Source organism: Pedococcus sp. P2_A3 (assembly GCF_056405035.1).
The window spans coordinates 111,933-215,040 of sequence record NZ_JBFUCW010000003.1; the positions used below are offsets into that span (position 1 = coordinate 111,933).

Genomic DNA, 103,108 nt, shown 5'->3' on the forward strand with positions numbered 1-103,108 from the left:
AGGCCCACCACGTCCACGTCGCCCCGGATGCCTGCGCGCGGGGTGATGACGACCGCGCCGAGCAGGCCCTTGACGACCTGTTCGTGCGAGACCTGGTGCGAGTGGTACCAGTACGTGCCCACCTGGTCGGCCCTGAACCGGTAGACGTGGCGTCCTCCGACCGGCACGGCGTCCTGCGTCACGCCGGCCACGCCGTCCTCGGCGTTCGGCACGTCGATACCGTGCCAGTGCAGCGTGGTGCCGTCCGGCACCGACTCGTTGACGAGGGTGACCTGCACGAGATCACCTTCCTGCGCACGGATCGTGGGACCGGGCGTGCTGCCGTTCAGGGTGTATGCCGTGAGCGTGGGTCCCCCGGGGATGGTCACCTTCTGCCGGCGCGCGGTGAGGGTCACCTCGACGTCGGGCCGGCCCTGGTCGGGCTCGACCAGGGTCGTGACCTCCCGCCCTCCCGAGGCGCCGGGCAGGTGGGAGTGCGACAGGGCGACCCCGCCGGTGTCGGCGGGCCCCATCGTCATCACCGAGTAGGACGACGGCACCAGGCTCGCAGCCCACAGCCACGCCAGCGGCAGGAGCACCGCGAGGGCAGCAGCGAACGCGACGACGAGGCGGACCCGCGCTCGTCGGCTGCGTCGACCGGCCGGGTCGTCAGACGGCAACGCGCTCGGCGGACTCGCTGTCAGCACGCCTGGTCAGTGCGGTCGGACGGGACCGGATGCCGGTCCAGGCGGCTGTGGAGAAGAGCGCCAGGGCATTGATCCCGTGCAGCGCACCGAGGGCGGCGATGCTGTGGCCCATCAGCCCGAGCGTCACCTGGAGCGCCACGAGGGCCAGGACGCCGAAGGCGAAGGCGACACCCCGGGGGACCTTCGCGAAGAACGACGAGATGACCAGGAGCAGTGCCAGCAGCGGGATCACCATCATCCCGTTCATGCCGTGCAGCACGAACGCCTGGAACTCCGGGAAGGGAGCCTCTCCGGACTCGAACGCGTTCTCGAACGTGGCCTTGTCCACGACCCCACCGTCGTCGACCCAGAGACCCAGGCCGGCGTCGCCGTACACGATGAACATCGCCTGCATGGCCACCTCGATGGCCACGAGGAAGGCGAGTACCCGATAGACCTTGCGCATAGCGAAACCCCTTCTCACCCTTGGACCGGGCGTGCGGATGCCCAGTCGACAAACCATGGTGGCGGGGAACTGCCACGGAGGGAACCAGTTTTCGGTACTAGCGCAGGTGCCGGGGACGAACCAGAGCAAACCCGCACAACCCGGCCGCCGCGGCCCGTGGCGGGCCAACCGMACGCGATCCGCCGCCTCATCCCGGCGCTCACCCGACCGTCATGTCGTGCCGCGCTTGGTCCAGCGGAACGTCCGGGCGCAGACGAGCAGACCCGCGACCAGCCAGAGCGCCAACACCAGGGCGGTGCGGCCGAGCTCCCAGGTGCCGGCCATCTCCTGCGTCTGCCAGTCGTCGGGGAAGAAGACCGAGCGCATGCCCTGCGCGATCCACTTGAGGGGGAAGACCGAGGCCACCTGCTTGAGCCAGTCCGGCAGGTCGGTGAAGGCGAAGTAGACGCCCGAGATGAACTGCAGGATGAGGGTCGGTGCGATGACGATCGCACCGACCGAGCGCGACGAGGAAGCCATGGAGGAGTAGGCGATCCCGAGGACGGTGCCCGTCGCGACGCCCAGCAGGAACACCCAGAGGAACGTCGCCCACCGCCCCACGTCGGTCGGCAGCTGCACCCCGAAGCCGAGCTTGGCCACGGCGATCAGGAGGACGAACTGCGCGAGGCTGGTGACCGCCACCAGCCCGATCTTGCCKAGGAAGTAGGCCACCGGGGGCATGGGCGTCGAACGCAGCCGCTTGAGGGTGCCGTCGTCCCGCTCCACGGCGACGCTCAGCGCCATCGTCTGGAAGCTGGTCAGCATCACCCCCGCCGCGACCATGCCCGGCAGGAAGAACCGCGCGGCGCTCACCCCCGCCGACGCCGCATCACCCTCCTTGAAGCTGTCGCTGAAGATCACCGAGAACATGCTCAGCATGAGGACCGGGAAGATGAACGAGAAGAACACCGCCTCCTTCTCCCGGAAGTACATCTTCAGCTCGAGGACCGTGCGGTCCCAACCGATGGCGGCGGCGTTCACGCGGTGACCTCCAGCTCGGGCTCGCTGCCGGCGGCGGCGAGGTGGGGTGCGATCAGGGAGAGGTAGGTGTCCTCCAGGGAAGGACGCGTCACGGTCAGTTTGGGGACCTCACCGCCGAGGTCCGCGCCGAGCCGCGCGACGAGCTGGGTCGGCGTGCTGGTCTGCTCGGTGTGCCGCGTGCCCGCGACGTCCTCCCAGGTCACGGTGGCCTGCGAGGACGACCGTCCACCCAGGTTCGCCGGGGTGTCGAGGGCGAGCATCCGCCCCGCCGCGATGACCCCGACGCGGTCGGCGAGGTGCTCGGCCTCGTCGAGGTAGTGGGTGGTCAGCAGGATCGTCGTGCCGCCGTCGGCCAGTGACTCGATCAGCTCCCAGAAGTCGCGGCGGGCCTGTGGGTCGAAGCCCGTCGTGGGCTCGTCGAGGAAGAGCAGCTCCGGCGTGCCGATGATGCCGAGGCCCACGTCGAGCCTGCGGCGTTGTCCCCCGCTGAGCTTGCCCACCCGGTCACCGGCCTTCTCGTTGAGACCGACCGCTGCGATGACCTCATCGACGTCGCGAGGGTTGCGGTAGACCTTGGCCGTGCTGGCGAGTGCCTCCCTCGGGGTGATCAGGTCGAGGCCGGTCGAGGACTGCAGGACGATGCCGAGGCGGTTGCGCCAGGCCAGGCCCGCCGTCTGCGGGTCCTCACCCAGGACCGACACGGTGCCCCCGTCGCGGGTGCGGAAGCCCTCGAGGACCTCGATGGCCGTGGTCTTGCCGGCTCCGTTCGGACCGAGGAGGGCGAACACCTCGCCGTGGTCGATCCGCAGGTCGATGCCGTCGACCGCGGCGCGATCACCATAGGTCTTGCGCAGGCCGGAGACGAGGATGGGCGCGTCGGGTGCTGACATGGGTCCAGCCTGCCCGTACCCGGGGCGATCGCGTCAGCCCCGCGCGGTTGACCTGCCGTCCACCTTCCGGTGGACCCCCTCCCCTCGCCCGAGCTTGATCGGGTTGAGGGACAACGGGCGACTAGGGCTGGGTGGGCGGAGGGGTCGGGGTCTGCGACGGGGGCGTGGACTCCGGCGCTGCGGGCGGCGTCGCCGGGGCGCCAGCTGGCGTGCCCCCGGCATACCCGCTCGGCGGGGGGATGGTCGCGTCGCGCTGGCCGAAGTCGACCTTGACCGGGTCGCGCTCCTCGCCCTCGACCTCGAAGTACTCCGCGCGGCCGATGTGGAACAGGCCGGCGATGATGTTGGACGGGACGGTCTCGACCTTGGTGTTCAGCTCACGCACGTTGGCGTTGTAGTAGCGCCGGGCGGAGGCGATCCGGTCCTCGGTGGAGGTGAGCTCCTGCTGCAGGGCCATGAAGTTCTGGTTGGCCTTGAGGTCGGGGTACGCCTCGGCGACGGCGATGAGTCGGCCGAGGGCCTGGCTCAGCATGCCCTCGCTCTGCGCCTGCTGGGCCGGGCTCTGGCCGCCGGCCATCGCGGCGGACCGCGCCTTCATGACGTCCTCGAGGGTGCCCCGCTCGTGGGCGGCGTAGCCCTTGACCGTCTCGACGAGGTTGCCGATGAGGTCGTGCCGCCGCTTGAGCTCGACGTCGATCTGCCGCCAGGCCTCCTGCACGAGGTTGCGCAGCTTGATCAGCCCGTTGTACACGCCGACTGCCCACAGCACGATCAGGACGAGCACGACGGCGATGATGATCCAGACCCACATGAGCAAACCCCTTGTCTCGTGCCGCGTCGTCGTGTGCGGCGTCACGCCTTCTGCTGTGCAGCCTAGGCCAGACCGAGTTCCTCGAGCCCGTAGACGAAGCGGTACTCGAGGCCCGCGTCGGCGAACTTCTGGGCGGCACCCGTCGCGCGGTCGGCGATGGTCGCGATGGCCACGACCTCCGCACCGGCCTCGCGGGCGGCTTCCACCGCGTCGATCGGCGAGTTGCCGGTGGTGGTCGTGTCCTCGACGACCACCACGCGGCGTCCTTCGATCGAGGGGCCCTCGATGCGCTGCTGGAGGCCGTGTGCCTTGCCGGCCTTGCGCACCACGAAGGCGTCCTTGCGGTCACCGGCTGCGGCACTGGCGTGCAGGATCGAGGTGGCGACCGGGTCCGCGCCGAGGGTCAGTCCGCCCACGGCGTCGTAGTCCAGGTCGGCCACGAGGTCGCGCATCACGATGCCCACGAGGGGTGCCGCTTCACCGTCGAGGGTGATGCGGCGCAGGTCGACGTAGTAGTCGGCCTCCTTGCCGGACGACAACGTCACCCGGCCGTGGACGATGGCCTTCTCCTTGATGATGTCGAGCAGGCGGGCGCGGGCGGCGGCGGTGTCGGTCACGGTCCGTGAGCCTACCGAGCACGCGGCCGGGTATGCCGCGTGGCAGTCACTTGCCGGGGCGGTGGACGCTCCCGGCACGGCGACGCACGAGCGAGCGGGGCACGACTCGCAACGCCGCCACGATCGCCTTGTACTGGGGGGAGGGCACGGAGACCACGCGCCCCTTGGCGACGTCGTCGAGGCAGTCGCGCACGAGTCGGTCGGCGTCGAGCCACAGGAAGTCCGGGATGCTCGACATGTCGACGTCGGCGCGCTGGTGGAACTCGGTGTGGGTGAAGCCGGGGCAGAGCACCGTGGCCGTCACACCGCTGCCCCGCAACTCGGCGGCGAGACCCTCGGTGAAGACGGTGACGTAGGACTTGTTGGCCGAGTAGGTGCCCGAGGTGATGAACGAGGCGACCGACGAGACGTTGACGATGGCGCCGTGACCCCGCTCGCGCATGGCGTTGCCCGCGGCGTGGGACAGCACGAGGACCGCACGGCAGAGGACGTCGAAGTTGGCCTCCTCCTCGGTCACGTCGTGGCGCAGGAAAGACCCCTTGAGGGAGTAGCCGGCGTTGTTGACCAGAAGGTCGACAGGGCGGGCCCGGTCAGCGATCCGCTCGGCGACCTTGCCGGTCTCGGCGCGGTCGGACAGGTCGGCCACGAGGATCTCGGTGCCGACGCCGTACTTCGCCTGCAGCTCGTCGGAGACGTTCTCCAACCTCGCTCGGTCACGGGCCACGAGCACCACGTCGTGCCCGCGCTCCGCGAGGAGGTGGGCGAAGGACAGGCCGATGCCGGCCGTGGCGCCGGTGACGAGGGCAGTGCTCATGACGCCACTGTAGGCCGCTCCGCATAGGGTTGCCCGCGTGCGTATTGCCACCTGGAACGTCAACTCGATCCGCTCCCGCATCGACCGCGTGGAGGCCTGGCTGCAACGCAGCGACGTCGACGTGCTGGCCATCCAGGAGACCAAGGCCACCGACGCGCAGTTCCCGTTCGACCGGCTCTCGGCGCTCGGCTACGAGGTCGCCCACCACGGCCTCAACCACTGGAACGGCGTGGCCATCGTGTCCAGGGTCGGCATCGAGGACGTCACGCCCTCGTTCGCCGACGCCCCCGCGTGGGGCGACCCGCCGGTCGTGGAGGCCCGAGCGCTGACGGCTACCTGTGGGGACATCCGAGTCACCTCGGTGTACGTGCCCAACGGCCGCGAGATCGAGGATCCCCACATGGTCTACAAGCTCGACTGGCTGGCTCGCCTGCGCGACCTGGCGCAGCAGTCGGTCGACGCGGGCGAGACCGCCGCCATCATGGGCGACTGGAACATCGCGCCCCAGGACGAGGACGTCTGGTCGATGGAGTACTACCTCGACAAGAGCCACGTCTCCCCCGGCGAGCGCGCGGCGTTCCAGGCGATCCTCGACACCGGGTTCGTCGACGTGGTCAGGCCGCACACCTCCGAGCCCGGCACCTTCACCTACTGGGACTACACGCGGCTGGCCTTCCAGAAGCGGCGCGGCATGCGGATCGACTTCATCCTCGGCACCCCCGCCTTTGCCGATCGGGTGGTCGGGGCCGCCATCGACCGCGAGGAGCGCAAGGGCAAGGGCGCCTCCGACCACGCCCCCGTGGTCGTCCAGCTGGACGCCTGAGCGGCCGCTGAACTTACCGTCGGTAATAATGGGGCGCATGACCTCCCGCACCTTCACCGTCGCCACCGACGACGGGACCCTCGTGCGGGTGGAGGAGCACGCCGCCGCCCCCGGGGTGCGCGACGACCGCCTCACCGTCGTGCTGGCCCACGGCTGGACCCTCACCCGGGACTCCTGGCTGCCGGTGGTCGAGCCGCTCGTGGCTTCGGGAGTTCGGGTCGTGACGTACGACCAGCGGGGTCACGGAGGGTCCAGCGCCTTGCGGGGCGAGACCTCCGTGCGGGTCCTGGGCGACGACCTCGCGTCCGTCCTGGACGTCGTGGCACCCCGCGGACCGGTCGTCCTCGGCGGCCACTCCATGGGCGGCATGACCGTGATGGCGTATGCCGGGCTGCACCCCGACGACTTCCGCTCCCGGGTGGTGGGTGTCGTGCTGGTGTCGACCAGCGCCGACGACCTCAAGAACCGGCTGCGCGCCGTCGAGGCCCGGGCTATGTCCGTGGCCGCGCGGCTGCCACGGATCCCTGCCGGGCGACTCGTCACGCTGAAGGGCCAGCGCCGCCTGCTGTTCGGGGTGGACCCCGACCCGGCCCACGTGCGGCTGACGCGCGACATGGTGGCAGCCACCTCGCTCCCGACGATGGGCCGCTTCTTCGGCGCGCTCGGGGAGCACGACGAGAGCGAGGCGCTCGCCGCGCTCGACGGCATACCGACGCTCGTCCTGGTGGGAGACCGCGACAAGCTCACGCCGCCCCGGCACTCGCGCCGACTGGTGCAGCTGGTGCCGCACGCCGAGCTGCGGGAGCTGCCCGGGCGCGGTCACATGCTGATGTACGAGGCGACCGACGAGGTCGTCGATGCGTTCCGCACCGTGCTCGACGCGGCGACGGCGCCCCGGTCCCGCTGACCGGCCTGCCGCCCGACGACCAGGTGCTGCGTCAGCCGAGCTCAGCCGTGCTCAAGGGTGACCCCGCCGGGGCGAGCTGATCGTCCGCCGGTCGACGCCGGAGCCCCAGGCCGAGCGATGCGAGCGCGCCGAGCAGGGCCGCGACCGCCGCTCCGAGGAACACGGTCTGCACCTGCACGATGCCGGCAGCCAGCAAGGCCTTGGTGTCGGTCTGGTCCGGGAGGGCAGCGACGGTCTGGTAGTAGCGGTGCAACCCGATGGCGGTGAGCAGCGCGAGCCCGACGACCATCCCCACCATGCGAGCGACCACCACCAGCGCGGACGCGACGCCGTGGGCATCTGCCGGCGCGTCAGCCAGGGCCGCGTTGTTGACCGGTGCCAGGGCGAGCCCGATGCCGAGGCCCACCAGCACCAGCACCACCGTCGCCATCGGGCCGTCGAGGGCGCCGTCCCCCCACCCGCTCATGACGAAGAGGCCGACGGTGGCCACCAACAGCCCGCCCCCGCTGACCAGCCCGTCACCCAGCCGCCGCAGCGACCACCCACCCAGCAACGCCCCCACGGGCACGGCCAGCAGGAAGCGCACGAGGACGAAGGCAGCGACCGTCTGCGAGTCGGTCAGGGTCAGGCGCGCGAGCACGGGAACGTCGACGATCACCGCGACCAGGGCGGCGCCCACCAGCAGGCTGACCACGAGCGACGTGCGCGCTCGCCCCCGCACGACACCGCGGGCGACCAACGGCTCGGCCGCCGTGCGGTGCCTCCAGAGGTAGAGGCCGAGCGCGACGGCACCGATCGGCAGCAGCGCGAACCCGAGTGGGCCGACGACCTCGCGCTCGGGGTCGCTGGCCGCGAACGTCAGCACGACGCTGCCCAACGCCAGCCCGAGCAGCAGCGCCCCCGGGAGGTCGGCCCGCCGCAGGAGTCCCCACCAGCGCGGGGCGGTCACCCCGATGAGCAGCACCACGAGCCCGATCGCCACGAGGCCGATCGGGGTCAGTACCCGTGACGTGGAGTCGCCGAACGGGACGAACGGCACCCCCAGCGTCACATCGGTGACCAGCCCCGATGGCGCGGCCAGTGCGAGCCCGCCCACGACGAGCGCGAGCGCGCCCAGCACGAGGGGTATGCCGCGTGGTCGCCGCAGCGGCAGCCCGCCGACCGCGACGACGCAGCCGGCCAGCACGAGCCCGGCAAGCACGTTGAGCCAGAAGATCATCCGCCAGCCCGACACCGCCAGGACGGCCGCGCCGAAGACCGGGCCCAGGACGCTGCCGACCTCCTGGACCGCGCCGACGACACCGAGGGGCGTGCCCCTGCGTTCGGCCGGCCAGAGATCGGCCACGATGGCCAGGGTCGCAGGGACGAGCCCGCCACCGCCGATGCCCTGGAGCACCCGTCCCGTGACCAGCACCGGCAGCTCGACCGCGAGGGCGGTGATGGCCGAGCCCACGACGAAGATCATCAGGCACGCGACGAGAATCCGTTGTCGGGCAACGAGATCGGCGAGGCGACCGATGAGTGGCAGCACCGCGATGTAGCCCAGCAGGAAACCGGAGATGATCGGCGTGGCCTTCTGGAGCGCATCGATCCCCAGACCGACTCCCGTCATCATGTCGGTCAGGGCCAGCACGACGACATAGGTGTCGGCCGCGGCCAGCGCCACCGCCACGGAGGCCGTGGCGAGCAGGGCCCTAGGGGCGGGTGATTGCAACGGGCTGCGCCAGGCTCGTGAGCCGCAGGGAGTAGGTGGAGGTCGACCCCTTGTAGAACGGGCCCTTCAACAGCACGGTGCGGAGCTGCTTCTGCTCGGTGACCCCGTAGGTCACGTCGAAGGTGCCGGACCGGTCGCCGATGACGAACAGGTCGGCCACGGCGTCTCCGGGCACCGTGCCGGTGAACGTGGTGAGGACCTCCGACCCGTCGCGCACCTTGTCGGCCTTCTTGAGTGCCTGGGTCTTGCCGATGAGGCTCGTGATGCCCGTCTGCTTGTCGAACAGCTGGGCCGGGTTGGGGGCGCCGTAGGTCGCCGGGTCGATCTTGTTGTACCCCGGCGTGAAGAACTTCATGTAGACGTCCTGCTCCACGGCGATCACTTCCACCGTCCCCGTCACACCGGCGATGGTCGCGTTGAGCGTGCCCTTGAACGACGGAGGCGTGAAGAGGCCGGTGCCCTTGGCCCCCGAGACACCGATGGCCTTGCTGGGCAGGCCGGTGGCCTCGAGGGTGAACGTGACGGCCGGGCTCTTCTCGAGGTTGGTCCGAGCCGCCGCAAGCTGTTCGGTGGGCGTCCCTTCCTTGGCGGGGGTGTCGTCTCCGGACGAACAGCCCACGAGCGTGAGTGCCGCGATGCCGACGATGGCGATTCCCCTGAGGCGCATGCCCCGAGGGTAGTCGGAGGGGACGGCTCCCCATGGTCGCAACGCGGGCACCCGTCGATGCGGGACCCCCACCGCCGGGGCGACGCCGGCTTCCTCAGGGGAGTCGGGCGTCGTCGCCGGGGTGGACGCGGAGCCAGCGGAAGCCGTAGCCGTCGAGGGCGAGGGTCACCCGGCCCCGGTCGTCGGTCCGCTCCTCGCCGGGCTGGAGCAGGTCGACCAGCAGCACCGCGTGGTCGGCGACCGTGAGCTCGACCTCCGCAGCCTCCGAGGAGAGGTTGTGCACCGCGACCACTGCGGCGTCCTCCCAGGCGGAGCGATGGGCCAGGACGGCGTGGTCGGGCTGCGGCAGCACCTCGAAGGAGCCCCAGCCCATCTCGGGACAGGAGCGGTATGCCGCGATGAGACCGCGCATGAAGCTCCACTGCGAGTCGGGGTCGCGCCGCTGCTGGGCTGCGTTCACGTGGGCCGGCCCGTACCCGCCCTCCACGACGGGGCTGACCAGCTTGCGCGGCGGGGCGGTCGAGAAGCCGCCATTGCGCCCGGCCGTCCACTGCATCGGGGTGCGCACCGCCATCCGGCCCTCCGCCGCGAGGTCCTCGCCCATGCCGAGCTCCTCGCCGTAGAAGATCGTCGGCGTCCCGGGCAGCGAGAACAGCAGGGCGTAGACCAGGCGCAGCCGCCGGGGGTCGCCGTCCAGCATGCCGGGCAGGCGGCGCTTCAGACCGCGCCCGTAGATCTGCATCTCCGGCTCGGGACCGAACGCGTCGAACACCTCCTGCCGCTGGCCGTCGGTGAGCTTGTCCAGGGTGAGCTCGTCGTGGTTGCGCACGAAGGTCGCCCACTGGCAGCTCTGCTGGATCGCCGGGCGCTGGCGGAGCGCCTTGGTCAGCGGTCGCACGTCGCCCCGCGCCAGGGACAGGTAGAGGTTCTGCATCGTGATGAAGTCGAACATCATGTGCAGCTCGTCGGCGGCGTTGCCCCCGAAGTACTTCTTCTGGTCCCGGTGGGGCAGGTTGACCTCGCCCAGCAGGATCGCGTTGCCCTTGCGCCGGTTGACGAACGCGCGCAGGTCGCGCAGGTACTGGTGCGGGTCAGCCGGCACGTCCGGTCGCGAGGGGTCGGCCGCGGCGGTCTCGACGTCGTCCACGAAGAACGGGACCGCGTCGACCCGGAAGCCGTCGAGGCCCAGCTCGAGCCAGAACCCCATGGTCCGCGCGATCTCCTCACGAACGCTCTGGTTCGCGACGTTGAGGTCGGGCTGGTAGCGGTAGAAGTGGTGCAGGTACCACTCGTCGGTCCGGGGGTCCTTCTCCCAGATGCTGTCCTCCTTGTCCGGGAAGACCACCTGGTCCGAGCTGTCCGGCGGGGTGTCGGCCCGCCAGACGTACCAGTCGCGGTAGCGGTTGTCCTTGCTGCGACGGGCGGCCTTGAACCACGGGTGCTGGTCGGAGGTGTGGTTGATGACGACGTCGGCGATGACCCTGATGCCGCGGTCGTTGGCGGTGCGGATGACCTCGACCAGCTGCCCGTGGGTGCCGAGCCTGTGGTCCACGCCGTAGAGGTCCGTGACGTCGTAGCCGTCGTCGCGGTCGGGGGTGGGGTAGAACGGCATCAGCCACAGGCACGTGACCCCCAGCTCGGCGAGGTAGTCCACCCGCTCGGCGAGCCCTCCCAGGTCGCCGATCCCGTCGCCGTCGGAGTCGTAGAAGGTCTCGACGTCGAGGCAGTAGATGACCGCCGTCTTCCACCACTGGTCGCTCGTGTCGGTGACGCGCATGCCTCCACCTAAGCGGACCAACGACCGCACCGCACCTGACCAGCGGGTATGCCGCGCAGCCGGCCACGCGGCCCACCGTCCGGCCGAAGGGCGCCCCGGGGTTCAGCCCACGTCGCGGGGGGTGGCCTCGTGACCGGCCCGCCCATCGGTGCGGCGGTCGGCCTTCATCTCGGCCTCGAACACGTGCCGTCGACCCTGCACCAGCTCGTCCCGCACCTGCTTCTCGAGCCTCTTGAAGTCGGCGTAGTAGCCGTCGTCGAACTCCTCGACGACCTGGAAGGTCCACCGACCGCCCAGCACGTTGCGCCCCACGAGCTCGTCCTCCAGCTGCGTCGCCAGCTCACTGTGGCCGGCCGCGCGCAGCTGGTCACAGGCCTCGCCCAGCGCGAGGTCGGCCGAGCCGGTCAGCCGGTGCAGGCCGTACAGCCGACCCCGCACCTCCTCGATGGTCTCGAACGCCTCGCTCAGCTTGCCGACCGCCTCGACCGTGGCGTCGCTGACGCCGGCGGGGCGGCGGTCCAGTTCCTGCTCACCCGAAGTCATGCTGCTCACCCGAAGTCATGCCCCCAGTCTGCGCGGCAAGCCGCCCGGCGCGCACTTCGGGACACCGTCAGCCGCCCCCGCGGGCGTCGTGCCTGCCCCAACCTCCGGACACCGCCAGATCGAGGGCGCCCACATCCGGACAAAGCGCCGCAGGGAACGTATGCTCCCCCGGGGGGCCGTGAGCGCGGTTCCCGGAAGGGGAACTCACACCATGATTCGTCGCACGAAGTCGTCACGCGCCGCCGCGTTGGCGACCTCCGCAGCCGCCGCAGCACTCGCCCTCACGGTCGTCGCCGCGCCGGCCCAGGCTCGCACCATCGACCCCCTGGCCTACCAGGGACCGGCGTCGACCGGCGCCGCCTCGGGCGCCAAGCGCACCGGCGCCACCACCAGCGCCACCACCGACTCGACCACCAGCTCGACCACCCGCACCCAGAGCGCAGCCGCCGCCACCAACTGYGGTCTCGTCACGCACCTGAGCTCCGCGGCCGACGGCCTCAAGGCCGGTTTCGTCGAGAACGGCGCCGCCACCCTCTACTCCTTCGGCGGAGCAGGAACGGCGCTGAAGGCCGGCGCCTACATCAACACCACGGGACGCGACCCCCTCGTCGAGAACTACCTCGCCGTCGGTGAGACCGGCGACCTGCTGCACGTCACGGTCACGATCCGCGGCGCGGCCACGGGCAACCCGACGTTCACCACCGCCTACAAGAGCCCGTGGGTCGGCTGGGGCACGAACGTCCGCTCGCTGACGGCCAGCGGCCCGTACCTGTACGCACTGATCGGCAGCGGGCTGCACCGCTACCAGATCGGCAGCGACTTCATGCCGACCAAGCGGGTCGCGGTCAACACCACCGGTTGGAGCAGCTTGCGCACCATGAGCTACTCCGGCACCGCCAACCTCGACGGTGGCAACGCCGACGGCATCCTCATGACGACCACCGGTGGCGCCCTGATCGAGTACGTGCTGCCCCACTCGGCCCCGTCCAAGTGGCTGAAGGGCGTCCTTGCCCCCAGCGGCTGGAACGTGTTCAAGCACGTCTCCGCCGGCTCGTGCGACGGTGTCGCCCGCAACATCGTGGGCATCACGCCCACCGGTGTCGTGCACAACTACATCGACGCCAACCGTTTCGACCTGAGCGGCGCCGACATCCGTCGCACCGGCCAGATCGCGAGCGACTGGCAGGCGGACTACTACTTCGACTGAGGTCCGCCCTCACCAGCACGACTGAAGGGGTATGCCGGGTGGTCACCACCCGGCATACCCCTTCGGCTTGGTGCGCTCAGCGCAGGACGAGAGCGTCCGCGGACTCGTCGAGGTCGACCGTGACGGTGTCACCGTCGCGCACCCGCCCCCCGAGGACGGCCTTGGCGAGCCGGTCGCCGATCTCCTTCTGCACCAGCCTCCGCAGCGGCCGCGCCCCGTAGGCCGGGTCGTAGCCCGTGATCGCGAGCCACTCCCGTGCCGCGTCGGTCACCTCGAGGGTGATCCGGCGGTCGACCAGCCGCGTGGCCAGGGCCCGCACCTGGAGCTCGACGATGTGGCCCAGCTCCGCAGAAGTGAGGGCGTCGAAGATGACGACCTCGTCGAGGCGGTTGAGGAACTCCGGCTTGAAGCTCGCGCGCACGACGCCCATGACGGCCTCGCGCCTCACCGAGTCCTCCATCGTCGGGTCGATGAGGAACTGGCTGCCGAGGTTGCTGGTCATCACGAGGATGACGTTGCGGAAGTCGACCGTGCGGCCCTGGCCGTCGGTGAGCCGACCGTCGTCGAGCACCTGCAGCAGGATGTCGAAGGTCTCCGGGTGCGCCTTCTCGACCTCGTCGAGCAGCACCACCGAGTAAGGGCGCCGGCGCACTGCCTCGGTGAGCTGGCCACCCTCCTCGTAGCCGACGTACCCGGGGGGCGCCCCGATCAGCCGGGCGACCGCGTGCCGCTCGGAGTACTCGCTCATGTCGATGCGAACCATGGCCCGCTCGTCGTCGAACAGGAAGTCGGCGAGCGACTTGGCGAGCTCGGTCTTGCCGACCCCGGTGGGGCCGAGGAAGAGGAACGAACCAGTCGGGCGGTCAGGGTCGGCGAGGCCTGCCCGTGACCGCCGGACAGCGTCGGACACGGCCTCGACCGCCGCAGACTGGCCGATCAGGCGCGAGCCGATGATGGACTCCATCGACAGCAGCTTCTCGGTCTCGCCCTGCAGCAGCCGGCCGGCGGGGATGCCGGTCCACGCCGAGATCACCTCGGCGATGTCGTCGGCACCGACGCGCTCCTTCACCATGAGGTCGGCGCCCCGCCTCCCCTTCGCCACCTCGTCCTCGTTGGCGAGGGCGAGCGCCTTCTCGAGCTCGGGGATCTCACCGAACTCGATCCGGCTGGCCGTCTCGAAGTCGTACTCGCGTCGGGCCTTCTCGAGCCGGGTCCGGGCCTCGTCGATCTGGGTCTTGAGCTCACCGACCCGGTTGAGGCCGGACTTCTCCGACTCCCAGCGGGCGTTGAGGACGGCGAGCTCCTCCGACCGGTTGGCCAGGTCCTCGCGCAGCTTGGCAAGCCGCTCGACCGACGCGTCATCGGTCTCGCGCTCGAGGTGGAGCTCCTCCATCTTGAGGCGGTCGACCGCGCGCCGGAGCTCGTCGATCTCCACCGGGCTCGAGTCGATCTCCATGCGCAGCCGCGACGCGGCCTCGTCGACCAGGTCGATCGCCTTGTCAGGCAGCTGTCGCCCACTGATGTAGCGGTCGGACAGTGACGCGGCCGCCACGAGCGCGGCGTCCTCGATCTCGACCTTGTGGTGCGCCTCGTAGCGCTCCTTGAGGCCGCGCAGGATCGCGATGGTGTCCTCGACCGAGGGCTCGCCGACGAAGACCTGCTGGAAACGCCGCTCGAGGGCGGCGTCCTTCTCGATGTGCTTGCGGTACTCGTCGAGGGTGGTGGCCCCGACGAGGCGCAGCTCGCCCCGCGCGAGCAAGGGCTTGAGCATGTTGCCGGCATCCATCGCCCCTTCGCCGGTGGCGCCGGCGCCGACGACGGTGTGCAGCTCGTCGATGAACGTGACGACCTGTCCGTTGCTGTCCTTGATCTCCTCGAGGACGGCCTTGAGGCGTTCCTCGAACTCGCCGCGGTACTTCGCGCCGGCGACCATGGCCCCCAGGTCGAGGCTGATCAGCCGCTTGTCGCGCAGCGACTCCGGCACGTCGCCGTCCACGATCCGCTGGGCCAGCCCCTCGACGACGGCGGTCTTGCCGACACCGGGCTCACCGATGAGGACCGGGTTGTTCTTCGTGCGGCGCGAGAGCACCTGCACGACCCTGCGGATCTCGGAGTCTCGGCCGATGACGGGGTCGAGCCGACCGTCCCTCGCGGCCTGCGTGAGGTCGGTCCCGTACTTCGCCAGCGCCTCCGCGCTCGCCTCGGGGTTCTCGGAGGTGACCTTGTGACCACCCCGCAGCTGCGGGATCTGGGCCTCGACGGCCTTGGTGTCCACCTGGACCCCCGGCACGGCGTGCTGTTCGAGCAGGGCGAGCAGCAGCACATCGGTGGACAGGAAGGTGTCGCCCATGGCCTGCATCAGGGTCTGGGCGTGCTGGAGGACCTGGAGAGACGTCTGCGCGAGCCCCGGCGGCTGGACGCTGCCCCCGGTCGTCCGAGGCAGTGCCGTCAGCCCACGTCGCGCTGCGGACGCCAGCGCCTGGGCGCTGCTGCCACCGGCGACGAGAAGCGCGTCAGTGGTGGTGTCGGGCTGTTCGGCCAGCGCCAGCGCGACGTGGGCCGGGGTGACCTCGGGGTGACCTGCTCCCTGCGCCTCGCGGTGGGCGAGGGCCAGGGCTTCAGCGGTCTTGGCAGTGGGCTTCAGCTCCATGAATGCGGGCCTCCTGAGACATGCGCGATGAAGAACTGGACATTTAACAGATGAAACTGTCAGAAAGTTGCGTCTATTCCGCTCAACTTTGTGCTCCGAGCCTATCGGCCGAACGGCTACTACTCCTCAAACGCCTGCGGCACCTCATACCGATGGATTAGTTCTTAGGCATGACTTCAGGTATGGTCCAGCGCTTGCAGGGAACGCCCCCCGGAAGGACCTTCGCGTGAACCGGCCCAGAGCCCTGCTTCGAACGACCCATTCCCCCCTCTCCGCCCGGAGAGTCATGGCGATTCGCGTGGCTGCACTTGGTCTGTGCGTGCCCCTCGCCGTCACCGCGGCCATCGGTGCCAGCACGTCTGCGTCGGCCCGCCCGCTCGGCAGCACCGACTTCACCACCATGTCCATCAAGGCCACGGTCACCGGCACGGTCCAACGGGTCGCCTCCTACACGGGCACCGGCGCCCGTGCCGCCGACCTGGCCGGCGCAGCCGGCGTGGGGGCCGCGAGCTACGCCGTCCCCGCCGGGGCGATCTTCGTCGCCACCACGGGTAACGACTACGCGCCCGGCACCGCCGCCGGACCGGTCAAGACCATCACCCGTGCCCTCGCGCTCGCTCCGGCCGGCGGCACCGTGGTGCTGCGCGGCGGCACGTACCACGAGACCGTCACCATCAGCAGCAAGACCGTGACGATCCAGAACTACCCGAATGAAGCCGTGTGGCTGGACGGCTCGGTCCCGGTCACCGGATGGGTGCAGGACGGCACGGTCTGGCGCCACGACGGCTGGACCACCCGCTTCGACGCCAGCGTCGGCTTCACCCAGGGCGCCAAGGACGGCACCACCGCCGGCTGGCAGTTCGTCAACCCGGCATACCCGATGGCCGCCCACCCTGACCAGATGTTCATCGGTGGGGTGCAGCAGCGTCAGGTCGCCTCCCGCGCCAAGGTCGTGCCCGGCACCTTCTTCCTCGACGAGGCCACCTCCCAGCTCTACCTCGGCACCGACCCCACCGGTAAGGCCGTCCGGGGCACCACCCTGAGCAAGGCGATCAGCATCCGGACCAGCGGCACCGTCATCCGGGGCATCGGCATCCACCGCTACGCCCCGAGCATCTGGCACATCGGTGCCGTCACGGTCGAGCGCCCGGGCGTGCGCATCGAGAACGTGCGCATCGAGGACTCGGCCACCATCGGGCTCGGGGTCATCGCCACTGACGCGGTCATCAACCGGACCACCATCCTGCGGGCCGGGCTCCTCGGCATGCACGTCGCGACGGCCGACCGGTTCCAGCTCCTCTCGAGCCGGGTCGACAGCAACAACTGGGAGCGGTTCAACAGCGCGCCCGTCTCGGGCGGCGTCAAGGCCGGCCGCACGCGCGGGATCCTGGTCAAGGACACCTCGATCTCGGGCAACCTCGGCCACGGCTACTGGTCAGACGTCTCCACGTACGACACCAAGGTGCTCAACAGCAACATCGTGCGGAACTCGGCGACCGGCATCTTCCTGGAGATCTCGGCCCGCGGCACGATCGCCAACGATCTCGTCGACGGCAACGGCGCCGAGGGCATCAAGATCAACAACACGTCCAGCGTGACCGTCTACAACAACACCGTGGTCCGCAACGCCCGCCCGATCAACATCGTGCAGGACTCCCGGACGCCCGCGAACACCTCCTACGGCCACGACCCCCGCTACCCCAACGACCCGGAGATGACCTGGCTCGTGGGCCCGGTGACCGTGCGCAACAACGTCTTCGGCCTCCCGAACAGCAGCGCCAACTGCGTCCTGTGCGTCGAGGACTACACGCACACCCGCACGGCCGCCCAGATGGGTGTGACGAGCAACGGCAACGTGTTCAACCGCGTCAATGCCGGCGACCCGGACTGGCTGACCGTCTGGAGCCGCGGCTCGCTCAACCCGAACCCGGCCGTCTACGGCACGCTGTCGGCATACCGCAGCGGCACGGGTCAGGACACGACCAGCCTCGCGTACGACGGCGCCGTCGTGGTGTCCACCACGGGTGGGCTGAGCTCCACCGTGCAGGGCAAGGCCGGCACGGTCGCCGCCGCACTGCCCAGCTCGATCGGTGCCCTCATCGGCCAGCCGACCGGCACGCGGTACCTGGGCGCCTGGGGCCGCTGACCCGGACCGCGTCAGGGATGCCTGGGATGCCAGGGGTGCGCAGGGCGCACCCCTGGCATCCGCGCATCCGGCTCACCGCATTAGCGCATCAGCGCGTCACCGCATCCGGGTCAGGTCAGGGGCGTGGGGTCGGGGTCGTACCAGCCGCCGTGCTCCTCGGCCAAGGCGCTGAACCGGTCGCGCAGCCCGGACTCCACCGGGCCCGACTCGTCGGCGACCATCTCCTCGACCACGTGGACCGCCCACTCGTGGTCCTCGGAGTCGTCCTCGCCCGCCAACGCCTCGCGGACCACGCGGACCTCGGAGAAGCCCTCGTGGGCCAGCTCGGCAGCAACGTCGTCGGCGGTCTCTCGGTCGGGGAAGACCAGCAGGTGCTCACTCACGGGCACGAGTATGCCGCGCGGCCGCGGTCACTCGGTCCACCGACAGGCCCGCTCCAGCCGGGCCCGCTCGGCCGGACCCGCACACGACAGCCGGAAGCGGACCCAGCGCTCCGGAACCTTCATGTGCCAGACGAAGTCGTCCCAGTCGCTGGCGACGGCGAGACGGCGCTCCATGACGGCGAGGGGCATGGCGCGCCGGGCCGCCTCGCGCTCCACCCTTCGCTCGGTGGCGGACGCCGCCCACCCGGTGCACACGGTGTCGCCGCGCTCGGCGTGCACGAGCTCGTGCCAGAGGGAGCGACGCTCCTCCTCGAGACTGCGCCCGGAGCGGAGCACGATCGCCCGTCGCCCGTGGTAGTAGCGACCGGGCTCGGCGATGGGTTGTCGCAGCATCACCACGTCGCGCATCTCGCGCAGCACCGCCCAGGGGTCAGGAACCCCGGATGCGTCGCTCGATGGCGTCAAGCCTGCTCCTCACGTCGTCGATCAGGGCGAGGACCTCCTCGTCACTGACCCCTGACCGCACCCGGGAGCCCGGAGCGGTCACGAAGCCCCCATCTTGCGACGACGCACCGACAGGCTCACCGCGGTCGTCCAGCCCCAGCACCTCGAGCACCCTCGCGCGCTTGACGTCCTGGACCCCCAACCCGTCCTCGACGCGCTTCCACGTGATCGAGGAGATCCGGGCCTCCCGGGCGGCCTGCTCCTTGCTCCAGCCGGCGGAGAGGCGGGCGCGTTCGACGCGCTTGCCCAGGCGTTCGAGCTGCTCAGAGTTCATGAGCCGCATCTTGCCAGTCACACCCAGTCACTTCTAGTCCTGCTCAGTCACGCGTGGGCCAGCACGGCATACCGGGGCCGCGGGAGGTGGGCCCGTCGACGGTGCGGTGCGGCGCGAGCAGAGCGAATCTCCCTGCCTTCCTGTGGACCCTGTGCAGAACTCTTGCTCGGGCGACCGTTGTTGACTAGGTTCACGGGCATGCCTAGGGAAACGCCGCCAAAGCGAGCGATCGAGGTGCACGGCTACGCACTGCGCGTCATCCGCCAGGCCAGGGGGAGGACCGTGACCGACCTCTGCGCGGCCCTCGAGGTCGACCCGTCCTACATCCGCCACCTCGAGAACGGCAGCAAGCTGCGCGTCAGCCCCGAGTTCTACGCCTCACTCCTGCGCGAGCTGCAGATCGAGGACTACCGCGCACTCCTGGCCACGGCACCGCTGCGCGATGCGGTGTCCGCCTGAGCGGCCCTGCGGCCGTCAGTGCTGGGTGGGGCGCCAGACCACGAGGGCCTGGGAGCGCTGCAGCCGCGGGCGCTGGCCGGCCCGCACCGCGATCACGTCACCCGTGGGGCCGACGGCGAAGACCCGGGAGCCGGCCCGGGCTTGCGACGAGCGACGCGAGCGCTCGAGCTCGTCGGTCAGCTCGAGCACCCGGCCACGCAGGGCAGCCACCTGGTTCTCGAGCTCCATGATGCGCTGGATACCGGCGAGGCTGACGCCCTCCTCCTGCGACAGGCGCTGCACCTCCCGGAGCATCGCCACGTCGCGCCCGGAGTAGCGACGACCTCCGCCTCGCGTCCGCGACGGGCTGACCAGGCCGAGGCGGTCGTACTGCCGCAAGGTCTGGGCGTGCATCCCGGCCAGGGTGGCCGCGACCGAGATGACGAAGATCGGGGAGTCGTCGTCAGGGGAGTAGTGGCGGAGGTCGGCCATGACCGTCACCGGCGCGCGTTCGCGAAGAGCTCTGCTCGCGGGTCAAACCCCTCGTCGAGCGCTTGGAGGGTCTCGACCGCCGCCATCGCCTCGTCGGAGAGTCGCTGCGGCACCACGATCGCGACCTTGGCCATGAGGTCGCCCGGATGGTCCTTCCGGGGCACCCCGCGGCCCTTGATCCGCAGCACCCGGCCGCTCGGCGTGCCCGGGGCCACGCGCACCTTCACGGTGGAACCGTCGAGGGTGGGCACCGCCACGGTGGCGCCCAGCGTCGCCTCGGCGAAGGTCACCGGCAGCTCGATGGTGAGGTTGTCGCCCTCGCGACCGAAGACGGGGTGCTTCTCCACGGCGACGGTGAGGATCAGGTCGCCCGCGGGAGCGCCGGAGTCGCCGGGCTGGCCCTTGCCGCGCAGGCGGATCTTCTGACCGTCCTTGACCCCGGCCGGGATGCGCGTCGTGATCTGACCCCCACCCGTGGTGCCGAGGGTGACGGTGGCGCCTTCGACGGCGTCGCGGAACGACAGGCTCGTGCGGGCGGTCAGGTCCGCGCCCTTGCGCGGCCCCTGGGGTGCGCGGAAACCTGCGCCTCCGTAGGCCGGGCCGGCGCCTCCCCCGAACATCCCACCGAGGATGTCCTCGAGGTTGGGCTCCCCGCTGCCTCCGGTGGAGTAGCGGACGCGGGTGCCACCGCCGCGCCCCCCGCCACCGAACATCGAGGAGAAGACGTCGTCGAAGCCGCCGGCTCCGCCACCAGGGCCACCGGCGGTGAACCTGGCCCCGCCGCGGGCCATCTGGCGCACGGCGTCGTACTCGCGGCGCTTCTCGGGGTCGGACAGCACCGAGTTGGCCTCGCCGACGTCCTTGAACCGCTGCTCGGCGGCGGCGTCACCCGGGTTCTTGTCGGGGTGGTGGGCCCGGGCGAGCTTGCGGTACGCCTTCTTGATCGCCGCGCCGTCGGCGTCCTGGGGGACGCCGAGGATCGCGTAGAAGTCCTTCTCGAACCAGTCTTGGCTAGCCATGTCGGCGCCCTCCTCTCAACGGTGCGGTGCAGGTTTCGGGCCAGGTGGGCGAGAAACCGGCGATCGGCGTCATGCTGTGAATGATGCGGCCGTCACTCAGGATCGGCCACGGCGACGCGCGCGGCACGCAGGATCTGCTCGCCGGCGCGGTAGCCGGGCTGGAGCACCTGGACCACGGTCGTCGAGTCGGTCGGCTCCACCGAGCCGTCCTGGGGCCACGCGGTGTGCATCAGGGCCTCGTGCAGGTTGGGGTCGAACTGCTCCCCGGCCGCGCCGTAGCGCTCCAGACCGAACTTGCCGAGCGTCGACTCCAGCTTGTCGGCGATGGCCGCGAAGGGTCCGTCGGCGAGGTCGCCGTGCTCCCGCGCCGCGTGGATGTCGTCCAGCACCGGCAGCAGGGCCTCGATCACCGACTGGGCGGCGCGCTCCTGCACGACGGCGCGGTCGCGGTCGACCCGGCGCTTGTAGTTGACGTACTCGGCCTGCAGTCGCTGGAGGTCGGCCAGCCGCTCCCCCGCCAGGACGGTGTCCGGGTGGACCTCCGCATCCTGAGCACCCTCTGGGGCGCCCAGGTTGCGGGGGGAGGCGTCACCCTCGTCGAGGATGTCGCCGTGCAGCGGGGCCGCCTCGGCGGTGGTGGGCTCGACGGTCTCGCCGGCGCCCACCACCTCCTCGGCACCGTCAGGCGTGGGGGCCTGGTCGGTCACTTCTTCTCCTCGTCGTCTTCGACGACCTCGGCGTCCACGACGTCGTCGTCGGACGCACCCGCGCCGGCCGAGCCGGAGCCGTCGGAGGCCGCGCCGTCACCGGCGGTGCCGGCCTGCTCGGACTCGGCGGCCGCGGCATACATCGCGGTGCCCAGCTTCTGGGACTCCTCGGAGAGCTTCGAGGTCTTGGCCGAGATGTCCTCGGACGAGGCCCCCGACTCCGGCTTCAGCGCTTCCTTGAGGTCCGCGAGCGCCGCGTCGACGTCGCCACGACCGTCGGCCGGGAGCTTGTCGGCGTTGTCGGTGAGGAACTTCTCGGTCGAGTAGACGAGGTTCTCCGCGGTGTTGCGGGCCTCGGTCTCCTCGCGACGCTTCTTGTCCTCGTCGGCGTGGGCCTCGGCCTCCTTGATCATCCGCTCGATGTCCTCCTTGGCGAGGGCCGAGCCGCCGGAGATCGTGATCTTCTGCTCCTGGCCGGTGCCGCGGTCCTTGGCCGACACGTTGACGATGCCGTTGGCGTCGATGTCGAAGGTGACCTCGACCTGCGGCACGCCACGGGGGGCCGGGGCGATGCCGCTGAGCTCGAAGGTGCCCAGCTGCTTGTTGTGCTGCGCGATCTCGCGCTCGCCCTGGAAGACCTGGATGAGCACGCTCGGCTGGTTGTCCTCAGCGGTGGAGAACACCTCGGAGCGCTTGGTCGGGATGGCCGTGTTGCGCTCGATGAGCTTGGTGAAGAGCCCACCCTTGGTCTCGATGCCGAGCGAGAGCGGCGTGACGTCGATGAGGAGGACGTCCTTGCGCTCGCCCTTGAGGACACCGGCCTGCAGGCTCGCGCCGACGGCGACGACCTCGTCAGGGTTGACGCCCTTGTTGGGCTCCTTGCCACCGGTGAGCTCCTTGACGAGCGCGCTCACGGCCGGCATGCGGGTCGAGCCACCGACGAGGACCACGTGGTCGATGTCGGACAGCGCGATCCCCGCGTCCTTGATCACGTTGTGGAACGGCTGCTTGGTCCGGTCGAGCAGGTCCTTGGTCAGCTGCTCGAACTGGGCGCGGCTGATCGTCTCCTCGAGGTGGATCGGGCCGTTCTCGGACATCGAGAGGTACTGCATCGACACGTTGGTGCTGGTCGAGGAGGAGAGCTCCTTCTTGGCCTGCTCCGCCGCGTCGCGCAGGCGCTGCATCGCGATCTTGTCCTTGGACAGGTCGACACCCGAGGTGTTCTTCACGGTGGTGAGGAGGTGGTTGACGATGCGCTCGTCCCAGTCGTCGCCACCGAGCTGGTTGTCACCGCTGGTCGCGCGGACCTGGATGGTCGAGAAGCCGTCCTCCGGGTCCTTGCCGACCTCGAGGAGGGACACGTCGAAGGTGCCGCCACCGAGGTCGAAGACGAGGATGAGCTCGTCCTCCTTGCCCTTGTCGAGACCGTAGGCGAGGGCGGCCGCGGTGGGCTCGTTGATGATGCGCAGGACGTTGAGGCCCGCGATCTCACCGGCCTCCTTGGTGGCCTGGCGCTCGTGGTCGTCGAAGTACGCGGGGACGGTGATGACGGCGTCCGTCACGTCCTCACCGAGGTAGGACTCGGCGTCGCGCTTGAGCTTCTGCAGGATGCGGGCGCTGATCTCCTGCGCCGTGTAGGTCTTGCCGTCGATCTCCGGCGACTTCCAGTCGGTGCCGATGTGGCGCTTGACGGAGCGGATGGTCCGGTCGACGTTGGTGACGGCCTGGCGCTTGGCGATCTCGCCGACCAGCACCTCACCGCCCTTGGAGAACGCCACGACGGACGGGGTCGTGCGACCGCCCTCCGCGTTGGCGATGATCGTCGGCTCCCCGCCCTCGAGGACGGCGACGGCCGAGTTGGTGGTACCGAGGTCGATGCCGACCGCACGTGCCATGGTGAATCTCCTGTGTGTCTGGGTGACGCTGGGTTGAGTTGCCTGCACTCAAGTTAGGAGCCTGTATGCCGCGTGGCAAATCCGAGCGCCAAACTTGCGTTCACTCGACTCAACTTCGTGCGGGGCGGTGGTGTTCCCACTCCGAGGAAATTTCTCCTGCAGGGCTGAGCGAGGGTCGAGCGGCCGGGGCCAGCTCAGTCCTCGCCGCGGGCGACGCCGTGCCAGTAGCCGGCGATCTCGCTGCCCTCGCGCAGGACGGCGTCCGGCGCGGGCGGGGCCGGCCAGAGCTGGAGGAGGTAGCGGTCGGGCGCGGTCTCGTCGTCCTCCGGGGTGTCGAGCTCCTGGCCCTCGTCCATCTCGCTGACGCRGTACCGCGCTCGGTGCCACCCGGCTTGCGGGATCGTGCACCCGTAGGCGTTGTTGAACGTGGCGATCGTCAGGTCGGGCGTGGACAGCTCCACCGACACCTCGACGACGTCCTCCCACTCCTCGTCCACCTCGGGCGCGTCCTCGGTCCACGTGACCACGAGAGGGACCTCACCGGTGTGGAGGCCGGTCACCATGCCGAGCTGGTGCGGCACCTGCGCGCCGACCAGACCGTTCGCCTGGCCTCGGCGCGCCCCGACCAGGTCGTCGGACTCGTCGCCGCTGCCGTCGGGGTCGGAGTACAGGTCGATGAAGCCGTAGTGCACCTCGACCAGACCTGCGAACACCTCGGACATGCCGTCAGCCTCTCGCGGTTGGCAAGGACGGAGCAATCCGGGTCGAGAGGAACTGCACCAGGGAGTCGCCCCAGGCAGCCCAGCCGGCCGGGTTCGGGTGGTAGACCTCGGCCTGTCGACCGCCCTTGGTACCGAACCCGACGAACCAGGGATCCGCCGTCGACCCCGCGGCCGCCTTGGCGCCGAGCTCGTGGCCGGCGAAGACGGTGGCGGCTGAGGTGTCGAGGTAGGTGCGCTCACGGCCGGGGCCCGACGCCCGCACGGCGTCCACGACCTGCTGCTGCATCACCGTGCCAGCCGCACCCAGCGCACGGACACCCCGGTTGGCGTCGTAGCCGCCCTCCTCGACCAGGGGCCGGTCCGGCGCCAGGAGCGGGTAGCTGCGCAGGACGAGGGTCGCATCGGGGCGCATCCTCGAGCGCACCTGCGTCAACGCTGCGGTCAGCTCGGAACGCAGTCGGGGGAGCGTGCCGTTCGCGTGCGAGATGCCGTCGGCGCAGCCGCCCCGTGCCGTGCCGGTGGCGAACAGGAAGCACTGCAGGACGATGCTCCCGAACCCGACGTCGTTGCCGCCGATGGTCAGGACCACGACATCGGCGGTCCGGTCGACGGCGTCAGCCTGCGCGGGGTGCGACTGGTCGCGGGCCCGGGTCAGGTCGGCCACGACGGCCCCGCTGCAGGAGACGTCCACGACCGCGGCCCGCACGTGCGCGGCATACCGGCGTCCCGCGCTGCCGGGCGTGCGGAAGCACGCGTCGAGGTAGCCCCCGGCGCCGTTGCCCGCCGAGTAGGAGTCACCGAGCAGGACGACCTTGTCGAGGCGCTCGAGCGGTGGGGCGGCCGGCGCGCGGCTGGAGCCGGCCACGGCCAGTCCCGCGCCGCCGAGGACGGCCACGGCGACCAGTGGCACGGCGAGCCTCATCCACCTCACGTCCGCACCTCCTCTCCGGTCAGGCTCCCAACGCTACGTCGCCACCCTGCGAGGCGGACACCGGCTCCGCCGGCGCACGGCGGCAGGATCTCGGCCCATCGCCCGACTTCCCGCCCGCTCTCCGCCGCACGGCGGCAGGATCTCGGCCCATCGCCCGACTTCCCGCCCGCTCTCCGCCGCACGGCGGCAGGATCTCGGCCCATCGCCCGACTTCCCGCCCCCTCTCCGCCGCACGGCGGCAGGATCTCGGCCCATCGCCCGACTCCTGAGGCAGGTATGCCGCGTGGCTGTCGGTGGGGGGTCCTAGTGTGGGCGTCATGGCCGAGAAGCGTTCGTCACACCTGAGGGTGGTCCGCACCCCGTCCGCCCCCGCGCGGACTCCGGAGGTCTCGCGCGCCGACACTGACCCCACCGGGAGCTACTGGGCCGAGCTCCAGGCCCTGCGCGACGAGCGCCAGCGCCTGCGCGCCGGTTGAGCGCCCGGCCGCCTCGGGTGGGGTCGGGGTAGCGTCGCCGCTCGTGGACGACCGATGCTTCGCGCGCACCGTCGCAGAGCTGACGGCTGGCGACGGCGACCTCGCCGCGCTCGTGGCCGCCCACGGCATACCTTCGCTGTGGCTGCGACCACCGGGTTTCGCGAGCCTGGTGCTCTTCATCCTCGAGCAGCAGGTCTCGCTGGCCTCCGCGGCGGCTGCGTACCGCAAGGTGCTCGAGCGACTGGGCTCGATGGCGCCCGAGGCCTTGCTGGAGACCACGCCCGAGGACCTGCGGGMTGACGGGGTGTCGCGCCAGAAGGACCGCTACCTGCGGGCGCTGGCCTCAGCCGTCCTGGCGGGCGAGCTCGACCTGCCCGCCCTTGACGCACTGGGCGACGACGAGGTGCGCCGGGCCCTCACCGCGCTGCCCGGCATCGGACGGTGGACGGCGGACGTCTACCTGCTCGCCTGCCTCGGTCGTCCGGACCTCTGGCCGGTGGGTGACCGGGCCCTCCAGGTAGCCGCCGCTGAGGCGCTGCACCTCGACGTCGTGCCCGACCAGGCTGGGCTCGAGCTGCTCGGCGAGCGCTGGCGTCCACACCGGTCGACCGCCGCCCGCCTGCTCTGGCACGGGTACCTCGTCCGCCGCGGTCGCTCCGAGACCCCCCTGGCGGTCCTCGACTGACCGAGCCCCGGTGATGAAAGGTCAGTTCGCGGTGACCTCACGGGCGAGCGCGGGCGGCATGTAGTCGTAGCGGACGAAGCTGCGGGTGAAGGTGCCGGTGCCGTGGGAGACAGACCGCAGGTCGACCGGGTAGCGGGCCAGCTCGTGGGCAGGGACCTCGGCGTGGATGACGGTGCGGCCGGCGACCTCGCCCGGCTCGGTGCCGTGCACCTGTCCGCGCCGGCCGCGCAGGTCGGCCAGCACCCCGCCGACCGCGTCGTCGCTGACCTCGATGTGCACCTCGTCGACGGGCTCGAGCATGGCCACGGTCGAGTCGTTGGCGGCCTCGCGCAACGCCATGCCGGCGGCGGTCTGGAACGCCATGTCCGAGGAGTCGACCGAGTGGGCCTTACCGTCGACCAGCGTGATCCGCACGTCGACCACGGGGTAACCCGCCAACACCCCCTTCTCGAGCTGGCTGCGGGCACCCTTCTCCACCGAGGGAATGAAGTTCCGCGGCACCGCCCCACCGACGACCTTGTCGACGAACTCGATGCCCGCTCCACGCTCCAGGGGCTCGATCTCGAGGTGGCAGACGGCGTACTGGCCGTGCCCACCCGACTGCTTGACGAGCCGGCCCTGCACCTTGGTGGGACGGACGAAGGTCTCGCGAAGCGACGTCCGCACCGGCTCGACCTCGACGGGCACGTGGTAGCGGGAGTCGAGGGTGGCGATCAGCTGGTCGACGTGCGCCGGACCCATCGCCCACAACACCAGCTGGTGGGTCTCCGCATTGTGCTCGAGTCGCATGGTGACGTCCTCGGCCACCAGCCGTTGCAGGGCGGTCGCGAGCTTGTCCTCGTCGCCCTTCGACCTGGCGTGGATCGCCACCGGTAGCAGCGGGTTCGGCAGCAGCCAGGGTTCGACGAGAGCCGGCTTGTCCTTGCGCGACAACGTGTCCGAGGTCTCGGCCCCCGCCAGCTTGGAGACCACGACCACGTCACCGGCGATCCCGGCCGTGATCGGGCGGATCTCATCACCCACCGGTGCGGCCAGGGGACCGATGCGCTCGTCGTCGGTGTCGTGGTCGGCGTGCTCGTCCACGAGGTGGCTCGCGAAGTGCTGGAGGTGACCGGAGATGTGCACCGGCTCGTCGGGTCGCAGCGTCCCCGAGAAGACCCGCACCAGCGACTGACGTCCGACGAAGGGGTCGGTCGTGGTGCGCACGACCTCGGCCACGAGCGGCCCGTCGGGGTCGCAGGTCACCGTGCCGAAGTCGCCACCGGCCGGGGTGTACACGGTGGGGACGGCCGCGCCGACCGGAGAAGGGAAGCCCTTCTCGCACAGCTCGAGGAGCGCCTCCACCCCGACACCGTTCGGGGCGTGGGTCGGCAGGATCGGGAAGAAGCGGGCCGTCGCGATGGCGAGGCGCAGGTCGCCGGAGATCGCCTCGGTGTCCACCTCCTCGCCCCCCAGATAGCGCTCGAGGAGCCCTTCGTCCTCGGACTCCTCGATCACGGACTCGATCAGCTCACCCCGCTGGGCATCGATCAGCTCACCCTCGTCGGTGCTGGGCTCCCGGTCGGCCTCACCGCCACCCGGCTTCCGCTCGGTCACGGTGCGGCGCAACAGGTTCAGCAGCCCGGTGACCTCCCCGTCGACGACCAGCGGCAGGGCCAGGGGTTCGGCGTCCCCGAACGCTCGCTGGCACCCGCCCACCGTCGCCTCGAAGTCGGCTCGCGCCTGCTCGAGGCGCGTCACGGCGACGGCACRCGGCATACCGAGCACCTCGCACTCGCGCCAGAGCAAGCGCGTTGGCTCGTCCACGCCGTCGGCCGCGGCCACGACGAAGATCGCGGCGTCAGCGGCCCGAAGACCGGCGCGGACATCGCCCACGAAGTCGGGGTGGCCCGGGGTGTCGAGCAGGTTGAGGGTGACCTCACCGCTCGGGATCGAGGCCGCCGTGAGGGACTGCGTGGGCGGCAGTTCGCCCCCCTCACGAGCGCGGCGGCCCGGGATCCGGGCCGCCACGAGCTGGTCGAACAGTGCCGTCTTGCCGGCCCCGCTCGCTCCCACCAGGACCACGTTGCGGATCTGGTCCGGAGAGGCGGGGCCCGCAGCGTTACTGACACGGTTCATGGAAGTCACCTTGCTCCGGTCGCCACCGCGCCGCAAGGGTTCTCGGCGCGGTGGCGCCGGATCAGTCGGTGGAGCTTGTGGTGGACGGCTGCGGGGTCGACGTCGCGGTGGGCTTTGGTTGGGGATCGCGCTTCGGGCAGCCACCCATGATCGAGCTGGGCAGGCTGAAGATTCTCAGCGACGTGGTCTTGGCCGCTTTGTTGTCGGAGGCATCCAGGGTCACCACCCGGTCGTCGGCGACGAAGTAGTACTGCGCGCCAGTGATGCGAACGGCGTTCCCGGTCTTGCGGTCGAGGTAGTAGGAACCGGCACCATTGGTCGCGTACACGATTCCCGTCCTGGTGATCGTGGGGCTCGCCTGGATCTCGGCCTCAGCACCAAGCCGCAGCACCAAGCGTGTCGGTTGCGAGATCGTCGGGGCGAACCAGAGTTCCTTGTAGGGCGAAGGCTCGTCGGGATTGTCGTTGGTGTAGGCGACGCTGCCGTCGTCGCCGAAGGCGACCATCACCCGGCCGTCGAAGCGACGAAGCCCCGCGGGGGGATCCTTCTCCTGAAGGGTCCGAGGGTCGTAGACACGCCTGGTCGAGTCGCCCATGGTCAGCAACAGGTTGTCACCAAGGAACTGGACGCCGTTGACGTAGCCCGTGAAGGCGTCCCGCACGGCGCCGGTCTCGAGGTCGACGACCTTCACTGTTCGCTGACCGTCCGGGCCGCTGCCCTGGACCCAGGCGCCGACGCCGTCGTGGACCACCGGGGGGTCGATCGGGCTGACGTAGGGGATCCCAGCCGCGTCCGACGCGTTGTCGCCGAGGTGCCGGTTCGTCCCGGAGGACAAGTCGTAGAGATAGACGGAGAAGTCGTCGAAGCCCTCGAGTCCATGGGTCTCCACCCAGAGCACATGTGCATCGTCGAACCCGCCCGCGGCCTGGTAAGTCACCGGGTCCTTGAACCGTCGGATGATGCGGTGCGCTCCCGTGCGGATGTTCCACATCGACGCGCCGTCGAACCTGGCGCCGCGCTCCTCGGTGAACATCCAGCCATCGGGCGAAATGGGGGAGTGGGCCGTCAGGTCGCGAACGCCCGCTGACACGGGCGGCTCCCACTCGTGAGCCACGGTGCGGGCCAGTGCTTGCGACGCTGTCAACTCGCAGACGGCGGAGTGCTGCCACCACGGCGAGGCGTCGACATCAAGGGGAGTGGTCGCGGTAACGGTCATCGCACGGGGGGACGTCGATCGTCCCCCCGTGCACGCACCCAGGGCCAACACGCCGACGGCGAGCAGCGCGATCACGCGCCTACCAGACATAGCCCCGACCGGCGTTGATGGTGGYCAACGCGGTGGCGGAGAGGACCGAGTACTCGGGAACGCCACTACCCCAGCTGACATGGATGGAGTGCGCCGAGTCCTCGTACCTGATCGACGCTCCGGAGCTGGAGTAGCCGAACATGGTGTACCAGTGGAAGATCGTGCGATCACGTGGGTGTCCAACCAAGTGGTAGGCCGAGGACGGCACCTCATAGGCGTCGCCGATGACCGGGTCGTTGGCGGAGACATCAGCCACCAGACGGGTTCTGAAGTTCGCGATCACGGTCGAGGAGGCTGAGCCGTAGCCCACTGGGTAGTACCGCAGCGCTCGATACCGCAGGTGGTAGTTGAGCACGTCGGGCACCGGGTAGCCCATCGTGGCCGTCGTCACGTTGGCATTGACCCCCGACCAGGCTGTACCCGCTGTCGTGGTGCGGAGCTGGGACGCAGTGGTTGACTTGCTTGCCGAGATCCCCAGGTGCGCCAACGCCTCCGAGACCGCGGCCGGGCCGCAGTAATAGCTGGTCGCCTGGTCCTGCTGCTTCCCACTCATGGTGTACGCCGTGGGTGGCGGACCGCCAGGGTCCACCACGGTCGGAGTTCTCCCGGCCCCCGTTCCGTGCACTCGGGCCAGCGCGGCCGCGAACTTGGCCGCCTCCCCATCAACGGCCCACTGCGGCACGTCTAGGTGTGGGTCGGCGTCGCGACCCTTGTCAGGGGCCACTTGGGCCAGCCCTACAGGACTCGGCGTCTGACTGGGTTCGCCCGACCATGCCGGGCTTGGCATCGTCATGCAGGCTGCTCCCACCGATGCCACTGCGAAGCAAACTCTTCTGAGCATATCTATCCCCCCATATACATGACTACACATCGTCGAAGTCACCGAAAATGCCAGCCATACATCCAGCTTGTCAATAGATTTCTAGTCATAGGCAGGCAAGGCCTATCGAGGTAAGCCGTCGCGCGGCAGGGGGTCTCAGGTCCCGCGCCTCACCCGGTCAGGGGGCGAAGAGCGCGGCTGCCACGGGGAGGAGGCTGGCGCCGACCACGACCCAGTCAGCCCGTCGCCATGGCGCCGGCTCAGCCCAGGTGCGCCGGTATGCCGTGGCGAACCCCCGGGAGTCCATCGCCACCGCGAGCGCTGCCGCAGACTGCAGCGAGCGGACGAGCATCCCCATCGTGAGCGCCCAGAGCTCGGCGAACACCGACCGAGGGGACCGAGCCGTGGCGCCGATCCCCCGCACCCGGCGGGCTCGGGCGATCTCGGACCAGATCTCGCCGAACGTGTGGACCCGCTGGAGCGCCGCTGCCACCGCGACCACCGGTCGGGCAGGGAGCCGGAGTCGCTGCCCCAGGTGGTCACCCAAGGCGTCGGCGTCGACGTGCTGGATCAGCACCGCCGAAGGGAGCACGATGACCATCACCCTCAGGCCGCCGGTGAACGCGGTGTCCAGGTCCTGACCGCCCAGCAGCCACGTGGACCAGGCCACGGACAGGGCACCCAGCACCCCGGGGGCCAGTCGCAGGAGCACCCCCCGCAGTCGACCCGAGGGTGCTGGTCCGGCGCCGGGCGCCCGCAGGGCGAGCACTGCGAGGGCGCCCTGGACCGCGAGCACGACCAGGCTGGTGGACCAGCGGGGCGAGACGACCCCTGCCGGGACCGCGAGGGTCGCCCCCGCCATCAGGGACAGCGGGCCGGCACGGGCCACCCACGGGCGTCGTCGGGCCGGCTCGGGTGGCGGCTGCGACGGGCGCTCGATGGTCGTCACGGAGTCGGCGCGGGTGATGACGGCATCGTCGTGCGTGGTCAGCACGATCGCGGAGCCGGCGTCACGCAGTCCCTCGACGATGCCCATGACGGCGGCCCAGGTCAGCCGGTCCTGGCCCACGGTGGCTTCGTCCGCGCAGAGCAGCGCCGGCTGGTGGACCACCGCGGAGACCATCGCGAGGCGTCGCTGCTCGCCCCCGGAGAGATGCCGCGGATCGGCCTGCTCCAGCTGTGAGAGGCCGAGGTGGGCGAGCAGTGCACGCGCCCTGGCCAGGGCTTCGGACTCCACCAGCCCGACGGCCAGGGAGGTGGTCATCACCTCGTCGAGCACGGTGCGGCTGACGATCGTCGAGCTGGCCCACTGCGGCACCCAGGCCACCCGCGTGGCGAGGTCGACCGTGCCGAGCTCGCGCGGGTCACGTTCGCCGGCGACCGCGAGGTCGGGGCGCAACCGCACCTCCCCCGAGTCGCGCTTCAGCAGCCCCGCGAGGGCGAGCACGAACGTCGACTTGCCGGCGCCACTCGGACCCACCAGGGCGTGCAGCTGCCCTGCCCGCGCCTGGAACCACTGGTCCCGCACCGCGACCGTCGTGCGGGTGGAGCCGTCGAGGGCGCGCACCGACCTGGAAATGGTGACGTCGGCGGCGTCGAGGGTGAGCACGTTGGCGCCCGTGGACGTGGGCGTGAACACCCCGAGAGGTATGCCGCGCGGCTCGGGATCGGGGATGCCTGGCACCCAGATACCTTGGGCGGCAAGGGATTCCCCGTGGCTGGCCAGCACTGTGGGCGGCTCGCCATCAGCCACGATCCGCCCACTGGAGTCGAGGACGACGAGGCGGTCGACGACGTCCAGCCAGGGGCCGAGCCGGTGCTCGACGACGACCGTGGTCAGGCCACGCGACCGCGTCACCTCGTCCACGACGGTGCGCACCGAGGCAGCGTTCGCGGGGTCGAGCATGGCTGTGGGCTCGTCGAGCAGGAGCACCTTCGGCTCCAGGGCCAGCGCCCCCGCGAGCGCCAACCGTTGCTGCTCCCCGCCCGACAGGGCGTACGTCGGGGTGTCCTCCGGCATCTCGAGGCCGACCGCGACGAGCGCGGCGGTGACGCGCGCAGGCATGTCCGCGCGCGGCATACCGATGTTCTCGAGGCCGAAAGCGACGTCTCGGCCGACCGTGGCCGACACGATGCCCGCGCCGGGCTCCTGCAGGACGAGTCCGACGTCACCCGCCCGTGAGCCGGGAACGGCGCCGTCGAGCAGGACGGTGCCGCCACGCTCGCCGGAGTCGGCGACCTCGAGCACCCCGGCAAGTCCACGCAGGAGAGTGGACTTGCCGGAGCCGCTCGGGCCAACGAGCAGGACTCGCTGCCCTGCGGGGAGGTCGAGGTCGAGGCCGGGGATGACCGGCTCTCGACGACCGTACGGGCGCCAGGTCAGCCCCCGGACCTCGAGGTGACCCCGCCGCCCGGTCGGGACGGCGGGACCCCGACGCTCAGACAGCTCGTGACTCCCGGGCTTCCTGTCCTGCGGGGAACGCACCGAGGGCACCGGCTCGGGCCAGGCCCCGCGTCAGCAGCCAGCCGAGGCCACCGGCCACGAGTGCGCCCGCGACGGTGAGGATGCCCCCGTAGGCGAGCTTGTAGCCCATGTCCCAGTCGGTCCAGTAGACCTGCCACTCGTAGATCGCCTCGAGCGGCGCGGACAGCGCGCCGGCCAGGAGGGCCGCGCCGATGCCGAACGCGGCATACCCGAGGATCAGGAAGGCGATCTCCGCCCCGAGGCCCTGCAGGATGCCCGAGACGAGCGTGGTGGCACCCCACTTGGTGCCGGGGAGCATCGAGACGAGGGCTGCCACCACCTCGCACAGCAGGGCCGAGCCCGGGCGTCGGATGACGAGCCCACCGATCACGCCGGCCATCAGCCACGGCGCTCCCGTGATGCCCTGGAGCGGCGGGAAGACGGCTTCGAGCCCGGCGGCCGGTGCGGCGTAGGCCAGGCCCCAGGCCCAGTAGGCGACACCGAACGCGGCGCCGAGGAAGGCGACGGTCAGGAGGTCGACGGTGCGCCAACCCCAGAGCGCCCCGCTGGCGCGGATGCTGCCGCGGCGGCGCGCGGTGGAGGTGGGGGTGGAGGTGCTGTCGGCCGAGGTGGCCGGGGTGTTGGTGGTGCTCATGTGTTCTTCTCCCGTGGAATCCGGTGGATACCTCGGGGAGACAGCTGCCGGACGAGGAGCACCTGTGGTGGCGCACTCGCCCGACAGGTGTCTGAGATCTCGACTCCCTACGCCGGTGCGAACCGGATCAGGTGTGAGGGTCTGCGGTCTCCCGCACTCTCAGCGCTTGCGCGCTCCCCTGTCGTTACGCGTCGAACACTACTCCACGATGTGACAGGGTGGAGGCCCAGGTCGGTGGCAGTTTGCCGCGGCCGGCAGGCGACCGGCAGGCGACCGGCAGGGCGATCAGGACGGAGAGGTGCGACATGGGACCACTGGTGTGGCGAGTGCTCGGGACCGGGTCGGCGGTGCTTGCCGGCGTCATCGCCAACAAGCTGGTCACCACGATCTGGAAGAAGGCCGGCCGTGACGCCGTGGTCGACCCGCGCGACCCGCGCACGCCGTGGAAGGACGCCGTGGCCTTCGCCGCGCTGACCGGGCTGGCCGCCGGTGCGGCCAGGGTCATCGCGACCCGCAAGGCCGCCGAGTACTACCAGAAGTCGGCTGGCCACCTGCCCAAGGCCATGCAGGAGGGCGACGCTTGACGCGTCGCTAGAGCTCCAGCGCCCGCGCGATCGGCACACCTGCGCGGTAGGACAGGTGCACGTGCGACGGCGCATCGAGCACCGTCAGGTCGGCTCGGGCGCCGACCTCGATGCGGCCGATGTCGCTGCGCCGCAACGACTTGGCCGAACCAACCGTGGCCGCGAGCACGGCCTCGCCCGGGGTGAGTCCCATCTCGCGCACCGCGAGGGCGATGACGAACGGCATCGACGACGAGTAGCAGGTGCCCGGGTTGCAGTCGGTCGCCAGCGCGATCGACACCCCTGCCCGCAGCAGCGCCGCGGCGTCGGGGTAGGGAGACCGGGTGGAGAACTCGACACCCGGCAGCAGGGTCGCGACCGTGGTGTCCGCAGCCCCCGACAGTGCCTCGACATCGGCGTCGGACAGGTACGTGCAGTGGTCGACGCTGGCCGCCCCCAGCTCCACGGCGAGGCGCACGCCGCGACCGTGGCCCAGCTGGTTGCCGTGCACCCGCAGCTCCAGCCCCGCCTGCCGTCCTGCCAGAAGGACGGCGAGGGCCTCGTCCTCGGTGAAGGCGTGGGCCGAGTGTGGCTCGCAGAAGACGTCGACCCACCTCGCGTGCGGAGCCGCTGCCTCCAGCATCGGCCCGGTGACGAGCGCGAGGTATGCCGCGCGGTCAGCGGCATACTCGCGTGGCACGACGTGGGCCCCGAGGAACGTCGTCTCCGGGGTGAACTCCTGCGCGATCCGCAGGGCCCGGGCCTCGTCGTCGACGGTCAGCCCGTAGCCGCTCTTGATCTCGACGGTCGTCGTGCCCTGCGCGCGCATCTCCGCGACCCGGGCGGCGACCAGGGTCCGCAGCTCGTCGTCGGAGGCCGCACGGGTCGCAGCGACGGAGACGCCGATCCCGCCCCCGTCGTAGGGCGTCCCGGCCATCCGGGCGGCGAACTCGTCGCCACGGTCGCCGGCGAACACCAGGTGCGCGTGCGAGTCGACGAAGCCGGGGAGCACGGCCCGGCCCTCCACGTCGACGGAGCGGTCCGCAGCGGGCGCGTCGGCGGCAGCACCCACCCACGCGATGGCGCCGTCCTCCACGACGACGGCCGCGTCGTGGCGCAGCCCGAGCCCGTCGGGCGTGCTGCCGTCGCACGTGACGAGCTCGCCGATGCCGGTGACGAGGGTGCTGCTCATCGGTGGTCCCGGACATCGGCCAGCGCCTTGCCCAGCAGGGCGGCCACGTCACCCAGACGGTGGCGGCCCGACTCGACCACCACCTGACCACCGACCACCACGGTGTCGACGTCGGATCGCGTTGCGCTGTAGAGGATCTGGCCGGCCTTGGCGCCCACGGTGTTGACCGTGTCGGTGCGGACCACCACGAAATCCGCGACGGCGCCGTCGGCGATGATCCCGGCATCGTGCCACCCGAGGCTGCGGTAGCCGTCGACGGAGGCTGCCGCCATCAGCTCGTCGGGGGTGAAGCGGCCGCGCTCGTTGCTCGCCAGTCGCTCGTGCATCTCCAGGCCGCGCACCTCCTCGAACGGGTCGATGACGGCGTGCTGGTCTGAACCGAGCGTGAGCCTGGCTCCCGCCTCGGCCAGCGCCCTCGCCGGGCCGATGCCGTCGGCGAGGTCACGCTCGGTCGTGGGGCAGAAGCAGGCGGTCGACGCGGACCGGCCGAGCAGCTCGACGTCGTGGTCGGACAGGTGGGTGGCGTGGACGGCGCTGAACCGGTCACCCAGCAGCCCCGCCTCGTCGAGCAGCTCCGTGGGGGTGGCGCCGTAGAACATCTGGGTGGCGAGGTTCTCGGCCGGTTGCTCGCTGACGTGGGCGTGCACGATGCGTCCACGCGTCACCTCGGCCATCGCGCGCAGGTCGTCGCGGGGCACGGCGCGCACCGAGTGCACAGCCGCACCGATCCGGGTCGTGGCATCGGGGGCGAGCGCCGCGACGCGGGCCGCCCAGCGGTCGACGTCGCCGTCGGTGAACCGTCGTTGCACGTCGTCGAGCGGCACGTGCCCGTCTCCCGACAGGCCCCCGGCGAGGTAGCAGGTGTCGAGCAGCGTGAGCCGCAGTCCCGCCTCGCGGGCCGCCTCGATGACGACGGCGCCCATCTCGTTGGGGTCGGCGTAGGGCCGCCCGGCGGGGTCGTGGTGCAGGTAGTGGAACTCCCCGACCACGGTGGTGCCGGACAAGGCCATCTCGGCGAACACCGCCTTCGCGAGCGCGAAGTACGTGTCGGGCGTGAGGTGTCGCGTGACGGCATACATCTGCTGGCGCCAGGTCCAGAAGTTGCCGCCGTCCCCGTGCGTGCGCCCGCGCAGGGCGCGGTGGAAGGCGTGGCTGTGGGCGTTGGCGAGCCCGGGCAGCACGACGCCGTGGAGACGCACGTCTCCTGCCTCTGCCTTGGCGTGCCCCTGCACACGGGCGAAGACCCCGTCGACGACGTCGAACCGCACGCCGGTGGCGAGTCCCGTGGGGAGCCAGGCGTGCTCCGCCCAGTACGTCGTCGCGGTCGTCATGGCGGCCGTCACGCCGCATCCCCGGCGAGGTCCTCGAGGACGGCGGCCAGGGCGGCCACGCCCTCCAGGCAGTCGGACGTCTCGGCGAACTCCTCCGGGGAGTGCGAGACGCCCGTCGGGTTGCGGACGAAGAGCATGGCCGTGGGGATGCCGGCGTTCGCGAGGATGCCGGCGTCGTGACCAGCCCCGGTGCCCAGGACCGGTATGCCGCCGAGCCGGGTGCCCAGCCGTGCGCTCAGCGAGGTGTCGAACGGCGTGGACGGGGTCCATGACTCCTGGGTGATCTGGCCGCCCGCCTGCTCGACCATGGCCGTGATGTCAGCCACGGCTCGGCGCACCGCTCGCGGGCTGGCGCCACGGGCATCGAGCCAGCCCGTGACCGCGCTCGGGATCGCGTTGACGCCGCCGGGGGTCACGACGACCTTGCCGATCGTGGCGACGCACCCGTGGGTGATGGCGGCCTCGCGCGCGGCGAGCACCGCACCGGCATACCCGAGCATCGCGTCGTGACGGTCCTCGAGCCTGGTGGTGCCCGCGTGGTTGGCCTCCCCGGTGAAGTCGAGCCGCCACCGGCCGTGCGGCCAGATGTCGCTACCGACCGCGACGGGGTGGCCGAGGTCGACCAGCCCGCGCCCCTGTTCGACGTGCAGCTCGACGAAGCTGCCGATGCGGCGCAGCGCGTCGTCGTCGCGACCGATCTGGTGCGGGTCGCGGCCGGCCGCCTTGAGCGCGTCAGCCATCGTCGTGCCGTCGGCATCGGTGAGGCTGCGGGCGCGACGGGCGGTCATGGCTCCCGTGATGACCCGTGAGCCGGCGCACGCGACCCCGAACCGAGCGCCCTCCTCGTCCACGAAGTTGACGATGCCGATCGGCTTGGAGGGCTGGAAGTCCTTGTCGCGCAATGCGTCCACCGCGGCGAGGGCACTCACGACCCCGAGCGGCCCATCGAACGCGCCGCCGTCCGGCACGCTGTCGAGGTGGGAACCGGTGACGACGCCCTTGTCGCCCCTGGATGCCGCCGAGTCGGGGTCTCCCCACCAGGCCCACTGGTTGCCCATGCGGTCCTCGGTGAGGTCGAGCCCGCGCGTCACGCACTCCCCGGCGAACCACTCGCGCAGGTCGTGGTCCTCACGGGTCCAGGCGAACCGGCGGTAGCCGCCGCTCTGGGCGCTGCGTCCGACCGGTTGCAGGTCGGCCCACATCGACTCGAAGCTCACGGTGTCCTCTCCAGCTCTGGCCGCGCCGACGGCGAGGTCCGTGCGACGCTCTGCTCAACCGGCACCGAGACCATTCCACACCAGGGCGGGCCAGCGCACGGCAGGACTCGGTGCAATGCGTCTCGGATCCCAGACCTGGGCGACCGACGGTACCCGCGCCAGGATTCGGCCCATCGCCCGAATCCAGGCCCAGCGGCTGCTGGTCAGCCCGCGAATGTCGGCCAATGGCCCGTCTCTGCACGCGCGACCTAGCATGACGACATGACCGAGGACCGCGCCCCTGACCCCGCCGGGAAGCACACCCCCACCGAAGGTGAGGCTCGGGCAGCGACGGCCCTGGCCGCCAGCGGGATCGAGCACACGATCACGCGGCACGGGCGGGTCGGCTCCCTCGAGGAGGCGGCGGCTGCCCGTGGTGTCGAGCCGCGGGACATCATCAAGACCTTGGTCGTCCGGCGCGCGGAGGACGACTACCTGTTCGTCCTGGTGCCCGGTGGTCGGGAGATCTCCTGGCCCAAGCTGCGGGCGCTGCTCGGCGTCAACCGGATGTCGATGCCCGACGCGGCCGTCGCGAAGCAGGTCACCGGCTACGAGCGCGGCACGATCACGCCGTTCGGGTCGACGACCCCCCTGCCGGTCGTCGCCGACACGACGGTCGCGGGGCGGCTCATCTCGATCGGGGCCGGCGCCCACGGGGTGGCTGCGACCGCTCACGCCGACGACGTGGTGCGGGCCCTCGGCGCGCAGGTGGCCGATGTCACCGAACCGAGCTAGGGGCGCACCCAGCGCATCCCCGTGATCGTCGTCGAGTAGGGGTAGACCTCCTCGACGTCCTGCTGCCCCACCGGTCTCGACAGGTCGAAGCTCGACCGCACCTGGGTCCTGATCGTCCCGGCAGCCGTGTCGACCGTGACGATGCGGACCGGGTTGGTGTGGGGGGCGTGCATGGCCTGCAGGAACATCGCCACAGGGTGGCCGTCCGCGGCCGCGGTGGTGCCGGAGTAGACCTGACCGGTGTGCCCGGAGACGGTCATGACGACGTTGGGGTACACCTTCAGGGCATCCCACAGCTTCGCCGGGCTGGTGGCGCCGTAACCGCCGTTCGTTGGCGAGATCGTCCCGTTGCCCTCGAGGAACATGTGCGTCAGCACGATGACGTTGTGGTGCGGGTGCGCGGCGATGACGCCCTTGGCCCAGTCGACGATCTGCTGTCGTGGCCAGATCTCGAGGCTGAGCACGAGCCAGTCGTCACCACCGGCGCGGAACGTGCGGAAGCCGTTGTCGGACTTGCCGGGCTCGGCCAGACCCTCGAAGCCGAAGTAGGACGGCGGGTAGTAGGAGTTCCACAGCGTCGTGTCGCGCACCGTCACCGCCGTGTCGGCCCCGGGGCAGGCTGAGCCACCTGCGCAGACGGCTGCGGTGTCGTGGTTGCCCGGCGACGCGATGAACGGGATGCCCGCCGCCGCGAGCGCCGCGAACCGGGTGCTCATGCTCACCCACTGGTGGTGGTCGGGGGTGTCCCAGTCCTCGACGTCGCCGCTGTGCAGCACCCACTGCAGGTTGAGCTGGTCGCGGTGCTGGACCAGCCAGGCGACCCGCTTGTCGGTGCGCGGGTCGTCGGCCTGCACCTCGGGCTGGGTGTCGGGCACGACGGCGAAGGAGAAGGTGGTGGCCCGGTCGGTCACTGCGGGCAGCGGTTCGACCGAGGGCGTCGGGGTGGCGGCCGTGGTGGCCGCCGAGTGCGTCGTGGCGCCCAGTGTGGTCCGCGGGGTGGGCGTCGTGCACCCCGCGACGACCAGGCCCAGCACCGCCACCCCGACGACGACCCCGGGCACACGTCGTCGCACCGCCCTGCGTCCCATGGACCGTCACCTCACCTCACGAGCCACCCCGTCAGACGAGCGTATGCCGGGTGGTCACCACCCGGCATACGTCACGTGCGGTAGGGCATCACGCGGACACCCGGCGTTCTCAGCCTTCGCGCATGGGGATGCGCACGCCCTGCTCCTGCGCGGTGCGCTCCGCGATCTCGTAGCCGGCGTCGACGTGGCGGATGACGCCCATCGCCGGGTCGTTGGTCAGCACGCGGGCGAGCTTCTGGGCGGCGAGCTCCGTGCCGTCGGCGAGGGAGACCTGACCGGCGTGCAGCGACCGGCCGATGCCCACGCCACCGCCGTGGTGGATCGACACCCAGCTCGCGCCCGACGAGGTGTTGACGAGGGCGTTGAGCAGCGGCCAGTCGGCGATGGCGTCGGAGCCGTCGAGCATGGCCTCCGTCTCGCGGTAGGGGCTGGCCACCGAACCGGTGTCGAGGTGGTCGCGCCCGATGACGATCGGCGCGCTCACCTCGCCGGTGCGCACCAGCTCGTTGAACGCGAGCCCGGCCTTGTCGCGCTCACCCTGACCCAGCCAGCAGATGCGGGCGGGGAGGCCCTGGAAGGCAATCCGCTCCTGCGCGCCACGGATCCACTTGTGCAGGCGGTCGTTGTCGGGGAAGAGGTCGAGGACGGCCTTGTCGGTGGCCGCGATGTCCTTGGGGTCACCCGAGAGGGCGGCCCAGCGGAACGGGCCCTTGCCCTCGCAGAACAGCGGCCGGATGTAGGCGGGAACGAAGCCGGGGAACTCGAATGCCCGGTCGTAGCCGCCCTGCCGGGCCTCGTCGCGGATCGAGTTGCCGTAGTCGAACACCTCAGCCCCAGCGTCCTGGAACTCGACCATGGCCTGCACGTGCTTGGCCATCGACGCGCGCGCCCGGTCGGTGAACTCCTCGGGCTTCTTCTCGGCGTACTCGTGCCAGTCGCCCAGCTCGATGCCCTCGGGGAGGTAGGACAGGGGGTCGTGCGCGCTGGTCTGGTCGGTGACGATGTCGATCGGCACGCCCCGGCGCAGGAGCTCGGGGAACACCTCGGCCGCGTTGCCGACCACCCCGACCGACCAGGCCCGGCGCTCGTTCTTGGCAGCCACGGCCTTGTCGATGGCGTCGTCGAGCGAGTCGGCGACCTCGTCGAGGTAGCGGTGCTCGACCCGGCGACGCAGCCGGCTCTCGTCGACGTCGACGATCAGGCAGGCGCCCTCGTTCATGGTCACGGCGAGCGGCTGAGCGCCACCCATGCCGCCGCAACCGCCCGTCAGGGTCAGCGTGCCGGCGAGCGTGCCGCCGAACTTCTTCTCGGCGATGGCGGCGAAGGTCTCGTAGGTGCCCTGGACGATGCCCTGGGTGCCGATGTAGATCCACGACCCGGCGGTCATCTGCCCGTACATCGTCAGTCCGAGGTGCTCGAGCCGGCGGAACTCGGGCCAGGTCGCCCAGTCTCCGACCAGGTTGGAGTTGGCGATCAGCACCCGGGGGGCCCACTCGTGGGTCTGCATGACGCCGACCGGGCGCCCGCTCTGCACGAGCATCGTCTCGTCCTGCTTGAGCGTGCTGAGGGTGCGGACCATGGCGTCGAAGGACTTCCAGTCGCGGGCCGCGCGTCCGGTGCCGCCGTAGACGACGAGGTCGTCGGGACGCTCGGCGTTCTCGGGGTCGAGGTTGTTCATGAGCATGCGCAGCGGCGCCTCGGCGCCCCAGTGCGTTGCGTGGGTGAGCGAGGTGCCGCGAGGGGAGCGGACGGGACGAGCGCCTTCCATGTCGTTCTCCTTGTTCATTCGGGGTCGTGGGTGCGAGAACGCGCTCGGGCGCGTGCTGACACACACGACTGGGCTAGTGGAGCGGGCCGGTGACGGATTCTGCAGCGGCGACTGCCGCACCGCTGGCGACGAGCTGGAACGCCGTCTCGATCTCGGGGGCGAGGAACCGGTCCGTGCCGGGGGCCGGCGCGCCGGCGTCGCGCAGGGCCTTGACGACCGCGGCGGTGGCCGGCGCGGGGGCGAGGGGCGCACGGAGGTCGAGGGCCCGCGCGGCCGTGAGCAGCTCGACCGCCAGCACGCGGGTGAGCCCGTCGACCGAGCGGCGCAGCTTGCGGGCCGCCGACCAGCCCATCGACACGTGGTCCTCCTGCATGGCGGAGCTCGGGATGGAGTCGACCGACGCGGGGGCGGCGAGCCGCTTCATCTCCGAGACGATCGCGGCCTGGGTGTACTGCGCGATCATGTGGCCGCTGTCGACACCGGGGTCGTCGGCGAGGAACGCGTTGAGGCCGTGGTTGCGCGAGACGTCGAGGAACCGGTCGGTGCGACGCTCGGAGATCGAGGCGAGGTCGGCGGCCACGATGGCGAGGAAGTCGAGCACGTAGGCGACCGGCGCCCCGTGGAAGTTGCCGTTGGACTCGACCCGGCCGTCGGGCGTGACCACAGGGTTGTCGACCGCCGACGCCAGCTCGAAGCCGGCGACCTTCGCCGCGTGCTCGACCGTGTCACGCACACCGCCGGCCACCTGCGGTGAGCAGCGCAACGAGTAGGCGTCCTGGACTCGAGTGCAGGCCTCCGGATCGCGGTGGCTGTCGCGGATCCCACTGTCCTGCATGAGTTTTCGCAGGTTCGCCGCGGAGAGGGCCTGCCCGGGCTGGGGGCGCAGGGCGTGCAGGTCGGCGGCGAAGACGTCGTCGGTGCCGAGCTGGCCCTCGACGCTCATCGCGGCCGTGATGTCGGCGACCTTGAGCAGCATCCGCAGGTCGGTGATGGCGAGCACGAGCATCCCCAGCATGCCGTCGGTGCCGTTGATGAGGGCCAGGCCCTCCTTCTCACGCAGCTCGACGGGCGTGATCCCGGCCGCGGCAAAGGCCTCGCTGGTCGGCATCCGCACCCCCTCGGCATCGCGGACGACGCCCTCGCCCATCAGCGCGAGCGCACAGTGCGAGAGGGGGGCCAGGTCGCCGGAACAGCCCAGTGAGCCGTACTCGTGGACGACGGGGGTGATGCCCGCGTTGAGCATCGCGACGTAGGTGGACAGGGTCTCCTCGCGGATACCAGTGCGCCCGGTCGCGAGCGTCGAGATGCGAAGGAGCATCAGCGCCCGCACCACCTCGCGCTCGACCTCCGCGCCCGAGCCGGCGGCGTGCGACCGCACCAGCGACCGCTGCAGCTGGGCGCGCAGCTCCACCGGGATGTGCCGGGTGGCGAGCGCCCCGAACCCGGTGGAGACGCCGTAGTGCGCCACCGTGTCGTCGGCCAGCGCCTCGATCACGGCGCGGGTGCGGCGCACCTCGGTGAGCGACTCGGGCGAGATCTCGACGCGCGCACCGTGGCGGGCGACCGCCACGACGTCGTCGAACGAGATGGGGCCGGTGCCGACGGTGACCGTCGGCACGGAGGTGGCAGTGGTCGTCATGCCTCCATTGCAGCGGAGGTATGCCGCGGGCGCGCCTCGCGCACGCGGCATACCGTCTCGGATGCGAGACGCATCGCCGCTCAGGGGCGGGTGGCCAGGATCCCGTCCTCGTCGGCCCACAGGTGCTGGCCGGGCATGAAGTCGACGCCGCCGAACGTGACCGTGACGTCACGGTCACCCGCGCCGTCCTTGGCGCTCTTGCGTGGGTTCGACCCCAGGGCCAGCGCGCCGAGCGGCAGCTCGCGGAGCGCCGCCACGTCGCGCACGGCACCGTGGATCACCACGCCCGCCCAGCCGTGCTCCACCGCCGAGGCGGCGATCAGGTCGCCCATCAGGGCCGACTCGAGCGAGGCTCCCCCGTCGACGACCAGGACCCTGCCCTCGCCCGGCTCGGCGAGAGCCGCCTTCACCAACGCGTTGTCGCGGTGGCAGCGCACCGTGCTGATCACGCCGTCGAAGCTCGTGCGGCCGCCGTAGTGCCGGAACTGGACGGAACAGGACTGCAGGTCCTCGCCGTGCTCGTCGTAGAGGTCAGCGGTCGCCGTGGCCTCGGGCTGGGCACCGCTCGCGTGGTCCATCCCGGTCAACCCGTCTTCACGGCGAGGACGGGGCAGGTGGCGTCGAGCAGGATCCGTTGGGCGGACGACCCCAGCAGGAGCTTGCCGACCGGGGTCCGGTGCCGCAGCCCGATCACGATGACCGAGACCCCTTCTCGCTCGGCGATGTCGAGCAGGACGTCGGGCGCGTCGCTGCCCTCCTCGATCTGGCGCACCTCGAACTCGAGGTCCAGGTCGGCGAGGTCGCGACGGACGCGCTCGAGCTGCTCGGCTCCGGCACGGTGGGCGTCGACAAGGACGTCGTCGCGCGACATGTTGACCACGAGCAGCGGCTCGCTCCGTCGCCTGGCCTCGCTCACGGCGGCCGTGAGCGCTGCCTCGCCGAGCGGGTTGGGGATGAAGCCCACGAGCACGGTCATGCCACACCTCCTGGAGAGTTGAAGCTGTAGCCGGCCCTGGCGTTCGCCATGGGGTCGGGGCCCGCACCGTCAGGGCCGTCGCCGCGACCTGGCCCGCCGGGGCCACCGGGACCACCGCCACGGAGACGGGCGCGGACCAGGCTGATCAGCGGCCACGCGAGGGCCAGGACGATCAGGACGTAGCAGAACCACGCCACCGGACCACCGACCAGGCCGGAGATGTCGCCGCCGGTCAGCTGCAGGGACTGACGCCCCTTGCGCTCGACGAGCGGCCCGAGGATGACGCCGACGATCAGCGGCAGGACCGGCAGGCCGAACCGGCGCATCGCGAAGCCCAGCAGACCCAGCCCGAGCAGCAGCCACAGGTCGAACGGCTGGGCGTTCACGGCATACGCACCCATGCAGGCGAAGAAGAGGATGCCCGCGTAGAGGTAGGGGCGGGGGATCTGGAGCAGCTTGGCCCACGCGGGGGCGAGCGGCAGGTTGAGGACCAGCAGCATCGTGTTGCCGATGAAGAGGCTGGCGATGAGCGCCCAGACGAGGGCCGGCTCCTTGGTGAGCAGCAGCGGTCCCGGCTCGATCCCCCAGCCCTGGAGGGCGGCGAGCATGATCGCCGCGGTGGCGTTGGTCGGCAGACCGAGGGCGAGCATCGGCACGAGGGTGCCGGCGGCCGAGGCGTTGTTGGCCGCCTCCGGACCGGCGACGCCTTCGATGGCGCCGTGGCCGAACTCCTCCGGATGCTTGGTGAGCTTCTTCTCCGCCGTGTAGGACAGCAGGGTCGGGATCTCCGCACCGCCCGCCGGCATCGCCCCGAACGGGAAGCCGAGCAGGGTCCCGCGCAGCCACGGTTTCCAGGACCGCCGCCAGTCCTCACGACCCATCCACGGCCGTCCGACGGGGATCACACTGGCCGCCTTGTGGCGCAGGTGGGCAGCCACCCACAGGGCCTCGCCGACGGCGAAGATGCCGACCGCCACGACGACGATGTCGATGCCGTCCGCCAGCTGCGGCAGGCCACCGGTGAGGCGCTGCTGCCCCGTGACGAAGTCGATGCCGACCACGCCGATGGTGAGGCCGAGCAGCAGGGCCGCGATCCCCCGGATCCGGGAGGCGCCCAGCACCGCCGTGACGCCGACGAAGGTGAGCAGGATGATGGCGAGGTACTCCGGCGCCCCGAGGCTGATCGCGAACTTCACCACCTGGGGCATCAGGAAGACGATGCCGAGGGTGCCGAGGGTGCCGGCGATGAACGACCCGATGGCCGACGTCGCAAGCGCCTGCGCGGCCCGCCCGGCCTTGGCCATCTTGTTGCCCTCGATGGCGGTCACCACCGATGACGACTCGCCCGGGGTGTTGAGCAGGATCGAGGTGGTCGACCCGCCGTACATGCCTCCGTAGAAGATGCCGGCGAACAGGATCAGGCCCTGCGTGGGCTCCATGCCATAGGTGATCGGCAGGAGGAGCGCGACCGTCATGGCCGGACCGATGCCCGGCAGGACGCCGACGGCCGTGCCGACCGTGACTCCGAGGAGGGCGATGAGCAGGTTCATCGGCGACAGGACGTCCTGGAAACCGCCGATCAGGCTGGTGATGTTGTTCATCAGAGGATTCCCTGGAGGATGCCGGCCGGGAGGTTGACCCCGAGTCCCACTGCAAAGGCGTAGAACGTGATGAGCGACAGGGCAACGCCGATCGCCAGGCCACGGACATGGTGACGGTTCCCGAGCGCGAAGGCGGAGCCCCAGAAGAGCAGTGCCCCGCTGATCACCCAGCCGAGTGGCTCGATGAGGACGGCGTTGACCGCGAACGCGGCGATGAGCAGCCCGATGGTGCGCCAGTCGACCTTGGTCGAGAGGTCGATGTCCTCACCCTCCTCGGCCTCGCCGTGGCCGCCGCGGGCGACGTCGACGGCATAGAAGAGTGCGACCACGATGAGCAGCACCCCGAGCAGGATCGGCATGGGCTTGGGGCCGACCGGGTCGTTGCTGCTCGACACGTCGCCGATGCGGCTGGCGTCGAACAGGACGTAGGCGCCGAGGAGGGCCAGGCCCGCGCACAGCCCGAACTGTGCGCGGTCCCGGATCCCCGGACGGGGCTCGGGGTGCTGCTCGCTCATGCCAGGCCCAGCTGCTTCAGGATCTCGGCCACCGAGGTGTCCTGCTCCTTGAGGAACGTGCCGAACTCGTCACCGGTCTCGAAGGCGTCGGTCCAGCCCTTCTTCTTCTCCTCGTCCTTCCAGGCCTGGGAGTCGTGCATCTTCGTGAGCGCATCGACCCAGACCTTCTTGTCCGCGTCCGAGATGCCGGGAGGGGCCACGATGCCGCGCCAGTTCGTGAAGACCAGGTCGATCCCCTTGTCCTTGAGCGTCGGGACGTCCTTGAGGACGTCGAGCGGCTTCTCGCTCGTGACGGCGAGGACCCGGACGTCACCCGCCTCGACCTGGCTGAGGAACTCACCAAAGCCGCTGGCACCGAAGGCGATCTTGTTGCCGAGCAGCGCCGGGAGCAGCTCGCCGCCACCGTCGTACGTCACGTAGCTGACGTCCTTGGGGTCGATGCCGACGGCCTTGGCCAGCTGCATGGGCAGGAGGTGGTCAGGGCCACCAGGGGACGATCCGCCACCGACGGCCAGCTTCTTCGGGTTCGCCTTCCAGGCCGCGACGAGCTGGTTGATGTCCTTGTAGGGCGAGTCCTTGGGCACGACGATGGCGCCGGCCTCCTCGATCAGCTTGGCGATCGGGGTGGTGTCGTTGAGGGTGGCCTTGGACTTCTGCGTGTATGCCGCGCCGACGACTCCCAGCCCCATCTGCATGGCGAGCTTTCCGTTGCCCTTCTCGTTCACCACCCGCTGCAGACCGACGGTGCCGCCGGCACCGGGGAGGTTGAAGACCTGCATGCTGCCGGTGATCTTCTCGTCCTCCAGGACCTTGGCGGCCGTGCGGGCGGTGGTGTCGTAACCTCCACCCGGTGCATTGGGGACCATGATCTGCAGTCCGGTGGCGGGCTTGGCATCGGCGCCGCTGCTGCTGGCGTCCGATCCCTTGTCGGCGGTGGCGCCGCAGGCGCCGACCAGGAGGGTTGAGGCCATGGCTGCCGCGGCAACCAGACCGGTGAATCGAGCGCTCATCGTTGAGGCCTCTTTCGCGTTGAGTGGGTCGAGCGAGATGATCGTGCTCGCCCAGCAGGCGATTCGTCGCCCTTGTGTCACCAGAGAAGGTTGAGTTCATAGTGGTCATGCGCGGACTGCGTCGCCGGACCCTTGCTGGGCAGCTCCTCTTCCTCCAGCTGGCCATCATCACCGTGGTCCTCGTCGGCGTCGGCGCAGTGTCGTTGGCCCAGTCCGAGGCCACCTTCAGCCGTGTCGAAGGACGCCGGGTCTCGGCGCTGGCGGAGCAGGTCGCCGCCAACCCGTTGGTCCGTGACAACCTCTCGGCCCCCGAGCAGCGCACCGGTTTGGCCACCCTGGCATTGCAGACCGTCACCCAGTCGAAGATCACGGCGGTGACCATCGCGGACGCCGACGAACGGGTGCGGGTCTCCACCGACCCGTCGCTGGAGGACCAGCCGCTGCCGGTGGGCGACGCGGCGGTGCGGGCGGGAGCCAGCTGGTCGGGGTCACTCACGCTGGACGGCGACCGCCAGCTCGTGAGCCAGGTGCCGGTCCTGAGCATCACGGACAACCACGTGGGCGAGCACCTCGGCACCGTCATGGTCGCCGAGGACTTCCCATCGGTCTGGGAGCGGTTGCGCGGAGCCTCCTCGTACCTGCTGACCTACCTCGGCATCGCCCTGGCGCTGGGTGTGGCCGGCTCGTGGTTGCTCGCCCGTCGGATCAAGCGGCAGACGCTCGGCCTCGAACCGCACGAGATCACCGGTCTGGCCGAGCACCGCGAGGCGCTGCTCTACGGCATCGCCGAGGGCGTGATCGCCCTCGACCCGCACGACCGGATCACCCTGGTCAACGACGTCGCGAGACGCCTGCTCGACCTGCCGGAGCACGCCGCAGGGATGAGCCTGCGCGACCTGCGGGTCGAGGGCCGGCTCCTCGACGTCCTCACCGGCCTGCGTTCCAGCGACGCCGACGGCCCTCGGGGCGACGTTGACGGCGGCAGCAGCCCGGACGGCGTCGGCGACGCGCCTCGGGACGACGTCGTGATCCGACGAGGGCGCGTGCTGGTGATGAACCGGATGCGGGTGACGCGAGACGGTCGACACCTTGGCACGGTGACCACCTTGCGCGACCGCACCACCCTGGCGAACCTCGAGCGCGAGCTCGGGTCGTTCCGCAGCACCACCCAGCTGCTGCGTGCGCAGACCCACGAGTTCGCCAACCAGCTGCACACCATCAGCGGCCTGATCCAGCTCGGTGACTACGACGAGGTGGTGCGCTACGTCGACGCGGTGACCGAGCGCCGGCAGTCGCTGGACCTGTTGGTCAACAGTCGAATTCGCGATCCCGCCGTCGCCGCGCTGATCATGGCCAAGGCGTCGCTCGCCTCGGAACGCAGGGTCGACCTCCGGGTGTCGGACGCGACCTCGCTGGACCGCCTCGACGCAGGGGACTCAGCTGACGTGGCCACCGTCGTCGGCAACCTGGTCGACAACGCCATCGACGCCGCGAGCAGCGGCGCCCTCGGCCAGTGGGTCAGCGTCGAGATCCGCCAGGACGCCGCGAGTGTGGAGATCGCGGTCTCGGACTCCGGTCCGGGCGTGCCCCCGGAGGTCGCCCAGGAGGTGTTCGCCCACGGGTTCACCACCAAGGCGGCCACTGCGGGCGAGCGAGGTATCGGGCTCGCGCTGACCCGACTGGTCTGCCAGCGCAGGGGAGGCGAGGTCCGGCTCGCCAGCACACCCGAGGGTGGTGCGAGCTTCGTCGCCCGGCTGGGCGTCGCGCCGGTGGCCGAGGCGGTCCGGTGATCCGCGTGCTGGTCGTCGACGACGACTTCATGGTGGCGCGCGTGCACACGGGCTTCGTGTCCCGCGTCGAGGGGTTCGAGGTCGTCGGCACGAGCCACACCGGCGCCGACGCCGTCGAGGCAGCAGCCCGGTTGGAGCCGGACCTGGTGCTGCTCGACCTCTATCTGCCCGACCGCTTCGGCCTCGACGTGCTGACCGACCTGCGCGCCGCCGGGCGGCAGTGCGACGTCATGGTGATCACCGCGGCCAAGGAGGCGGATGCCGTGCGGGGTGCGTTGCGCCAGGGCGTCGTGGACTACGTCCTCAAGCCGTTCGGCTTCGAGGACCTCCGCGAGCGGTTGGAGCGGTATGCCGCGCAACGCGACGCGCTCACCCAGGCGCAGGTGCGCGGCCAGGAGGACATCGACCGGGTGCTGTCGCGCAGCAGTGGAGCGAGCCAGGCCGCGCTGCCCAAGGGGATGAGCCCCCAGACGGCCCAGCTCGTGGAGGCGGCCCTGCGGGAGGCGACCGGAAGCCTGTCGGCGTCAGAAGCAGCAGAGCAGGTCGGCCTCAGCCGGGTCAGTGCGCGTCGCTACCTCGAGTACTTCTGCAGCATCGGTCAGGCCGAGGTGTCGCTCCGCTACGGCAGCGCAGGTCGACCCGAACGCCGCTACCGCTGGGGCGGTTGAGGTCTCGGCACGCCCTCGTCGGTCTCGCACCTGAGACACTGTGGTCGTGGCCAATGCACCCGCCGCCAAGCACGCCCTCACCCTGCTCACCCTGCTGGCCCGACACACCGAGCCCCTGCCGGCCGGGTCGATCGCGCGCGAGCTGGGGCTCCCCCGCTCGACGACCTACCACCTGCTCGCGGTGCTGCGCGACGCCGGCTTCGTCACCCACCTGGAGGAGGAGCGACGCTACGGGTTGGGCGTCGCCGCCTTCGAGCTCGGCTCGGCCTACCAGCGACAGGCGCCCCTGCAGCGGATTGCCCGGCCGCTGCTCGGACGGCTCGTCGACCAGACCACCCACAACGCCCACCTCGCGGTGCTCCACGGACGCGACGTGCTGTACGTCATCGAGGAGCGCGCGCCCGGGCGTCCGTTGCTCGTGACGGACGTCGGGGTCCGGCTCCCGGCGACGCTCACTGCCAGCGGCCTCGCCATGCTCGCGCGGCTGCCCGCTGCGCAGCTGCGGGCGCTGTTCCCGCACAAGGACACCCTCGTCCAGCGCGACGGCCACGGGGCGACGTCGGTCACCGAGCTGCGCCGCGAGCTGACCGCGGTGCGCACGCGCGGCTACGCCACCGAGGACGACTCCGTCAGCGCCGGGCTCTCCTCGGTGGCGCAGGCAGTGCTCGACCACACCGGCCACCCTGTCGCGGGGGTCGCCCTGACCTTCCCCCGCGACGGGGTCGACGAGGCCGAGCGCGCCCGGCTCGTCGCCGCGGTGTCGCGAGCTGCCGCCACGCTGTCCGCGCGGATCGGCGGGGTCCACTGACATCGCCGCCCCGACTGCCAGAATCGACGGGACCACGGCGAAGGGGGTGAGGTCATGGGCACGACGACGCACGTGTCGGCAGGTCGGCGACGCCGACAGCGCCTCCGCCGCACCCTTCTCGTGACCGCCCTCCTCGTCGCATCCGCCGGCACGGCGGGGTATGCCGCGTGGCACGGGGACGACCCAGCCACTTCCTCCGCACGAAACCCGACCTCCGGACCGGCCTCCCCGGGCGCCTCGCCGGGCACCTCGCCGAAGGCCTCGGCCGGGAAGGCCAGCAAGCCGTCGACTCCCAAGGTCTCGTCCACGGCCTCGAAGCCGAAGCAGGGCGGAAAAGGCAAGAGCAGCAAGGGCTTTGCTCCCGTCGTGACCGATCGCATCCCGGCCCCGACCAGGAGCCTGGCCCTTTCGGCGGCCGTCCCCGGCACGACCAACATGCAGGCTCCTGCGGCCGCTGCCTTCGAGCGGGCCTTCGCCGACGCCCGGGCGGCCGGACTGGGGCCCGAGATCAGGTCGGCGTGGCGCAGCGAGCAGTGGCAGCAGATCCTCTTCGACCGCGCGGTGGCGAAGTACGGATCGCGGTCCGAGGCGGCCAAGTGGGTGCTCTCGCCGGAGAAGTCGGCCCACGTGAAGGGGTATGCCGTCGACGTGCACCCGCAGGCGGCCGAGGCGTGGCTGCAGGCGCACGGCGCGGCATACGGCATCTGTCGCACCTATGACAACGAGTGGTGGCACTTCGAGTACCTCGCCACGTCCACCTGCCCGCCCCGGCTGCCCACCGCCGCCGGCTGACCCTGACGGGCCGGCCGACGGCGGCACGGGTCAGACGCCGATCGTGTGCCACGGCCCCCAGATGGCGAAGGTCAGGCCGGCACTGGCCTGGATGTTGACGAACAGGGTCGACTTGTCCGGGCTGAACGTCGACCCGGCGAACTCGTCGTCGAACCGTGGCGTGCCGTTGGCGTTGGCCGCCCGGTTGAGGGCGATGTCCCAGAGCTGGCCGCCCTTGTTCAGGCCGCGGATGTAGTTGTCCTGGTTGCTGTCCTCACAGACCACCAGGGTGCCGCGGTTGCTGACGGTGATGTTGTCCGGGAAGTCGAACGTCTGCTTGTCCGGCGACTGGTAGACGAGCCGGAGCTTCTGCGACCGGGTGTCGTAGGCCCACACCTGGCCGAACCCGTTGCCGTACCCGGCGATGAGCTCCGGGCCGGTCTCCGCGTCGCCACCGCCCTGCGTCGAGGTGAAGTACACGACGCCGTCGTCGTAGATCTGGCCCTCGAGCCGGGAGAAGCCAGCAGCGCCCAGCGCCCGCCCCTGGTCGCCGACGGCCACCAAGGCGGAGTCGTTGCTCGGGAGCGCCCCACCGGGGCCCGGCGTGAAGGTCGGGTCGGGGTCGGCGATGTCGACCCACTCGACGTCGTAGACCGCGCCCTTGTCCTGGCGTCCCTCGAGGTGGGCGTTCGGCTGCCCCTTGACCGCCAGCATCTGCAGCGTGCCGTCGTTGTCGAGGTGGCCGCTCTCCATCGGGTTGGTGCCCGGCGTGTAGCGGTAGAAGCCCGACGGGAACGCGAAGTTGTCCTCGGTGAGGTAGAGCCTCCCCTCGCGCGGGTCGAACGAGACCGCCTCGTGGGAGAACCGACCCGCCCTGGTGAGCGGCTTGGCAGCCGAGCGACCCGTCACGGGGACCTCGAAGACGTAACCGTGCCTCTTCGTGAACCCCGCATTGGACGCTCCGGTGAAGTCGGGCCCGACGTCGGGCCCGTTGACCGTCTCCTCACAGGTCACCCAGGCACCCCACGGCATCTGGCCACCCGAGCAGTTGTTCGCGGTGCCGTTGATGGCGGTGTGCTCACCGAGCACCTCACCCTCGCCGGTGACGTCGATGTGGACGCAGCCGCCACGCGCGCCGGTGTCGTAGGTCCACGAGCCCACCGCGCCGAAGGGCGTGCCGGCGCCGGAGACCTCATGGTTGCGGATCAGGGTCACGGCTCCGTTCGGCCCTTCGAACGCCCCCATGCCGTCGTGGCGGCCCGGCATGGGCTTGCCGTCGACGAGGGGCGGTGGCTGCGACTGGGTGTCGTGGAACGAGCGATAGCTGAAGCCCTCGGGCAGGTGCAGTCGCACCTTGCCGTCACGCAGGTCGGGCGTCGCGCGCAGGCCGCGGAACGGCGCTGCACCGATCGCCGAGGCAGGTCCTGCCACCAGTCCGGCAAACGGTCCGGCCATGGCCACGCCGCCTGCCACTGCTGCGCTCCCCTTCAGAAAGGTCCTTCTTTCCAGCGTCATCAGTTCTCCTTCGAGTGCGGTCGAATCTCGTCAACCTAGACCCGACACACACCCTCCCGGAACCCCCACAATGGGCCCGTGACCTCGGACGACACCGCATCGGAAACCGCCACCGCCGTCGTCCTCTGTGGCGGCTTCGGTCGACGGTTCGGCGGTGACAAGACCCGGGCGCTGCTCGGCGGCGACACGGTCCTGGACCACCTCCTCGGCGGCCTGCCCGGTGCGTGGACGGTCGTCTGCGTGGGTGAGTCGCGACCGACGCACCGAACCGTCCGGTGGTGCCGCGAGGACCCGCCCGGTGGCGGCCCGGTGGCCGCGATCTCGGCGGCCCTGCCCGCGGTCGACGACCCGTTCGTCGTCCTGCTGGGGGGCGACATGCCGTATGCCGCGGGGCCGGCGCCCGCGCTCGTGGCCACCCTCGAGCGCTCCCCCGACCTCGACGCCGTGATCGGTCGCGACGGCGACGGTCGCCTCCAACCGCTGCTCGCGGCATACCGGACCGCTGCGCTGCGCGGCGCGGTGCCCCAGCCCGCAGCCGGCACCCCGTTGATGCGGCTGCTCGACCCGCTGCGCACCCTCGTCGTGTCGGTGGGCGACGACGCCGCCCTGGACGTCGACACCGCCGAGGACCTCGAACGGGCGCGCCATAGGCTCGACCCGTGAAGGCGATCACCATCCCGGAGCCCGGCGACGCGTCCGCGCTCGTCCTGGCTGACGTCCCCGACCCCCAGCCCGCACCCGGCGAGGTGCGGGTCCGCGTGGCCGCCGCGGGGGTGAACCGGGCCGACGTGATGCAGCGGATGGGGTTCTACCCGCCGCCGCCCGGCGCACCGGAGTACCCGGGCCTCGAGGTCAGCGGCACCGTGGACGCTTTGGGCGACGGGGTGGACGGGTGGGCCGTGGGCGACGAGGTCTGCGCGCTGCTGTCGGGAGGTGGCTACGCCGAGCTGGTGTGCGTCCCGGCCGGCCAGCTCCTGCCGGTGCCCGCAGGAGTCTCGCTCGAGGACGCTGCCGCACTCCCCGAGGTCGTGAGCACGGTGTGGTCCAACGTGTTCATGACCGCGAACCTGTTGCCGGGGCAGACCTTCCTCGTGCACGGTGGCTCGTCGGGCATCGGCACCATGGCCATCCAGCTCGCTCGTGAGGTGGGCGCCCGGGTCGCGGTGACGGCTGGCTCGGCCGACAAGCTCGAGGCCTGCCGGAAGCTGGGGGCCGAGATCCTCGTCAACTACCGCGAGCAGGACTTCGTCGAGGAGGTGCGGGCGGCCACCGGCGGCGCGGGGGTCGACGTCATCCTCGACAACATGGGCGCGAAGTACCTCGCCCGCAACGTCGAGGCCCTCGCCGTCAACGGCCGGCTCGTCGTCATCGGCCTGCAGGGAGGCGCGAAGGCCGAGCTCGACCTGGGCCTGATGCTCCGCAAGCGCGTGGCCGTCGTCGCCACCTCCCTGCGGGCGCGACCCGCCGACGAGAAGGCCGCGATCGTGGCGGCCGTCCGGGAGCACGTCTGGCCGCTCGTCGAGGCGGGGCGGGTCGTGCCGGTCGTCCAGGGCCGCCACCCGCTCGCGGACGCGGCCGAGGCGCATCGCGAGCTCGAGGCCAGCGGCCACATCGGCAAGATCCTCCTCACCACCTGAGCCACAGTCGGGCACGCCCAGCCGCCCGCGCCCCGCGGCGAGTCGAGCGCCCGGTCGACCGGTGTCTGCCACCCTGAGGCCATGACCGCTGTTGCCACCGTCCTCGTCGCCCTGGTCGCCCTCATCCACGGCTACATCGTGGTGCTGGAGATGGTGCTGTGGACGACCCCCCGGGGGCAGGCGGCGTTCGGGCTGACCCCCGAGTTCGCCCAGCAGACCAAGACCCTGGCCGGCAACCAGGGGTTGTACAACGGGTTCCTCGCCGCGGGTCTCCTCTGGGGGCTGGTGGGGCCCGAGCACCTGCGCTTCGGGTTCCAGGTCTTCTTCCTGCTCTGTGTCATCGTCGCCGGGCTCTACGGCGCCGCGACGGCCAGCCGGCGGATCCTCGTCGTGCAGGCGCTGCCCGGCGTCCTGGCCCTGGCCGCGGTGCTGCTCGCCCACTGACCCCCTTGACGTGCCCGCTGCATACTCGGTATACATCTCCTCACCAGTGGTGATACTGGGTATGTAGGGGACATCACAAGGGGATCGGGGCACCGTATGTCGGTCAAACAAGGGCTGCTCGCCCTGCTGGCGACGGAGCCGATGTATGGCGCCCGGTTGCGTTCCGAGTTCGAGGCCAGGACCGGGGGGACCTGGCCCCTGAACGTCGGGCAGGTCTACACGACGTTGGCCAGGCTGGAGCGGGACGGGCTCGTGGAGGCCATCGGCGAGGACGCCGAGGGCCGTATCTCCTACCGCCTGACCCGCACCGGCCACGCCGAGGTGGCCCGGTGGTGGGTCTCCCCGGTCACCCGCGAGACGACGCCGCGGGACGAGCTGGTCATCAAGCTGGCACTCGCCGTCACCGTCGACGGGGTCGACGTGCACCGGGTGGTCCAGACCCAGCGCACCGCGACCCTGCGCCACCTGCAGGACCTGACCCGCCTCAAGCAGCGGGCGACCACGCACCACGAGGCAGACCAGGGCGCCGGCCAGGTCGACCTCGCGTGGTTGCTGGTCCTGGAGAACCTCATCTACGCCAGCGAGGCCGAGGTCCGCTGGCTCGACCACGTCGAGGCCCGACTGGTCCGCGAGGCGAGTCGCCCGCGCCGGGCGACGACCACCACCTCGGGTGGGAGCACGAGCACGACGGGCGCGAGCGCCACACCTGATCCTGCGATGGGGGCCACCGCGGGCGATCCGACCACGACCAAGGGGGCACGACGATGAACGGCACCGACCATGACAGCACCGACGACGACAGCACCCGGCGGGGCGACCGTGACGTCATCCTCCGGCTGGACAACGTCACCCGGGTGCACGGCACCGACGGCACGGCAGTCCGGGCGCTGGCCGGGGTCAGCCTCGAGGTCCGAGCCGGTGAGCTCGTGGCCGTCATGGGACCGAGCGGCTCGGGCAAGTCGACCCTGCTCAACCTCGCCGGCGGCCTCGACGCCGCCACCAGTGGGCAGGTGCTGATCGAAGGACAGAGCATCGGGACCCTCAAGGGCGACGCCCTGGCCAGGCTCCGCCGTCGACGCGTCGGGTTCGTCTTCCAGGACTTCAACCTCATCCCCTCGCTGACCGCAGTCGAGAACGTCGCACTCCCGCTCGAGCTCGACGGGCAGCGGGTCAGCAGGGCCCGCCGCCGCGCCGTCGACGCGCTGACGATGGTCGGGGTGCAGGAGCTGGCCGACCGCTACCCCGACAAGATGTCGGGAGGCCAGAAGCAGCGGGTCGCCATCGCGCGCGCCCTGGTCGGGGACCGCCGACTGGTGCTGGCCGACGAGCCCACCGGCGCGCTCGACTCGCACACCGGCGAGGGGGTGCTCCGCGTCCTGCGTGAGCGCTGCGACGCGGGCGCGGCAGGGCTCCTGGTCACCCACGAGGCCCGCCACGCGGCCTGGGCCGACCGGGTGGTCTTCCTGCGTGACGGTGTCGTGGTCGACAGCACCGGCTCGGTCGAGTCGGCCGAGGCGCTCCTCGAGCCGACTGCCTGAGGCGACCGACCATGACGACCCTCATGGCACCCGAGGCGCCGACCGGGCTGCCCGAGAACTCGACCGTGGGCGACGGTACGAGCTCGCGCCTCTCGCGGTGGCGCGCCTCCTGGCGCATCGCCCTGCGCATGGCCAAGCGCGACCTCCGCCGGCACAAGGGCCGGTCGGTCCTCGTCTTCCTCATGGTGGCCATCCCCGTCGGGTTGCTGGCCGCCGCGGCGACCCTGGGCGCCACCGAACAGGCCGACGGGTCAGACCTCACCACCGCTCGGATGGGATCGGGTGAGGCACTCGTCCAAGGTCCCCAGGCCGGCAAGATCCAACAGACCCCGGATCCCAACCAAGGGGGCACGGGGTGGAGTGACGACAACCCGGCGACGACCATCCCCGGCTTCGCGGCCGACGCTTCGCCGACCGACCAGGCCACCGCCATCGGGCGGCTGGTGGGCGGCACCGCGGTCGGGGTCGGCGAGACGGAGATGCGGCTCGTCGTCGGCGACCGCCGGGTCCGCGTGTCCGGACTTGTCACCGACCCGCGGGTGGCGGACCTCGGCGACAAGGCGCGACTCCGTTCCGGCGCCTGGGGGACGGGGCCCGACGAGATCGTCATCACCCCGGCGGGCGAGCGCAAAGGACTGCCGCGGTCCGGTTCGGTGACCCTGTCGGCCGGCGGCACCGAGCGCGCGGTGCGCGTCGTCGGCACCGCGACCGCGCTGCTCGAGTGGGGTGGCATGCCCGACTTCGTGGTGCCCTCGTTGCCCGCTGGCGCCGGGCCCGGCGCCAGCGGCATCGGCGCCGCGGGGTCGTGGGTGCTGGTGGGTGGCGGCCCCGTCACCTGGGCGGACGTCCAACGGCTCAACACGTACGGGCTGACCGTCTTCAGCCGCGCCGTCCTCGAGGACCCACCCCCGGACAGCGCCCTGCCCGCCGAGCTACGAGCCCAGGACAACTTCACCCAGGACACCGGCCGCATGATCGCCGTCATCGGCGGGGTGATGCTGTTCATCCTCACCACGCTGCTCGTCGGGCCGGCCTTCGCCGTCAGCGCCACGCGCCAGCGGCGCACCCTCGCGCTCGCCGCCACGAACGGCGCGGAGACCCGCCAACTCCGGCGCACGGTGTTGGCCCAGGCCCTACTCCTCGGTGTCATCTCGGCGATCGGCGGTGTGGTCCTCGGGACCCTCGCCGTGCGCGCTGGTCTGTGGTGGTGGGTCAGCACCCACCCCGAGTCGTCCTTCGCCTCCATCGCGCTCGACATCCCGTGGGGAGCGTTCGCGATCCTCGTGCCGTGCGCCGTGCTCAGCGCGGTGACGGCGGCCCTCCTTCCCTCCCTGCGGCTCGGTCGGCTGGACGTGATCGGCGTGATGCGGGGGCAGAGCGTGTCGCCGCGGCTCAACAAGGCGCTCCCTGTCGTCGGGCTGCTCCTCGCGGTGATCGGCGGGGCGGTCGTGCTCTCCGCCGCGCGGGTGCAGGCCGGTGGCGACTTCCGGGTCGCGATCGGAGCGGTCGGGCTGGTGCTCGGCACCCTGCTCCTCGTGCCGGCGATCCTCGTCGCGTTCGGCGCGCTCGCCGCCCGGCTTCCCGTGGCCCCGCGGATCGCGATCCGTGACGCGGCCAGGCACCGCAGCCGGTCCACCCCGACCGTCGCCGCGATCCTTGCCGGCGTCGTGGCCCTCACGGCCTTCAGCATCGGCCTCGCGAGCGACACCGAGCAGCAGATGGCGACCTACCAGCCCCAGGCCCTGCCCGGCGAGGGGACCATCTTCACGGGAGACGCCGAGACCCAGCTCTCGGTCGGAGCGGCGCTGCGCAAGGTCGGGACCGCCGTGCGCACCACCCCGCTCCTCGTCGTCCGTGGCCCCGAGGACCCGTTCGGTCCTTCCTCGGCCACCCCCTCGAAGCCACAACCGTTCGTGGCGGCCGTGCCCCAGGGCTGCACCGTGCAGAACGCCCTCGACCACAGTGGTCCCGACGGTCGGTGCAGCGTCCTCGGGACGTTGGCCTACGAGAGCGGCCAGATCGGCGTGCTCCCAGCGAGCGAGATCAAGGGCCGCCTGCACCTCACCGGCGCCGAGGCCCGGGTCGTCGAGGGGGGTGGTGTCGCCGTCGGCGTGCCCTCCCTCGCCAAGGCGTCGACCCTCGCGGTCGCCCACGGCACCTTCGTGATGGACCAGAACACCTACTCGCCGACCTCCGTCGTGACGACCGCGACCGCCGAGCTCCCCGTGGTCGCCGTGCCGCCGACCGAACGCACCACCGGTGCGATGCCTGCGCAGACCGGCGCCTTCGTGACCCAGGAGACGGCCACCCGACTGGGCTGGCCCACCTTCCAGACCATGATCCTGCTGCACGCTCCTGACGGCGGGGCCATCGACGAGGCGACCGAGAAGACCCTCGACGAGCTGGTGGGCGACGAGGGTGGGCTCTACGTCGAGCGCGGTTTCCAGCGCTACGACGAGACCGTCATGAGGATCATGATGGGGGTCGCCGCGCTGCTCCTGCTCATCGTCACGCTCATCTCCACCGCGCTGTCGATGGCCGAGCAACAGGCCGACTCCGGCACCCTCGCGGCCGTCGGCGCGACCCGTCGCACCCGCCGGGCCTTCGCGGCGGCTCAGGCCATGGTGGTCGGGTTCGTGGGAGCCGTCCTCGGGATCGCCGTCGGGCTCGTGCCGGGCATCGCGATCACGTACCCCCTGACGACGAGCAATCAGTACGACCCCGTCGCGGGGGTCGACCACGTGACCGGTCCTTACCTCTCGATCCCCTGGACACCGCTGCTCCTGGTGGTACTGGGGGTGCCCGTGCTGGCCGGGCTGCTGTCTGCACTGGCGATCCGCCGGGCCCCGGCCATGACCCGCCGGGCCGACTAGGACGGATTTCCACCGATGTGGGCTGGTCCGGGGGCCGGTTCCACCGGGGCGCACGAGGCGAATCTCCGCCTCGAGCGCCCCACTCATCCCTAGACTCCGGACATGCAGGCCGCGGTCGTCCTCACTGCTCTTCGCAAGGAGTTCGCCGGCGCGCCACCGGTCGTGGCCGTCGACGACATCGACCTGTCCATTGCCGACGGGGAGTTCTTCTCGATGCTCGGGCCGTCGGGCTCGGGCAAGACCACCGTCCTGCGGATGATCGCCGGTTTCGAGGCCCCCACGTCAGGCACGGTGCAACTCGGGGGTGAGGACGTCACGGCCCGACCGCCTTACGCCCGCGACGTCAACACGGTGTTCCAGGACTATGCCCTCTTCCCGCACATGAGCGTCGTCGAGAACGTGGAGTACGGCCTGCGGGTCAAGAAGGTCGCCAAGGCTGCTCGTCGCCAGCGGGCCATGGAGTCGCTCGAGCAGGTCCGGCTCGGCGACCTGGCAAGCCGCCGCCCCGGACAGCTGTCCGGTGGGCAGCGYCAGCGCGTCGCGCTCGCCCGCGCGCTCGTCAACCGCCCGCGCGTGCTCCTGCTCGACGAGCCGCTCGGCGCGCTCGACCTCAAGCTGCGCGAGCAGATGCAGGTGGAGCTCAAGGCCATCCAACGCGATGTGGGCATCACGTTCCTCTTCGTGACCCATGACCAGGAGGAGGCGCTCACGCTGTCCGACCGCATCGCCGTCTTCAACGGGGGTCGGATCGAACAGGTGGGCACGGCCCGCGAGATCTACGAACAGCCTGCCACCTCGTTCGTGGCCGGCTTCGTGGGCACCTCGAACCTCCTCAGCGGTGCCGGCGCCGTGGCGCTCGTCGGTGCCGAGGGGACCTTCGGCATCCGTCCCGAGAAGCTGGGGGTACGGGCCAAGGGCGCAGTCCGTGGGGACGGCGAGCGCCGCGCTGCCGGCCGCCTCGTGGAGATCGTGTATGCCGGGCCGGTGACCCGCTACGTCGTCGATCTCGACGCGGGTCCGCGGCTGATCGCTTTGCAGCAGAACACATCTGGCGACCCGGGGCTGCAGCGCGGCGCCGAGGTAGAGCTCGAGTGGGATCCCTCCCACGTCATCACAGTCCCGTCGTCTCCGGCCTCCGCAGCCGCCGACGGGTCCCGCTGAAGGAGAAGGAGCACGTCATGCGTCGCACGACACCACTGCGCATCGCCGCCCTCGCGGCCGTTGCCACGCTCGCCCTCGCCGCCTGTGGCGACTCGGGCGGGTCGGGCACGACCACCGGGGCAGGAGGGTTCAAGGTGCCCGATCTCAAGGCGCTCGAGAAGCTCGGCACGCCGGAGGGAAAGGTGAGCGTGCTCGCCTGGCCCGGCTACGTGGAGGACGGCAGCAACGACCCCAAGGTCGACTGGGTGAGCGACTTCGAGAAGGAGTCCGGCTGTCAGGTGACCGTGAAGACGTTCGGCACCTCGGACGAGGCGGTGCAGCTCATGCGCACCGGCCAGTACGACACGGTGTCGGCCTCGGGCGACGCCACACTGCGACTCATCGCCGCGGGTGACGTCGAGCCGATGAACACGAGCCTCATCACCAACTACGCCGACATCTTCGACAGCCTCAAGATGAAGCCGTGGAACTCCGTGGCCGGCAAGGCCTACGGCATCCCGCACGGCCGGGGCGCCAACCTGCTCATGTACCGCACCGACCTCGTGAAGCCGGCGCCCGACAGCTGGTCGGCCGTCTTCGACCAAGCCGGGTCGCAGGCGGGCAAGGTCACGGCCTACGACTCGCCCATCTACATCGCCGACGCCGCGCTCTACCTCATGGCCACCAAGCCGGACCTCAAGATCAAGGATCCCTACGCCCTGGACTCGACGCAGCTCGCCGCGGCCGTCGACCTGCTCAAGAAGCAGAAGGCGAACGTCGGCGAGTACTGGTCGGACTACCTCAAGGAGATCCAGGCCTTCAAGAGCGGGTCGTCGACGGTCGGGACCACGTGGCAGGTCATCGCCAACGTCGCACAGGGCGAGAAGGCACCGGTCGAGGTCGTCCTCCCGAAGGAGGGCTCCACCGGCTGGTCGGACACGTGGATGGTGGGTGCCAAGTCCCAGCACAAGACCTGCGCCTACAAGTTCATCGACCACATCGTGTCGCCGAAGGCCAACGCGGCCGTCGCCGAGTACTTCGGTGAGGCGCCGGCCAACAAGAAGGCCTGCGCCGAGACCGTCGACAAGAACCACTGCACCGTGTTCCACGCCGAGGACGAGGCCTACTTCTCCAAGGTGCACTACTGGAACACCCCGATCTCCGCGTGCCTCGACGGTCGCACCGACGTGAAGTGCACGGACTATGCGGAGTGGACCAAGGCCTGGACCGAGATCCGGAACAGCTGACCCAGAGGCACAGGAGGCCGAGGCACACCGGGACAGGACGGTTGATGGGTTCGAGGAAGGCACTTGCCGGTCTGCTGGGGCCGCCGCTGGTATGGCTCGTCGTGGCCTACCTCGGCGCCCTTGCGGCCATCTTCGCGACGGCCTTCTTCACCACCGACTCGTTCACGAACGAGGTGGTCCACACCCTCAGCCTCGAGAACTTCCGCGAGATCGTCCAGCCGACCTACCTGCGGATCATCGGCCGGACGCTGTTCATCGCCGTGCTCGTGACCGTGCTGTGCGTGGTGATCGCGATCCCGTTCGCCTACTTCATGGCCCGGCTCGCGCCACGACGCATCCGCGGCCTGCTCGTGGCCGCCGTCCTGGTCCCGCTGTGGGCCTCCTACCTCGTGAAGGCGTACGCGTGGCGCACCATGGTCCAGCCTGGCGGGGTGCTCGAGAGCACCTTCGGCGCGACCCCCGGCTACGGGTTCGCGGCCGTGGTGCTGACGCTCACCTACCTCTGGCTCCCCTACATGGTGCTTCCCGTCTATGCCGGCTTCGAGCGGCTTCCGGAGTCGCACCTCGAGGCGTCGGCCGACCTCGGCGGGCGGGGCTGGGACACCTTCCGTCGGGTGATCCTGCCGTCCCTGCGCCCGTCGATCGCGGCCGGGACGGTGTTCACCTTCAGCCTGAGCTTGGGCGACTACATCGCCGTGCAGATCGTCGGCGGCAAGCTCCAGGTGCTCGGCACGGCGGTGCTCCAGAACATCAGCCTCGACCTGCCCTTCGCTGCGGCGCTGGGCACGACCTCGGTGCTCATCATGGTCGCCTACCTCGTCGCCGTGCGTCGGACCGGCGCCCTCGACAACCTGTGAGGGGCTGATGCGCAGCGGACTGCCGACGCGGGTCGCCTTCGGGGCGTTCGCCGCGCTCGTGCTCCTCTTCATCTACGCCCCGCTCGCCGTGGTGGCGGTGAACTCGTTCAACAGYGACCGGACGTTCGGCTGGCCGCCGCCCGGCTTCACGACCCAGTGGTGGTCGACGGCGGCGAACGCGAGCGGACCCCGGGATGCCCTGCGCACCTCCGTGGAGGCAGGGCTCGGCGCCACGGCGATCGCGTTGGTGCTGGGAAGCCTGCTTGCCCTGGCGCTGACGCGGTACAGCTTCTTCGGGCGCAATGCCGTCTCACTGCTGGTGGTGCTACCCATCGCACTTCCGGGCATCGTCACCGGCATCGCCCTGCAGTCGGTGGTGCAGAACGTCCTCGATCCCGTCTTCGGGATCAACGCCGGGTTGTTCACGATCATCGTCGGCCATGCGACCTTCTGCATCGTCGTCGTCTTCAACAACGTGACAGCCAGGCTCCGACGACTCGGCGGGTCGCTCGAGGCCGCGTCGTCTGACCTCGGCGCGGGCCCGTTGACCACCTTCCGGCTGGTGACCTTCCCCCTCCTGCGGTCGGCTCTCCTGGCGGGCGCCCTGCTGGCCTTCGCCCTGAGCTTCGACGAGATCGTCGTGACGACTTTCACTGCTGGACCGGGCACTCCGACTCTGCCGATCTGGATCTTCAACAACCTGTTCCGCCCCAACCAGGCGCCGGTCGTCAACGTGGTTGCGGTGGTGCTCGTCCTCGTCTCGATCGTTCCCGTCTGGCTGGCGCAACGTCTGAGCGGCTCCGAGGCGGCTGAGTCCCGGCTGTAGTCTCGGAACCATGAGCGACCAGCACGGCGACGGGCCCGAGATGCCGGGCAACCAGGGGGACCAGGCGGCCAGCGGGAACGACGGACAGCAGCGCATCGTCGTCGTGACCCAAGACGGTATGGGCGTCGCGCCGCACCGGGACAGCGAGAACGGGCCGACCAACCCGGCCGACCTCGTCGAGCAGCCGGCCAAGGTGATGCGCATCGGCTCGATGATCAAGCAGCTCCTCGAGGAGGTGCGCAACGCGCCCCTCGACGAAGCCGGGCGGGTCCGGCTGGCGGAGATCCACCGGCGCTCGATCAAGGAGCTGGAAGACGGACTGGCACCCGAGCTGATCGACGAGCTCGAGCGGATCGCGTTGCCCTTCAACGAGAACGAAGCGCCGACCGATGCCGAGCTCCGCATCGCGCAGGCCCAGCTCGTGGGCTGGCTGGAAGGCCTGTTCCACGGCATACAGACGGCGTTGTTCGCCCAGCAGATGGCGGCACAGCAGCAGCTCCAGCAGATCCGCCGCGCACTCCCCCCGGGCCACGCGCCCGACGGCGGACCGGGGACCGACGGGCCTCCCGGGCTGCGCCCGGAGCCCGGTGAGAGCGGGCCGACGGGTCAGTACCTCTGAGGTCGTCGGCGTCAGCCGGCCGCCTCGGGCTGGGCACGCTCCTGGCCGGCCACGTAGGCGCTGCGCAGCGCCCGACGCGCGCGGTACGACATCGCATTGAAGGCTGCCGGGGTGATCCCGAGCCTGCGTGAGGCCTCGGCGACGCTGAGCTCTTCGACGTGGGTGAGCAGGAGCACCTGGCGCCAGCTGGGGTGGAGCGCGCCGAGGGCGTCGAGCAGGTCGCGGTGGGTCTCCTCGGTGAGGACCCGGTGGTCCACCCCCGGACTCGGGTCTGGCACCTGGAGCAGCTCCTGGTCGTCGGCGACCGCCGGCGCATGGCGGTGGCCGACGCGGCGACCATGCCTGGCCGAGAGGTTGCGGACGCTGACGGCGAGGTAGCCGGGCACGTTGTCGGTCGGCCCGTGGCCGTTCGCCAGGGCCTGGAGCATCCTCGCGAACGCTTCGGAGACGAGGTCCTGCGCGGAGTAGTCGCGGTGGGCGTGCCGCTGGGCCATCCTGACCATCGCTGCGTGGTGACGGGAGTACAGCTCGGCGACGGCTTGGGCGTCACCTCGCCGCGCGCCGGCGAGCAAGGGTGCGTCGGACGGTCCGTGGTGCCGGGACGGTGGGTGCGAGGTGGCCGCGGCACGGGGGTGGGTCTGGGGATGGGCATGGGGATGGGCATGGGGATGGGCATGGGTGGGCATGGCTGGGTGGCTCCGGGTACTCAGGTGAGCGGCGCGACTCGGCGGGCTCCGGGGGAGCCGGGCCGGTCGGGGCCGGGGGTGAATGGGCAGCAGCCCTGCGTGGTCGAGCCACCTGCTGCCTGCAGCCGTCGAAGCGGCGCCCGAAGAGAGTGCCATCGCCCTCACCGTGGTTCCTTGGACATCCGCACGTATTTCGTCCGCCACGGCTGTCCGCCCCGACAAGGACCCACGGGTCTTCCGTGACAAATCAGGCCATGGCGCAGGCGTCGCGGTGCGCCGGAACTGCGCTCAGATGACCCCGTCGACCCTGTCGGCCAGCTCCGCGGAGGTCACCCGGAGCGCGAGCCAGAGCCGGACATGGGGGTCCTCGAGATCGAGCTGGAACTCCTCGAGGAGCCGGGCCAGGCGATAGCGGACGGTGTTCTTGTGGACGTGGAGCAGCTCGGCCATGGCGGAGATGTTGCCGTTGGCCGCGGTGAAGGCGCTGATGGTCCGCAGGTAGTCCGTCCGGTGCGTGCGGTCGTGCTCGGTGATGACGGCCACCGCGTCGCCCTCCCCCAGTGCGTGGTGGGCGATGAACTCGTGGATCTTCAGGAGGTTCAAGGGGATCCGGTGGTCCTCGAACAACGCGACCGACCCGACCGCTGGCCCCGATCCGGCCCGGTCCGAGGCCACCCGGTCCGAGGCCACCCGGCCCGATGCCACGCCGGGGCCGGTCGGGGTCGGCGAGTCGTGCCAGAGGTACGTGAGCGTGCTCAGCGCCTCGTTCCTCGACTCGGCCAGGCCGTCGACCGATGCTGCGGTCCTGCCCACCGCCGCGACGAGCCGGAAGGAGCTGATCGTGTGGGAGTGCGACTCGACCTCGTGCAGGATGCGGCGATGGGTGGCCCGCGCGCCCTCCCCCGAGCCGGTCAGCACGGCATACACGGTCGACTCGATGAGTGCCGTGGCGCTGCGGGTGACGTAGACGGTGCACACCGTCGTGACGAGGTCGAGCAGCCGGTGCGTCTCGCGCGCCAGGTCGAGTCGTCCCGACTCCGGACCGACGAGGGCGAACGCCGCGACCGCGAGCCCGCCCCGGGGATCGAGCCCCAGCTGGGCCGCCGCGAACGACGCGTGGGCGGGATCCTCCATGAGGGTGCGCACCAGGTCACCGTTGCGGCGTTCGCCGAAGTCGGACGCCGACCGGGCGTGGAGCATGTGCAGGCCGATCAGCGGGGCGATCCGGTCGAGCGCCTCGAGCGCTGCCGCCCGGCGTTCCTCGCCCGGGTCGATGAGCCAGACCGACCCCAACAGCTCGCCTCCAGCGCGGACCGCCAGGGCGAGCCGGTCCGAGCCGCCTTCGTCGAGGGGGATGTGGACCGCCTTGGGCGAGGAGTAGACGACCTTGAAGTCGTCGTCTAACGCCGGGGGCACGGACTCCTCGAGGGCCAGGGTGGTCGCCCTGCGCAGCTCGTCGATCTCCTGACCCGGAAGGGTGGAGTAGCCGACGATCCGACCCCGGGGGTCGACGATGCTGGCCGCGGCGTTCGTGATCGACGCGATGGAGTTGGCGAATGCATAGAGGTCGCCGAGCCGGGCGCCGGAGACCGAGTCGGCGGCAGCGCCCATCACCGAGGCGCGAGCCACGGTCGCCAAGCGGGACCAGTCAGCCGAGTCGGGCGCGATCAGCACCGCGAGGCCGTGGTGGACCCCCGCCGCGCGCACCTGCTCGACCGATGCACCGTGGGCCTTGACGACGACGGCGGCTGCCCGGTCGGTGGCGGCCCGCTGCAGGAGCTGGTCGAACTCCGGCGTGCCGGCCAAGACACCCAGCGCGAGGATGATCCGGTCCTCGACGTCGGTCCACTCGTCCAACGGGTCGTGCACGAGCACGTCGGAGACCCGGTGCTCGAGGTTGTCGGTCGTCGGGTTGGCATGGACCAGCTCGGCATGCGTGAGCTCGAGGAAGTCCGCCAACCGGACGACCTGTGCGTCAGGGTGCCACTGACCACCGCTGGCCGGGTCCACCCTTGGACGTTACCACCAGAGCGCCTTCCCTCTTCTGTCCTTTCCTCCATGGTCCGCACCGTCGAAGTGGGCCACGATCTCACGCACATCTCCGATCGACGAGGACGGGTGCACCAGTGCGACTCAGCGATGTCAGGGCACTCGTCACGGTGCAGGGACCCGCCGCCACCACGTCGGAACGCCTGTCCCGCAAGTACTTCAGCGTCGAGGACCTGCGACGCGCGGCTGCCAGGCGGTTGCCTCGGAGCGTCTTCGACTACCTCGAAGGTGGCGCCGAGGACGAGGTCTCGCTGCGACGGAACCGCGCGTCCTACGGCGACTGGACGTTCACCCCGCGCTGGGGCTCGGTGGCCGACCTCGACCTCGGCTCGCAGCTCCTCGGCGGGCCCGTCGCCATGCCACTCGTGCTCTCGCCGACCGGCGGCACCAGGCTCTTCCACCCCGATGGCGAGATCGGGGCAGCCCGCGCCGCCCGCGATGCGGGGGTCCCCTACGGTCTGGCGCACCTCAGCACGACCCCCATGGAGCATGTCGGCGCCGCGAGCCAGGGCCTGCGGCGGTGGTTCAACCTCGAGCCCACCGCAGACAAGGTCGAGCTGCAAGCCTTGCTGGACCGCGTCGCGCGGGCAGGGTACGAGGCACTCCTCGTCAACGTCGACTGCCGCGTCATCGGGCACCGCGAGCGCGACCACCGCAACGGCTTCACGGCGCCGCCGTCCATCAAGCCGCGCACCATCGTGGAGGGTGTGCTACACCCGGCCTGGAGCCTGGGCTTCCTGACCCACGACGCGATCGCCTTCCCCAACCTCGAGGCCACCACCCCCGAAGGACCCCTGGCCAGCTCACCGGCGATGTGGCGCAGCCTGCTCGCCGGGCCCTACGAGCCCACTGACTGGACCGATATCGCCGACCTCAGGGCGCGATGGGCAGGCCCGATGGTCCTCAAGGGGTGCGTCAACGCGGCCGACGCCGTCAGGGCCGCCGACCTCGGCATCGACGCGATCCAGGTCAGCAACCACGGAGGTCGTCAGCTCGACCACATGGCCTCCCCCCTCGACGTCCTTCCCGAGATCGTCCGGGCGACCGCCGGTCGGGTCGAGCTCATCGTCGATGGGGGCATCCGCCGAGGCTCCGACGTGGTCAAGGCGATCGCGTTGGGTGCCACCGCCTGCGCGATCGGCCGCCCGTACCTCTACGGGTTGTCCGCGGCCGGGGAGGCGGGTGTCGCCCACGTGCTCCACCTCTTCCGCGAGGAGATGACCCGGACCATGGCGCTGCTCGGTGTCACGACCATCGACGAGCTCCGCGCGAGGGGTCCCGAGCTGCTCAGGCACCGCGGCGGCCCCACCGAGCACGGGCCATCGGTGCCGGTCGCTCAGGCCGGCGTGCCGCCGCGGGCCGCCGCGTCGACCAGCCCGATCCGGCGCAACGGAGAGAGCCAGGCGTATGCCGCGGCGGCGAGTCCGACGCCCACGACCGTGAGCATGGCGGGACGGACGCCCACCTGGTCGGCGAGCGCGCCGGCGAGGAGTGCGCCGACCGTCCAGCCGAGTCCCCACGAGAGCATCCGGCCAGCGGTGTTGACGCGGCTGAGCAGGTATTCGGGGGTGACCTGCTGCCGGTAGTTGAGGGAGTTGATGATCACCAGCTGATAGGCCACTCCCCACCCGATCATGAAGAGCACCGCGAGCAGCCAGTGGGTGGACACGGCGACGAGCAGACCGAAGGCGGCCGAGACCGGGATCCAGCCGAGCGTCAGGCTGGCCGCGGTGAACCGACGCAGGAGACGAGGGGTCAGCCAGGCCGCGAGGATGCCGCCGACGCCCCAGGCACTGAAGACGAGGCCGAACCGCCAGCCGGACGTGCCGATCCGGAGCACCCGGTCGCACCACGGGACGGCGAGCGCCATGAACCCGGCGCCCGCGACCGACTGGAGCGCACCGATCAGCGAGTTGGAGCGCACCCCCTGGTGCCGCCACAGGAACCGGACCCCCTCTCGGATGTCGGCGCGCACTGAGGCGAATCCTCGCGCGGCGGATCGCTCCCGGGCCACCGACAGGGCCCGGGAGATGGACCGAACCACCAGACCCGAGACGAGGAAGGTCAGCGCGTCGACAGCCAGCAGGTCAGCGGGGTGCACCACCGCGAGCGCCAGCCCGACGGCGGCCGGGACGGTCAGGTCGAGGATGCCGGCGAACCCCCACACCGCGGAGTTGGCGTCGCCCACCCGGTCGCGACCCACGAGCACGGGCAGTGCCCCGAAGTTGGCACCGTCGAAGAAGGTGAAGAGCGACTGGGCGACGAAGCCGGCCACCAGCACGTGCGGCACGGTCAGCCCTCCCAGCCACCAGGCAACCGGGACCGACCCCACCACCAGCACGTTCGCGAGGTCGGCCAGCACCATCACCCGCTTGCGGTCGAACCGGTCGCCGACCGCCCCGGAGAAGAGGCCGAAGAGCAGGTACGGCAGGGCCTCCAGGGTCGTCGTCAGGGCCGTGAGGGTGGTCGACCCGCTCAGCCGGTAGACGAGCACCGGCATGGCCACGGCCGTGACCAGCGACCCGAACAGACTGGACATCCGCGCGACCCAGTAGCGCCGGAAGTCGGCGTCGTCGCGCAGCCGGGTGCGCTGCACGGCAGCATCGCCCCCGCCCGTGTCACCGCTCACCCCGCCGAGTCTGCCGGGTGGAGTCACCGTCACGTCGACCCGGGTGGCCCGGACGGGAAAGCACGGGCGACCGTCCGAGGCGGCCGGTACGTTCTGGGACATGACGAACGACGTGCGACAGCTGGCTGACGACTACCACGACCACTGGATGAGGACGAGCCCGAGCTGGGCGCACATGATCGGTGACTACCGGTTTGCCGACCGGTTCGACGACGCCAGCAGGGCTGCCGAGGACGACCTCATCACCACCTCGCGCGAGTTCGCCGCCCGGGCAGCAGCGATCCCCGACGAGGACCTGAGCCTGGAGGACCGCGCCACCCGTGACGTCGTCGCCTTCCAGGCCACCAGTGCGGCCGACACCGCGGAGGGCCGCACTGCCGAGTTCGCGGTCAACCCGGTGTTCGGGCCCCAGGTCGACCTGCCCCTGACCGTCTCGAACCTCGCCATCCCGAACGCCGAGGTCGCCGAGGCCATGGTGAGCAAGTTCCACGACATGGGCCAGTACCTGCGCGACGCCGCCCAGCGGCACCGCGAAGGCATCGCCTCCGGGCGCACGCCGGCCGACTTCGCCGTGCGGGACACCGTGCCCCAGCTCGACGCGTGGTTGGCCACGCCGCTGTCGGAGGACCCGCTGTTGCACACGGCCGACCTCCCCGCCGACGTGGACGTCGACGCGTGGCGGGCCCGGCTCACCGAGGCCATCGAGCACGCGGTCCGACCGGGCCTGCAGGAGTACCGCGACGTCCTCGTCGAGGAGGTGGCGCACCACACGCGTCCCGACGAGAAGTGCGGTCTGGTCTGGCTTCCTGATGGCGAGGAGACCTACGCGCGCGCCCTGGCCGCCAACACCACCACGACCCTCACCGCCCAGGAGATCCACGACCTGGGCCTGCGCCAGATCGCCTCGCTCGAGGAGGAGTACTCGGCGCTCGGAGGGGAGGTCCTCGGCACCTCCGACGTGCCGGAGGTCTACCAGCGGCTGCGCACCGACCCTGCGCTGCGCCACCACGACGCTGCCGAGATCCTTGCCGAGTGTGAGACCGCGTTCGCCCGAGCCCGGGCCGAGATGCCCGCATGGTTCAACCGGCTCCCGGCCGCCGACTGCGCGATCAAGACCACCACCCAGGGCGCGCTCGGCTTCTACTACCCGCCCTCGGACGACGGCTCGCGTGGCGGCGTCTTCTACGTCAACACCTCAGACCCCTCGGCCTGGGGCCGCGTCGAGATCGAGGCGCTCAGCTACCACGAGGGCATCCCCGGCCACCACCTCCAGCTGGCCATCGCCGCCGAGCTCACCGACCTGCCGGCCCTGCGGCGTCACACCGTCTTCAACGCCTATGCCGAGGGATGGGGCCTCTACACCGAGCGTCTCGCCGACGAGATGGGTCTGTACTCCACGCCGCTGACCCGGCTCGGCATGCTGACCATGGACTCGGTGCGCGCCTGCCGCCTCGTCGTCGACACCGGACTGCACGCGCTGGGCTGGAGCCGTCAGCAGGCGATCGACTACATGGTGGCCAACTCGCCGATGTCCACCGCCAACGTGACCAGCGAGGTCAACCGGTATGCCGTGCTGCCCGGCCAGGCGTGCGGCTACATGGTCGGTCGGCTCGAGATCCTGCGCATCCGGCGCGAGGCGCAGGAGCGCCAGGGTGACGCCTTCGACATCAAGGCCTTCCACGACGCCGTGCTCGACGGTGGCAGCGTGCCGCTCGGGGTGCTCGACACGATCGTCCGGGCCCGCCTCCCCTGAGGTCGGGCCCCTCTCCGCGTCAGGCGGTGGCGGCCGCGGCCGCCCGCCCGGCGGTGCGCCCGGAGAAGATGCAGCCACCGAGGAAGGTGCCTTCGAGGGCGCGGTACCCGTGCAGCCCACCGCCGCCGAACCCGGCGACCTCACCCGCGGCATACAGGCCGGGCACCGGCTCACCCGACGCGGACAGGACGCGCGACGAGAGGTCGGTCTCGAGGCCGCCGAGGGTCTTGCGGGTGAGGATGTTGAGGCGCACCGCGATGAGGGGTCCGGCCTTCGGGTCGAGGATGCGGTGCGGGCTCGCGGTGCGGATCAGCTTGTCGCCCCGGTAGTTTCGCGCGCCTCGCACCGCGGTGACCTGGGCGTCCTTGCTGAAGTCGTTGGCGATCTGACGGTCCCGCTCGACCACCTGGCGCTCGACGTGGGCGAAGTCCAGGGGAGCGTCGGGCGTGAGGGCGTTCATCTTGTCGACGAGCTCGCGCAGGGTGTCGGCCGAGACGAAGTCCGCGCCCTTCTCCAGGAAGGCGCGCACGGGAGCGGGCATGTCGGCGCGGGCGCGGCCGAGCACGTCCTTGACCGACTTCCCGGTGAGGTCGGGGTTCTGCTCCGACCCGGAGAGCGCGAACTCCTTGCCGATGATCTTCTTCGTCAGCACGAACCAGCTGTGGTCGTGCCCGGTCCGCCGCAGGTGGGCCAGCGTGCCGAGCGTGTCGAACCCCGGGAACAGCGGCGCCGGCAGCCGGTCGCCGTTGCCGTCGAACCACAGCGAGCTCGGCCCGGGCAGGATGCGGATCGCGTGGGACGGCCAGATCGGGTCCCAGTTCTCGATGCCCTCGACGTAGTGCCACATCCGGTCGCGGTTGACCAGCCGGCCACCGGCCGCCTCGGTGATCGCGAGCATCCGGCCGTCGACGTGCGCCGGCACCCCGGTCAGCATGTGCTCGGGAGCCGTGCCGAGTCGCTCGGGCCAGTTGGCCCGCACGAGGTCGTGGTTGGCGCCGATGCCGCCGCTGGTGACGACGACGGCCTGGGCGGTCAGCTCGAAGTCACCCACGGCGGCACGGTTGGTGGGCCTGCCCCGAGAGGCGGCGTCGTCGGCCAGGAGGGTCCCCCGCACCCCGGTGACGGCGCCGTCGCTGGTGACCAGCTCGTCCACCTGGTGGCGGTGCCGGAGCTCCACCCGCCCGGCCCGGACGTGGTCATCCACCCGGCGCAGGAACGGCGCCAGCACCCCCGGGCCAGTGCCCCAGACGATGTGGAACCGCGGCACGGAGTTGCCGTGCCCGGACGCCGACCCGTCACCCCGCTCGGCCCAGCCGACCACCGGGAAGAACCGCATCCCCTGGTCGTGCAACCACGCCCGCTTCTCCCCCGCGGCGAAGTCGACGTAGGCGCGAGCCCACTGCGAGCCCCACTTGTCCTGGTCGTCGAGCCGGTCGAACCCTGCCGACCCCTGCCAGTCCTGCCAGGYGAGGTCGACGTCGTCCTTGATGCCCATCCGTCGCTGCTCGGGGCTGTCGACGAGGAACAGCCCGCCGAACGACCAGTGGGCCTGCCCACCGAGGTTTGCGGCGCTCTCCTGGTCGACCACGACGACCCGACGGCCGGCATCGGCGAGCTCGGCGGCGGCGACGAGTCCGGACAGCCCGGCCCCGACCACGATGACGTCAGCGTCCATGGGCCCCAACCTACGGGCCGGTAACCACCGGCGCCACGGAAACGCGACCGTCCACGACCGTGAACCGCACGTCCGCGAGGGTATGCACCACGGCGTCGGCGACGAGGTCAGCGGGCTGGGTCGTCGTCGTCACCGCGAGCGTCGCGCAGCCCGCGGCGCGCGCGGCCTCCAGCCCACTCGGTGCGTCCTCGACCACGAGGCAGTCGGCGGGGTCGACCCCGACCAGGGATGCGGCGAGCAGGAACGGGTCGGGGTGCGGCTTTCCTTGCCGCACATCGCTCGCGGTGACGACCACCCGTGGGGTGGGCAGTCCGGTGGCGAGCAGCCGCGCGTCGGCCAGGGGTCGGCTGCAGGAGGTCGCGATCGCGCAGAGGTCCTGGCCCTGGTCATGGTCACCGGTCAGGGTGGCGAGGGCGTCGAGGGTGCCGGGCAGGATGGTGATCCCCTCGGTGTCAGCGGTCTCGATCGCCTCGATGCGCTCGACCGCGGCGTCCACCCGATCGGGCGGCAGCAGTGCCGCGACGACGCCGCGTGCGGGGACCCCGTGGAAGCCAGCCAGGTCGTGGGGGTCGACGCCCTCCTCCTGGGCCCACCGGAGCCACGACCGGATGACGACGGGGATCGAGTCGATCAGCGTGCCGTCCATGTCGAAGAGCACCGCCGCGAACGTGCGGCCTTCGAGCGTTCCCAGGCTGCGCGGCATACCAGCAGCCTAGGAGGTGACCGGGGGGCGTTCCGCGCCGGACCGGGACGGCTGGCGGATACGGTGGACCGGTGAGCACGCCCCCGGAGAGCCCACGCCGCGGGAGGCGTGCGTCCCGGTGGCTGCGGCGGATCGGCGTGCTGGCGGTGTTGTTCGTCGCCTGCAACACCGGTGGCGTGGCCGCGACGACGCTCTTCCCGAGCACGGCCGACACGCTCAACTATGGCGCGGAACTGCGGCTCTCGCTGAACCCCCAGGACATCTCCAAGATCCAGAGCCCCACGATCTTCGGTGACATCCGGCTCGACTTCGCCGGACCGGTCCCGGCGCCCGGCGTCGTGGCCCAGGTGCACGTCAAGGAACGCATCACTGACCTGCTGGCCCGCCCCAACATCTCCGTGCAGTCCCTCCAACCGGGCCCGCTCGAGCTCGAGCGGGCGGCGCGGGGCGGGGTCATCGCCCTGGCCTGGCGGTTCGCCGTCGGCGCCCTCGTCGTCGCCCTCCTCGGCCTCGGCGGGTATGCCGCGTGGCGCCGCCGCCGACCACGGCTGCGCTGGACGGCGCTGGTCGCCTCGGCCTGGGTCGCCTCGTGCGTGGCCACGTTCGGGGTGATCGGGCTGAGCTACCAACCAGAACGCCTGGACAGCTTCACGACGACGGGGATCCTCGGCACAGTGCAGCGCAACGCCGACCTGTTGGAGGGGGTCGAGACCCGCGCCGAGCAGGTGACGCCCTACCTCAAGAACCTGCTCGCCCTGTCGGCGGCGCTGCAGGACAAGTACGCGCCCCAGGCCCTCGACCAGCCGGTGGCCGCCCGGGTGCTGCTGGTGTCAGACATCCACGGGGCCAACCAGTACGCGCTGATGAAGACGATCGTCCAGCAGGAGCGCATCGACGCCGTCATCGACTCCGGTGACCTCGTCAACTTCGGGAGTGCCACCGAGGCCGACGCCGCCGGGCTCTTCCAGGGCATCGCCTCGCTCGGGGTGCCCTACCTGTTCGTCAAGGGCAACCACGACGGGCGGTCTGACGTCGACCGCGAGCTGCTCGACCGGCTGGCCGCCGTCCGCAACGTGGTGCTGCTCGAGCCGGACGACCGGACGTATGTCGTCGAGGGCATCCACGGCCTGCGCATCGCCGGCTTCAACGACCCCCGATGGTTCGGCGACAGCAACACGGGCAACGCCGCCAAGCAGAAKCCGGCCGCCGCGCGCTACAACGCCGCGATGGCGGACCAACCGGTGCCGGACCTCGTCGTCTCCCACGAACCAGCCGCGGCTGAGGACGTGCAGCGCGCCGGGATCCGGGTCAACGGTCACCTGCACGCCAGCCAGCTCCAGGGGTCGCGGATCGGCGTGGGCACCTTCACCGGCGGCGGCCCGTTCAGCCACTTCATCGCCAGCGGCGAGACCGGCACCACGAAGGTGGCCAAGGGCGACCTCGGCGAGCTCACCGGCCAGCCGTCGGCCTTCGACATCGCCACGTTCGGCACCGACTGCCGGCTGGCCTCCCTGACGCGTTACCAGTTCCGCAACGTCATCGAGGGCCGTCCCGCCTACGACGACGTGACGCTCATCAACGGCTCTCGGATCGAGGACACCGCACCGGCCGCGGCCGCACCCGCCGCCGAGGCGGGAGCACCCGACACCGCCGCACCGGCTCGCACCTGCGGGCCCGACGTCGAGCAGACCAGGGAACGCGTCAGCGCCCCGCCACGTTGACGGCCGCGTTCCCCCTCGTGGTGGCGTCGCGCCTGGTCACCGCTGACGACCTGGCCAGCACCGCCGGGGACGCACTGCGCTGCCGGGCAGTTGGTGATCCCGGGCAGTTGGCCGACTTCCCGCGCGACCTGGGCCCGGGGGGCCCGCGGTCTCGGGCAGTTGGCCGACTTCCCGCGCGACCTGGGCCCGGGGGCCCGGGGTCTCGGGCAGTTGGCCGACTTCCCGCGCGACCTGGACCCGGGCCCCGCGGTCTCGGGCGATGGGCCGGTTCCTCTCAGCCCACCGGGTCGGTGACCACCGCCGTCCAGACGTATGCCGCGGCGTCGCCCTCGGCCCGACAGGTCAGCCGGGCGGGAGGCTGGGTGGTGCGGCGGACCGTCACCGCCGACCGGGCCGGCACCGCCCCGCGGCCCAGGACCTCGACGTGCCAGACCCCGGCCTCGGTCACCACCGCACCCGGGCTCACCTGGTCGGCAGCGGCCGGGCCGTGGGCGCGCAGCACCGCGGCGAGGGCGGCCTGGACGGGCGGGCGGTGGGCGGAGAAGCCGCGCAGGTGCTGGACATCCACCCTTCCGGAGAGGTGGCCCTCGACGACCTCGACGGCGGTGGCCGCGTCGAGGCCGCCATAGACGGTGCCGTCCGGGACGACGAGCAGGTTGGCGGCGAACCGGTCGCCACCGATGTGCGTGCACTCCCAGGTCTGCTGGGGCCAGCGAGCCGCCAGTGCCTGCGCGACCGGGCGGCCCCTGACGGCGCAGCAGACGTCGTGCCGGCCATGGGTGCAGACCAGGAGCAACGGCTCGGGCACGGGCCCCTCGGCCACGTCAGCCGGGCCGTGGCGCAGCACCGCACCGGCGGCCAGCAGGTCGTCGGACCGCCGCCAGGTGCCCCACTGCTGCCGGCCGTCGAGGTCGACGACGGTCCAGCGCCGCTGCTCCGGCCGCCCGGGGACCGCGGGCCTGCCGGGTCGGCGGATGAGCACGACCCGGCCCCCGACCTCCAGGGCGGTCCGGTGCAGCAGGTCTGCGACCGGGCTGTCGATGCCGGGGTTGTCGATGCCGGGGCTGTCGAGGGCCGCAGGTGCCCAGCCGCCGGGGTGCTCGACGAGCAGCCACCGCGTCGCGGGGGCGGCGGTGCCCAGCATCGGGTCACCGCGACCGCGCGCAGACGTCGAGCACAGCGGCGCGGTCATGCAGGGACGACGACGCCGGCGCGCAGCAGCGCGCGGGTGAGCTCGAGGCCGAGCTCGGCGGCGCTGGCCGCGCCCGACTCCAGCAGCCGCTCGACCGCCGCGAGGTCGGACCGCTCGACCGTCTGCGTGCCGACCCTGCTGCGCACCACGGTGCGGCCCCCGGCGGCGGGCACCAGGGTGGCGGCGACATGCGGCCGCAGGGCCACCCGGGAGCTCACGGTGAGCGCGTTGGCGGCCTCGGCCTGAGCCAGGGGTGCGATCGGGGCGGGGCGCTGGGCAGCCCTCGCAGCACCGGCCAAGCCGGTCGCGAGGTCGCTGACGTCCACCTGTGCCAGCGCCTCGAGGAGGGCCGACCGCACCGCCTCCACGTCGGCGGGTCCCGGTCCTTCACCGACCAGGTCCGTCCCGACCGGGAGGGCCGCGCGCAGCTGGGTGGAGCGACTCGCCCGTGCGACGGCCGCGCGCACGAGCTCGTCAGCGACATGGCGACGGGTCCAGGAGTGCACCCCGATGGTGAGGTGGATGCTCGTGCCGCCCAGCGCCGTCGCCGAGTGCAGGTAGCCCCGCGGCAGGTAGAGGCAGTCACCCGGCGCGAAGGTCTCCTCGATCAGCGGTGCCGCGAGCGCCGCCTCCTCGACGGCGGCCCGGTGCATGGTCCAGGGTTCGTCGCGCAGCGGCAGCGCGTGCACCGGTGGGCGGATCCGCCACCGCTTCTCGCCGGCGATCTGCAGGACGAACACGTCGTGCACGTCGTAGTGGTCACTGAATCCGGTGTTCTCCGGCGGCGTGACGTAGGCATTCACCTGCACGGGGTGACCGAGCTCCGCAGCCAGCGACTGGGAGAAGTCGACCATGGGCCGCCACGTGCGGTGCAGCCCCTGCAGCACCAGCGTCGCGCCGTCGGAGAAGTGCTGCAGGACCGCGTCGTCGCTGGCCTGGTCGGCGATGGCGGCGCCGATCCCGCCTCCCCTCGTGAAGCTGCGGTCGTCGAGGGTGGTGCCTTCCTTGGCCATCCGCAGGAACGGAGTGCGCAGCCCGCGTCCCGACACCAGCTCGTCGACAGCCTCGGCGGAGAACAGGTCGGCGAAGAGCCCGGGCAGGTCTGCCGCCCGGCTGAGCAGAGGGGCACGCGACCAGTAACGGTCGGCGAACTCGGTCGTCGGCACGGCCAGCAGGCGCGACAGGACCGGGTGCCCACCACTCGTGGCGGGCACCCGGTGCGATGACGTGGTGGTCACCGGCTCACCGGTCGTGGTGCTCGGCGGTCAGACGCCGTCAGCGCCGCCGTCGGCTCCGCCGTCGTGACCACCGGCGTCCGCGCCACCGTCAGCCGGGCCCTCGCCCGCACCACCGTCAGCGCCGCCATCCGCTCCGCCGTCGTGACCACCGGCGTCCGCGCCACCGTCAGCCGGGCCCTCGCCCGCACCACCGTCAGCGCCACCGTCAGCGCCACCGTCGGCACCGCCGTCGTCAGCGCTGCCCGGCATACCCGCCGCGCCGCCGTCGGACGGCCCGATGCCGCCCTCGTCGTCGCGTGCTTCGTTCAGGGGGGTTTCGGTCATGGCTGGATCTCCCTGTCGTCAGGCGACGCCGTGTCGCGCCGCTGCACCCTTCCTATGCCACCCAGCCCCCAGCCGCCACTCAGAACCCCGCGTTTGCGCAGGTCAGAAGCCCGCGGCGCCGGAGCCCCCAGCTCGGTCGACCCGGTTCGCGGTCGTCCCCACCCGAGGTAAGGACTTGGCAAGGGTTCGGGCGAACCACGCCGCACCCGTGGGGCCAGCCCTACGGTGCGATCACCGATCCACTGGAACGCAGGGAGAAATCAATGGCGATGACCCGCACGTTCGGCGCGCTCGCGGCACTCGGTGCCGCAGCCGCCCTCACTGTGTCAGCAGAACCCGCCCAGGCCGCGAACTCGTATGTCGCACTGGGCGACTCGTACTCCTCGGGCACCGGCACCCGGACCTACCTCAACGACGGCACTTCGTGCCAGCGCTCGGTGTACGCCTACCCGTCACTCATCGCCGCGAACAAGGGGCTGACGCTCAACTTCCGCGCCTGCTCCGGCGCCCGGGTCGCTGACGTCACCAACACCCAGCTCAGCGCCCTCACGACCGCGACGACCCAGGTGTCGATCTCGGTGGGGGGCAACGATGCCGGCTTCGCCGACGTGCTGACCGAGTGCGCGCAGCCCGGCTGGATGAGCGACTGCAACGGTGCGATCGACGGCGCGCAGAGCATCATCACCAACACCCTCCCGTCGCGACTGTCGACGCTCTACGCCTCGATCAAGGCGAAGGCCCCGAACGCCAAGGTCGTTGTCGTGGGCTACCCCCGCATCTTCCAGGGCGAGGACTGCAACGCGTTCACCTGGTTCTCACCGGCCGAGGAGACCCGGCTCAACCAGACCGCCGACCTGCTCAACAGCAAGACGTCCGCCCAGGCCGCGGCCAAGGGGTTCACCTTCGTCAACCCGACCAGCCGGTTCACCGGGCATGCGGTCTGTGACGACGTCGAGTGGCTGAACGGGCTGTCCAACCCGGTCAGCGAGAGCTACCACCCCAACGTCGCGGGACACCGTGACGGCTACGCGCCCCTCGTCAGCACCCCGCTCACCGGCAGCGCGTTCAAGGTCAGCAGCGCGACGCTGCGTCAGGCCGGGCTCTCGGCCGACCGCCTCGCAGCCCAGCAGCGTCGGTACGCCGCCGCCGACGCCCTGATCAGCCCCGAGCAGTTCCGCGCGCCGGACCTAACGACGGCCGAGGCCAGGGCAGCCGCCGAGCGGGCCGGCGTCGACCTGCGCTCGCGGGCGAGCATCGACGCTGCCGACCGCGCGTGGTCGCAGCGCCAGGCCGCCGCGCTCGCCGCCCGCTGAGCCCAACTCCTTCGGGTCGAGGGACAAAGGGCAGGGGTATGCCGGGTGGTGACCACCCGGCATACCCCTCCGTGGGTGCTGGCGACAGTTAGGCGCGACCGTGGGCGGCGCGGCTGCGACGGCTCAGCGAGTCGACGATGACCGCGAGCAGCAGGACGCCACCGGTGATCATGTAGCGCTCGGGCGAGCCGAGGTTGACCAGGCTCAGGCCGTTCGAGATCGACTGGATGACCAGGATGCCGAGCAGGGCCGAGTAGGCCGAGCCGCGTCCGCCGAAGAGCGAGGTGCCGCCGATGACGGCTGCCGCGATGGCGTTGAGGTTGACGTCACCGCCGCCGCTGCTCTGGTTGGCCGCCGCGAGGCGACCGGCCGCGAGCAGGCCACCGAGGGCGGCCAGGGTCGAGCAGAAGACGAAGACCGTGACGTAGATGCGCTTCACGTTGATGCCGGCCCGCCGGGCGGCCTCGACGTTGCCGCCGATCGCGAGCACCGAACGGCCCCACGACGTGCGCCGGATGACGAAGTCGAAGATGACGACGAGCGCCAGGAAGAGCACGAACATGTAGGAGACGCCGCGGTCGCGGTTGAGGACGTAGACCGGGATCCCCAGCAGGAGCAGGAGCGCGACGGAGCGCACCGCCACCGTCACGACCGGCGTCGTGGACAGTCCAGCCGTGGCCCGGCGCTGGTTGGCGCGCAGGCGGAGCGCGGCGTAGATCAGCACGGCGACCACGACGACGGCGTAGGCGACCGCGTCGGGCAGGAACTTCAGGGCGGAGAACTGCACGATCGCGGAGTCGAACGGGATGTTGATCGACCCCTCCTTGCCGAGCACCTTGAGCTGCAGGCCGAGGAAGCCCAGCAGTCCCGCCAGGGTGATGACGAAGCTCGGCACGCCGAACCGTGTGTAGAGCAGCCCGTACAGGCCTCCGATGACGGCACCCGCGACGAGGGAGGCGAGGATCGCGAGGGGGAGCGCCCACCCGTGACCGACGAACCCGACGGCGAGGATGGCGGCCGACAGGCCGCTGATCGACCCGACCGAGAGGTCGATCTCGCCGAGCAGGAGCACCAGGACGATGCCGAGGGCGATGATGCCGGTGGGCACGCTCTGCTGGGTGAGGTTGACGAGGTTGCGGCTCGACAGGAACGCGTCGTTGCGCAGGGCGAACACGCCCCAGATGACGACCAGGCCGACGACGACGGGCAGCGAGCCGAGGTCACCACTGCGCAGCCGTGACAGGAACGCGCGCAGGAACCCACCCACCCCCTGCGACGCGATCAGGCGCTCGTCCTGGAGGTCGGCGGGGAGGGCCGCGGTCGTGTCGACCGACTGCGCCTCGGGGGTGGGCATGGGGGTGCTCATGACTGCTCCTCCGAGGTGGCAGTGGATGTGGCAGTGGGATCGGCGGACGCGGCGTCCTGCTCGGCGGGCACCGCACGACGGGCCGCCCGTTGCGAGACGGCGTTCGTCGTCGCGCCGGTGATCGCGGCGATGATCTCCTGGCTCGTGGTCTGGGCGACGTTGAACGTGCCGTTGTTGCGTCCGAGGCGAAGCACGCTCACGCGGTCGGCCACGGCCATCACGTCCGACATGTTGTGGCTGATGAGGATGACGCCGAGGCCGTTCTCGCGCAGCCGCTCCACGAGGTTGAGCACTTCCGCCGTCTGGGCGACGCCCAGGGCTGCGGTCGGCTCATCGAGCATGACGACCTTGGGGGCGCCGAGCAGTGATCGGGCGATGGCCACGGTCTGTCGCTGGCCACCGGAGAGGCTGGCGACGGGGATGCGCACCGACGGGATCTTGGCGCTGAGCTGGCGCAGCAGCCGCCACGACTCCTGCTCCATCGTCACCTCGTCGAGCGCCCGGCCGCGGTAGAGCTCACGACCGAGGAAGAGGTTGGCGACGACGTCGAGGTTGTCGCAGAGCGCGAGGTCCTGGAAGACCGTCGCGATGCCGAGGTGCTGGGCCTCGGCCGGGCTGGCCACGCTGGCGGCCTTGCCGTCGAACGTCATCTGCCCTTCGTCGGGGGTGTAGACCCCGGCGATCGTCTTGACGAGCGTCGACTTGCCGGCGCCGTTGTCACCGACGAGGGCGACGACCTCGCCCGAGTGGACGTCGAAGTCGATGTCCTTGAGTGCCTGCACTGCCCCGAAGCGCTTGGAGACGCCGGTCAGTGCGAGGACCGCGGTCGTCGGGGGCGAGAGGGTCGCTGTCATGTCAGTCCTTCGGTGGTTCGGTGGAGCCGGGTGCGGGGCGAGCCTGCCGGGGGCGGTGATGTGGACGAAGAGCTCCCGCCCAGCAGTCTGCCGCGTACGCCAGCGGGTGGGAACGGCGCCGAGGCGCTGTTCCCACCCGCTGGCCTGTCGTCAGCTGATGCCGGCCGCGGTGCAGGCTGCGGCGAAGGCACCGGTGCAGAGGTCGGCGACCTTGTAGACGTTGTCCTTGATGATCGTGTCCTTGACCTTGTCCTTGGTGACCGCGATCGGGTCGAGGATGGTCGAGGGCACACCCTGCGTGTCGGTGGTCGACGCAGGCTTCTGCTTGTTGGCCAGCGCGATGGCGGCCTTGGCAGCGGCCTCGGCCTCCGGCGGCACCGGCTTGTAGATCGTCATGGCCTGGTCACCGGCGAGGATCCGCTGGATCGCGGCGAGCTCGGAGTCCTGACCCGTGACGGGCGGGAGCGGCTTGACTCCGCCGGCCTTGAGCGCGGCGATCGCGCCACCGCCGGTGCCGTCGTTCGCCGCGTAGACACCGACGAGGCTGCCCTTGACGGCCGAGATCTGGCCCTCCATCCAGGCCTGCGCCTTGTCGGGGCTCCAGTCCGGGGTGTCGTACTCGGCGGCGATCTTGAACCCGCTGGTGTCGAGCACGCTGTGCGCGCCCTTCTTGAAGCTGGCGGCGTTGGGGTCGGTCGGCGAGCCGTTGATCATGACGATGTCACCCGAGGTCTTGCCCCCGGCCTTGATCGTGTCGACCAGGGTCTGCGCCTGGATCTTGCCGACCGTCTCGTTGTCGAACGACACGTAGTAGTCGGCACCGGCGATGAACCGGTCGTAGGCGACGACGGGGACGCCCTGGCTCTTGGCACTGGCCACGACCCCGGCGGCAGCCTTGCCGTCGACCGGGTCGAGGACGAGCACGTTGGCACCCTGGGTCAGCGCCGCCTCGGCCTGCTGTTGCTGCTTGGCAGGGTCCTGGTCGGCGTTGCTGTAGATGATCGTGCAGGCTGCGCAGTCCTTCTTGACCGCGGCCTCGAACAGCGGGCGGTCGAAGGTCTCGTAGCGGGTGGTCTTGGACTCGGGCAGCAGGAGCGCGATCTTCTTGGCGCCGCCGCCGCCCCCGGACGACGAGCTGCTGCCGTCTGAGCTGGAGCTGCCGCTGCCGCCACACGCGGCGAGCGACGCGATGCCGAGGCCAGCCACGAGAGCGGCCCCGGCGAGACGAATGGAACGGGTGGGCATAGCTGAACTCCCTTGGTCAGGCGCCGACAACCACGATGGTGCGGGCGTGCCCTGAGTTAATCGCTGACCCACCCTTGACGTCAAGAGTTGAATTCAAGAAATGGACGCGGCAGTGGCCAGAACGGCCTCGTTGGCGGGCAGCAGGGCCGCGGCACAGACCAGCGCGCCCACGACGTCGGCGTCGGTGTCGAGCTGTCCCTCCCGCACCACCACCGACGCTGCGGCGCTCGGGATGGCGCACCGCTCCAGCGACGCGCGCATCGGGGTGATGATGATCGAGCCGACCTTCGACAACTGCCCCCCGAGCACCACCACCTCGGGGTTGAGCAGGTTGACCAGACCGGCGACAGCGACGCCGAGATGGCGTCCCGCGTCCTCGAGCACCCGTCGGCATCCCGGGTCGCCGTCGAGGGCCCGGGTGATCACGTCGCGCAGGCTCAACGGCCCGTGCGAGGCGGCCAGGGCGTCGAGCAGCCCACGGGCACCGATGTAGGTCTCGAGGCAGCCACGGTTGCCGCACCGGCACACCGGGCCGTTCTCGTCGATGGTCAGGTGGCCGATCTCGCCGGCCGTCCCGGCAGCCCCGCGGAACACGTCGCCGTCGAGGATCAGCCCGGCCCCCACGCCGTAGGACAGCTTGATGTAGACGGCGTGCTGGACCCCCTGCAGCACACCACATCTCAGCTCACCGAGCGCTGCGAGGTTGGAGGTGTTGTCCACCGCCACGGGCGCCTGGATGCGCCCTTCCATCTCGCGGGCGACCGCCACTCCGCGCCACCCGGGGAGGATGCTCTCGCTGCCCACCTGGCCCGACACGGCGTCCACGGGAGCGGGGATGCCGACCCCGACGGCACGCACGTCGGCCATCGTCTTGCCGACCTTCTCCACGACGTCCAGGAGCAGCCGCGACGCACGGTCCATGCCCTCGTCGGCCGCATGGTCCGCGGGCAGTGGCATGCGCTGCCGGCCGATGATGTCGCGTGGGCCCGTGCCGAGCGCCACCCGCACGTCGCGGTCGCCGAAGGCGATGCCGGCGATGAGCGTGCTGCCGGTCGCCAGCGAGACGAGCACGGCCCGTCGGCCGTTCCGGATGCTCGGCTCGAGCTCGACCGCCCCGGACGTGTCCAGCTCCTTGACCATGTTGGACACGGTGGCGGGACTGAGGCCCGTGAACCCCGCGATCTCCACCTGGGTCATCGCCCCCTGGTCACGCAGGGCCTCCAGGACGCGCAGACGGTTGGCTTCACGCAGGGATGCCTGCGAGCCAGGAGCCGCGTGTGATGGATTCACGGCCTAAACATAAAGGGTGCGACGGTCAAACGGTAGGGATGACCGACAGACCGTGTCCGAAGGCGAACAGCGGGTCGTCGTAGCCCGGGACGTCCTCGCCGTGTCGGCGCACCTGTTCCATCGAGCGGGGCAGGTCGAAGGGCAGCCGACCCTCCGGCGGGATCACCCCGGTCAGCGCGTCCACCAGGGCCGCGTCGTTGGTGCCGTAGCTGCCCACCAACGCGCTGGTCAGGGGCAGGAGCGGGGTCACCACCGCCGGCCGGTCCAGGACGACGTCGACCACGAGCGGGCACTGCGCCGCGATCCGGGCGAGCCGGGCGACCAGACCCGGCGGGTAGTCGAGGGAGCCCTGGTGGAACCACGACTCGAGGAAGAGGTCGGACCGGGGTTCGAAGGGGGCCGGGAGGCGCACCAGGGCGACCTCCGCGTCCTCGGGTCGCTCCACGGCCACCCCCAGGGCCGCGACGGCCTCGGGTGAGACGTTCTCCGCGTAGACCCGAAGGCCCTTCGGCAGCGGGAGCGTCGGCGCCCCGTCGCGCGAGCCGTTGGCGAGGACGGTCACGGACCTCGCCTGCGCGGCATACCCGGCCTCGCGGAAGTCCTTGCGCCCCACGGTCTCTGCGGCCGCGTCCTCGTCGACGAAGGGGTCGTCGAACAGTCCGAGGCGGAACTTCACGGCGAGCAACCGACGGGCCGACTCGTCGATCCGGGCCTCGGTCACGCGACCCTGGGCGACGAGGTCGAGCAGCAGCTCCACACACTCCTCGCCCCCGAACTGGTCGGAGCCGGCCTCGATGATGAGCTCCATCCGCGCGGCGGGATCGAGGTGCTCGACGCCCCACGCCCGCGCCGGGAGCACCTGGTCGCCGACGTGGTTGTCGTTGACCAGCTCCCAGTCCGTGACCACGACACCGTCGTAGCCGAGGGTGCCGCGCAGCAGGCCGGTGACGATCTGCTTGTTGTAGCCGAAACCGACCTCCTCGATCTGCTCGCCATCGATCTCCAGCGCGATCGGCATCCCGTAGTAGGGCATGATCGCCGCGGTCCCGGCGGCGATGATCGGCGGGAAGGGCTTCAGGTGGTCGGCGAACCGGCCACCGGGGTAGACCTGCTCGCGGCCATAGGGGAAGTGCGCGTCCTCGCCGTCCTTCTGCGGGCCGCCGCCGGGGAAGTGCTTGCTCGTGCAGGCGACGCTGCCCGGGCCGAGCGAGTCCTGCTGGAAGCCCTTCAGGTACGCCACGGCGAGCTCGGTGACGAGGCCTGGGTCCTGACCGAAGGTGCCCGACTGGCGGGCCCACCTCGGTTCGGTGGCGAGGTCGAGGGTGGGGTGCAGGGCTGCGCGGATGCCGACCGCGCAGTACTCCTGTCGCGCGATGTCACCGAACTCCCGGACCAGCTCGGGGTCACGCAGGGCAGCGAGGCCGAGCGCCTCGGGCCACTGCGAGAACGCCTTCGCCGCGAACGAGGTGCCGGCGTTCTCGATGAACGCGTGCCTCGGGTCGGTCGAGATCGTGACGGGTATGCCGTGCGGCGACTGCTCGGCGATCGCCTGGAGGGCGTTGTGCCACCGCGCGGCCATGCGGGCGTCGTCGAGGGCGTGCACGTTGAAGTGGGTGAGGTGCTTGCGCAGCACGACGTCGGACGTGCCCGACTTGCTGATGGCCCCGGGCGCCTCCTTCACCGTGCCGTCCGCGCCCGCCTCGATGACGGTGTGGAACATGAGCCCGACCTTCTCCTCGAGGGAGAGCCGTGACAGCAGGTCCTCGACCCGCTTCTCGACGGGAAGGCGTGGGTCCTCGAACGGGTCCATGCGGTCGTTCCCGTTGAGGTCGCGGTACTCAACGCCCTCCGGGCTGGTCTTCCTGACCGGGTGCATGGGGTCCTTTCACTCTGTTGTAGGGGGCCGGGCGTCAGTCCGGCATCGCGCGCCCCGGGCCATCAGGGGCGTGCCCGGGGCACGCGATGGGACCGGGGGCTCAGGCGATTCCTGCTCCGAACTCTTCCATACCGATGACCGGCCGCAGTGCCCGCTCAACCTCTGCGGTGCTGAACGCACGGCGAATCACGTTGTCTGACAGCACGTTTCCGATGGCACCCATGACCATCGCCTGGTCGAGCGAGAGGTACCGCCGGGCGATGGTGCCGGACCGGACGGCCACGGCGTCGAAGAAGCCGCCCGTGCCGTAGGCCTTCAGCTCGTCCTGGATCCCGGCGAGGTTGGTGAAGGCCTGGTCGGGCTCGTGCATCATCGCGAGGAACGCGGCGTGCGGGGTGACGACACCGTCGCGGTAGGTCGGGTTGGGGTTGGTGCCGGCCCGGCAGTCGCCGAAACCGCCGTCGTAGTTCGTGCCCGCGAAGCTCGGGTCGGTGGTGTCGATGTCTGACAGGTAGCCGGTCGGGTTGAGGCCCAGCTGGTCGACCCCGAACTCGCGGTAGCCACCCATCGGGTTGCTCGAGGGTGAGAAGCCCCAGTAGCCGTACCCGGCCTCGACCATCCCGTGCTCACGCTGCGCACGGACGTGCAGCGGGTGGTTCAGGCCCCACGAGCGGGGGGCCCAGCTCGACTCCGGCACGAACACGTCGGGCATGAGCTCCTCGAACATGCTGCCGCCCCAGCCGGGCACGACGTGCATGCCGCGGTAGGTGTACGCCCCCTCGTAGACGTCGATGCCGAGGTAGGTGCGGTTCTCCCCCACCGGCTGCATCTCCGGCCACGACCAGTCGCAGGTCGCCGGGAAGGTGCGCCACATGGCGAAGTAGTGCTTGGCCGGCACCTGACCCGTCAGGATCCCCAGGTAGCTGGTGATGCGCGTCTCCGACACTGTCGTGTCGTAGTGGTGGTTGGTGTACCAGACGTCGGGCCCGATGCCGATGTGGTTTCCCGTGTAGCCCGAGAACCCGGGCGGCGGGGGCGCGTCGTAGAAGCCGCCGTGCATGAGCCCACCCGGGCGCACGCCGGGATGGGTGGTGTCGGCGTCGTAGAACATGTCCCACCGCATCCGGCTGAACAGGCGCTTCGCCAAGGGCGCGCTGCCCTTGTCGGCCGACATCACGACCTTGAGGGCCGCACCGAGCCAGCCGTTGTCGACGCTGGACAGGAACGGGTAGACGCGGTTGCCGTCGGTGGGCCAGGTGGTGATGACGTCACCGGTGGCCTCGTCGTACCAGTTGTAGAACATGCCGCTCGGGTTGTGGTGCTTCAGGCGCAGCAGGGTGTTCAGGGTCTGGGTGAGGCGCTTGGTGCACTCGCCCTTGGAGATGATGCCGAGCTCGCGCGCCACCACGGTGGACCACAGGTAGCCACCGATGTTGGTGGGTGAGGTGTAGCCGGACCGGTCAGCGGCGCCCAGCGACTCGGTGATGTTGTCGGCCGGCAGGCCGGTCTTCGGGTCGGTCATGGCCACGAGGCTGCGCCACGTGTCGACGGCCCAGCCGTGCACGCGGGTGGACTGGGCGGCCGCTGTCGTGCCCGATGCGAGGTATGCCGGGGCGGCGGCTGCCGTGGCGGGTGCGGCTGACGGGGTGGCGGCCGAGGCGCGCCCGGCGGTGAGGCCGGTGGCCGCCACTGCCGTCGCGCCGACGAGCAGCTGGCGCCGCGTTGCGGAGGGGAGGACGAGCTGGGAGGTGGCCATGGGTGAGGCTCCAATCGGGTTGGTTTCCCTTGCTGTTACTCAGGGCACGGGCTGCCTGGGGCGCAGAGGACCCGGGTACCGGCGGCCCGGCGGTAGTGCTACTACTTGATCCCGGTCGTGGCGATTCCTTCGATGACCCGACGCTGGAAGATCAGGAAGATCGCCAGCACGGGGACCACGACGACGGTCGCCCCGGCGAGGAGCAGGCCGTACTGGGTGGAGTTCTGCCCGGTGGAGTAGAGCGCGAGCGCCACGGGCAGGGTGTAGGTCTTCTCCTGCTGGGCGACGACGAGCGGCCACAGGAAGTTGTTCCAGCTGCCGAGGAAGGTCAGGATCCCCAGGGTCGCCAGCGCAGGTCCCGCGAGCGGGAGGAAGATCTGCCGGAAGATGCGCAGCTCACCCGCGCCGTCCACCCGGCCTGCGTCGAGCAGGTCCTTCGGGAGGCCGAGGAAGAACTGCCGCATCAGGAAGACACCGAACGGCGCAGCGAGGAACGGCAGGATCAGGCCGGGCAGGGTGTCGATCAGGCCGATGTTGGCCACGAGGACGAACAACGGCACGAAGGTCACGACCCCCGGGATCATCAGGGTGCCCATGACGACGGCGAAGAGGGGCTTCTTGCCCTTGAAGTCGAGCATCGCCAGCGCGTAGCCGAGCATCGAGCAGAACAACAGGTTGCCCGCAGTGACACAGACGGCCACGACCGTGGAGTTGAAGAAGTACTGCTTGAAGTTCAGCCGCGAGAACAGCTGGGTGTAGTTGTCCAGGGTGGCCGTCTCCGGCCACCAGGTCGGCGGGCTCTGCAGCAGCTCGCCCTGGGTCTTGAAGCTGCCCATGATCATCCACACGAAGGGGGTGATGACGACGACGAGCAGGATGGTCAGGACCGCGTAGAGGATCCACCGGCCCCGGGAGCTCATTCCACTCATGAGGACCTCACGTGTTGTCACGCAGCAGGCGGAACTGGATGGCAGCCACGATCGCGATGACGACGAAGATGATGTAGCTCATCGAGGCCGCGTAGCCGTAGTTGCCGAAGCCGAACTGCTTGTAGGTGTACATGGACATCGAGATGGTGCTGTTGAGCGGGCCACCGTTGGTCATGACGAACGGCTCCTCGAAGAACTGGAGGTACCCGATCGAGGTGGTGACCGACACGAACAGCAGCGTCGGTCGCAGCATCGGCAGGGTGATGTGGCGGAACCGCTGCCACGCTCCGGCGCCGTCGATCGCGGCGGCCTCGTGCAGCACCCACGGCACCCCCTGGAGCCCGGCCAGGAAGATGATCATGGCGGTGCCGAAGTTGCGCCACGCGGCCATGAGGATCAGCCCGGGCATCGACCAGTGCGGGTCGCCGAGCCAGTTCGGACCGGTGATCCCCACCCAGCCGAGCACGGTGTTGATGAGCCCGAACTCGTCCTGGAGCAGGAACCGCCAGACGACGGCCACTGCCACGATCGAGGTGATCACCGGCAGGTAGAAGCCGAGCCGGTACGCCGACCGGAACCGGGTGATCCCCCGGTCCAGCGCCACCGCTGCTGCGAGCGCGATGCCCAGGGTGAGGGGCATCCCGATCACGACGAAGTAGGCCGTGTTGAGGGCCGCCTTGCGGAAGACGGGGTCGGAGAACGCTTTCGCGAAGTTGTCGAAGCCCACGATGTTGACCGAGAACGGGCTGCGCAGGTCGCGTGACTTGGTGTCGGTGAGGCTCATGAAGAGCGACTGGACCACCGGCCACGCGGTGAAGACGAGGAAGAGCAGGCAGAAGGGCAATGCCAGCAGCCATGCTGCCGGCCCCTGCCGGATGGCTCGCCTCGCGGCGCCACCCCCGCGGGGGGACGGGCGGGTCTCGCCCGTCTCCCCACGGGAGGTCACCTCGGTGGTGGTGGCCATGACTACTGGCCGGTGCCGATCGAGTCAGCCTGCTGCTGCACGGCCTTCAGTGCCGCAGCCGGGTCGGCGCCCTGCTTGGTGACCTTCTCCATCTCGGTGTCGAAGCTCGCGACGACCTGCTCCCACGTGGGGAAGCTCGGGGGTGCCTGGGCGGTCTCGAGCTGCTTGCCGAAGACGGCGAGCTTCTTGTCAGCCGTGAGAGACGGGTCCTGCCAGGCCGACTTGACGGCGGGGAGGTCGGTCGAGGCCTGGTACCACTTGACCTGGGTCTTCGGGTCACTCAGCCACTGGATGAACTTCCACGCGGTGTCGCGCTGCTTCGACTTCTTGAACACGACCAGGTCGGAGCCGCCGACGAAGGACGACGACTTGGTCTTGGCCGGGATCGGCATGACGTCGTACTGGTCCTTCGTGACCCCGACCTTCTCGACCGCGGACATCATCCACGGGCCAGAGACGAACATCGGCACGCGACCGCTCTTGAAGTCGGGCTCGGTCGTCGGAGTGGCGGGCGCGGCCTTGTCGGAGATGCCCTCGGTGAAGTAGCTCTGGTAGTACTTCACGGCTTCCAGCACCTGCGGGCTGTCGAAGTTGTAGGCCTTGCCGCCGTCCTTCTCGAGGTTGGCGTCGTTCGACCAGCCGAAGGGCATGATCGACTGCCACGAGCCGGTGCCGCCGGCCTGGAAGCCCATGCCGTACTTGGCGCCGGCCTTGGTCTGCATCGCCTTGGCCATCGACTTGAGGCCTTCCCAGTCAGTGGGGGGCGTGGTGATGCCGGCCTTCTTGGCCAGGTCGGTGCGGTAGTAGACGAGACGGGTCTCGACGTACCACGGCACACCGAAGGACGTGCCGTTGACCTCGGTGGTCTTCTGGGCGCCGTCGAAGAAGACGGACTTGTCGATCGACGGGGGCGTGGGGTCGAGCGCGTCCTGGCCGGCGAAGCCGCCCATCCAGGTCGTGCCCACCATGGCCGCGTCCGGCGTGGTGCCGGCCGTGATCGCCGTGGTGAACTTCTGGTATGCCGCGTCCCACGGGATGGCGGTCACGTTCACCTTGGCACCGGGGTTGGCTGCCTCGAACTCCTTGGCCAGCGCCGGGAGCTTCTCGCCCTCGGCGCCCATGGCCCACACCGTGATGGTGCCGGTGGCCTTGCCGGAGCTGACGTCCTTGCCTGTCTCACCTGCTGTCGAGCCGTTGTCGTTGCGACCGCAGGCGGTCAGGGTGAGCGCTGCGGCGGTCAACGTCGCGACCGCTATGGCGGGGGTGCGTCTCATCGGGTGTTCTCTCTTTCCTCGGGGGCGGGGGTGACGGGATCAGGTCTGGGGTGGGCGGGGTCGGGAACGGGCGGGCGCTGGTCAGCGTGGTGGGGCCGGCGCGCAGCCACACGACGACCGGATCACCAGGTGCGTCGGGATCACCTGCGGACCGTCGTCGACGCTGACCCCGGTCACGCGTCGGTGGAGTCGCTCGGCCGCCAGCGCACCGAGCTCGCGAACGGGCTGGCGCACGGTGGTCAGGGCGGGCTCGACGTACCGAGCGGTCATCACGTCGTCCCAGCCGACGACGGCGACGTCGCCGGGGACGCTCGTGCCGCCTTCGCGGAGCCGCTTCATCACAGCGAGGGCGAGCTCGTCGTTGGCGCAGACGAGCGCGTCGGTGGTGAGGTCGCCGGACAGGATCCGGTCGGCGAGGGCGGTGCCGTCGGCCTCGCGCAGGGCGATCCGCACCGGCTCGGCCGGCGCGAGCCCGGCCGCCGCGTGGGCGGCGACGAAGCCGGCATACCGGTCGCGGACGTCAGGACCGGAGTCGGGGTCACCCACGAACCGGACGGTGGTGCGGCCGTGCCCGAGCACGTGGCTGGTGATCTCCTCGGCGCTGTGGGTGTTCTCCGAGGTGACCGTGTCGACGTCGGCACGCGGGTCGCCCGCGATCAGCACCACCGGCTTGGAGCCGTGCAGCGCCGTCACCGTGCTCTCGGGGATCGCCGATGAGCCCAGCATGGCGAGGCCGTCGACGCGGGTGGCGAGCTTGCGCACCGCCTTGGGGAGGTCGTCCTTGCCCTCCGCGAGCATCAGGACGACGCTCTGGCCGAGCTCGGCGGCGCGGGACTCGAAGCCCATCAGGAGCTCGGAGTAGTAGGGACCGGACAGCTCCGGCAGCACGAGCCCGTGGGCCTCGTGGTGGCGGACGGCCAGGCTCCGGGCTGCGGCGAGGGGCACGTACTTGAGCTCTTCTGCGGCGTCGAGGACCCGTTGACGGGTCTTCTCGGAGACGGCCGTGGAACCCTGCAGGACGCGGGAGACGGAGGCGATCGAGACACCAGCACGCTCGGCGACGGAGTAGATCGTCGCCCCGCTCGAGTGCGTCGCACCGGTCGCCACTGGTCTGCCCCTTTCGTCGTTGAAAGCGCTTACATCTGTCACGACCATGCCATGGGTCGGCGACGGGGCGCAAGGGGAAGGGGTCGGACGAGGGACCCTTCGAGGGCCCTGGGAGGTGCTGTCGGAGCCGGTCGGGTCAGCCCGCGAGCAGCACGTCGGCGAGGGTCGCGTCGATCACGAGGCCCTGCACCAGGCCGCCCTCGAGGGCAGCGCGCACGGCCCCTGACTTGGAGGCCCCGGAGACCACCGCGATGACCTCGGCGACGCGCTTGAGGTCGTCAGGGTCCATCGTGATGAGACGGGCAGCGACCTTGGGGCGCAAGGGCTTTCCGTCTGCGTCGAAGAAGATGCCGGCCAGCTCGCCGACGACGCCGTGGGCCGCGAGGTCGCGCTGTTCGACCTCGTCGAGCAGGTCGTGGATGGTCGACTCCCCCGGCTGCCAGGACCCGATGCCGACGACGGCCTTGGTCACCGCCGAGGCCCGCGTCAGGCTGTCCAGGACCGCCGGCTGGCGACGCAACGCGTCGGCGCTCGTTTTGCTGTCCATGACGAACGGTGCATAGAAGACAAATGCCTTTCCGCCGGACACGCGAGCCGCCCGTCGGACGATGTCCACCGCACTGCTGTCGAGGTCGGGGAGGGCGATCGCGCCGGTCAGCTGGACGACGTCGACCCGGGGCAGACCGGTGAGCGCCCCGACCATCGCGTGGACGTTGCGCGACCAGGGCAGGCCGAGCACGTCACCGTCGACCAGCACCTCCGACAGCAGCTCGGCGGCCGCCCGGCCGAGCTGGTGTCGCACGGTGCCCGGGTCGGCGTCTGCGGTGTCGACGACGACGGCGTGCGCCAGCCCGAAGCGCTCCTGGAGCCGCGCCGACAGGTCGACGTCGAGCGAGCCCTGGCGCACGATCTCGATGCGCACCAGCCCCCGCTCCCGGGCGGCCTCCAGCATGCGGGCCACCTTGAACCGGCTGATCCCCAGCTCTTGGGCGATCTCGACCTTCGACTGGTTCTGCAGGTAGTGGCGGCGCGCGACCGCCGCGAGCATCACGAGACCGGCGGGTCCGTCGTCGTCCACGTGCCCATCCTTCCCGTTGACGGGTCCGGGGTGCGCCGACATACTCGGGCGGACTCGTTTGGGCATCATGGCGCTCAGGTGAGCGACCGTCAACCGGTCACGAGCGCGACCAGAACCGTCCCGGAGGCCTCCATGCCCGATGCCCGTCGCACCCTCGTCGCGGGGGTCGACTCCTCCACCCAGTCGACCAAGGTGGTGGTCTGCGACGCCTCAACCGGCGAGATCGTGCGCTCGGGCCGGGCGCCGCACCCCGACGGCACGTCGGTGCACCCCGACCGCTGGTGGGAGGCGTTCTCCATCGCCACCGCGGACGGACTGCTCGACGACGTGGACGCGATCGCGGTCGGGGGGCAGCAGCACGGCATGTGCACCCTCGACGAGGCAGGCGAGGTCGTGCGAGATGCCCTGCTGTGGAACGACACCCGCTCCGCCCAGGCGGCCCGCGACCTCACCGACGAGCTCGGCGGCCCGCAGGAGTGGGTGCGGCGCACCGGTTCCGCGCTGGTGCCCAGCTTCACGGTGACCAAGGTGCGCTGGCTGGCGCAGCACGAGCCGGAGAACGCCGCCCGGGTGCACGACGTGGTCCTCCCCCACGACTGGCTCACGGCGCAGATCCTCAAGCAGGGCAATGGTTTCGAGCGCTATACCACCGACCGGGGAGACGCCTCTGGCACGGGCTACTTCTCCAGCACCGACAACGCCTACCTCCCCGACCTGCAGCAGCTCGCGCTCGGCCGGGTGTTCGGCGTGCCCGACGTGCTGGCGCCCCACGAGGTGGCAGGACGCACCGCAGCAGGCATGGTCGTCGGCCCCGGCACCGGCGACAACGCCGGCGCTGCGCTCGGGCTCGGACTGCGGCCCGGAGACGTCGTCGTGTCGCTCGGCACGAGCGGTGCGGTCTTCGCGGACGCCGACCGCCCGGTGGCCGACCCCAACGGGCTCATCGCGTCGTTCGCGAGCGCGTCCGGAGGTCACCTGCCGCTGATGGCGACCCTCAACGCCGCCCGGGTGCTCACCGCGGCGGCCCAGCTCCTCGGCACCGACCTGGCCGGTCTGGACCGGCTCGCGCTGGCTGCGGCCCCCGGGGCGGGAGGGCTCACGCTGCTGCCCTACCTCGACGGCGAACGCAGTCCGAACCTCCCCGACGCGACGGGCACGCTCGGGGGCCTCACCCGGTCGAACGCCACCCCCGAGAACCTCGCCCGCGCCGCCGTGGAGGGCATGCTGGCCAACCTCGTCGCAGGAGTCTCCGACGTGCGCCGTCTCGGCCTCCCGGTCGAGCGGGTCGTGCTGATCGGTGGCGCCGCCGCGTCCGCCGCCGTCCGGGCCGTCGCGCCGGGGCTGTTCGGTGTGCCCGTCGCGATCCCCGAGCCGGGCGAGTACGTCGGGCTCGGGGCGGCCCGCCAGGCGGCCTGGGTGCTGGCTGGGGACGAGCGGCCTCCGGTGTGGGACGTGCGCTACGAGGCCACTCTCGACCCGCCCGCCGACGACACGGGCTCGGCCGTGCTCGAGCGGTATGCCGCGCTGCTCGGCACCGTCCACCCCTCCTGACGCCGTCGCGCTCCCTCCCCCCGCCCCCACAAGCAACCTTTGCTAGCAAGGCTTGCTCGTTGGTGGACACGTTGCAACCTGTCCGTCAACGAGTTTCCCTTGCTAGCAAAGGTTCCTTCACGGGGGGCTGCACAGGCTCAGGCAGCGGCGGTGACAGGGGGGCGGGCGTCGGCTCCGGTCGCCGGGCGGGGGCTCGAGCGACGAGCGAGGCGTTCCGCGACGACCAGCACCACCAGCGCGCCGAGGCTGAGCGCAGCGCCGTCCCAGATGGTCGAGGCGTAGCCGAGACCCGCCGTGATGGTGAGGCCGCCGAGCCACGCGCCGGCGGCGTTGCCGACGTTGAACGCCGCGATGTTGGCGCCGCTGGCCAGGGTCGGCGCCGAGCCGGCATACGTCATGATCCGCATCTGCAGCCCCGGCACGGTGGCGAACCCGAAAGCGCCCATCAAGACCAGCCCCGCCACCGCCAGCACCGGCGACGAGGCGGTCAGGGCGAAGACACCCATCACGACGGTCAGCGCCGCAAGGACGACGGTGAGGGTGACGGGCACCGAACGGTCGGCAGCGCGACCCCCGGCCCAGTTGCCCGCGAAGAGGCCCAGTCCGAAGAGCACGAGCAGCCACGGCACGGTCGACGCGGCGAAGCCGGAGACCTCGGTGAGGGTGTAGGCGATGTAGGTGAAGGCGCCGAACATCCCGCCGAACCCGAGCACCGTCACGAGCAGCGACAGCCACACCTGGCCCGAGCGGAACGCCCCGAGCTCCCCTCGCAGGCCTGCGTCGTCGGCCGCGACCGGCTGCGAGGGCACCAGGGTCGCCATGCCCACGAGGGCGAGGACCCCGATCACGGTGATCGCCCAGAAGGTGGCGCGCCAGCCGAGCTGCTGGCCGAGGAGGGTGCCGAAGGGGACCCCGAGCACGTTGGCCGTGGTCAGGCCGGCGAACATCATCGCGATGGCGCCGGCCTTCTTCTCCGGGGCCACGAGGTCGGCCGCGACGACCGAGCCGATGCCGAAGAACGCGCCGTGGGTCAGGGCCGCGAGGATACGTCCGAGGAGCATCACCTGGTAGGTCGGTGCGATCGCGCAGACCAGGTTTCCGGCGATGAAGAGGACCATCAGGGCAGTGAGGACGTGCTTGCGGTTGAACCGGGTCACCGCCGCCGTCAGCCCGACCGCCCCGACGGCCACGCTCAGGGCGTAGCCGGAGATCAACCAGCCTGCGGCGGCCTCGTCGACGGCGAAGTCCGCGGCCACCTCGGGGAGCAGCCCCGCGACTACGAACTCGGTGAGGCCGATGCCGAAGCCCCCGATGGCGAGGGCGAGAAGTCCGAGGGGCATGGGGTGCCTTTCGTCTGTGGTGGTGCCGGGCGCGGCGCCCGACGTTTCCCGAGCCGGTATGCCGCGTGTGCAACAACCAGCGCCTGCAGCAAGTTAGTTGCAGGCGCGGCTTATTGCAAATGCGGGTTATGATGGGGCCATGGGAATCGCTGACGACGCCGTCGAGATCCGCGCCCAGGGCTGGCGGACCCTCGCCGCACTCCACGGGCTGATCGAGTCGTCCTTGGAGCGCGAGCTCACGAGCGCCCACGACCTCTCCGTGGTCGAGTTCACCGTCCTCGACGCCCTCTCCCGGCAGGACGGGTGGCACATGCGGATGTCACAGCTGGCCCGCGCGGCGGCGCTGTCGAACAGCGCGACGACCAGGCTCGTCAACCGCCTCGAGGACCGCAAGCTCATCCGGCGGATCCTCTGCGCCGACGACCGTCGGGGGATCTACACCGAGCTCACCCGCTCAGGGGTCAAGCTCCTCGAGGCGGCCCGGCCCACCCACGACCGAGTGCTCGAGGACACCATCCGCGAGGCGGAGCAGACCCCCGAGCTGGCCCCGCTCGTCGACGCCCTGCACCGGCTCCCCGCCGGCGTCGCGGTCTGAGCCTGCTGCCCCTCGCCTTCCGGGGCAGGATGGGCCCCATGAGCTATCCACCGCCCCTCTACGACGGCACCACGGGCGAGGTCAGCGCGACCATCCGCCTGTGCGACGCGGAGCCGGATGTCATCTACCCCAACGGAAACCGGGTGCACTACCTGTCGACCGGCGAGTCCACCGGACGACTCTTCGGGCTCTACCGCTGGGAGTTCGCCGGTCCCCGGTCAGGTCCTGACGCGCACTTCCACAAGACCCTCGCCGAGTCCTTCTACGTGCTCACCGGCGAGGTCACCATCTTCGACGGCCACCGGTGGAACACCACCCGTCCCGGTGACTACGTGCACGTGCCTCCGGGTGGCCTGCACGGCTTTCGCAACGAGTCGGGCCCGGCGTCCATGCTGCTCCACTTCGCGCCCGGCGCGCCCCGCGAGGGCTACTTCGAGGGACTGGCCCGGGCCGCCGCAGGCGAGACGATGACCGACCAGGAGCGCGACGAGTTCATGCGCTACCACGACAACTACTGGGTCGACTGATACTGGGCGGATTGGGCGGACTGAGCGGCCGCTGCGATCTGGAGGCGGACCGCGAGCCGCACGGTCGCGTCGTCGAGGTCGAGACCGGCGAGGTCGGCGATGCGGGCCATCCGGTAACGCATCGTGTTGGGGTGCACGTGGATCGAGTGCGCGGCGCTGGTCGGCGCCCCCGGGTGGTCGAGCCACGCGGCCAGCGTCCGCAGGTAGTCGCTGTGGTGCTCGGCATCATGGGCCCGCAACACCTCGAGCGGCCCGAGCGGGTCGCCGACCAGGGTGCCCGCCGCCCGGGCGATCGTGACCTCGGCCCAGACCTCCTCGTGCGTGACCGACTCGGCGGACCCCGTGGAGCCACCCACGCCGACGACCCGGTCCGTCTCCTGCGCCTCACCGCGCGACCGCTCCAGCTCCGCCGGTCCGTATGCCGTGCGGCCGGCGCGCCCGGACAGCGCCAGCGACTCGTCGCGCGCCCGGGCGACGACCGACTTCAGCCAGCCCCACGTGCCCGGTGACTCTTCCTCGGTGTCGCGCACCACGGCATACGCGCGCCCGTCGAGGTCGGCGAGCAGGGGCTGGTTCCAGGCGTGCCGCCGGCACACCGACTCCCAGACGTCGAGCAGCCGCCCCGGGTCACCCTCGCCGCCCAGGGCCACCACGCGCCACGGGCCGGCGGGGAGCCAGTCGGCGGCGCCGGTGGTGTTGCCGGAGAGCACGCCGCGCAGCCGGTCGGCGGCGACTCGGCGCGACAGGTCGGCCTGGGCACGCAGGCGGAGGAGGTGCAGCGCCACCACCGACGAGGTCTGCACCAGCTCGGCCACGAGGGGGGCCGGTGGACGCTCTTCGACGACCGCCCAGATCGAGCCCAGCCACTCGCCCCCGGCCCGCACCGGGATGACCAGGCGCGCCATGGTGCCGCGCGCCGCGGGCACGAAGACCGGCTCGGCGGAGCGCGCGAGGCGGCGGAAGACCCCCTGGGCGCGGAACGTCGCGAGCACCTCGTCGGGCACCCGTCGGCCGACGATGGTCGAGACCCGGGCGGGGTCGGTGAGGTCCTGGCGCGACGAGTAGGCGAGCACCCGCGACTGGGCGTCCTCGATGGTCACGGGGGCGTCGACCAGTGCCGCCGCCGCGTCAGCGAGCGCGAACAGGTCGTCCTGCACGGGCGCGTCGTCCCGCCGTCCGGGACCGACGGCGGCCCGGTCGATCACGCCTCGGAGCAGCCACACGAGGTGGGCCCACGACGCCTGCTCGGCGAGCTCGACCAGGGCGATCCCGCTGCGCCGTGCCCGGTCGCGGACGGTGCGTCGCCGCGCGATGCCTCGCCGGAGCACGACACCCCCGGCGCCCGCGTCGGCTGCCCGCCGCACGAGGTCGGCCGCCGACTCTGCCGACTCGACACCGACGCCCAGGACGAGGTCACCGGGTTGCCCCACAATCCCCTGGCCCGGCTCGGCGATGGTGAGGTCGTCGACCTCCGCGCCCGGGTGCGGCACCCCCAGGGTCAGCAGCCCCCCGAGGGTGGCGACGAGGTCGGTGACGGCGAGCACCTGCTCAGGGTCCTCCTGCTTGTGCCGTCGGCACAAGTCACGGGGTGGAATTCATGCCGGTGGCCCAAGGCGGCGTACCGGCTGGACTGTCAGGCTCGACGCATGGCTCCCATCACCGCAGCAGGTCTCCCCGTCCCCCAGCGCGTCGCCGTCGTCGGCGCCGGCATGGTCGGTCTGTCCACCGCCTGGTTCCTCCAGGAGCACGGGGTGGAGGTGACCGTCCTCGACCGCGAGGGTGTCGCCGCCGGGTCGTCGTGGGGCAACGCGGGCTGGCTCACCCCCGGCATCGCGACGCCGCTGCCCGAGCCGGCGGTCCTGAAGTACGGCCTGCGCGCGGTGCTGTCGCCGAGCTCGCCGGTCTACGTGCCTCCGAGCGCCGACCCCAAGTTCCTCAAGTTCGTCACCGGGTTCACGAGGAACTCGACGATGAAGCAGTGGAAGAAGGCCATGGGCTCGCTCGTGCCGGTCAACGACCTGTCGCTCGAGAGCTTCGACCTGCTGCGTGACGGCGGCGTGCAGGCCGAGACCCGTGAGGCGAAGTCGTTCCTCGCGTCCTACCGCACCGAAGCCGAGCGCGTGACCCTGCTCGAGGAGATCGAGCACATCCACGCCGCTGGCCAGGACATCGAGTTCGAGGCGCTGTCCGGCGACCAGGCCCGCGCCATCGAGCCGAGCCTGTCCGACGAGATCGGCGCGGCGATCCTGCTCAAGGGCCAGCGGTTCATCGACCCCGGCACCTACGTGCACGCCCTCGCCGACTCCGTGCGGGCCCGCGGCGGCAAGATCATGGACGCCGCCACCGTCGCCGACATCCGCGACACGGGCGCCGGCGTGGTCGTCACCACCGCCGAGGGCTCGGTCGAGGAGTTCGACGCCGCCGCCCTCGCGACCGGTGCCTGGCTCGGCAAGCTGGCTCGTCAGTTCGGCGTGAAGAACGTCGTCCAGGCTGGTCGCGGCTACTCCTTCTCGGTCGCGATCGACCACGTGCCCAACGGCCCGGTCTACTTCCCGGCCCAGCGGGTCGCCTGCACGCCGATCGGTGACCGCCTGCGGGTCGCCGGGATGATGGAGTTCCGCAAGCCCGAGGCCGCGCTCGACCAGCGCCGCATCCAGGCCATCGCCGAGGCCGCCCGCCCGCTGCTGCGCGGCGCCGACCTCGACGACCGCCAGGACGAGTGGGTGGGTTCGCGCCCCTGCACCGTCGACGGCCTGCCGCTCATCGGTGCCACGAAGTCGCCGCGCGTCTTCGCTGCCGGCGGTCACGGCATGTGGGGTATCACCCTCGGGCCGGTCACCGGTCGCCTCCTCGCCGAGACGATGGTCACCGGCAAGCAGGTCGAGCAGCTCACGCCGTTCAACCCCGTGCGCTGACCTCTCGCGCCACCCGCGCAAAACGGGGGTTGCCCGACGAAACGGCCGCTATAGGCCCCGTTTCGTCGAGCAACCCCCGTTTTGCGGTGGTGGCGGCGACCGCGCGCGGGTCGGGGTTGACTGAATACCATAGGGGGGTATGGTGTACTCATGAGCGACATCGAGACCCACCCCGGCTACCACGGCCAGAAGGACAGCCACCTCAAGCGGCTGCGTCGGGTCGAGGGGCAGATCCGCGGGCTGCAGCGGATGGTCGAGGAGGACAAGTACTGCATCGACATCCTCACCCAGGTGTCGGCCGCGACCAAGGCGTTGCAGTCCTTCTCGCTGGAGCTGCTGGAGGAGCACCTCGAGCACTGCGTCGTCGACGCCGCACGCCGTGGCGGCCCCGAGGCCCAGGACAAGGTCCGCGAGGCCTCCGACGCCATTGCCCGGCTCGTCCGGTCCTGACACCCGATCCCGCATTCCGCCAACCGCTGACCCACCACCACGAGGAGCACCCCATGAGCACCCAGACCTTCGACGTCGTCGGCATGACCTGCGGCCACTGCGCCAGCGCTGTCACCGAGGAGCTCAAGGCCCTCGGTGGGGTCAGCGACGTGCAGGTCGCGCTCGTTGCCGGCGGCACGTCTGCCGTCACGGTCGAGGCCTCCCGCGAGCTCAGCCCTGCTGAGGTCGCCGCGGCCCTCGACGAGGCGGGCAACTACAGCCTGGCGCCGTGAACGCCGTCACCCGGGTGGCCGCCTTCGGCGCCGGGGTCGCCGTGGCGTTCGGGGCCGCCTTCGGTGTCGGTCGCGCTGCCGACCTCGGTATGCCGGGGGGCGACCACGCCGCCGACGGCACCACCATGGCCCCGGCTGGCGCCCACGGCCACAGTGGTACCGAGACGACCACGCCCGCAGGACAGGATCACGGCACCGGCGGCCATGGCGACGAGACCGCCACAGCACTCCCGGCCGGGCTCAGCGCCACGGACCAGGGTTACCGGCTCGTCCCGGGCACGACGACGGTCGCACCCTCGACCTCGGCCCGGGTGACGTTCCGGATCATGGGACCGGACGGACACCCCGTCACCGGCTTCACCACCGCGCACGAGAAGAAGCTGCACCTCATCGTCGTGCGCCGCGACCTGTCCGGCTTCCAGCACGTGCACCCGACGATGGCGAGCGACGGCACCTGGTCGATCAACCTCGACCTGAGCAGGCCGGGACAGTGGCGGCTCTTCGCCGACTTCGACCCCGACGGCGACACCGCTGGCCTCGTGCTCGGCACCGACCTCGCCGTCCCCGGTGACTACGTGCCGGTAGCCCTCCCCCCGACCGACCCGACCACGTCGGTCGACGGGTTCTCCCTCCGCACCGTGGGCGCCCTCTCCCCGGCCAACGCCCAGCCGGTGGCGTTCACGATCGCGCGCACCGCTGGTGGTGCGGTCGGCCTGCAGCCCTACCTCGGCGCCGGCGGCCACCTCGTGGTCCTGCGCGAGGGCGACCTGGCCTACGCCCACGCCCACCCCCTCACCCCCGCCAGCGCCCTCGCGGGGGGCGCTGCCGGCCTGGCGTTCCAGGTGGAGACGCCCGGACCGGGGCGCTACCGCATGTTCCTCGACTTCAAGGCCGGGGACGTCGTCCACACCGCCGCGCTCACCGCCGAAGCCGGGAGCATGCCATGACCGACACGCCACAGCTGGGCCCGGTCGTCACCGCCCCCGAGACACCCGCCGGGTCGGTCGAGCTCGTCATCGGTGGCATGACGTGTGCCTCGTGCGCGACGCGGATCGAGAAGAAGCTCAACAAGATCGAAGGCGTGACGGCCACCGTCAACTACGCCACCGAGAAGGCGAAGGTGACCTACCCCGCCACGGTCTCGACCGAGGAGCTGCTCCAGACCGTCGAGCGCACGGGTTACACCGCAACGCTCCCCGTCCTCGACCGCACCGAGGCCGCGACGGCCGACGAGGGCGACCCCACCGCGCTGCTTCGCCACCGGCTGCTGGTCTCGGTCGCACTGGCGGTTCCCGTGGTCGTGCTCGCGATGGTGCCGGCCTGGCAGTTCCGCTACTGGCAGTGGGCCTCCCTCGTCCTCGCGGCCCCCGTGGTGGTGTGGGGTGGCTGGCAGTTCCACCGTGCCGCGTGGACCAACCTGCGGCACGGGCAGACGACCATGGACACCCTCGTCTCGGTCGGCACCCTCGCGGCGTTCGGCTGGTCGCTCTACGCACTGTTCCTCGGCACGGCGGGCGAGCCCGGGATGACGCACCCCTTCCGGTTCACCCTCGAGCGCACCGACGGAGCCGGCAACATCTACCTCGAGGCGGCCGCCGGCGTCACCGCCTTCCTCCTGGCCGGGCGCTACGCCGAGGCCCGGGCCAAGCGCACGTCGGGAGCCGCCCTACGGGCCCTCCTCGAGCTCGGTGCCAAGGACGTCGCGGTGCTGCGGGGCGAGGGCGACGACGCCCGCGAGGAGCGGATCCCGGTGGAGCAGCTCGCCGTCGGCATGCGGTTCGTCGTCCGACCCGGAGAGAAGATCGCCACCGACGGCACCGTGGAGCACGGCTCGTCGGCAGTCGACGCGTCGATGGTGACCGGTGAGTCGGTGCCCGTCGAGGTGGGGCCCGGCGACGCCGTCATCGGCGCCACCGTGAACGCCGGGGGCCGGCTGGTGGTGCGGGCCACGCGGGTCGGGGCCGACACCCAGCTGGCCCAGATGGCCACGCTCGTCGAGGACGCCCAGAACGGCAAGGCGCAGGTCCAGCGGCTCGCCGACCGCGTGTCCGGGGTCTTCGTGCCCGTGGTCATCGTGCTGGCGGCGGCCACCCTCGGCTTCTGGGTGGGCACTGGCGCCGGCTGGACGGCGGCCTTCACCGCTGCCGTGGCCGTGCTGATCATCGCCTGCCCGTGCGCCCTCGGCCTGGCCACGCCCACCGCCCTCATGGTCGGCACCGGGCGCGGGGCCCAGCTCGGCCTGCTCATCCGCGGGCCCGAGGTGCTGGAGTCCACCCGCCGGGTCGACACCGTCGTGCTCGACAAGACCGGCACCGTGACGACCGGCCGGATGTCGCTGGTCGAGGTCGTGCCCGGYAGCGGCCAGGATGCCGCTGAGGTGCTGCGCCTCGCCGGCGCCGTGGAGGACGCCTCCGAACACCCGG

General features: G+C 71.1%; 94 protein-coding genes, 1 pseudogene and 1 riboswitch (1 of these 96 running past the window's edge). Of the genes and pseudogenes, 36 read left to right on the forward strand and 59 right to left on the reverse strand.

Annotated elements, in window-relative coordinates:
* The 7 genes from AC1DX8_RS03880 to AC1DX8_RS03910 all read right to left on the reverse strand — a co-directional run.
* A protein-coding gene (locus AC1DX8_RS03880) for a multicopper oxidase family protein (RefSeq protein ID WP_477628591.1) crosses the window boundary here: on the reverse strand, positions 1-686 show its beginning. It extends 850 nt beyond the left edge of the window; 686 of the gene's 1,536 nt are visible here — the first part of the coding sequence; the start codon lies at positions 684-686; its stop codon lies off the left edge, out of view.
* Positions 649-1,131 carry a hypothetical protein gene (locus tag AC1DX8_RS03885; RefSeq protein ID WP_477628592.1) on the reverse strand — a complete coding sequence of 161 codons (483 nt, stop codon included), beginning with the start codon at positions 1,129-1,131 and terminating at the stop codon, positions 649-651. The genes AC1DX8_RS03880 and AC1DX8_RS03885 overlap by 38 nt, the downstream gene beginning before the upstream one ends.
* Before the next feature lie 210 nt (positions 1,132-1,341).
* Positions 1,342-2,151, reverse strand: coding sequence for an ABC transporter permease (locus AC1DX8_RS03890; protein WP_477628593.1), 810 nt, complete (start codon positions 2,149-2,151; stop codon positions 1,342-1,344).
* Positions 2,148-3,041 (reverse strand): ABC transporter ATP-binding protein, encoded by an 894-nt coding sequence (locus tag AC1DX8_RS03895; protein ID WP_477628594.1) that lies wholly within the window; start codon positions 3,039-3,041, stop codon positions 2,148-2,150. The genes AC1DX8_RS03890 and AC1DX8_RS03895 overlap by 4 nt, the downstream gene beginning before the upstream one ends.
* A 121-nt stretch (positions 3,042-3,162) precedes the next feature.
* Positions 3,163-3,852, reverse strand: a complete 690-nt coding sequence (locus tag AC1DX8_RS03900) for a LemA family protein (RefSeq protein WP_477628595.1) — start codon at positions 3,850-3,852, stop codon at positions 3,163-3,165.
* Between the two features lie 62 nt (positions 3,853-3,914).
* Entirely contained in the window at positions 3,915-4,469 is a 555-nt protein-coding gene (pyrE, locus tag AC1DX8_RS03905; RefSeq protein WP_477628596.1) for an orotate phosphoribosyltransferase, read from the reverse strand.
* A 46-nt stretch (positions 4,470-4,515) separates the two neighbouring features.
* Entirely contained in the window at positions 4,516-5,283 is a 768-nt protein-coding gene (locus tag AC1DX8_RS03910) for an SDR family NAD(P)-dependent oxidoreductase (RefSeq protein ID WP_477628597.1), read from the reverse strand.
* A 37-nt stretch (positions 5,284-5,320) separates the two neighbouring features.
* Here AC1DX8_RS03910 and AC1DX8_RS03915 point away from each other — a divergent pair, with 37 nt between their 5' ends.
* Complete coding sequence (locus AC1DX8_RS03915) at positions 5,321-6,106, forward strand: exodeoxyribonuclease III (RefSeq protein ID WP_477628598.1); 786 nt, start codon at positions 5,321-5,323, stop codon at positions 6,104-6,106.
* Positions 6,107-6,143: 37 nt separating this feature from the next.
* On the forward strand, positions 6,144-7,013 hold the full coding sequence (locus tag AC1DX8_RS03920) for an alpha/beta fold hydrolase (RefSeq protein WP_477628599.1): 870 nt from the start codon (positions 6,144-6,146) through the stop codon (positions 7,011-7,013).
* A gap of 31 nt (positions 7,014-7,044) precedes the next feature.
* Here AC1DX8_RS03920 and AC1DX8_RS03925 read toward each other — a convergent pair whose 3' ends face one another.
* The 4 genes from AC1DX8_RS03925 to AC1DX8_RS03940 form a co-directional block, all read right to left on the reverse strand.
* Positions 7,045-8,727: an MFS transporter gene (locus tag AC1DX8_RS03925; RefSeq protein ID WP_477628600.1), complete on the reverse strand. Its 1,683-nt coding sequence runs from the start codon at positions 8,725-8,727 to the stop codon at positions 7,045-7,047.
* Complete coding sequence (locus AC1DX8_RS03930; protein ID WP_477628601.1) at positions 8,708-9,394, reverse strand: LppX_LprAFG lipoprotein; 687 nt, start codon at positions 9,392-9,394, stop codon at positions 8,708-8,710. The genes AC1DX8_RS03925 and AC1DX8_RS03930 overlap by 20 nt, the downstream gene beginning before the upstream one ends.
* Positions 9,395-9,488: 94 nt before the next feature.
* Complete coding sequence (locus tag AC1DX8_RS03935) at positions 9,489-11,171, reverse strand: alpha-amylase family protein (RefSeq protein ID WP_477628602.1); 1,683 nt, start codon at positions 11,169-11,171, stop codon at positions 9,489-9,491.
* 102 nt (positions 11,172-11,273) lie between these two features.
* Complete coding sequence (locus AC1DX8_RS03940; RefSeq protein ID WP_477628683.1) at positions 11,274-11,714, reverse strand: hypothetical protein; 441 nt, start codon at positions 11,712-11,714, stop codon at positions 11,274-11,276.
* 211 nt (positions 11,715-11,925) lie between these two features.
* On the opposite strand from AC1DX8_RS03940, the gene AC1DX8_RS03945 reads away from it, so the two are divergent.
* Positions 11,926-12,921, forward strand: coding sequence for a hypothetical protein (locus tag AC1DX8_RS03945; protein ID WP_477628603.1), 996 nt, complete (start codon positions 11,926-11,928; stop codon positions 12,919-12,921).
* Between the two features lie 76 nt (positions 12,922-12,997).
* On the opposite strand, the gene clpB is transcribed toward AC1DX8_RS03945, so the two are convergent.
* Positions 12,998-15,571 (reverse strand): ATP-dependent chaperone ClpB, encoded by a 2,574-nt coding sequence (gene clpB / locus AC1DX8_RS03950; protein ID WP_477628604.1) that lies wholly within the window; start codon positions 15,569-15,571, stop codon positions 12,998-13,000.
* Positions 15,572-15,869: 298 nt separating this feature from the next.
* On the opposite strand from clpB, the gene AC1DX8_RS03955 reads away from it, so the two are divergent.
* Entirely contained in the window at positions 15,870-17,717 is a 1,848-nt protein-coding gene (locus AC1DX8_RS03955; protein WP_477628605.1) for a right-handed parallel beta-helix repeat-containing protein, read from the forward strand.
* A 110-nt stretch (positions 17,718-17,827) separates the two neighbouring features.
* Here the strand turns inward: AC1DX8_RS03955 and AC1DX8_RS03960 are convergent, their stop codons facing one another.
* Genes AC1DX8_RS03960 through AC1DX8_RS03970 form a run of 3 tightly spaced genes read right to left on the reverse strand, consistent with a single transcriptional unit; the run spans position 17,828 to position 18,878 of the window.
* The gene (locus AC1DX8_RS03960; RefSeq protein ID WP_477628606.1) at positions 17,828-18,100 is read right to left on the reverse strand and encodes a ribonuclease E inhibitor RraB; all 273 of its coding nucleotides are present in this window, start codon (positions 18,098-18,100) and stop codon (positions 17,828-17,830) included.
* A 27-nt stretch (positions 18,101-18,127) separates the two neighbouring features.
* A complete protein-coding gene (locus AC1DX8_RS03965) occupies positions 18,128-18,565 on the reverse strand; it encodes a hypothetical protein (protein WP_477628607.1) in 438 nt (145 codons plus the stop codon).
* Complete coding sequence (locus AC1DX8_RS03970; RefSeq protein ID WP_477628608.1) at positions 18,531-18,878, reverse strand: helix-turn-helix domain-containing protein; 348 nt, start codon at positions 18,876-18,878, stop codon at positions 18,531-18,533. The genes AC1DX8_RS03965 and AC1DX8_RS03970 overlap by 35 nt, the downstream gene beginning before the upstream one ends.
* Positions 18,879-19,076: 198 nt before the next feature.
* Here AC1DX8_RS03970 and AC1DX8_RS03975 point away from each other — a divergent pair, with 198 nt between their 5' ends.
* Complete coding sequence (locus AC1DX8_RS03975) at positions 19,077-19,337, forward strand: helix-turn-helix domain-containing protein (RefSeq protein WP_477628609.1); 261 nt, start codon at positions 19,077-19,079, stop codon at positions 19,335-19,337.
* Positions 19,338-19,352: 15 nt separating this feature from the next.
* Here AC1DX8_RS03975 and AC1DX8_RS03980 read toward each other — a convergent pair whose 3' ends face one another.
* From AC1DX8_RS03980 to AC1DX8_RS04005, 6 genes are all read right to left on the reverse strand, one after another.
* Positions 19,353-19,808 carry a heat shock protein transcriptional repressor HspR gene (locus AC1DX8_RS03980; protein ID WP_477628610.1) on the reverse strand — a complete coding sequence of 152 codons (456 nt, stop codon included), beginning with the start codon at positions 19,806-19,808 and terminating at the stop codon, positions 19,353-19,355.
* Between the two features lie 5 nt (positions 19,809-19,813).
* Positions 19,814-20,827 carry a DnaJ C-terminal domain-containing protein gene (locus AC1DX8_RS03985; protein ID WP_477628611.1) on the reverse strand — a complete coding sequence of 338 codons (1,014 nt, stop codon included), beginning with the start codon at positions 20,825-20,827 and terminating at the stop codon, positions 19,814-19,816.
* Between the two features lie 92 nt (positions 20,828-20,919).
* On the reverse strand, positions 20,920-21,534 hold the full coding sequence (gene grpE, locus AC1DX8_RS03990) for a nucleotide exchange factor GrpE (protein WP_477628612.1): 615 nt from the start codon (positions 21,532-21,534) through the stop codon (positions 20,920-20,922).
* On the reverse strand, positions 21,531-23,429 hold the full coding sequence (gene dnaK / locus AC1DX8_RS03995) for a molecular chaperone DnaK (protein WP_477628613.1): 1,899 nt from the start codon (positions 23,427-23,429) through the stop codon (positions 21,531-21,533). The genes grpE and dnaK overlap by 4 nt, the downstream gene beginning before the upstream one ends.
* Before the next feature lie 194 nt (positions 23,430-23,623).
* A complete protein-coding gene (locus tag AC1DX8_RS04000) occupies positions 23,624-24,151 on the reverse strand; it encodes a hypothetical protein (protein WP_477628614.1) in 528 nt (175 codons plus the stop codon).
* 4 nt (positions 24,152-24,155) lie between these two features.
* The gene (locus AC1DX8_RS04005) at positions 24,156-25,073 is read right to left on the reverse strand and encodes an SGNH/GDSL hydrolase family protein (RefSeq protein WP_477628684.1); all 918 of its coding nucleotides are present in this window, start codon (positions 25,071-25,073) and stop codon (positions 24,156-24,158) included.
* 326 nt (positions 25,074-25,399) lie between these two features.
* On the opposite strand from AC1DX8_RS04005, the gene AC1DX8_RS04010 reads away from it, so the two are divergent.
* Together AC1DX8_RS04010 and AC1DX8_RS04015 are read left to right on the forward strand one after the other, a co-directional pair.
* Positions 25,400-25,558, forward strand: a complete 159-nt coding sequence (locus AC1DX8_RS04010) for a hypothetical protein (RefSeq protein WP_477628615.1) — start codon at positions 25,400-25,402, stop codon at positions 25,556-25,558.
* A 43-nt stretch (positions 25,559-25,601) separates the two neighbouring features.
* Positions 25,602-26,243: a DNA-3-methyladenine glycosylase family protein gene (locus tag AC1DX8_RS04015; protein WP_477628616.1), complete on the forward strand. Its 642-nt coding sequence runs from the start codon at positions 25,602-25,604 to the stop codon at positions 26,241-26,243.
* 21 nt (positions 26,244-26,264) lie between these two features.
* Here AC1DX8_RS04015 and AC1DX8_RS04020 read toward each other — a convergent pair whose 3' ends face one another.
* The 5 genes from AC1DX8_RS04020 to AC1DX8_RS04040 all read right to left on the reverse strand — a co-directional run bounded on the left by AC1DX8_RS04020 (position 26,265) and on the right by AC1DX8_RS04040 (position 33,606).
* The gene (locus AC1DX8_RS04020; protein ID WP_477628617.1) at positions 26,265-28,361 is read right to left on the reverse strand and encodes an elongation factor G-like protein EF-G2; all 2,097 of its coding nucleotides are present in this window, start codon (positions 28,359-28,361) and stop codon (positions 26,265-26,267) included.
* 61 nt (positions 28,362-28,422) lie between these two features.
* Positions 28,423-29,577 (reverse strand): hypothetical protein, encoded by a 1,155-nt coding sequence (locus tag AC1DX8_RS04025; RefSeq protein WP_477628618.1) that lies wholly within the window; start codon positions 29,575-29,577, stop codon positions 28,423-28,425.
* 79 nt (positions 29,578-29,656) lie between these two features.
* Positions 29,657-30,220, reverse strand: coding sequence for a C39 family peptidase (locus tag AC1DX8_RS04030; RefSeq protein WP_477628619.1), 564 nt, complete (start codon positions 30,218-30,220; stop codon positions 29,657-29,659).
* Positions 30,221-30,665: 445 nt separating this feature from the next.
* Complete coding sequence (locus AC1DX8_RS04035) at positions 30,666-32,972, reverse strand: ATP-binding cassette domain-containing protein (protein ID WP_477628620.1); 2,307 nt, start codon at positions 32,970-32,972, stop codon at positions 30,666-30,668.
* Positions 32,926-33,606 carry an ECF transporter S component gene (locus AC1DX8_RS04040; RefSeq protein ID WP_477628621.1) on the reverse strand — a complete coding sequence of 227 codons (681 nt, stop codon included), beginning with the start codon at positions 33,604-33,606 and terminating at the stop codon, positions 32,926-32,928. Before AC1DX8_RS04040 ends, AC1DX8_RS04035 begins: the two co-directional genes overlap by 47 nt.
* Before the next feature lie 87 nt (positions 33,607-33,693).
* Positions 33,694-33,796, reverse strand: a riboswitch (TPP riboswitch).
* Positions 33,797-33,911: 115 nt separating this feature from the next.
* Between AC1DX8_RS04040 and AC1DX8_RS04045 the strand changes: the two genes are divergently transcribed.
* Positions 33,912-34,190 carry a DUF4235 domain-containing protein gene (locus AC1DX8_RS04045; RefSeq protein WP_477628622.1) on the forward strand — a complete coding sequence of 93 codons (279 nt, stop codon included), beginning with the start codon at positions 33,912-33,914 and terminating at the stop codon, positions 34,188-34,190.
* 7 nt (positions 34,191-34,197) lie between these two features.
* On the opposite strand, the gene hutI is transcribed toward AC1DX8_RS04045, so the two are convergent.
* From hutI to AC1DX8_RS04060, 3 genes are read right to left on the reverse strand one after another with little or no spacing between them, the layout of a single operon-like run.
* Entirely contained in the window at positions 34,198-35,361 is a 1,164-nt protein-coding gene (gene hutI, locus AC1DX8_RS04050; RefSeq protein ID WP_477628623.1) for an imidazolonepropionase, read from the reverse strand.
* A complete protein-coding gene (locus AC1DX8_RS04055) occupies positions 35,358-36,704 on the reverse strand; it encodes a formimidoylglutamate deiminase (RefSeq protein WP_477628624.1) in 1,347 nt (448 codons plus the stop codon). The genes hutI and AC1DX8_RS04055 overlap by 4 nt, the downstream gene beginning before the upstream one ends.
* Positions 36,701-37,909, reverse strand: a complete 1,209-nt coding sequence (locus AC1DX8_RS04060; RefSeq protein WP_477628625.1) for an allantoate amidohydrolase — start codon at positions 37,907-37,909, stop codon at positions 36,701-36,703. The genes AC1DX8_RS04055 and AC1DX8_RS04060 overlap by 4 nt, the downstream gene beginning before the upstream one ends.
* Before the next feature lie 261 nt (positions 37,910-38,170).
* Here AC1DX8_RS04060 and AC1DX8_RS04065 point away from each other — a divergent pair, with 261 nt between their 5' ends.
* A complete protein-coding gene (locus AC1DX8_RS04065; protein ID WP_477628626.1) occupies positions 38,171-38,683 on the forward strand; it encodes an aminoacyl-tRNA deacylase in 513 nt (170 codons plus the stop codon).
* Here AC1DX8_RS04065 and AC1DX8_RS04070 read toward each other — a convergent pair.
* From AC1DX8_RS04070 to AC1DX8_RS04105, 8 genes are all read right to left on the reverse strand, one after another.
* Positions 38,680-39,771 (reverse strand): metallophosphoesterase, encoded by a 1,092-nt coding sequence (locus AC1DX8_RS04070; RefSeq protein ID WP_477628627.1) that lies wholly within the window; start codon positions 39,769-39,771, stop codon positions 38,680-38,682. The genes AC1DX8_RS04065 and AC1DX8_RS04070 overlap by 4 nt on opposite strands.
* A gap of 109 nt (positions 39,772-39,880) precedes the next feature.
* Positions 39,881-41,539: a urocanate hydratase gene (gene hutU / locus AC1DX8_RS04075; protein WP_477628628.1), complete on the reverse strand. Its 1,659-nt coding sequence runs from the start codon at positions 41,537-41,539 to the stop codon at positions 39,881-39,883.
* Between the two features lie 73 nt (positions 41,540-41,612).
* Positions 41,613-43,178: a histidine ammonia-lyase gene (gene hutH / locus AC1DX8_RS04080; RefSeq protein WP_477628629.1), complete on the reverse strand. Its 1,566-nt coding sequence runs from the start codon at positions 43,176-43,178 to the stop codon at positions 41,613-41,615.
* Between the two features lie 80 nt (positions 43,179-43,258).
* On the reverse strand, positions 43,259-43,756 hold the full coding sequence (rraA, locus tag AC1DX8_RS04085) for a ribonuclease E activity regulator RraA (protein ID WP_477628630.1): 498 nt from the start codon (positions 43,754-43,756) through the stop codon (positions 43,259-43,261).
* A gap of 5 nt (positions 43,757-43,761) precedes the next feature.
* Complete coding sequence (locus AC1DX8_RS04090) at positions 43,762-44,154, reverse strand: universal stress protein (protein ID WP_477628631.1); 393 nt, start codon at positions 44,152-44,154, stop codon at positions 43,762-43,764.
* A complete protein-coding gene (locus AC1DX8_RS04095; protein ID WP_477628632.1) occupies positions 44,151-45,755 on the reverse strand; it encodes a tripartite tricarboxylate transporter permease in 1,605 nt (534 codons plus the stop codon). The genes AC1DX8_RS04090 and AC1DX8_RS04095 overlap by 4 nt, the downstream gene beginning before the upstream one ends.
* The gene (locus AC1DX8_RS04100) at positions 45,755-46,270 is read right to left on the reverse strand and encodes a tripartite tricarboxylate transporter TctB family protein (RefSeq protein WP_477628633.1); all 516 of its coding nucleotides are present in this window, start codon (positions 46,268-46,270) and stop codon (positions 45,755-45,757) included. Before AC1DX8_RS04100 ends, AC1DX8_RS04095 begins: the two co-directional genes overlap by 1 nt.
* Complete coding sequence (locus AC1DX8_RS04105) at positions 46,267-47,280, reverse strand: Bug family tripartite tricarboxylate transporter substrate binding protein (protein ID WP_477628634.1); 1,014 nt, start codon at positions 47,278-47,280, stop codon at positions 46,267-46,269. Before AC1DX8_RS04105 ends, AC1DX8_RS04100 begins: the two co-directional genes overlap by 4 nt.
* Before the next feature lie 107 nt (positions 47,281-47,387).
* Here AC1DX8_RS04105 and AC1DX8_RS04110 point away from each other — a divergent pair, with 107 nt between their 5' ends.
* The 4 genes from AC1DX8_RS04110 to AC1DX8_RS04125 are packed head-to-tail and all read left to right on the forward strand — an operon-like array spanning position 47,388 to position 51,338.
* Positions 47,388-49,070 carry a sensor histidine kinase gene (locus AC1DX8_RS04110; protein WP_477628635.1) on the forward strand — a complete coding sequence of 561 codons (1,683 nt, stop codon included), beginning with the start codon at positions 47,388-47,390 and terminating at the stop codon, positions 49,068-49,070.
* Positions 49,067-49,738, forward strand: coding sequence for a response regulator (locus tag AC1DX8_RS04115; RefSeq protein WP_477628636.1), 672 nt, complete (start codon positions 49,067-49,069; stop codon positions 49,736-49,738). Before AC1DX8_RS04110 ends, AC1DX8_RS04115 begins: the two co-directional genes overlap by 4 nt.
* A gap of 46 nt (positions 49,739-49,784) precedes the next feature.
* Positions 49,785-50,546, forward strand: coding sequence for an IclR family transcriptional regulator (locus AC1DX8_RS04120; protein WP_477628637.1), 762 nt, complete (start codon positions 49,785-49,787; stop codon positions 50,544-50,546).
* Between the two features lie 54 nt (positions 50,547-50,600).
* A complete protein-coding gene (locus AC1DX8_RS04125; protein ID WP_477628638.1) occupies positions 50,601-51,338 on the forward strand; it encodes a D-alanyl-D-alanine carboxypeptidase family protein in 738 nt (245 codons plus the stop codon).
* 30 nt (positions 51,339-51,368) lie between these two features.
* Here AC1DX8_RS04125 and AC1DX8_RS04130 read toward each other — a convergent pair whose 3' ends face one another.
* A complete protein-coding gene (locus AC1DX8_RS04130) occupies positions 51,369-52,832 on the reverse strand; it encodes a PhoX family protein (protein WP_477628639.1) in 1,464 nt (487 codons plus the stop codon).
* Positions 52,833-52,910: 78 nt separating this feature from the next.
* On the opposite strand from AC1DX8_RS04130, the gene mobA reads away from it, so the two are divergent.
* The 11 genes from mobA (at position 52,911) to AC1DX8_RS04185 (ending at position 64,013) form a co-directional block, all read left to right on the forward strand.
* The gene (gene mobA / locus AC1DX8_RS04135; protein WP_477628640.1) at positions 52,911-53,495 is read left to right on the forward strand and encodes a molybdenum cofactor guanylyltransferase; all 585 of its coding nucleotides are present in this window, start codon (positions 52,911-52,913) and stop codon (positions 53,493-53,495) included.
* Positions 53,492-54,469 carry an NAD(P)H-quinone oxidoreductase gene (locus AC1DX8_RS04140; RefSeq protein WP_477628641.1) on the forward strand — a complete coding sequence of 326 codons (978 nt, stop codon included), beginning with the start codon at positions 53,492-53,494 and terminating at the stop codon, positions 54,467-54,469. The genes mobA and AC1DX8_RS04140 overlap by 4 nt, the downstream gene beginning before the upstream one ends.
* Positions 54,470-54,550: 81 nt before the next feature.
* Positions 54,551-54,913, forward strand: a complete 363-nt coding sequence (locus AC1DX8_RS04145; RefSeq protein WP_477628642.1) for a DUF1304 domain-containing protein — start codon at positions 54,551-54,553, stop codon at positions 54,911-54,913.
* Positions 54,914-55,009: 96 nt separating this feature from the next.
* Positions 55,010-55,681, forward strand: coding sequence for a PadR family transcriptional regulator (locus AC1DX8_RS04150; RefSeq protein ID WP_477628643.1), 672 nt, complete (start codon positions 55,010-55,012; stop codon positions 55,679-55,681).
* On the forward strand, positions 55,678-56,451 hold the full coding sequence (locus AC1DX8_RS04155) for an ABC transporter ATP-binding protein (protein WP_477628644.1): 774 nt from the start codon (positions 55,678-55,680) through the stop codon (positions 56,449-56,451). Before AC1DX8_RS04150 ends, AC1DX8_RS04155 begins: the two co-directional genes overlap by 4 nt.
* Before the next feature lie 11 nt (positions 56,452-56,462).
* A complete protein-coding gene (locus AC1DX8_RS04160; RefSeq protein WP_477628645.1) occupies positions 56,463-59,324 on the forward strand; it encodes an FtsX-like permease family protein in 2,862 nt (953 codons plus the stop codon).
* A 102-nt stretch (positions 59,325-59,426) separates the two neighbouring features.
* On the forward strand, positions 59,427-60,485 hold the full coding sequence (locus AC1DX8_RS04165; protein WP_477628646.1) for an ABC transporter ATP-binding protein: 1,059 nt from the start codon (positions 59,427-59,429) through the stop codon (positions 60,483-60,485).
* A gap of 17 nt (positions 60,486-60,502) precedes the next feature.
* Entirely contained in the window at positions 60,503-61,711 is a 1,209-nt protein-coding gene (locus AC1DX8_RS04170) for an ABC transporter substrate-binding protein (RefSeq protein ID WP_477628647.1), read from the forward strand.
* A gap of 44 nt (positions 61,712-61,755) precedes the next feature.
* Positions 61,756-62,568 carry an ABC transporter permease gene (locus tag AC1DX8_RS04175; RefSeq protein WP_477628648.1) on the forward strand — a complete coding sequence of 271 codons (813 nt, stop codon included), beginning with the start codon at positions 61,756-61,758 and terminating at the stop codon, positions 62,566-62,568.
* A gap of 7 nt (positions 62,569-62,575) precedes the next feature.
* Entirely contained in the window at positions 62,576-63,394 is an 819-nt protein-coding gene (locus AC1DX8_RS04180; protein WP_477628649.1) for an ABC transporter permease, read from the forward strand.
* Between the two features lie 10 nt (positions 63,395-63,404).
* Positions 63,405-64,013, forward strand: a complete 609-nt coding sequence (locus AC1DX8_RS04185; RefSeq protein WP_477628650.1) for a bacterial proteasome activator family protein — start codon at positions 63,405-63,407, stop codon at positions 64,011-64,013.
* Positions 64,014-64,024: 11 nt separating this feature from the next.
* Here AC1DX8_RS04185 and AC1DX8_RS04190 read toward each other — a convergent pair whose 3' ends face one another.
* Positions 64,025-64,855, reverse strand: a complete 831-nt coding sequence (locus tag AC1DX8_RS04190) for an RNA polymerase sigma factor (RefSeq protein WP_477628651.1) — start codon at positions 64,853-64,855, stop codon at positions 64,025-64,027.
* A gap of 132 nt (positions 64,856-64,987) precedes the next feature.
* On the reverse strand, positions 64,988-66,709 hold the full coding sequence (locus AC1DX8_RS04195) for a PucR family transcriptional regulator (RefSeq protein ID WP_477628652.1): 1,722 nt from the start codon (positions 66,707-66,709) through the stop codon (positions 64,988-64,990).
* A gap of 149 nt (positions 66,710-66,858) precedes the next feature.
* On the opposite strand from AC1DX8_RS04195, the pseudogene AC1DX8_RS04200 reads away from it, so the two are divergent.
* Positions 66,859-68,007 (forward strand): annotated as a pseudogene (locus tag AC1DX8_RS04200) (alpha-hydroxy acid oxidase); the annotation flags it as partial.
* A 77-nt stretch (positions 68,008-68,084) separates the two neighbouring features.
* On the opposite strand, the gene AC1DX8_RS04205 reads toward AC1DX8_RS04200, so the two are convergent.
* Positions 68,085-69,377 carry an MFS transporter gene (locus AC1DX8_RS04205; RefSeq protein WP_477628653.1) on the reverse strand — a complete coding sequence of 431 codons (1,293 nt, stop codon included), beginning with the start codon at positions 69,375-69,377 and terminating at the stop codon, positions 68,085-68,087.
* Between the two features lie 100 nt (positions 69,378-69,477).
* Here AC1DX8_RS04205 and AC1DX8_RS04210 point away from each other — a divergent pair, with 100 nt between their 5' ends.
* Positions 69,478-71,130: a DUF885 domain-containing protein gene (locus tag AC1DX8_RS04210; protein WP_477628654.1), complete on the forward strand. Its 1,653-nt coding sequence runs from the start codon at positions 69,478-69,480 to the stop codon at positions 71,128-71,130.
* Between the two features lie 19 nt (positions 71,131-71,149).
* Here AC1DX8_RS04210 and AC1DX8_RS04215 read toward each other — a convergent pair whose 3' ends face one another.
* The gene (locus AC1DX8_RS04215) at positions 71,150-72,805 is read right to left on the reverse strand and encodes an FAD-binding dehydrogenase (RefSeq protein WP_477628655.1); all 1,656 of its coding nucleotides are present in this window, start codon (positions 72,803-72,805) and stop codon (positions 71,150-71,152) included.
* Positions 72,806-72,815: 10 nt separating this feature from the next.
* A complete protein-coding gene (locus AC1DX8_RS04220) occupies positions 72,816-73,508 on the reverse strand; it encodes an HAD-IA family hydrolase (protein ID WP_477628656.1) in 693 nt (230 codons plus the stop codon).
* Between the two features lie 71 nt (positions 73,509-73,579).
* On the opposite strand from AC1DX8_RS04220, the gene AC1DX8_RS04225 reads away from it, so the two are divergent.
* Positions 73,580-75,229, forward strand: coding sequence for a metallophosphoesterase family protein (locus tag AC1DX8_RS04225; RefSeq protein WP_477628657.1), 1,650 nt, complete (start codon positions 73,580-73,582; stop codon positions 75,227-75,229).
* 274 nt (positions 75,230-75,503) lie between these two features.
* On the opposite strand, the gene AC1DX8_RS04230 is transcribed toward AC1DX8_RS04225, so the two are convergent.
* Genes AC1DX8_RS04230 through AC1DX8_RS04240 form a run of 3 tightly spaced genes read right to left on the reverse strand, consistent with a single transcriptional unit; the run spans position 75,504 to position 77,983 of the window.
* Complete coding sequence (locus tag AC1DX8_RS04230) at positions 75,504-76,421, reverse strand: sucrase ferredoxin (RefSeq protein ID WP_477628658.1); 918 nt, start codon at positions 76,419-76,421, stop codon at positions 75,504-75,506.
* Positions 76,418-77,659, reverse strand: coding sequence for a cupin domain-containing protein (locus AC1DX8_RS04235; protein ID WP_477628659.1), 1,242 nt, complete (start codon positions 77,657-77,659; stop codon positions 76,418-76,420). Before AC1DX8_RS04235 ends, AC1DX8_RS04230 begins: the two co-directional genes overlap by 4 nt.
* A gap of 27 nt (positions 77,660-77,686) precedes the next feature.
* Positions 77,687-77,983 carry a hypothetical protein gene (locus AC1DX8_RS04240; protein ID WP_477628660.1) on the reverse strand — a complete coding sequence of 99 codons (297 nt, stop codon included), beginning with the start codon at positions 77,981-77,983 and terminating at the stop codon, positions 77,687-77,689.
* Positions 77,984-78,252: 269 nt separating this feature from the next.
* Here AC1DX8_RS04240 and AC1DX8_RS04245 point away from each other — a divergent pair, with 269 nt between their 5' ends.
* Positions 78,253-79,296, forward strand: a complete 1,044-nt coding sequence (locus AC1DX8_RS04245; RefSeq protein WP_477628661.1) for an SGNH/GDSL hydrolase family protein — start codon at positions 78,253-78,255, stop codon at positions 79,294-79,296.
* Between the two features lie 88 nt (positions 79,297-79,384).
* On the opposite strand, the gene AC1DX8_RS04250 is transcribed toward AC1DX8_RS04245, so the two are convergent.
* The 11 genes from AC1DX8_RS04250 to AC1DX8_RS04300 all read right to left on the reverse strand — a co-directional run bounded on the left by AC1DX8_RS04250 (position 79,385) and on the right by AC1DX8_RS04300 (position 93,035).
* On the reverse strand, positions 79,385-80,662 hold the full coding sequence (locus AC1DX8_RS04250; protein ID WP_477628662.1) for a sugar ABC transporter permease: 1,278 nt from the start codon (positions 80,660-80,662) through the stop codon (positions 79,385-79,387).
* Positions 80,659-81,516, reverse strand: a complete 858-nt coding sequence (locus tag AC1DX8_RS04255; RefSeq protein WP_477628663.1) for an ATP-binding cassette domain-containing protein — start codon at positions 81,514-81,516, stop codon at positions 80,659-80,661. The genes AC1DX8_RS04250 and AC1DX8_RS04255 overlap by 4 nt, the downstream gene beginning before the upstream one ends.
* A gap of 150 nt (positions 81,517-81,666) precedes the next feature.
* Positions 81,667-82,761 (reverse strand): ABC transporter substrate-binding protein, encoded by a 1,095-nt coding sequence (locus AC1DX8_RS04260; protein ID WP_477628664.1) that lies wholly within the window; start codon positions 82,759-82,761, stop codon positions 81,667-81,669.
* Positions 82,762-82,854: 93 nt separating this feature from the next.
* The gene (locus tag AC1DX8_RS04265) at positions 82,855-84,051 is read right to left on the reverse strand and encodes an ROK family transcriptional regulator (RefSeq protein ID WP_477628665.1); all 1,197 of its coding nucleotides are present in this window, start codon (positions 84,049-84,051) and stop codon (positions 82,855-82,857) included.
* A gap of 25 nt (positions 84,052-84,076) precedes the next feature.
* A complete protein-coding gene (locus AC1DX8_RS04270; protein ID WP_477628666.1) occupies positions 84,077-85,927 on the reverse strand; it encodes a glycoside hydrolase family 3 protein in 1,851 nt (616 codons plus the stop codon).
* A gap of 100 nt (positions 85,928-86,027) precedes the next feature.
* Positions 86,028-87,683 (reverse strand): glucoamylase family protein, encoded by a 1,656-nt coding sequence (locus AC1DX8_RS04275; RefSeq protein WP_477628667.1) that lies wholly within the window; start codon positions 87,681-87,683, stop codon positions 86,028-86,030.
* A 101-nt stretch (positions 87,684-87,784) separates the two neighbouring features.
* Positions 87,785-88,612 carry a carbohydrate ABC transporter permease gene (locus AC1DX8_RS04280; RefSeq protein ID WP_477628668.1) on the reverse strand — a complete coding sequence of 276 codons (828 nt, stop codon included), beginning with the start codon at positions 88,610-88,612 and terminating at the stop codon, positions 87,785-87,787.
* Positions 88,613-88,619: 7 nt separating this feature from the next.
* A complete protein-coding gene (locus AC1DX8_RS04285; protein ID WP_477628669.1) occupies positions 88,620-89,576 on the reverse strand; it encodes a carbohydrate ABC transporter permease in 957 nt (318 codons plus the stop codon).
* A gap of 2 nt (positions 89,577-89,578) precedes the next feature.
* Positions 89,579-90,850, reverse strand: coding sequence for a sugar ABC transporter substrate-binding protein (locus tag AC1DX8_RS04290; RefSeq protein ID WP_477628670.1), 1,272 nt, complete (start codon positions 90,848-90,850; stop codon positions 89,579-89,581).
* A gap of 81 nt (positions 90,851-90,931) precedes the next feature.
* Positions 90,932-91,957 carry a LacI family DNA-binding transcriptional regulator gene (locus tag AC1DX8_RS04295; RefSeq protein WP_477628671.1) on the reverse strand — a complete coding sequence of 342 codons (1,026 nt, stop codon included), beginning with the start codon at positions 91,955-91,957 and terminating at the stop codon, positions 90,932-90,934.
* A 136-nt stretch (positions 91,958-92,093) separates the two neighbouring features.
* Positions 92,094-93,035 carry a sugar-binding transcriptional regulator gene (locus AC1DX8_RS04300; protein ID WP_477628672.1) on the reverse strand — a complete coding sequence of 314 codons (942 nt, stop codon included), beginning with the start codon at positions 93,033-93,035 and terminating at the stop codon, positions 92,094-92,096.
* Between the two features lie 132 nt (positions 93,036-93,167).
* On the opposite strand from AC1DX8_RS04300, the gene AC1DX8_RS04305 reads away from it, so the two are divergent.
* Positions 93,168-94,586, forward strand: coding sequence for an FGGY family carbohydrate kinase (locus AC1DX8_RS04305; RefSeq protein ID WP_477628673.1), 1,419 nt, complete (start codon positions 93,168-93,170; stop codon positions 94,584-94,586).
* Between the two features lie 137 nt (positions 94,587-94,723).
* Here AC1DX8_RS04305 and AC1DX8_RS04310 read toward each other — a convergent pair whose 3' ends face one another.
* The gene (locus AC1DX8_RS04310) at positions 94,724-95,926 is read right to left on the reverse strand and encodes an MFS transporter (RefSeq protein WP_477628674.1); all 1,203 of its coding nucleotides are present in this window, start codon (positions 95,924-95,926) and stop codon (positions 94,724-94,726) included.
* Positions 95,927-96,065: 139 nt separating this feature from the next.
* On the opposite strand from AC1DX8_RS04310, the gene AC1DX8_RS04315 reads away from it, so the two are divergent.
* Together AC1DX8_RS04315 and AC1DX8_RS04320 are read left to right on the forward strand one after the other, a co-directional pair.
* Complete coding sequence (locus tag AC1DX8_RS04315) at positions 96,066-96,521, forward strand: MarR family winged helix-turn-helix transcriptional regulator (protein WP_477628675.1); 456 nt, start codon at positions 96,066-96,068, stop codon at positions 96,519-96,521.
* Positions 96,522-96,559: 38 nt separating this feature from the next.
* Positions 96,560-97,048, forward strand: a complete 489-nt coding sequence (locus AC1DX8_RS04320) for a cupin domain-containing protein (protein WP_477628676.1) — start codon at positions 96,560-96,562, stop codon at positions 97,046-97,048.
* Here AC1DX8_RS04320 and AC1DX8_RS04325 read toward each other — a convergent pair.
* Positions 97,033-98,592, reverse strand: a complete 1,560-nt coding sequence (locus AC1DX8_RS04325) for a PucR family transcriptional regulator (protein WP_477628677.1) — start codon at positions 98,590-98,592, stop codon at positions 97,033-97,035. The two genes, AC1DX8_RS04320 and AC1DX8_RS04325, sit on opposite strands and share 16 nt — an antisense overlap.
* 102 nt (positions 98,593-98,694) lie before the next feature.
* Here AC1DX8_RS04325 and AC1DX8_RS04330 point away from each other — a divergent pair, with 102 nt between their 5' ends.
* From AC1DX8_RS04330 to AC1DX8_RS04350, 5 genes are all read left to right on the forward strand, one after another.
* Positions 98,695-99,963, forward strand: coding sequence for an NAD(P)/FAD-dependent oxidoreductase (locus AC1DX8_RS04330; protein ID WP_477628678.1), 1,269 nt, complete (start codon positions 98,695-98,697; stop codon positions 99,961-99,963).
* Between the two features lie 150 nt (positions 99,964-100,113).
* Complete coding sequence (locus AC1DX8_RS04335; RefSeq protein ID WP_477628679.1) at positions 100,114-100,413, forward strand: metal-sensitive transcriptional regulator; 300 nt, start codon at positions 100,114-100,116, stop codon at positions 100,411-100,413.
* A gap of 53 nt (positions 100,414-100,466) precedes the next feature.
* Complete coding sequence (locus AC1DX8_RS04340; RefSeq protein ID WP_477628680.1) at positions 100,467-100,685, forward strand: heavy-metal-associated domain-containing protein; 219 nt, start codon at positions 100,467-100,469, stop codon at positions 100,683-100,685.
* Positions 100,682-101,632, forward strand: coding sequence for a hypothetical protein (locus AC1DX8_RS04345; RefSeq protein ID WP_477628681.1), 951 nt, complete (start codon positions 100,682-100,684; stop codon positions 101,630-101,632). The genes AC1DX8_RS04340 and AC1DX8_RS04345 overlap by 4 nt, the downstream gene beginning before the upstream one ends.
* On the forward strand, positions 101,629-103,108 hold a 1,480-nt coding region (locus AC1DX8_RS04350), incomplete at its 3' end, for a heavy metal translocating P-type ATPase (RefSeq protein ID WP_477628682.1). The genes AC1DX8_RS04345 and AC1DX8_RS04350, both read left to right, overlap by 4 nt.

Excerpts from the sequence above, each read along its gene's own strand:
- AC1DX8_RS03885 (WP_477628592.1), bottom strand. The coding sequence starts at position 1,131 with ATGCGCAAGGTCTATCGGGTACTCGCCTTCCTCGTGGCCATCGAGGTG.
- AC1DX8_RS03895 (WP_477628594.1), bottom strand. The coding sequence starts at position 3,041 with ATGTCAGCACCCGACGCGCCCATCCTCGTCTCCGGCCTGCGCAAGACC.
- AC1DX8_RS03900 (WP_477628595.1), bottom strand. The coding sequence starts at position 3,852 with ATGTGGGTCTGGATCATCATCGCCGTCGTGCTCGTCCTGATCGTGCTG.
- AC1DX8_RS03910 (WP_477628597.1), bottom strand. The coding sequence starts at position 5,283 with ATGAGCACTGCCCTCGTCACCGGCGCCACGGCCGGCATCGGCCTGTCC.
- AC1DX8_RS03920 (WP_477628599.1), top strand. The coding sequence starts at position 6,144 with ATGACCTCCCGCACCTTCACCGTCGCCACCGACGACGGGACCCTCGTG.
- AC1DX8_RS03930 (WP_477628601.1), bottom strand. The coding sequence starts at position 9,394 with ATGCGCCTCAGGGGAATCGCCATCGTCGGCATCGCGGCACTCACGCTC.
- AC1DX8_RS03935 (WP_477628602.1), bottom strand. The coding sequence starts at position 11,171 with ATGCGCGTCACCGACACGAGCGACCAGTGGTGGAAGACGGCGGTCATC.
- AC1DX8_RS03940 (WP_477628683.1), bottom strand. The coding sequence starts at position 11,714 with ATGACTTCGGGTGAGCAGGAACTGGACCGCCGCCCCGCCGGCGTCAGC.
- clpB (WP_477628604.1), bottom strand. The coding sequence starts at position 15,571 with ATGGAGCTGAAGCCCACTGCCAAGACCGCTGAAGCCCTGGCCCTCGCC.
- AC1DX8_RS03970 (WP_477628608.1), bottom strand. The coding sequence starts at position 18,878 with ATGAACTCTGAGCAGCTCGAACGCCTGGGCAAGCGCGTCGAACGCGCC.
- AC1DX8_RS03975 (WP_477628609.1), top strand. The coding sequence starts at position 19,077 with ATGCCTAGGGAAACGCCGCCAAAGCGAGCGATCGAGGTGCACGGCTAC.
- AC1DX8_RS03980 (WP_477628610.1), bottom strand. The coding sequence starts at position 19,808 with ATGGCCGACCTCCGCCACTACTCCCCTGACGACGACTCCCCGATCTTC.
- AC1DX8_RS03985 (WP_477628611.1), bottom strand. The coding sequence starts at position 20,827 with ATGGCTAGCCAAGACTGGTTCGAGAAGGACTTCTACGCGATCCTCGGC.
- dnaK (WP_477628613.1), bottom strand. The coding sequence starts at position 23,429 with ATGGCACGTGCGGTCGGCATCGACCTCGGTACCACCAACTCGGCCGTC.
- AC1DX8_RS04005 (WP_477628684.1), bottom strand. The coding sequence starts at position 25,073 with ATGAGGCTCGCCGTGCCACTGGTCGCCGTGGCCGTCCTCGGCGGCGCG.
- AC1DX8_RS04010 (WP_477628615.1), top strand. The coding sequence starts at position 25,400 with ATGGCCGAGAAGCGTTCGTCACACCTGAGGGTGGTCCGCACCCCGTCC.
- AC1DX8_RS04025 (WP_477628618.1), bottom strand. The coding sequence starts at position 29,577 with ATGACCGTTACCGCGACCACTCCCCTTGATGTCGACGCCTCGCCGTGG.
- AC1DX8_RS04040 (WP_477628621.1), bottom strand. The coding sequence starts at position 33,606 with ATGAGCACCACCAACACCCCGGCCACCTCGGCCGACAGCACCTCCACC.
- AC1DX8_RS04045 (WP_477628622.1), top strand. The coding sequence starts at position 33,912 with ATGGGACCACTGGTGTGGCGAGTGCTCGGGACCGGGTCGGCGGTGCTT.
- hutI (WP_477628623.1), bottom strand. The coding sequence starts at position 35,361 with ATGAGCAGCACCCTCGTCACCGGCATCGGCGAGCTCGTCACGTGCGAC.
- AC1DX8_RS04065 (WP_477628626.1), top strand. The coding sequence starts at position 38,171 with ATGACCGAGGACCGCGCCCCTGACCCCGCCGGGAAGCACACCCCCACC.
- AC1DX8_RS04070 (WP_477628627.1), bottom strand. The coding sequence starts at position 39,771 with ATGGGACGCAGGGCGGTGCGACGACGTGTGCCCGGGGTCGTCGTCGGG.
- hutU (WP_477628628.1), bottom strand. The coding sequence starts at position 41,539 with ATGGAAGGCGCTCGTCCCGTCCGCTCCCCTCGCGGCACCTCGCTCACC.
- hutH (WP_477628629.1), bottom strand. The coding sequence starts at position 43,178 with ATGACGACCACTGCCACCTCCGTGCCGACGGTCACCGTCGGCACCGGC.
- rraA (WP_477628630.1), bottom strand. The coding sequence starts at position 43,756 with ATGGACCACGCGAGCGGTGCCCAGCCCGAGGCCACGGCGACCGCTGAC.
- AC1DX8_RS04090 (WP_477628631.1), bottom strand. The coding sequence starts at position 44,154 with ATGACCGTGCTCGTGGGCTTCATCCCCAACCCGCTCGGCGAGGCAGCG.
- AC1DX8_RS04095 (WP_477628632.1), bottom strand. The coding sequence starts at position 45,755 with ATGAACAACATCACCAGCCTGATCGGCGGTTTCCAGGACGTCCTGTCG.
- AC1DX8_RS04100 (WP_477628633.1), bottom strand. The coding sequence starts at position 46,270 with ATGAGCGAGCAGCACCCCGAGCCCCGTCCGGGGATCCGGGACCGCGCA.
- AC1DX8_RS04105 (WP_477628634.1), bottom strand. The coding sequence starts at position 47,280 with ATGAGCGCTCGATTCACCGGTCTGGTTGCCGCGGCAGCCATGGCCTCA.
- AC1DX8_RS04110 (WP_477628635.1), top strand. The coding sequence starts at position 47,388 with ATGCGCGGACTGCGTCGCCGGACCCTTGCTGGGCAGCTCCTCTTCCTC.
- AC1DX8_RS04125 (WP_477628638.1), top strand. The coding sequence starts at position 50,601 with ATGGGCACGACGACGCACGTGTCGGCAGGTCGGCGACGCCGACAGCGC.
- AC1DX8_RS04130 (WP_477628639.1), bottom strand. The coding sequence starts at position 52,832 with ATGACGCTGGAAAGAAGGACCTTTCTGAAGGGGAGCGCAGCAGTGGCA.
- AC1DX8_RS04145 (WP_477628642.1), top strand. The coding sequence starts at position 54,551 with ATGACCGCTGTTGCCACCGTCCTCGTCGCCCTGGTCGCCCTCATCCAC.
- AC1DX8_RS04150 (WP_477628643.1), top strand. The coding sequence starts at position 55,010 with ATGTCGGTCAAACAAGGGCTGCTCGCCCTGCTGGCGACGGAGCCGATG.
- AC1DX8_RS04155 (WP_477628644.1), top strand. The coding sequence starts at position 55,678 with ATGAACGGCACCGACCATGACAGCACCGACGACGACAGCACCCGGCGG.
- AC1DX8_RS04160 (WP_477628645.1), top strand. The coding sequence starts at position 56,463 with ATGACGACCCTCATGGCACCCGAGGCGCCGACCGGGCTGCCCGAGAAC.
- AC1DX8_RS04170 (WP_477628647.1), top strand. The coding sequence starts at position 60,503 with ATGCGTCGCACGACACCACTGCGCATCGCCGCCCTCGCGGCCGTTGCC.
- AC1DX8_RS04175 (WP_477628648.1), top strand. The coding sequence starts at position 61,756 with ATGGGTTCGAGGAAGGCACTTGCCGGTCTGCTGGGGCCGCCGCTGGTA.
- AC1DX8_RS04185 (WP_477628650.1), top strand. The coding sequence starts at position 63,405 with ATGAGCGACCAGCACGGCGACGGGCCCGAGATGCCGGGCAACCAGGGG.
- AC1DX8_RS04190 (WP_477628651.1), bottom strand. The coding sequence starts at position 64,855 with ATGGCACTCTCTTCGGGCGCCGCTTCGACGGCTGCAGGCAGCAGGTGG.
- AC1DX8_RS04210 (WP_477628654.1), top strand. The coding sequence starts at position 69,478 with ATGACGAACGACGTGCGACAGCTGGCTGACGACTACCACGACCACTGG.
- AC1DX8_RS04220 (WP_477628656.1), bottom strand. The coding sequence starts at position 73,508 with ATGCCGCGCAGCCTGGGAACGCTCGAAGGCCGCACGTTCGCGGCGGTG.
- AC1DX8_RS04230 (WP_477628658.1), bottom strand. The coding sequence starts at position 76,421 with ATGACCGCGCCGCTGTGCTCGACGTCTGCGCGCGGTCGCGGTGACCCG.
- AC1DX8_RS04240 (WP_477628660.1), bottom strand. The coding sequence starts at position 77,983 with ATGACCGAAACCCCCCTGAACGAAGCACGCGACGACGAGGGCGGCATC.
- AC1DX8_RS04245 (WP_477628661.1), top strand. The coding sequence starts at position 78,253 with ATGACCCGCACGTTCGGCGCGCTCGCGGCACTCGGTGCCGCAGCCGCC.
- AC1DX8_RS04250 (WP_477628662.1), bottom strand. The coding sequence starts at position 80,662 with ATGAGCACCCCCATGCCCACCCCCGAGGCGCAGTCGGTCGACACGACC.
- AC1DX8_RS04255 (WP_477628663.1), bottom strand. The coding sequence starts at position 81,516 with ATGACAGCGACCCTCTCGCCCCCGACGACCGCGGTCCTCGCACTGACC.
- AC1DX8_RS04260 (WP_477628664.1), bottom strand. The coding sequence starts at position 82,761 with ATGCCCACCCGTTCCATTCGTCTCGCCGGGGCCGCTCTCGTGGCTGGC.
- AC1DX8_RS04270 (WP_477628666.1), bottom strand. The coding sequence starts at position 85,927 with ATGCACCCGGTCAGGAAGACCAGCCCGGAGGGCGTTGAGTACCGCGAC.
- AC1DX8_RS04275 (WP_477628667.1), bottom strand. The coding sequence starts at position 87,683 with ATGGCCACCTCCCAGCTCGTCCTCCCCTCCGCAACGCGGCGCCAGCTG.
- AC1DX8_RS04280 (WP_477628668.1), bottom strand. The coding sequence starts at position 88,612 with ATGAGTGGAATGAGCTCCCGGGGCCGGTGGATCCTCTACGCGGTCCTG.
- AC1DX8_RS04285 (WP_477628669.1), bottom strand. The coding sequence starts at position 89,576 with ATGGCCACCACCACCGAGGTGACCTCCCGTGGGGAGACGGGCGAGACC.
- AC1DX8_RS04290 (WP_477628670.1), bottom strand. The coding sequence starts at position 90,850 with ATGAGACGCACCCCCGCCATAGCGGTCGCGACGTTGACCGCCGCAGCG.
- AC1DX8_RS04305 (WP_477628673.1), top strand. The coding sequence starts at position 93,168 with ATGCCCGATGCCCGTCGCACCCTCGTCGCGGGGGTCGACTCCTCCACC.
- AC1DX8_RS04310 (WP_477628674.1), bottom strand. The coding sequence starts at position 95,926 with ATGCCCCTCGGACTTCTCGCCCTCGCCATCGGGGGCTTCGGCATCGGC.
- AC1DX8_RS04315 (WP_477628675.1), top strand. The coding sequence starts at position 96,066 with ATGGGAATCGCTGACGACGCCGTCGAGATCCGCGCCCAGGGCTGGCGG.
- AC1DX8_RS04320 (WP_477628676.1), top strand. The coding sequence starts at position 96,560 with ATGAGCTATCCACCGCCCCTCTACGACGGCACCACGGGCGAGGTCAGC.
- AC1DX8_RS04330 (WP_477628678.1), top strand. The coding sequence starts at position 98,695 with ATGGCTCCCATCACCGCAGCAGGTCTCCCCGTCCCCCAGCGCGTCGCC.
- AC1DX8_RS04335 (WP_477628679.1), top strand. The coding sequence starts at position 100,114 with ATGAGCGACATCGAGACCCACCCCGGCTACCACGGCCAGAAGGACAGC.
- AC1DX8_RS04340 (WP_477628680.1), top strand. The coding sequence starts at position 100,467 with ATGAGCACCCAGACCTTCGACGTCGTCGGCATGACCTGCGGCCACTGC.